The sequence below is a fragment of the Luteibacter jiangsuensis genome (genome assembly GCF_011742555.1).
Taxonomy (GTDB): domain Bacteria; phylum Pseudomonadota; class Gammaproteobacteria; order Xanthomonadales; family Rhodanobacteraceae; genus Luteibacter; species Luteibacter jiangsuensis.
On sequence record NZ_JAAQQR010000001.1, the window covers coordinates 629099 to 740253 of the forward strand.

Consider the following 111155-nt stretch of genomic DNA (forward strand, 5'->3'; position numbering starts at 1 on the left):
GGAGTCGCTATCGAACACACGCGCACTGTTCTATCAGGAAGAAGCACTCGCCGACCTGTGGGCACCGCTGAAGCGGGCACCCGACACGCTGCTGCCGCGCCTGGCATCCGTGCCGGGTGTGCAGGCTGCCGAAACACGGTTGCTTGCCAACGCCACATTGAACGTGGCGGGATTCGAGGAACCGGCGCGCGGCGACATCGTTTCGCTCCCCCTGGACGGGGGCCAACCGTTGCTCAATCGCGTGCATCTCGTGAGCGGGCGCCTTCCCGATCCTGATGCGGACGCAGAGATCTTGCTGGGCGAGGCCTTCGCCCAGGCCCACCGCTTGCAGCTTGGCGACAGCCTGCGGCTGATCCTTCAAGGGCACGCCACGACGATGCGCATCGTCGGCATCGGAACGTCGCCCGAATACGTGTACCAGAGCCCGCCGGGGGCCGCATTTCCCGACTTCCAGCGCTTCGCCGTGTTGTGGATGAACCGACATGCGATGGAGAAGGCGCTGGATATGGATGGTGCGTTCAACAATGTGGTGTTCCGTCTCCGCACGGGAGCCATCGCCGAGGCCGTGGCTTCGGAGGTCGACGGGCTGCTGGCGCGTTACGGTGGCGTGGGCGCCTACGGCCGGCACGAGCAAACGTCAGCCCGTTACCTGGAAGAAGAATTGCGCCAGCTGCGCACCATGGCCACGCTGTTCCCTGTCATCTTCCTCGGAGTAGCTGCCTTTCTCGTCCACGTGGTGCTGATGCGACTGCTGAGCACGCAGCGCGAACAGGTCGGCGTGCTGAAGGCCTTTGGTTACGGCAACCGGACCCTGGCCGTTCATTACCTGGGCATCGCAACCTGGATCGCCGCCGGCGGAGCGTTACTCGGCATCGCGCTGGGAACCGCCCTGGGAAGCTGGCTGGCCCATGTCTACCAGGGGATCTATCGCTTTCCGTTCCTCACCTATCGGCTCAGCCTGGGCGCGACGGCACTCGGACTGGCGGTGAGTTTCGCCGCCGCGTGCGGTGGCGCGCTCCTGGCACTGCGTGCCGCTGCCGCGCTGCCGCCAGCCGAGGCCATGCGAGCCGCGGCCCCTTCCCGCTTCGGCGCAACGATACTGGAGCGACTGGGATTCCAGCGGTGGTTGTCGCCCTCTGCCCGCATCGCCATTCGCGACCTGGAGCGCCGGCCCGGCAGGGCATCGATCACCCTCGCTGGCCTGGCCATGGCGTGTGCCGTGATGACGGTCGGCCGCTTCCAGGGCGATGCCATCGATCGCATGGTGAACGTGCAGCTCAGCATCGCGCAGACACACGATATCGAAGTGAACTTCGTGGATCTTGCCCCGCGTGGCGCCGTGTTCGAGCTCGCCGCACTGCCCGGCGTACGGGAAGCCGAACCGGTGCGTTCGGCGCCGGTGCGCCTGGTTCATGGGCTGCGTTCGTATCGCACGACCCTGGAAGGCCTGCCACCGAATGCACGACTGAGGCGCCCCGTGGACGCGAAGCTCCGGCGTGTGGAACCCCAGAGCAACGATCTGCTACTGACCGACTACCTCGGAACGATGCTGGACCTGAAAGCCGGAGACCTTCTGGACATCCAGGCGCTGGACGGTCACAGGCACCGGCGGGAAATGCGGGTGTCCGGTTTCGTGCACGAGTACATCGGCGCACGTGGCTACATGGACCTGGACTCCCTCAACCGGCAGCTGGGGGATGGCGATGTGATTTCCGGAGTACTTCTGGGCGTGGCACCGGGCGCCGAGCCGGATGTCTACCTCCGGCTGAGCCGCCGCCCCCGCGTGATGGGAATCGCTTCGCGCCTGGCATCCGTGCGCAGCTTTTACGCCACCATGGGCGAAAGCATGCTGATCTTCTCGCTCGTCGCTGCGCTTCTCGGCGCGGTCATCAACTTTGGCGTCGTCTACAACGCCGCACGCATCAGCCTGTCCGAGCGAGGGCGCGAACTGGCCAGCCTGCGCGTTCTCGGCATGACCCGCGCGGAGGTCGGCGGCTTGCTGCTCGGCCAGCTCGGATTGCTGGTGTTCCTGTCACTGCCCTGCGGCCTGGTGGCCGGCTGGGCGCTCTGCTGGCTGATGGCTCGCGGATTCCAGTCGGAACTGTTCCGCGTGCCGGCGGTGCTTTCCACGGCAACCTACGCGTTCGCCGCGATCACCGTGCTGGCCGCCAGCGGGTTGTCGGCTCTGCTGGTGTACCGGCGCATCAGCCGCCTGGACCTTGTCGCCGTGCTCAAGACGCGGGAGTGATTCCGGATACCGTCATGACCATTCGCCGCCGCATTGCCATTCTGATTGCCGCCGGGGTCGTCGTCGCCGGCGCGTGGTGGGCCCTACGGCCCACGCCCCGCCCGGTGGATGTGGTGCGCGTCACCCGCGGACCGCTGCTGCAGCAGTTCGAAGAAGAAGGCCGGACCGAGCTCGCGCATCGATGGGCCGTGTCCTCGCCCATCGCCGGCACCCTTCGCCGCATCGATCTCCTGCAGGGCGACCCGGTGAAGGAAGGCCAATCAATCGCGCAGATCGAGCCGCTGCGTGCCCAACTGCTCGACCCCGCCAACCGCGCGCGCCTGCTCGCGGAAGAACGAGCCGCGCAGGCAGCCATGCGGGCTGCCCGGCAACGCCAGGCCGCCGCGCAGGTGGACGCCGATCTCGCATCGAAAGACGTGCAACGCATGCGAAAGCTCGGCAATGCGGGCGTCGTGAGCGTCGCCGCTCTGGACGAGGCCGAAGGGCGAGTGCTCCGTGCAAGGGCGTCGGCCTCCGCGGCCGAAGCCGATTACAACGCAGCGGACGCTCAGCGGGCCGCCCTGGCAGCGCTCCTGCAAGGACAAGGCGCTTCCGGCGGCCCCTTGGTGACACTCGTCTCACCCATCGACGGCGTCGTTCTCCATCGCTACCTCCAGAGCGCCACGCCGGTCCAGCCAGGCCAGACGCTGATAGAGGTCGGTAACCTCAAGGAACTCCAGGTGATGGCGCAAGTGCTCTCCCAGCAGGCCGCCCTGCTGCGGCCGGGAACGCCCGCGCAGGTATTGCGCTGGGGTGGCGACATGCCACTGCCTGCGCGCGTGGCCAGGATCGAACCCGGCGGTTACACAAAGATCTCGGCGCTCGGTGTGGAGGAGCAACGCACGCAGGTCTGGCTCGACATCATGGCGCCACGCGAACGCTGGTCGCAGCTTGGCGATGGTTATCGCGTCGAAGTCGCATTCGACGTGGCGCGCAAGGAAAACGTACTGAAAGTCGAGGCAAATGCCTTGTTTCTCGATGGAGCGGATTGGGCAGCCTATCGGCTCGACGGGAACCGGCTTCGCCGGGTGCACGTCCAGACCGGCATGCGTGGCGGCGTCGAGGTCGAGGTGGCGAAGGGCCTTGCGGAAGGCGACCGCGTCGCGGCATTTCCCGACGATCGCATGGACGACGGCATGCGCGTCGAGGCTCTGGAGCGAAGCGCTTCAGCGGCGAAATAGGGGTGGCGCCCGGAGGCTGAACGGCCTGCCGTTTTTGCGGTGCAGCGTGACAGCCGACGGAACACCGACTTAACTTGCGCCTGGGGATTTAGATCGATCCAAGTTAAGGACGGGCAAGACGGCCGCAAGGGGACCGTCGGCGACCTCCCAAACCTGGATCGCAAGTCGGGGAGCCAGCGCATGAAACCTGAAACGACCTGCGTTTTTTCAACGACCGGCACGCCTGCCGCCGTACTGCATTCCCTGAGTTGAAGCTTCCTCGCCAATGAGCCGGGGGGCTTGCTGGCGGCCAGATTTTGGATCGATCCAAGGTGTAGGAGGGCGCGTGCAGTCATAGATCGCACATCTGCAGCAGTGAACGGGGGAGTACCGCGCCACCTTATTCAAGGGCGCGCATCACTGAGGGAAACACAACAATGTCTTATTTGCCGCATATGCTCACGCGCAAACCGCTTTACGCCGCCATCGCCACCGCCACCCTGTCGCTCGCCGGCTTCGCGATCGTTCCCGCGACGGCCTTCGCGCAGGACGCTGCGCCTGCCGCCGCCTCGACGGCAGCGACACCCGCAACCACACAGACGGACAAGGACCGGCAGGCTGCCGACAAAGAACAGCAGGCCGCAGACAAGGATAGGCAGGGTAACGCCGCCAAGAGCGCCACCAAGCTGGACACCGTCGTCGTCACCAGTTATCGCCAGTCGATCGACCAGAACGTGCTCGACAAGCGCGACGCCAATTCCATCGTGGAAGTGATCAACGCGCAGAACATCGCGCAGTTCCCCGCCAAGAACATCGCCGACGCGCTGGCGCACGTTCCGGGCGTGGTCATCAGCCGCGAATCGGGCGAAGGCAAGACCGTCAGCATCCGCGGCCTCGCGCCGGAGCTGACCTATACGCAGTTGAACGGCAACTACGTCGCCTCGGCCGATACCTCGGCGGGCCTGACGCGCTCGTTCAACTACACGCTGTTCCCGGCCAACATGTTCGCCGACATCAAGCTCTACAAGAGCCTTGAAGCGCGCCTCGACGAAGGCGGCATCGGCGGCAACGTGGACCTGCGCACCCGTCGTCCGCTCGAAATGGACGCGAACGAGGGTTTCGTGACCGGCACCGCCGCGGGTTCGGATACCAGCGCCAAGACGGAGCCGCAGGGCGCTGCGCTGTGGTCCTGGAAGAACAAGGACGAGACGTTCGGCGTGCTCGTTGCCGGTGCCTACCAGAAGCGCCAGGCAAGGACGTATTCGGCGGACGCCTCGAGCTGGCACTGGTGGTCGGACAACTGTACCGACCATGACACCTGCACGCAGCCGCCCGTCGACGTCCATGGCAACCCGTATGGCTCGGCCGTGAACAACAACATCGACCTCTGGGGCAACGGTGTCGTCGACCAGGCCGGCAACGTTTCCAACGGCTTCTGGATGCCGCAGCAGTTCTCCACCAGCCGCAACGACCTGACGCTGAAGACCAAGGGCGCCCAGGCCACGATGCAGTTCAAGCCCAGCGACCACTTCCTGCTGACGGGTAACTACTTCCGCTTCGAGCGCCAGCAGACCCAGATCACGAACACGCTGGAAATCCCCGAGTGGGGCCTGCCGAACAACAGCAACTACGCCGATCAGAACGGCCGCCTGCTCGCCCCGAACGGCCTGACCTTCGACAAGTCCGGCACCATCGTCACCGGTGCGAACTACGTGCTGCCGCCGGCCGGCGTCGGCTGTAATTCCACCGTGAACCCGGTCACCGGCGCGACCCGCCAGGCCGTGGACGTGTGCAACACGGAAATTCCGTGGCTCAACGGCAACTACTCGGTCGAGAAGGCCACGTCGCAAACCATCAACCTCGAAGGCGAGTGGGACAACGGCGGCAACCTCAGCGGCTCGTTCAACGTCGGCCGCACGTGGGCGAAGGGTGGTCCGTCGATCGAACTGGGCATGGCCGCCAAGCCACGCAACTTCGTGAACGGCCAGTGGGTGAACGGCAGCACCGGCGCGGCGTGGAACCTGAGCGGCAAGCCCGGGATCACCGCCGACCAGTCCGTACTGCAGAACATGCTCGCCGGCGCCGGTCAGGTCGACCTGGGCTCGACGGGCTCCAACATGGTGAACACCCGTAACTCGCAGAACTTCGCGCAGACGGACTTCACCTGGGCGTTCGATTCCTCGTGGCTGCAGTCGCTGCAGTTCGGTGCGAAGTACAGCGACGCCAACGCGGAGCAGCAGAGCAACGAGGTGCGCTGGTACTGCAAGGGCACCACGCTGCAGTTCCAGACCTGCGATCCAAACGCGGGCCAGCTGCCTGCCGGCTTCCTGCTGCCGGATTACCTCGAAGGCGTGAACCATGCCTACGGCGACAGCATCTTCCCGGCGATCAACTTCCCGGCCTACTACAACCACCTGAACGACACCTACGACCGCACGATCTACAACAAGCCGCAGAACAAGTCGTCGATCGGCGAGAAGGTCGCTGCCGCCTATGTCCAGGCGAACTTCGACACGGGCACCGTGCGCGGCAACGTCGGCGTGCGCTTCGTCACCACGAAGCAGGACCTCACCGTCGCCAACCAGGTCACCACAAACAACGCGGTGTACTACCACGACGCGGGCGGCAACATCCTGATCTGCCCGGCCTCGGGCATCAACGCCGGCGGTGGCCCATGCGCTCCGGGTGACTTCCAGTACCTGCCGCGCGAAGTGTCGGTCATCGAGAACTTCAACAACTCGACGACGAACAAGCGCTACAACAAGTTCCTGCCCAGCTTCAACGTGGCGTGGACGATCGCGGACGACTTCGTCCTCCGTGCCGCAGGCTCGCAGGCGATGGCCCGTGCCAACTACACGGACCTCGCGCAGTTGGGTCAGCTCACGAACAACACGCAGGAGTATTACAACGACCGCAAGCAGTTCGGCGCTCCCCTGCCGGGCTGGTACGGTTCCGGTGCCAACGCCGACCTGAAGCCGTTCACGGCCACGCAGTTCGACCTCGCCGGCGAGTGGTACTACGCAACGCACGGCGTCGTCGGCATCGACTTCTTCCAGAAGAAGGTGAAGAACTTCGTCGTTCCCGTCACCGTCAACAACATCGACGTGAACGTGGGCGGTACGCAGACGAACTTCCGTCAGTACAGCACGAATGCGAACGGCCGTTCCGGTACCTCGAAGGGTATCGAAATCTACGCACAGCACACCTGGGATTCGGGCTTCGGCTACATCGCCAACTACACGCTCAACCACACCAACGAAACCGCCGTGTCCCTGGGCGACACCCAGGTGGGCAAGGCGGAGTTGATCGGCAGCGCGAAGTACGCGGCGAACGTGTCGCTGTTCTATGAAAAGAACGGCCTGCTGCTGCGTGCCAGCGACAACTGGACCGGCCGCACGATGCAGGGGCTGGCCGCCGGCCTGCCGATCTACGCGCAGCCGTACCACCAGATCGATCTGAACGGCGACTACGAGTTCAACAAGCACTTCATGGTCACCGCCTCGATCATCAACTTCAACAAGGCAAGGCCGCACACCTATCTGGGTGGCGACACGCGGTCGCGCCTGGTGCAGCTGATGTATCCGGGCCGCCAGTACTACCTCGGCGTGACCTACAAGTTCGGTGGTGAAAGCGACAGGTAAAAAAATCGGCGGGGCCGGGCAGATCGCCCGGCCCCGTCTTCTTTCCAGGCGAAGGAAACCCACATGACCATTTCCCCGGCACGCCGTCCCCATCGTGCCCTGGCCGCCGCGTTGTCGATGCTCATCGTCACTTCCGCGACGACCGTGCTGGCCAAGGACAACAAGCCCGCCTCCCCGACCGCGCCGGTCGACCTGGCCAATCCACTGGTGGGCACCGCGTCGCTCGACAACCAGGCGCTGCTCGGCAACGCGCCGCCACCCGGCGAACCTACCTACACCGGCATGACCACGCCCGGCGCCAGCCTTCCGCAAAGCGCGACCGAAGCGGCGCCGGTCAACATCAATGCCGACCTCGGTTTCGCTACCGGCGTGCCCGTGGCTTACGACTACCGGCGTCCCGTGATGTTCGGCTTCACCGGCGGCGGCTCGACCTACGGTGCGCGCGGCGCGCCGATGGTCATGCCCGTGGTGGGCGACTGGACCGTCCCCCCCGACTACGCCACCGCCTATTACGACAAGGCGACCGAGAAAGCCTCACCCGGCTACTACGCCGTCGATCTGGCGACCTTCCGCACAAAGGTGGAGCTGACGGCGACGCAGTGGACCAGCCTCATGCGCTTCACCTTCCCCGAAAGCCATCGCTCGAACGTGGTCGTGAACCTGCGCCGGGATGGGGGCGATGTGGAGGTGGTGGACGACCATACCGTTCGTGGCGTCGCCACGGCCGGCCGCAGGGACAGGGACGCCGACGGCCCCTACTTCATCGCCGAATTCTCGCGCCCGTTCGCCAGCTTCGGCACGTTCCACTCGGAAGTGACCAACAAGGGCGAGGGTCTCGGCCGAGAGGACGTGCAGGCAGGTCGCCGGAAGGTTTCCGGCGACTATGCCGGCGCCTACCTCACGTTCGACACCAAGGCAGGCGACCAGGTCGTGGTTCGCATCGCCCACGGCCACAGTGCCGAGGAAGCCGGGCAGCGGCTTCGCGCGCAGGACAGCGACACGGACTTCGACCGTGTGCATGCGAAGGCACGCGCCCGCTGGGCGCAGTTATTCGATCGTGTGCAAGTCACCGGCGGCACGGCGAAGCAGCGCACCCTGTTCTACTCCACGCTCTACCACTCCTTCGCCAGCCCGCGCATGATCGCCCGCAAGGGCGAGCACTACACCGACGCCGAAGGCAACGACCGGGTGGCCGACTACGACCACTACGGACCGGTGCCCTTCTGGGACACGGGCCGCAACCAGATCGTTCTGCTGATGCTGCTCGAACCGAACGTGGTGCAGGACATCATGCGTTCCGAGTTCGACAGGGCGCGCGAGCGCGGATACATGAACACGTCGTTCCACGGCGACCATGCCGTGTTCCTTTACGACGGCGCGTGGCAGCGCGGCATCGATTTCGACTACGCCGCCGTGTACGAGTACCTGCGCAAGAACGCCACCGACCCGAAGGGGCCGCGCGGCTACCTCGCCGAGTACATGAAGCAGGGATGGATTTCCGACATCGTTCCGCCCGGCAATCCCAGCCCGCCTTACGCGGGTGGCAAGGCCGGCGTGGCCACCACACTGGAATACGCCTGGGACGATTACGCCCTGGCCGATGTGGCGCGGCGCCTCGGCAAGAACGACGATGCCGAGATGTTCACGCAGCGGGCGTCGAACTACCGCAACCTGTTCGATCCTTCGGTCGGATTCTTCCGCGGCCGCACCGAGGACGGAAAATGGATCTCGCCCTTCGACCCGGGCGAACCGTATTACAACTTCATGATGAAGGAAGCATCGGGCTGGTCCACATTGTGGCTGGTTCCGCATGACGTGCAGGGCCTGATGAACCTGCTCGGCGGGCGGGATGCCTTCAACAGGAAGCTCGATACGTTCTTCTCCACGCCGTATACCGCCAAAGGCATCTGCCGCGACTGCACCGGCCTGATCGGGCAATACGTGCAAGGCAACCAGCCGGACCAGCAGGCCGCCTACCTTTATGCGTGGAGCGGCCAGCCCTGGAAGACGCAGGCCCTGACGCGCCGCATCCTCGACGAACTCTACGGCAGCGACGCCACCGGCTACGGTTTCCCCGGCATGGACGACCAGGGCTCGACGTCCTCCTGGTATGTGCTGAGTGCGATGGGCTTCTACCCTGTCGATCCGTCCACGCCCGACTACATCATCGGCAGTCCGATCTTCGACCGGGTGCGCCTGAGCATGGGGAACGGAAAGACCTTCGAGATCGTCGCCCGCAACAACTCGGCAAAGAACAAGTACATCCAGTCGGCCACGCTTAATGGCAAGGCGTGGACGAAGCCGTGGTTCAGCCACGCCGACATAGCCAACGGCGCCACGCTGGTGCTCACGATGGGACCCGAGCCGAACAAGGCCTGGGGTGCCGACCCGCACGACGCACCGCGTTCCATGTCCGCGGCACAGCGATAACACGAGAAAGGGAAGAACGGATGACGAATCGAACGAAAGCCATGAAACTCGGCGCCTGCATCGGCCTCCTGCTGGCGAGCGGCATGGCGACGGCGCAGGCCAAGGAAGACACCGGCGTCTGGAACGGCATGAAGGCGCCCCTGACGACGCCGTGGACGAGCAAGGTCTCGCCGGGCAACGCACTGCCCGAGTATCCCCGGCCGCAACTCGCGCGCCCCTCCCTGGAGCATCCTCGCTGGATGAACCTCAACGGCCTCTGGGAGTTCGCAGCCACCGACGGGCGCACGGAGCCGTCCTTCGGTCATCCGTTGAAGGACAAGGTGCTGGTGCCCTACCCCATCGAGTCGGTGCTGTCGGGCATCCAGAAACATGCCGACTTCATGGTCTACCGCAGGACGGTGGACATCCCCTCGGACTTCACCGCGCACGGCCAGCACGTGATGCTGAACTTCGGAGCCGTGGCCCAGGAAGCCACCGTCTACGTGAACGGCAAGCAGGTGGCGAGGCACACGGACGGGTACACCTCGTTCGCGGCCGACATCACCGCGGCGCTCAAGCCGAAAGGCCCGCAGGAAATCGTCGTCGCCGTGCACGCGCCCGTCGACGGTGCCAACGTCATGGTCGGCAAGCAGCGGTTGAAACCGGAAGGCATCTTCTACACCGCGGCTTCGGGCATCTGGCAATCGGTGTGGCTCGAGCCGGTGGCCGCCACCAGCCTGGCACAGCTGGATTTCACCGCCACGCCGAGCCTGGACGCGTTCACCGTCACGGCGAAGACGCAGGGCGACGCCAACGACGCCACGCTGCGCGTGACGGCCTATGCCGACGGCAAGGCGGTCGGCGAAGCGAGCGGCCCTGCCGGCAAGCCGATGCGTCTTGCCATCGCCCAGCCCCGGCTCTGGAGCCCGACGGACCCGTTCCTCTACACGTTCAAGGCCACCCTGGAGAAAGGCGGACAGCGCGACGAAGTCACCAGCTATGCCGGCATGCGTACCGTCGCCCTCGCCAATGTGGGCGGCGTCAACCGCATCGTGCTGAACGGCAAGCCGACCTTCCTGCTGGCCACGCTGGACCAGGGCTACTGGCCCGACGGCCTGCACACGGCACCGACCGACGAGGCGCTCAAGTTCGACATCCAGAAAACGAAGGACTTCGGCTTCAACACCATCCGCAAGCACATCAAGGTGGAACCGGCGCGCTGGTACTACTGGGCCGATCGCCTGGGCCTGATGGTGTGGCAGGACATGCCCGCGCTGCCCAACGGCCGCAACGACAAGCTCAGCGACGCGGACAAGGCGCGCTTCCGCACGGACGTCTCGGCCATCGTCGAGCAGCTCAAGGGCGAGACCTCGATCATCGGCTGGATTCCCTTCAACGAAGGCTGGGGACAGTGGAGCATTCCTGCCGCGGCGGAACTGGCGAAGCAGATCAAGCAGCTCGATCCGTCCCGCCTCGTCAACGCGCGCAGCGGACTCAACTGCTGCGACACCAAGGGCGACCCGCATGCCGGCGACGTGTACGACGTGCACGATTACCAGGGCCCGGGGCTGCCCTCGCCCGACGCCACGCGCGCGTCGATGGACGGCGAACACGGCGGGCTGACGCTGAATGTGCCCGGCCACGTGTGGCCGAATTCGGCGATCAATCCCTACGGTGCCGTGAAGGACGCGACCGCCCTCACCGACGGCTACGTGGCCAATACGGCGGTGCTGCGTGACAAGGGACCGGCGAAGGGCATGTCGGGGGCCGTCTACACCCAGATCACCGACGTCGAAGGCGAACACAACGGCCTGTACACCTACGATCGCAAGGTCGAGAAGATGGACGAAGCCAAGGTGCGGGCCATCAATGAGGCGACGATTCGCGCCTTCGAAGCTCGCTGAGCCCGTCTACCGATTCGTCGCCTTCGACGACGCGATTCCGGCCCATGTGCTTGGCCTTGTAGAGCGCCGCGTCCGCCGCGCGGCGCAGGCGTTGCAGGTCATGGCCCATGGTGTCGGTGCAGGCCACCCCGATGCTGACGGACAGCGGCACCACCACGCCGTCCGTCACCAGCGGGGACGACGCCAGCGCCACGCGTATGCGCTCGGCCACCACCCGGGCCTGCAATCTCGGCGTGTCCATCAGCAGGATGCCGAACTCCTCGCCGCCGAGACGGCCCAGGAGGTCGCCGTCGCGCAGTTCGCCCTTGATGATCGCCACGGCGTGTTTCAGCACGGCATCGCCGACGGCGTGTCCGTGTGCGTCGTTCACCTGCTTGAAGTGATCGAGGTCGAGGAACACGAGGCAACCGTCGCCGAGCCGCCGTTCCAGAACGCGCAGCAGGCGCTCGGCTTCGCTCATGAAATGCTGGTGGTGGAAGATCCCGGTGAGGCCGTCGCACGACGACAGCCATTTGAAGCGAAGCTGCGAGCGCTTGATCCGTACCATCCAGAACACGATGGACAGGAGCAGGAGCGCCATCACCACCATGTAGAGCCGGCTCGTTTCCACCGCCTTTGCGTCCAGCGCCTTCTGCAACCGCAGGATGCGGTTCTCCTTGCTCAGCCCTTCCGTCTCCAGCTTCTCCGCGCGGAAATGCTGTCGCGCGGCTTCGTAGGCCGCGTTCCGCACGTTGGCATCGCGCAGGTAGCCCTGGTCCTGGACGACGTAGCGCTCGTAGTAGTCCAGCGCGCTGGCGTAGTTCCCCTCGTTCTTCTCGATGGTGTAGAGGATGCGGTAGGCGAAGCGCAGCGCCTCGTTGACATCGCCCGGATGGCCGAGGGCCACCGTTTCGAGGGCGGCCTTGCGCGCCTCGTCCATTCGGCCGAGCTGCTCGTAGATCTGCGCGCGCTGGCTGGCCAGGCTGATGATGTGCGGAAAATACTTGCTCGCCTGGATGACGGGAGCGATGCGCTGCACGCTGGCCAGCGCTTCGTCCAGTCGCCCCTCGTCGAACAGACGGTCCACGAGGATCAGAGAGGCGGTATTGGCGAAGATGGGCTGACCGGCCGCCTTGCAGGTGTCGATGGTGCCGAGCAGCTCAGGGCTGCGGGCGGTCAGCACCCTTGCGCCTTCGAGTGCCGTCACTTTCTGCACCATGGCCTGGCAGGTCGACTGCCCCGGCGGCGTGGCCTTCAGCATCATGTCCGCGTATTGCAGGCCCTGATCGGGCTGCCCCGCGAATGTCAGCATCTGTGCCAGATTCGCGAGGAGCACGAAGCGGGCCTCGGGATCGGCGACCGACGGCAAGGTATCGGCCGCGCGCGTGGCCATGGCGTACGCTTCCGCATACTTGCCCTGCTCGCTCAGGTTGTTCATCAGCATGGCGATGGCACGCGTGCCGATGGGATCGTCGTCGGCACGGGCCATCACCCGTCGCAGGCCCGCCTCCGCATCGGGATAACGGCCTTCGTAATTCGCTTCCCAGGCGTCCAGGAACTGCAGGTAGCGTTTTTCGTTTGCATTGAGGTCGGCCACGTCCCGGTGGAGGTCCGCGAGCAGGGTCAGGAACCGTGGGTGATCCTTCGTACGCAGCGCGTCGACGCGTGCCACCCGCCCGGGAGTGGCAACCTCCGTCGCGGCATGGACGCAGCCCAGCTGCGCCCCCAGGGCGAGCCCCATCCATAGAAGGAAGGAGCGCGCTTGCGGGAAGGAACCGACCGGCACGATACCCGACCGTCAGGCCGCCGACGAATCGTCTGCGTCGTCGTCGTGGCGCTCGTTTGGTTGCTCGTCGCCGTTGTCGCCATCATCGCCCGGCTCGTCGGGATCCACTTCCTCGTGGCCGCCGGTCTGGCTCTGATGTTCGACATGCATGTGCTTGAGACCCAGCTCCGCGGTGAGCACGGTGCTGTCGCCGTGCGCCGCCATGTCCAGGAGCCCGGGCGAGGCGCCGTCCGCCTCCAGTGCACGGGCCAGTTCCTCGGGCGAGGCGCGGCGCAGACTCGCATCGCGTCCAATGGCTTCCAGCAGTTCAACGGTATCGCGCATGATCTTTCCCCTGTGCTTGTAAAAGCACGGCAGGTCGAACTGGCGACCCGCCGCGCGGTTTCCGGTTTCACGCCGCGACGGCAGGCTCCGCGCCCGTGCCGTACACCGCGTCCAGTGCGTCGAGACGAGCGCGCATCGCGACATTCGGCTTGAGCGCGTGTGCGGGCGGGAGCACCAGCGTCTCCTGCCCGGTGAACTCCGCTGCGGCAAATTCGCGCAACGGCATGCGCTGAATGTGCGGACCTTCGATCGGCAACGTCGGCGCGCGGTACACGATGACCTCGTGGTCGGCGGGATAGTCGGCGCACAAGCGCTCGACCAGCAGTTCGCGATAGGCGTCGGGGGTGCGGAACCGCCCGAGCGAACGGTCGCCCACGACACCGAGTTGCCAAAGGATCACGTGCCCGGTGGTGTCGAGCGTGCGTTCGAAGAAAAGCAGCTGGCTGGCTTCCAGATGCTGGCACCCGATGCGTCCCGGGTCGATGCCGAGGTCGGCGTAGAGGCAGTCCTCGGCGGACACGCCCGGCTCCATGTACGCCGGATAGCCTTCGGCGCGCGCGAGTTCGATGACCTTGTGCGGCGACCAGGCGAAAATGCCCGGGTGCCCGTAGAACACCGCGCATACCCGACGTCCCGCGCGCACTTCGGCAATCATCAACTCGACCCATTCGCGATAGGTCTTCATGCGCGACTTGCCCGGACGGTAATACGGCTGGAGGCTGCGGACATCGGGATGAAGGCGCCGCAGCCACAGTTCCACCACGTAATCCGAAAGCGCAGCGAACACGACGTCGGCCGTTTCGATGCAGTTGCGCGCCAGCGGCGTGAGATGGGAGCCGAGAGTGATGCCCATGCCCACGCAGGTGATGCTGCCGGAACGGGTTTCGGACGAACTCGGAGCGGATGCGTTCATAGGCGATGACAGGCTCGGATGATGACAAGCCCGGTCTCGCATGAAGCCAAGATGGATGGAACCCGGGCACCCCTGCCCATAATGTGACACAACTCACATACGCTGACAGCGGGTCCCGTGTCGATCGACGTTCACGCTCCTGTTTGCCCCGTGCCGGCTCAGGCCGGCAGGCGCTTTGCGTAGTCCGCCTTGAGCGCCAGCCAGGCATCCCAGAACGGTGCCGGTTCCGTGCCTCGCATGCGGGCCGACAGCACATCCAGGTGAGCATGCCACCCGGCGCTCACGTTGAGGCGCGTGGAGGGATCGAGAATGCGGCTGTGCGTGAGCGTGAGGATCACATCCGCGCCCCTGGTTTCGAGCTCGAAGGTGACCCCGCCGGTGCTACCCCATTCAAATGCGAGCTTCCGCGGCGGATCGCACTCCGTGACGCGGCTCTGCATGCGGTGTTCCTCGCCGAAGCCCTCCGGCTTGTGACCCGGCGGATCGGTCAGTTCGTCGTTGCGCCAGCAAAACTCGAACGGGGTGCCCGCCTTCATCTCCATCTCGCCCGAGGCGAGCCATTGCCGGCGCAGGTCGCTCTCGGTGAGGTAGGCCCACACGCGCTCGATGGGCCCCGGAAGCACGCGCTGGATCCTCAGTGTGGTCTGTTCGACGAGCGTGCCGTAGGTGTCCGGACCGATGGCTGCGTTCATGGCTTGTCTCCTTTGGAGGGGGTGGAGGCGCTCGCATCGGCGTCGCGAAGGAGCCGGTCGAGCATCGAGAGACGGTCGGTCCAGAAGCGCTCGTAGAACGCCAGCCATTCCTGCACGCCCGCCAGCGGAGCCGGCTCCAGGCGGCACAGGTGCACCCGTCCGCGGACCTCGCGGCGGATCAGGCCGGCGTTCTCGAGCACCTTGATGTGCTTGGACGCCGCGGCGAGGGACATCGCGAAGGGTTCGGCCAGTTGGCCCACGCTGCGCTCGCCGCCGGCGAGTTCACGAAGCATGCGGCGGCGCGTGCGGTCGCCGAGGGCGTGGAAGACCGGGTCCAGGTGCGGGGCATCTAATTCAACCATATGGTTGAATATACGCCGCACCGAAAAATAGTCAACCTATTGGTTGAGCTTTTTTCCTCGACGTGAGGTCAGGCCCGATAGTAGTCGCGGTACCAGCGCACGAAACGCCCCACGCCCTCTTCCACCGACACCTGCGGCACGTACCCGACCGCGCGACGAAGCTCGCTCACGTCCGCTTCGGTGTCCGGCACATCGCCCGCTTGCAGCGGCAGCATGTCCAGGATCGCCTCGCGTCCCAGGGATCGCTCGAGACAGCGTATGTAATCGAGCAGTTCCACCGGGTGCTCGTTGCCGATGTTGTACAGGCGGAACGGCGCCACGCCGCTCAAGGCCGGGTCGGGTTCCATGCCGTTCCAGGCGGGATCCGCGGTGGGTGGACGGTCGAGGCAACGGATCACGCCCTCGACGATGTCGTCGACGTAGGTGAAGCTGCGCCGGTGCCTGCCGTGGTTGAAAACCTTCAGCGGCTCGCCCGCGAGGATGGCCCGGGTAAAGAGGAACAAGGCCATGTCCGGCCGACCCCATGGACCGTACACCGTGAAAAAGCGCAAGCCCGTGCTGGGAATGCCGTAGAGGTGCGCGTAGCTGTGCGCCATCTGCTCGTTCGCCTTTTTCGTCGCGGCGTAGAGTGTCAGCGGGTGTTCGGCGGAGGCATGTTCCGAGAACGGCATCGCGCGATTCGCGCCATAGACCGAACTGGTGGAGGCGAACACGAGGTGCTCGACAGCGTGTGCGCGGCAGCCTTCGAGCACATGCAGGAACCCCGTGACGTTGCTGGACACGTACACGTGCGGGTTTTCCGCCGCGTAGCGGACGCCGGCCTGCGCCGCCAGATGTACCACCCGGAGAGGCCGATGCTGCCCGAACACTGTCGCGATGGCGTCGCGGTCGGCGAGGTCGGCATGCACGTGGGTGTAGCGTGGATCGTGCCTGAAGCGGTCGAGCCGGGCCTGTTTGAGCCCCACGTCGTAGTAGTCGTTGAGGTTGTCGATACCGACCACCTCGTCGCCGCGATCCAGGAGCCGCATCGCCACGTGCGAGCCGATGAAGCCCGCCGTGCCCGTCACCAGTACCTTCATGAGCGCACCTTCAGAGCCGGCCGTCCACCGCGTCGCGCGGCAGCACGTATTTCACATCGTAGACCACGGCGTCCGGCTTGCCGAACGCGCGGATGCCGGCAGCGCCGAGCTCGTGGAACTGCCTGTGCGCCACGGCGATGACGATGGCGTCGTACTCGCCGGTCCCCGGCGCGGCGACGGTGCGCAAACCGTAAACCTGTTCGGCTTCGGCGGCGTCGACCCAGGGGTCGTACACGTCGATCGTGGCGTTGTAGGTTTTCAGCGAAGCGATGATGTCGACGACACGCGTGTTGCGCAGGTCGGGGCAGTTTTCCTTGAAGGCGAGACCGAGCACGAGCACTCGCGCGCCGACCGGATTCAGGCCCTTGCACACCATGAGCCGGATCAGCTCGCCGGCGATGTACGGCCCCATGTGGTCGTTGGTGCGTCGCCCGGCCAGGATCACGTCGGGATGGTGGCCGACTTCCTGCGCCTTGTGCGTCAGGTAGTAGGGATCGACGCCGATGCAATGGCCGCCGACGAGGCCCGGCCGGAAGGGAAGGAAGTTCCACTTCGTACCGGCGGCCTCGAGCACTTCCAGCGTGTCGATGCCGAGCTTGTTGAAGAGGATGGCGAGGTCGTTCACCAGGGCGATGTTGAGGTCGCGCTGCGTGTTCTCGATGACCTTGGCCGCCTCCGCCACCTTGATGCCGCTGGCCTTGTACGTGCCCGCGGCAATGATGCTGCCGTACAGCGCATCGACGAAGTCGGCGGTTTCGGGACTGGAGCCGGAGGTGACCTTGCGGATGCTGGTGACCCGATGCTGCTTGTCGCCGGGGTTGATGCGCTCGGGGCTGTATCCCACGAAGAAGTCGCGATTGAAGATCAGGCCCGAGGTGCGTTCGAGGATCGGCACGCAGACTTCCTCGGTGCAGCCGGGATACACGGTGGATTCGTAGACCACGACGTCGCCCGGTTCGAGCACCTTGCCAAGCGATTCGCTTGCCCGCGTCAGCGGCGCGAGATCGGGACGCTTCGCGCTGTCGATGGGCGTGGGCACCGTCACGATGAAGACGTTGCAGGAGCGAAGGTCGTCGATACGGTCGGTGTACGTCAGCGCGCCGGCCTCCGCGAGCGATGCCGCGTCCACTTCCAGCGTGCGGTCGTTACCGGCGCGAAGTTCGCCGATGCGCGAGGCATCGATGTCGAAACCGACAGTGGGATACCGCTTGCCGAATTCGACCGCCAGGGGAAGCCCCACGTAGCCGAGCCCGACGATGCCGATCCTTACCTTGTCCAGCTGCTGCATCGGGCTTCCATCGAGGATGTGTGGAACCAACGGGCAAGCCTAGCGGATCGCCCGCGCCGGGCGCCAGAGGCCGGACTCAGCCCGCGAACGCGCGCTCGCGCATCCACTTGGTGAGGATCCATTTCTCCCCGGACAGCACGGGCGCGCCGCCGTGCAGCGACAGCGGGTCGAGCGACCCGTCGGCGGTCGTGTATTCGAAATACAGCGCCTGCCCCCGGCGCGGCACGTAGCTGAAGTCGATGCGGGGGAAAATCGTTTCGCCGCCGGCTTCCACGTCGTCCAGATACATGATGAGGGTGGACACCCGTTGCCCGCCGTTGCGCAGGTGCGGTTCGCTGCCTGGATCGTCGGGCGGGAAATAGTCGAAATGCGGCACGTACTGGGCACCGACGCCGTAGCGCATCGCCTGCAGGCCTTCGCCGTGCTCCGTATCCATGCCCATGAGGGCGGCGGCGCGGGCGTCGATGCGTGCGATGAGTTCGGTTTCGCCCCTGCCGAAGTTCGCGCCTTCGCTGGTGCGGATGTCCTGCACCACACCGACGCCGGTACCCGGATTCACCACCTGCGAGCGCTCGAGCCGGGTGCGCGCGAGTTCGCGCAGCATGGTGCATTCGTTCGCATCGAGCACGCCGTCCAGCACGGCGATGGTGGGGCGCGACACCCGCACCAGCACGCGCACCTCGCGGTCGCCGGCGTTCAACGTATGGCCTTCGGCAAGACGGCTCCGGAATGCCGCCGCCGTATCGGCGGGCGGCGAGGCGGCGGGCGGACGCGGGCCGAACAGCGCATCGGCGATGGCGTCGCGGGCGGCGCGTTCGTCGAAGCGGTTTTCCTTCATCGTGGCCAGCAGATCCGCGGGCGGGTGTCCGGCCGCGAGCGCCTCGCCGATCCAGCGGTGCCAGTCGGGGGTGACCTTCGTATGCAGTCGAGTATCCATCGCCGCTCATCCTAAGCCACGCCACGGGGCACGGGTACCCTGTGCTTCGTCAGGCGCCGTGAACCGAGGGAAGCGACAGCCAGGCGAGTTTTTTCGACCTCGGCAGGCGCTTCACCTCGCACTCCGCCTTCGAGGCCGCAGAACGGTCTGGGAACACACGCGAGCCGAGCAGGCGAACCGGCGGGTTGGCGCGGGTATAACGGGCGCCCTTCCCCGCCACATGCGCCGCATAGCGGGCATCGAGGTCGTTCGTAATGCCCGCGTACCACGCACCGTTCCGGCATTCGATGAGATATACACACCACATGGCGCGAAGCCTAACCGATGATGTGCCCATGGATATGACCTACAACCTCGCCGTGAACCTGCCGCCGCGGCAAGCCACCGCGGCGCTGCTCGGTGAAACGCTGGCCGCCGGCACGGTGACTGCCGACGACCTCGCCTATCCGGACCCGGCGGGCGCGCCGCGGGTGAGGCTGGCGATCGCCGGCTGGTTGCAACGCACCGCTGGGCATGGGCCCGTGGATCCTGCGCTGCTCACGCTCACCAACGGTGCACGCCACGCGCTCGCGCTGGCCCTGCGGCCCCTCGCCCGCACACCCGGAGCCGCCTTGCTCGTCGAGGCGCATACCTACCAGGGCATGCGAGCGCTGGCCCGCGCCATGGATATCCGCTGCATCGACGTGGCGACGGACGAACATGGCATGCGCCCGGACGCGCTCCTGGAGGCATCGCACGGCAGTCAGGCCCGGACGGTCTATGTGCAGCCGACCCTGCACAATCCCACCACGGCCACGATGCCGCTCTCTCGACGCATGGAGATCGCCATGGTGGCGGAGCAGGCCGGACTCACCCTGGTCGAAGGCGATGTGTATTCGCCCCTCGCCTGGTACGGGCGGGACGCCTTGCCACCTTTCACTGTCATCGCACCGGGCCGCACCGTGCACGCGGGCGGCATCGGAAAGATTCTCGGGCCGGGGCTCAGGATGGGATGGCTGCTCCATCCCGACGCCACGATGCAGGCGGACTCGGTGGCGGCGATCGAGCGCGAACTGGACGGCTTGCCGGCGTGGTGGCCGGCCATGGTGGCGCGGTGGATGGAAGACGGCACGGCGGAGGCCTGCCTGCGCGGCGTCACGGAAACCATGACAAGGCGCGCCGACATGGCCCGGCGCGTGCTCGGCAGCGCCGTCGTTACCGCCGGTGCGAGCCTGCACGCCTGGGTGCCGCATCGCGACGCCGACGGCCTCGAAAAACGCCTGCTTGGCCGGGGCGTCCGCGTTGCCGCGGGCTCGGGTTTCGTCGCGGCGGCGTCATCCGCGCGGGGTGTGCGCCTTGCCCTGGGCGCGGAGGAATCGACCGAGCGGCTGGAAGCCGCGCTGCAGATCGTGGCGCGGGAGCTGGAAGCCTAGAAGGCCTTCAGGAACGCTTCGCCGCGGTCAGCTTCTCCAGTGCCTTGCCCACGGCGGCGAACGCGAACGCACCGGTGACGTGTGTGGCGGCACCGAGCCCGCCGCCGCAGTCGAGCTTCAGCGCGTCGGAGCCCGGCGGCCGCACGCCGCACACGCTGCCGTCCGCCTGCGGGTATTGCACGTTCTGTAGCGAGTACACGGCCGAGACACCGAAGAAGCGGTCGGGGTTGCGCGGAAAGCCGTGCTCCTGCCGGAGCTTCTTGCGGATCAGGCTGAGCATGGCGTCGTGCTCCGTACGCGAGAGGTCGCGCACGCGGATCTGCGTTGGATCGGTGCGCCCGCCCGCCGCGCCCACGGTCACGAGCGGCAGCTTGCGGCGCCGGCACCAGACGATCGTTTCGAGCTTCACCTTCAAGGCGTCGCACGCGTCGATCACCACGTCGTAGTTGCGGTCCAGCAGTTCGTCCAGGGTGGACGGCGTGAGGAAACGCTCCACCGCTTCGAGGCGGATCGTGGGGCTGATGGCATGCATGCGCTCGGCCACCACGCCCACCTTGGGCTTGCCGTACTGGCCGTCGAGCGCGTGCAGCTGCCTGTTCGTGTTCGACAGGCAGACATCGTCGCCGTCGATGAGCGTGAGGCGGCCGATACCGCTGCGGGCCAGGGCCTCGGCGGCCCAGGAACCCACGCCGCCCACGCCGATGACGCAGACATGTGCCTGGGACAGTCGGTCGAGGCTGCCGCGGCCATAGAGGCGCTCGATGCCTGCGAAACGTTCGGCCTGGGCCGTGCTCACGGATGACTCGCTGGAAAGAAGTGCGTTCATTGTCTCATATCGAAAAATCGCGGACCCGCTGATCCCTGGGCTATGCTGGCGCCCTCGTGTTGCGATGGATTCCCGATGCGCCCGCTGCTGCTCGTCCTTCTCGGCCTCGTCGTGGGCGCGATGGGGGCCACCTTCGCCCTGTCTGCCCTGCGCCAGGGCACGCCGTTCCATAGCGGCGTCATGGCCGTGATGCAGTACCACCTGGGCGCGCTCCGCGCCAACGTGCGGGCGAAGCAGTGCGATGCCAAGGGCTCCGCCGGGCGCCTGTCCCGGATGGAGGCGATGGCCGGCGACATCCGCGAGGCCTTCCCGGGCATGGACACCCCGTTCTACGAAGCCGCCGAGCGGCTTCGGGGCATACTGGACGGCGCAGCGAAGGCGCCACCCGCCACTTGCGAGGCCCTCACCCGCACGCTTGCCACGGTCGGCGAGGCCTGCCAGTCCTGTCACCGGCAATACCGGTAGCGAGCCGCCCGTGTCGTCCGACCCACTGACCGGGACACCGCCCTCCATGTCCACGCCAGCGGACAAACCGGATCGCCCCCGGCGCTTCTTCCGGATGCGGCTGTGGCTGTTGCTGCGCGCCCTGGAACGCTTCGAAACCACCATGTTCCTGCGTACCCGGTATTCGCAGCCGAAGATGGTGGCCATCGGCGTGGTGGGCAGTTTCTGCCTCGCCGTGTATTACCCGGTCTGGGCGTACCTGTTCCCACAGCCCTACGAAAACCTTCCCATGCGGCTGGTGTGCAGCGCCACGTTCATTCCGCTCGCCCTGCTGCCCTGGTGGCCGCGCCGGCTCCGCACACACCTGCCCACGTACTGGTATTTCGCCATGACCGTGGCGATGCCCTTCTTCGTGGGCTACATGACCCTGCGCAACGCGACGCCTCCATGGCTCATGACGCACCTGGCGTGCGTGATGCTGCTCATGATGCTGTTCGACATCGCCAGCTTCCTCGTGGTCTTCAGCATCGGCAGCCTGCTCGCCGCGCTCGTATTCGTGTTGTCGCCGGAGGCGCACCTGCAGACGCAGACGATGCTGGAATACGTTCCGCTGCTGCTCTTCGGCATGGTGGGCGGGGCCACCTGCACCGTTTCCTCCAATATGGCCGAGCAGTCGCGCATCGATGCCCTCACGGCCGCGTCGAACAACATCGCACACGAGCTGCGCACGCCGCTGGGTTCGCTGCGCATCGCCGCGCGCGCCGTCGCCCGCTTCATGCCGGACCTCATCCGCAGCCACCGTCTGGCCGAGCGCGAGGGACTGCCGGTGCCGGAAGTACGCGCCCAGAGCCTGCACGCCCTGGAACGGAGCATCGGGGTCATGGAGCGGGAAGTGACCTATGCCAACACCATCATCGACATGCTGCTCCTCTCGGCCCGACCCATCGGCGAGGTGCCCCTGTCGCCGCTGATGGCGCGGGAGTGCGTGGAGCAGGCCCTGCGCCGGTTTCCCTACGGTTCACGTGCCGAGCGCGAACGCATCACCTTGTCGCCCGTGGGCGACTTCCCGCTCCTGGGGGAAGAGGCCCTGGTGGTGCACATCCTGTTCAACCTCCTGCGCAACGCGCTTTTCCATACCGATCGGGCCGGAAAGGGCGAAATCCAGGTGTTCATCGAGCCAGGGGAAACGACCAACCGTATCCGCGTCTACGACACAGGCCCCGGCATCCCCCCGGACGTGGTGCCTCGCATCTTCAACCGGTTCTACTCCTACGCCAGCGACAGCGAGGGCACCGGCACCGTGACCGGGCTGGGAATAGGGCTCGCTTTTTGCCGCGCGGCGATGGAGCATATGGGCGGTGGCATCGCATGCCGTACAAACCTGGGCGAATTCACCGAGTTCACCCTAACCTTCCCGCATCCGGAGCCCGGGGACCGGCAGTGATGACGTTGAACTCGCAGGGCGACATCCAGCCCTTCCATTTTCCGACCACGACGGTGCTGGTCGACGACCACGAGGAATACCTCGAGGTCGTGCCGTTGCTGCTCGATCCGATGATGCGGGTGCGGACCTTCAGTTCGCCGCGCAGCGCCCTGGCCACGCTCGGCAACAACGGCAGCCGTCCCGTGCCGGGCGGCGGCTGGCTTTACCGGTGGAAGGACCGTCCGTCGGAGACCCAGGAACTGGTGGCGCTGGACATCGATTCCATCCATCGCGTGGTCTACGACCCGGAGCGCTTCGCCGAGATCTCGGTAGTGGTCGTCGATCAGGCCATGCCCGAGATGGACGGCATCACTTTCTGTAAGCGCTTACCGAATCCGCACATCGGCAAGATACTCCTCACCGGCCGGGCCGACGACGCCACGGCCATCGACGCCTTCAACTCCGGGGTCATCGACCGCTTCATCCGCAAGAACGATCCCGCGGCCATCGAAAAGCTGCAGACCGCCATCACCGAATTGCAGCACCGCTATTTCGAGCGGGCCAGCGCCTTCGTGGCGGAAACGCTTGCCCTGGGCAACTTCCGCTTCCTGCGCGACCCCGCATTCCGCGAAGTGCTGCAGTCGGTGACCGCCACCTTCCAGCCCGTGGAGTGCTACGTGCACTGCAATCCCACCGGATTGCTGCTGGTGGACGCCTGGGGCATCGGGCGTTTCCTCCTCGTGCAGACCGACGAAGATCTCCGCACCCACTATGAAATTGCGGCAGATCTCGGCGCGCCGCAGGCCGTGCTGGAGGCCCTCCGGCGCGGCACCGCCCTGCCCTGGTTCAATTCGCGCGACGGTTTCTACCACAAGGGCGTGGTGAATCCGGAATCCCAGCTCCACATCGCCACGGCAGTGTCGGGCGAACAGTGGTATTACTACGCGCTCATCGACGATGTGCAGCGATTCCGCCTGCAGCACGTGAAGTCGTACCGTGCCTGGCTGCGCGAGCAAGACCTCAGCCTCGCCGCCGACAGCAGGTCGCGGTTCATCTAGAGCCCTCTCAAACCGTCCTGTTCTTCAAGCCGGTCAGGCGCTTCGCTCCGGGATCAACGGGGTGGAGCGGCGTTGTCGCGCGCGTTCATCTCGCGCGTACGACCCTGGCCGCACAAAGTCTCTCCAGTTAACGGCCCGAGGGGCCGGCCCCCACGGGGATCCGGATCGCCCTCCCGATCACAACGCGCCTTTCCGGGCGAGGCGCGCGCGTGCGTCGTCGCAACGGCGCCGCGGATATCCGCCTGGCCCTTAACCAGAGAGAGAGAAGATTCATGGAAAACGTTTCCATCCTGCACCCGATCATCAAGGCGCCGGTACTTCCCGACTTCGTTGCGCGTAGGGTCGACCGATTTCACAACGAACGGGTAGCCATCGATTGGGGTGGGCGTCACATTTTGAGGGGGCGGCAGCCCGGCGCCGGCGACCTCATGCTCCAGAGCAACGACTACCTCGCCATCGCGGGACACCCCGCCATTGTCGAGGCACAGCGCGAGGCACTCGCGACGGGTGGCCTCGGCATGATGATGTCGGCGCTTTTCCAGCAGGACCAAAGCCAGCCACTGCACCGCGTGGAAGCCGAACTGGCCCGTGCGGTGGGCAGCGAGGACGGGATCCTGGCGCAATCCGGATTCGCCGCCAATGTCGGACTCATCCAGTCCATCGCGGGCGAACGCGTGCCGGTGTACATCGACATGCTCGCCCATGCCTCGCTGTGGGAAGGCATACGCAGCGCCGGAGCGAAAGCCGTGCCGACCTTGCACAACGACGTGGCACATCTCGAACGCCAGGTGCTTCGGCACGGCCCCGGCGTGATCGTCGTGGACGCCGTTTACAGTACCAACGGCAGCCTCGCGCCACTCCAGGACATTGCCGACATCGCGCACGCGCACGGGTGCGTGCTGGTGGTGGACGAATCGCACTCGCTGGGCACGCACGGCCAGCGTGGCGAGGGGCTCGTCGCCAGCCTCGGCCTCAACGACCGGGTGCACTTCGTCACCGCCAGCCTCGCCAAGGCCTATTGCTCGCGCGCCGGCTTCATCGCCTGCACCCGCCGCTTCAAGGATTACTTCGGTTGCGAAGCGCTGCCCGCGATCTTCAGTTCGTCATTGTTGCCGCACGAACTGGCCGGGATTTCGGCCTCGCATCGCGTCATTCAGAGCGAAGGATGGCGGCGCCGGCGCCTGCGCGAGATCACGCGGCGCGTGCGCGGCGAACTTGCCGCCCTCGGGTATCCGATCGGCGACGGCACGGAACAGATTGTGGCGTTCGAGGCCGGGCAGGAAATCCTCACGGGACGGGTGCGCGACACCATGGAACGCCATGGCGTGTTCGGCTCGGTGTTCAGCGCACCGGCGACCACCGTCAACCGGTCGCTCCTGCGCCTCACCCTCAACGCGGGCATGAGCGACGGAGACGTCGAACGCCTGCTCGATGTATGCCGCCGCGCAAGGGACGAGATGGACCTTCCCGAGTGGAGCGCGTCGCGACGGGCACAAAGGGAGACGGCACGTTCGGCTTTGCCGGCCGAGGTCGCCTGACGTTCGGCGCGGGCGTGCTTACCTCAGGGAAACGCGCCCGCGCAGGATGTCCCAGAACATCGCCCAATCGCCCATCAGGCTGTAGAAGGGATGGCGAAACGTGGCCGGCCGGTTCTTCTCGAACACGAAGTGGCCTACCCAGGCGAAACCGTAGCCACCGGCAAGGGCAAGCAACAGCCACCACCCTTGCCCGGTGAAAAGGAGCATCGCCAGGGCGAAGAGCACCACCCAGCTGCCGGCAAAATGCAGCCGGCGGCAACGGACGTCGGCGTGTTCGCCGAGGTAGTACGGATAGAAGTCGCGAAAACTGTCGAAGCCAGCCATGCGCCCTCCGTCAGTAGTTGGGCAGAGGAATCCGCTCGTATTCGTCGCCGGGCACCAGCGGGAATCTTCCGGCCGCCCAATCCGCCTTGGCCTTCTCGATCAGGTCCGGCGAACTGGCGACGAAATTCCACCAGAGGTGCCGCTCGCCGTCGAGCGGCGCACCGCCGAAGAGCATCACGAGGGACGGTTCCGTCGCCTCGAGCACGGTGGGCGGCCCGTCGTGGGCCACCGCCATGTCCTGCTTGGCCATGGCGAGGTCGCCGAACCGGACGGCACCCTCGACCACGTAGGCGCCCCACTCCGCGTGCTCTTCCGGCATCGCGAGGCGCGCACCCGCCTCGAGGCGGGCTTGCACGAAGAACATGGGGGCGAAGACACGCACGGGCGACATGGCGCCGAATGCCTGACCGGCGATTACCACCATGCGCGCTCCGTCGCGCTCGACCTTGGGCAGTTCGGACGCGGGATGGTGATGGAACTCCGGGTCGATCTTTTCGTGCGACTTCGGCAAGGCCACCCACACCTGGATACCGTGGAGGCTTGCGTGGTCGTGGCGGACTTCCGGCGGCGTGCGTTCCGAGTGCGCGATGCCGCGACCCGCGGTCATCCAGTTCACGTCGCCCGGATGGATGTCGACATGGCTGCCAAGGCTGTCGCGATGGCGGATCACGCCATCGAAGAGCCAGGTGACGGTGGCGAGGCCGATGTGCGGATGGGGGCGCACGTCCAGTCCGGTGTCATCGCCAAAGGCGACGGGGCCCATCTCGTCGAAGAACACGAAGGGACCGACGTGACGGGCCTTCAGATGCGGCAACATGCGCCGGACGACGAAACCGCCGCCGAGGTCGCGTTCCTTGCCGTCTATGGGAATGGTGGTCATGGTTCGAAGTATCCGGACGCGCAAAAACTCCTCCGGCACAGGGACCGGAGGAGTGGAAGCTTGCTCGCAAGGCCGTATCGCTACGGCCGCACGATCAGATCGCTTTGACGTTCTCCGCCTGCGGACCCTTCTGCCCCTGGGTCACTTCGTATTCCACCTTCTGACCTTCCTGCAGCGACTTGAAGCCGTTGCCCTGGATCGAGCGGAAATGCACGAACACGTCCGCGCCGCCGCCGTCCTGAGTAATGAAGCCAAAGCCCTTGGCGTCGTTGAACCACTTCACGGTACCTGTTGCCATCACACACACCTCTATCCAACACACGAAAACCCGGCTCGCGAGCCGGCGACTTACTGGGCATGCAGGACCGGGTGAGGCGATGGAGCGTCTAACTGCTCGCTAACATCGGGTCACTCTCGTGACCGCGCAGACACAGTACGTCCGATCATAACCACATTTCCCTAAACATCTGTAGGGGAATTCCTACAGAAGACGAATTTTTGACGCTGATCACGACGAAAATCGTGAAGACGGGGAGAAGTTGGCCGAATATGCGTGATGGGATCGCGGATCGCGCTTGAACCGGATGCCGAACAAAATGGGTCTTCGCGCATTTCCGGGGAGTCGTGGCGTGCGGCGTTCGCTTCGTAGGGTGGGCTCGCCTGTTCGGCCTCGCGCTCGGCGCTCGTACGTGGTCCGGAGGCCGGCAGCCGTCGCCCTCGCCGCGAAGGCTTACGTCGTTCCTTGCGAAAGGAGGAGCCGCTGCGCGGCTCGGTGTCTGATGGCTGGCGCCGCGGCGGACCCGGCCGTCCGGGCGGGGGTTTCCGACTCGGCATCCTGCCTCGGCGGAAACGGCGGGCCGTCCTGGCCCGCCCCCTGACGGGCCTTTTCCGCCCGCACGCCCTCGACTCCAGACATCGCGGCGAGGGGAACGGGTACCGGCCACCGACGGTGCGGGTTATTGGCGGAAGAGCGAAGCGCGCGTTGGGATAGCGAAGCACGAGCCGATGGTCTGCTTTCGCCTATTGCCGACCGGGGCGCTGGGTGCCTGCTTTCGCAGGCACGACGGTTGGTGGGGACGCTGTGATGCCGTTGCATCGCGCTCTTGTGGGCCCCGCTTCGCCTTGTGTGGGAGCCGCTTCAGCGGCGATGGGTGCTCGCGGCAAGCGGGCCCGCTGCCGCGGGATCGCCGGCGTAGCCGGCTCCCACAGAAAACATCGCGAATCGTCTTTGGTGCGGATGGGGGAATTGTAGGAGCGCGCCTTGCGCGTTTATGCCCGTGTCGGGTACGACATGCTTTGAGGCCGAACCTGGGAGCTGGCGCGCGAGCGTATGGACTGGTGCGAAAACCTGTCGCGCGCAGGGCGCGCTCCTACACACACCACGCGCGGGAGACCCCAACTACCGTCGTGCCTGCGAAGGCAGGCACCCAGCGACTCAAGCGCGAACGGTCGCCACAGACGGACAAAACGACGCCACGCCACGCACTACGCGCAGCACACCGCCGCACCGTCCGATGCCGGCAGCCGTCGCCCTCGCCGCGATGTCTGGAGTCGAGGGCGTGCGGGTGGAAAAGGCCCGTCAGGGGGCGGGCCAGGAGGGCCCGCCGTCTTCGCCGAGGCAGGAGGCCGAGTCGAAGACCCCCGCCCGGACGCCCGGGTCCGCCGCGGCGAAGCCATAGAACATTGAGCCGCGAAGCGGCTCTCCTTGCGCAAGGAACGACGTAAGCCTTCGGGCGAGGGAAACGGGTACTGGCTCCCAGACCACGGCACAGGCGCCGATGCGAGGCCGAACAGGCGAGCCCACCCTACGAAGCGAACACCGCACGCCACGGACCCCGGAAATAACGAAGAACCAAAAAAAAGCCGGGCGTCGCCGCCCGGCTTCTTTACAAGCTGGTCAAGTCGGCCGATCAGGCCTTGTTGACTTCCTCAGCCTGCAGACCCTTCTGGCCGTTCACGACCTTGAAGGAGACCTTCTCGCCTTCGGCGAGGGACTTGAAGCCGTTGCCCTGGATGGCGCGGAAGTGCACGAACACGTCCGGGCCGTTCTCACGGGAAATGAAGCCGAAGCCCTTGGCGTCGTTGAACCACTTAACGGTGCCGATCTCACGATCCGACATAGAAACACTCCAATACGATTTACGAATGAAACCAGCGACTTGGAATAAGTCGCTGCATTACTGGTGTGCAAGGAAACGCGAGGAGCGAAGCGATGTGGCGGATCCGTGATCAGCGGCATCGGGTCAACGTAACTCTATGACCCCGGCAAACACAGTGCGGCGACTATACCTGTACCCGCGCGAAATAGCGATGGGGGATGAGATTGAGGGTCACGGCTTGCGCTGACATCGATTTCACTCCTTCGAGGTACATGCTTGCGCGGCGTCGCATCGCTGTTGCGACTTTGGCTACCATCCGTCCACGTTCGCCAAGGGGACCGCTGACCATGAACCGTTCCATGACCCGACTCATTCCGCTCCTTGCCGGCGCGCTCGCGCTGGCTGCCTGCTCGGACCACACGACCCGGCCCGCGACGAACACCGAGCATACCGCCGCACCTTCCACCACCACGACGGGCGGCACACCGGCGAAGCGGTCGACCGGCACCGCGACAGGCGCCCCGAAGGCCGGCAGCAAGAAGGAGGCGCCGCTGCCCGACAACACCGGCATCGCCGCATGCGACGAATACCTGGCCAGCTACAAGAGCTGCCATCTGGCCGCCGGCATCTACGCTCGCGACCAGATCGAGAGCCGCTACGACATGATGCGTACGAGCCTGCTGCGCCAGTCGCAGGACCCGGACATGCGCGGCCAGCTCGGCGCACGCTGCACCTCGCTGGCCACCCAGCTGAAGGAAGCACTGCACGGCAAGTCCTGCGCGGACGTTCCGGCCCCCGCCTCCACCCGCTGATCAGTCTTCGAGGGCCTTGGCGAGCCGGCCGGCCAGATCGCGCGGCTGGCTGCGGTCGATAACGATGCGCGGCGTGCCATGCCACGTCGCGCATTCGCGGATCGCACTTGCCACGCCTTCGACCAGCGCGGGCGTGGCGGCCTCGCCAGGCTCCAGCCAGATGCCGAGCACCTGGAACAGGCCTGCCTGGCGGTGCGCCTTGGCGTCCAGCCGCCCGACGAGGCGGCCGCGATGCAGGATCGGAAGCACGTAATACCCGTATTTGCGCTTCGCCGCCGGCGTGTAGCACTCGATGGTGTATTCGAAGCCGAACAGGTCCTGCGCCCTCGCCCGGTCCCACACCACCGGGTCGAATGGCGAAAGCAGCGTCGTGCGCGACGCACGCAGCGCGTTCCTGGCAGCCTCGCGCAGCAATGCCTCGTGGTCCCGGTGCGCATAGGCGGATTCGTCCCACCCGTCGACGGCTATGCGCACCAGCAGGCCCTGATCCACGAGCGGCGCCAGTTCGTCGTCGGTCACGCGTGGCCGAAGCCGGAAGTAGTCGGCGATCCAACGCGCCTTCGCCACACCGAGCGCGCGGACGCTTTCGAGGACGAAGTGGCGACGCGCCTCGCCTTCGTCCATGGCAGCCGCCGGTGGCGGAGCGGGCCAGCGCGCGGTGACCCGTTCCGCCAGGTCGTACACGCGCTGGAAGCGTTCGCGCCTCGCGACCATCAGCCGGCCGAGCGCGAACCACGCCTCCAGCCAGCGCTTTTCGGGTTTCCATCCCCACCAGCCTTTCGTTCCCAGCGTGTCGCGCTCGAAATCCGCCGCTCGCAGCGGACCCTCGCGGCGAATGCGCTCCAGCAGCGCGTCCATGTCGACGCGTGCCTCCTCGTGTGTGCGTTCCGCCATGCGGTGGGCCCAGTGGCCGGCGCGGCCGGAGCGGTAATCGCGGTGGTAGCGGTACTCTGCCGCGGGCACGAAGCAGGCTTCGTGCGCCCAGCACTCCGCGAGCACGCCCTCGGCCAGCGATTCGTCGAGCCATTCGTTGCGGAACGCGCCCAGTCGCGAGAAAAGCGTCATATACGGACTGCGCGCGACGACGTTGATGGTGTCGATCTGCAGCAGGCCCATGCGCTCGATCGCGGCGGCGACGTCCGCCTTGCGCGCCTTGCGCGTGGAGCGCTTCAGCAGGCCCTGCGCGCCGAGATGCAGGAGTTGTGCGGAGCGTTGCGAGAGGCGGATCACGCTGTTCGTCGAGACGGCGTCGGTGGCGCGTGACGGCACGGTAGAGGCCTTTCCGCAGTTGGGCCGCCATTAAATCGCTCCTTGCTAGCGTCGGCAACGATGCCACGACGCGCGGCGTCGTAAGCACTCCAACCCCACTCGAAAGGAGGCCTTTCCATGAAGAAGCAAGTTCGCGCCGCGACCCTCGGCGTATCGCTGCTGCTGGCAGGCGCGGCATTCGCCCAAGTGCCGCCGCCCCCCAACCAGGTCCCGCCTCCGCCGCCTGGCGAAGCCACGCCTCCCCCGCCTCCGCCGCCGGGCGATGTGCCACCGCCGCCGGGACAGCCGGGCCAGGCGGGTAATCCGATACCGCCGACGACCCAGGCCCCGGACCCGAACATGCCGCCGCCGGCCAACCAGGCACCGCCGCCGCCCCCCGGCGCCCCGGCAGCGCCGATGCCGCCCCCGCCCCCGCCGGCAGGAGCCGAAGCCGGCTCCAGCGGCGCGACGATGCAGACCCCGCAGGGCCAGGTCACCGTGAACAGCGCTCCGGCACCCGCGAAGCCGGCGGGTCCCGCGCCCGATTTCGCGACGCTCTCGGGCGGCAAGGGTTCCATTACGCCGGAACAGGCTTCGGCCTATCCGTTGCTCGCCAACGACTTCCAGTACGCCGACAGCAACCGTGACGGCCGGATTTCGAAGGCGGAATACGCCAAGTGGGTAGCGCACTCGGGCGCCAGCGGCCAATAACGAGACGCCGGAACCATCCGGCCTGCACCGTGGGAAGCCCTTCGCCGGGCTTCCCACTTTTTTTGTTCCGTTCGCAAAGCCGTCACGGCACGTTCTTCACAAACCTTGCCGCTACACTCCGTTGCCCACCGGAACGTGTCCGGACAGCACGGAGTCCCCCATGAAGTCATTCCGCGCCGCCTCCGGCGCCTTGTGCGCCTACGCGTGCCTCCATGCGAGCCTGGCGCTCGCGCAGAACCCCAGTCCGATGGACATCCGCGCGTGCTCGGCGATCGAGACCGACTCGCAGCGCCTGCTGTGCTACGACAAGGCGGTGGGCCGCGATCGCCTGCCGCAGGCAGCGAAAAAGGAAGATGCCAAGGCGAATTCGGTCAGCGTCGACCTCGCCACGCGCGAATCGCAAGACGTGGCCCGGCCGCTCTCGCTACTGGACAGCCGCTGGGAACTCTCGCCAGAATCGAAACTCGGCACGTTCAATCTCCGCGGCTACAAGCCGACGTATGCCCTGCCCTTCTTCGGTACGTCGAAGCAGAACACCCGGCCGCACAGCCCGGCACCGGACCATACGGTGGCCACGCCGCAACAGCTCGACGACGTGGAAGCGAAATTCCAGATCAGCCTGAAGACGAAGGTGGGCGAGAATCTCTTCGGCGACAATGGCGATCTGTGGGTCGGCTATACCCAATCCTCGCGCTGGCAGGTCTACAACACGGACAACTCGCGCCCGTTCCGCGAAACCAATTACGAGCCCGAGGCGATTCTCGCCTTCAACACGCACTACGAGGTGTTCGGCTGGACGGGCCGGCTCGCCGGCATCGGCATCAACCACCAGTCGAACGGCCGCGCCGATCCGCTGTCGCGCAGCTGGAATCGCGTGATCGCCGACATCGGGCTGGAACGCGAAGGCTGGACCATCATGCTGCGCCCGTGGTGGCGCATCCCGGAAGATCGCAAGGACGACGACAACCCGGACATCCAGGACTACATGGGCCGGGGCGAGATCCAGATCGTGCACGAGGTGGGGCGCCAGGAATTCGGCCTCACCGCGCGTCATTCGTTCCGGGGTGGCGACCGTTCGCACGGTTCGCTACGCGGCACGTGGAGCTTTCCGGTCGTCGGCAACCTGCGCGGCTATATGGAAATCTTCAACGGTTACGGGGAGAGCCTGATCGACTACAACCACCGGGCGACCTACCTCGGGTTGGGTGTGTCGTTGCTGGATTGGTATTGACGAGCGATTCGGCCTTGCAGGCTTTGTGTGGGAGCCGCTTCAGCGGCGATGGGTTCTTGCGGCAAGGTTGTCCGATACCGCGGGAATCGCCGGCAAAGCCGGCTCCCACATGGGTCCGCCACCTTAATGGTGGTGACCACCCTCACCGTGCACGTGACCATGCGAAAGTTCTTCGTCGGTCGCTTCGCGCACGTTGGTGATCTCGACGGCGAAGTGCAGCGTCTGGCCGGCGAGCGGATGGTTGCCGTCGACGGTGACGTTGTCACCCTCGATCTTGCTGACGGTGACGTTGATGCTGCCCTGGTCGTTACGGCCCTGGAACTGCATGCCGGGCTGGAGGTCTTCGACGCCCTGGAACGCGGCGCGCGGCACCACCTGGATCAGTTCCTGGTGGCGCGGGCCATAGCCTTCTTCCGGAGCGACGTCGACCTTGAACTGGTCGCCAGCCGAGCGGCCTTCCAGCGCCTTCTCCAGGCCCGGGACGATATGGCCTTCGCCATGGATGTAGGCCAGCGGCTCGCGGCCTTCCGAGCTGTCGATGACGTTGCCCTGGTCGTCGGTCAGCGTGTAATGGAAGGAAACGGCGTGGCGATTGGCGATCTGCATGGAATTCTCGCTATGGAGGGGGGACAGGGATGGGACAAAGCGCCTTCCCGGGTCCCCAAGGCTAGGCGACCCGCTCCCTGACTGCAAATCACGAAACATTGGCGATGCTGCGGCGCAACCCGCCGGGAAGCCGCAATCTGCTAGTTTTCCCGCTTTTCCCCCACCCTCCGACCCGTGCCGGGAGCCGCATGTTCGACTGCATTCTGATCGCCAACCGTGGCGAAATCGCCTGCCGCGTGATCCGGACCTGCCGACGCCTCGGCATCCGCACCGTCGCGGTGTATTCCGCCGCAGACGCGGACGCGCAGCACGTGCGGCTGGCGGATGAGGCCTGGCCCATCGGCGGCCCACGGCCCGCGGAGTCCTACCTGCGCGGCGACGCCATCATCGAGGTGGCGAAACGGAGCGGTGCGCAGGCGATCCACCCCGGCTACGGCTTCCTCTCCGAGAACACCGGCTTCGCTAGGGCCTGCGCGGAAGCAGGCATCGCATTCATCGGCCCGCGCCCCGAGAGCATCGACGCCATGGGTTCCAAGGCGGCCGCGAAAGCGCTCATGGAGCGCCACGCCGTACCGCTGGTTCCGGGTTACCACGGGGAGAACCAGGACCCCGCGCACCTCGCGGCGGAGGCACGGCGCACCGGCTTCCCGCTGATGATCAAGGCGGCCGCCGGCGGTGGCGGCAAGGGCATGCGCATCGTGCGCGACGCCGCCGGGTTCGACGAGGCCCTTGCCTCAGCACAGCGCGAGGCCGCAGGGGCGTTCGGCGATACGCGCGTCATCCTGGAACGTTACGTCGAGCATCCCCGCCACATCGAATTCCAGGTGTTCGGCGACAACCACGGCAACATCGTCCACCTCAACGAGCGCGAGTGCTCCGCGCAGCGGCGTTACCAGAAGGTGCTGGAGGAAACGCCCTCGCCCTTCCTCGACGAAGCGAGGCGCGCCCGCATGGGGGCCGCCGCCGTCGCCGCCGCGCGCGCGGTGGACTACGTGGGCGCCGGCACGGTCGAGTTCATCGTGGGCCAGGACGGCGAGTTCTTCTTCATGGAGATGAACACCCGCCTCCAGGTCGAGCATCCGGTCACCGAGGAAACCCTCGGCCTCGATCTCGTGGAGTGGCAGTTGCGGGTGGCGGCGGGCGAAGCGCTGCCGCTGACGCAGGATGCGATCCGTGCGCAAGGCCATGCGATCGAGGTGCGCCTCTATGCAGAGGACCCGGAAGCGAACTTCCTGCCGGGTTCCGGCCGGCTCGTGGCACTGACCCTGCCGCCGACCTCCGCCCATGTCCGTCTCGACGGCGGCGTGGTCGCCGGCGATACGGTGACGATCTTCTACGATCCCATGATCGCGAAGCTCATCGTGCACGACCGCGACCGCACGCAGGCGCTCGAGCGTCTGCGCGGGGCCCTGGCGCAAACGGAGATCGTGGGACCGAAGTCCAATGTCGCCTTCCTTGAACGCCTGGCCCGCCACCCCGTCGTGGTCGAAGGACGCATCGACACGGGCTACCTCGACCGTCACCTCGACGAGTTTCTTGCAGGGTCTTCCGAGCCCGGCGACCTCGAGTGCTTCGCGGCGGCCACCGCCCTGCTGCTCGCCGACGAGAACGCGGCGAGGAACGCGCCGGGCGATCCGCATTCGCCCTGGGGCGCCGCCGATGCATGGCGCCTCGGGCATCCCGGGAAGCGCGTGGTGGCACTGGTGGAAGGCGGGCGTCGGCATGAGGTCGATGCACACGGGCACGCGGGCGACTACGTGCTCCACATGGGTGATCGCTCGTGCACCGTCGCCGGCGCGCGCGTCGACGGCGACACCCTCTCCGCCCGCTTCGACGATCGCGCGCGACGCGTGCCCGTTTCGCTGTCCGGCGGCCGCGTGCGCGTGCACGACGACCACGGCCGGCGCTGGAGCTTCGAACGCGCGCCCGCCTTCGCCTGGCAGGGAGAGGAAGCCGCCGGGGCGCGGCAACTGGTGGCGCCCATGCCGGGGCGGATTGTCCTGGTTCGCGCAGCCGTCGGCGACGCCGTGGAGGAAGGTCAGGAACTGCTGGTGATGGAAGCGATGAAGATGGAACTGGCCTTGAAGGCGCCGCGCGCCGGCAGCATTGAATCCATCTCGGTGGCGCAAGGCGATTTCGTGGATGCGGACACCGTCCTCGTTCGTTTCGTCGAAACGGCCTGACAGGAACCCTCATGAATTCGTCGAACCACGTCCGCATCGTCGAAGTCGGTCCCCGCGACGGACTGCAGAACGAGAAAGCCATGCTGCCGGCGGCGATCAAGATCGAATTGATCGACCGCCTGTCCGACACGGGCCTGACCACCATCGAAGCCACCAGCTTCGTCAGCCCCAAGTGGGTGCCGCAGCTGGCCGACGCCGCCGAAGTGTTCCGTGGCATCCGCAAGGCGCCCGGTGTTGTGTACCCGGTACTGGTGCCGAACCTGCAAGGTTACGAGCGTGCCCGCGAGGTCGGGGCCGGCGAAGTCGCCGTCTTCACGGCAGCGTCCGAGGCGTTCAACCGCAAGAACGTCAACGCGTCGATCGACGAGTCCATCGACCGGTTCGTGCCCGTGCTCGAACGGGCACGCGCCGACGGCGTGGCGGTGCGTGGCTATGTGTCCACGGTGCTCGGCTGTCCGTACCAGGGCGAGGTGCCGGTCGCGGACGTGGTGCGCGTGGCGCGCCGCCTGCACGAGTTGGGCTGCCACGAAGTCTCCCTGGGCGACACGATCGGGGTCGGCACGCCCGCGAAAGCCCGCGCCATGTTGCGCGCGGTGGCGGCGGAAGTACCGATGGCGGCGCTTGCCGTCCATTTCCACGACACCTACGGCCAGGCGCTCGCCAACATCCTCGCCTGTCTCGAGGAAGGCGTGCGCGTGGTGGACAGCGCGGTGTCCGGCACGGGCGGCTGCCCTTATGCAAAGGGTGCCACGGGCAACGTGGCCAGCGAGGACGTCGTATACATGCTGCACGGCATGGGCATGACCACCGGCGTCGACCTCGACCGCCTGGTGGAAACGGGCGCATGGCTAGCCGGCCAGTTGGGCAAGGCCACCGCCAGCCGCGTGACCCGGGCGCGCACCGCCGCCTGACGGTGGGCGATGGGGCTCCCTCCATCGCCGCTATCCATGGCAGCATGGGTTCCATGCCTGCCGACTTCCTCATCCGCCCCATCGAACCGCGCGACGATGCCGACATCGCCGCCGTCATACGCACGGTCATGCCCGAATTCGGTGCCGACGGCCCCGGCTTCGCCATCCACGACACGGAGGTCGATGCCATGTCGTCCGCCTACTCGCGACCGCGCACGGCCTATTTCGTCGTGGAGATGAACGGCCGCGCCGTCGGTGGCGGAGGCATGGCCCCGCTGGAAGGCGGCGACGAGGAAACCTGCGAACTGCGCAAGATGTATTTCCTTCCCGAAGCACGCGGCACGGGCGCCGCATCGCAGCTCCTGCGCCGCTGCCTCGACGCCGCGCGGCGTGCGGGCTTCTCGCGCTGCTACCTCGAAACGCTGACGGGCATGGACGCGGCGCAGGCCCTTTACCTCCGCCACGGATTCACCCGTATCGACGCCCCCATGGGCGGCACGGGGCACTTCGCCTGCGATCGCTTTTTCCTGCGCAGCCTCAACGACGGGGATCTCACCGTCCCGCCGCCACCGCCGTCGCTGGTCTTCGCCGTCGACGACCCCGGCCGGCCGGACGTACTCCCGCTGATCGAACAACTGCACGGTTACCTTTCCGACCTCGACCGCCACCTGCCGCCGCCTTCCGTGGGAGTCGAGAGCCTTCGTCAGCCGCACACCACCTTCATGACCGCCCGTGTCGACGGTCTCCCCCTGGCCTGCGGGGCCGCCGTGGATCATGGCGAGTACGTGGAACTCAAGTACATGTACGTCCTGCCCGCCTGCCGTGGCATGGGCCTGGGCAAGCAGATGCTCGAAGCGCTGGAACAGCAGGTGCGCTCGGCCGGCGGCAAGACGGTGAAACTGGAAACGGGCACGGCGCAAACCGAGTCCATCGAACTGTACGAGCGCGCGGGCTATCGCCGCTGCCGCCCGTTCGGCGACCATCGTGCCATCGCGTCGAGCATCTTCATGGAAAAAAGCCTGTGATCCGCGTCGCTGTCGAAGCCGATGCCGGCGCCTGCCACGCGATCTACGCGCCTATCGTCGAATCGAGCGCGATCACGTTCGAAACATCGCTCCCCGGCGAAGAGGCCATGGCTGGCCGTATCCGCGCCCGGCTAGCCAACCATCCCTGGCTGGTATGGGGAGAAGGCGGCGAGGTGCTGGCCTATGCCTACGCGGGCCGCTTCCGCGAACGCGCGGCGTATGACTGGGTCGCCGAAACCTCCATCTACGTGCACGAGAAGGCACGTCGGCGCGGTATCGCCCGCCGCCTCTACGGCGCGCTGCTCGAGACGATGCGGCTGCAAGGCATCAACCAGGCAGTCGGGGTCATCACGCTGCCGGGCGATACGAGCGTGGCGATGCACGAAGCCATGGGCTTCACGCCGGCGGGCGTCTGGCCGAAGGCGGGTTACAAGCTCGATCGCTGGTGGGACGTCGGCGTATGGAGCCTGTTCCTTTCCGAACCGGCCAATCCGCCGTCGCCGGTGGTTCCGTTCGCCGAACTTGCGGCAGACACGCGGCTCGCGGGCGTCTTCGCCGCGCAGGGGTAGGAGCGCGCAAGGCGCGCCCCTACCCGCTAACATGTGTTTCTTTGCCAGTCGCACAGCGGAGTTTCCATGCAGCTAGAACAGGTCAGGGCCGTCATCACCGGCGGCGCATCCGGGCTGGGTCACGCCGTGGCCCAGCGCCTCGTCGCCGCGGGTGCCAAGGTGGCGCTCTTTGACGTGAACGAGGAAAAAGGCCAGGCCGCCGCCGCGGCGCTGGGTGCCAATGCCTCGTTCCACCGCACCGATGTCACCTCCGAGGAAGGCGTCGCCGCGAACGTCGCCGCGGCGAGCGAAGCGATGGGCGGCCTGAACGCGGTGATCAACTGCGCGGGCATCCTGGGCGCCGGCCGCGTGCTCGGCAAGGAAGGCGCCATGCCCCTGGCCAATTTCTCCACCACCGTCATGGTGAACCTCGTCGGCAGCTTCAACGTGGCCAAGGCCGCGGCCCAGCTGATGCAGACAAACCCGGCTGGAGACGACGGCGAGCGCGGCGTGATCGTGAATACCGCCTCCGTCGCCGCGTACGAAGGGCAGATCGGCCAGGCCGCCTATTCCGCTTCCAAGGGCGGTGTGGTCGGCATGACCCTGCCGATGGCCCGCGAACTCGCCCGCTTCGGCATCCGCGTGAACACCATCGCGCCGGGTATCTTCTGGACCCCGATGGTCGACGGCATGCCGCCGCAGGTGCAGGAGTCGCTGTCCGCCTCCATCCCCTTCCCGTCGCGCCTGGGCAAGCCGGAGGAATTCGCCGACACCGTGGCCTTCATCCTCGCCAGCCGTTACCTCAACGGCGAAACGATCCGTCTCGACGGCGCCGTGCGCCTCGCGCCGAAGTAATCACCCCTCAAACCAGACGACACGAAGTCGAACAGCCATGAAAGCATCCGAAGTCAAGAAAGGTAACGTGGTCGAAAACGACGGCACGGTGTACCAGGTGCGCGACATCGAACGCAGCGCCCCCACCGCGCGCGGCGGCAACGTCACGTTCCGCTTCACGCTCTACTCCATCCCGGGCAATCGCAAGTTCGACCTGAGCCTGCGTGCCGACGACGAACTGAAGGAAGTCGAACTCACCCGCCGCCAGGCGAAGTTTTCCTATATGGACGGCGACAACTTCGTCTTCATGGACGACGAGGATTACACGCAGTACATCCTCGGCCCCGAGGTGATCGGCGACAACGCCGGCTATATCGTGGAAGACATGGAGGGCTACTACGTGCAGGTGATCGACGATGCACCGGTCGGCCTACAGGTGCCCACCTCGGTCGTGCTCACGGTCGCCGACACGGCACCGGAGCTGAAGGGCGCCAGCGCCACCAAGCGCACGAAGCCCGCCAAGCTCAGCACCGGCATCGAAGTGCAGGTGCCGGAATACATCACCACCGGGGAAAAGGTCACGGTGAACACCCTCACCGGCGAATTCGCCGGCCGAGCGTGAGGTGCGTGAAGAGTGAACCGTGAACAGTGAACAGTGAACCGAAGGTGCGGCTGCCTTGCTCACGGTTCACGCTTTACTGTTTACAGTTCACGGTTCACTGTTCACGCTTTACGCCCCACGGTTTACTCTGACCCCATGAGCTATTCGTTCCGCGCCAGCGTCATCGGTACGTTGATCCGGACGAAGCGACCCGACGTCCCCTTGAGGGTGGCGCTGCGAAACACGGCGGCAGTGGTCCTGCCGCTCGCGCTCGGCCTGATGTGGGGCTACCCGCAGGTGGGCATCGGCATCGCCGCCGGTGCGCTGGACACGATGTTCTCGGACCAGCCGGGGCCCTACCAGCAGCGGCTCAGCCGCCTGTTCCTCGCGGCCCTCGCCGCGGGTGCGGCGTCCCTGGTGGGCTTTTCGATCGGCAACCTCGTCCTGCCGATGTCGGTGGCCTGCGCCATCTGCGGTTTCTTCGGCGGCTTGCTGGTGGTGTTCGGCCCCGATATCGCCCGCGTGGGCATGACGAGCATGCTTCTGCTCGTGATCACCGCCGCCACGCCCACCAGTCTCGCCGGTGCGTTCGCCGGTGGTGGGCTGATCTTCGCCGGCGGCATGTTGCTGGCCGCGTTCTCCGTCGCGGAATGGCCGCTGCAACGCTACCGGCCGGAGCGCATGGCGCTTGCCACCGTTTATCGCGGGCTGGCCGCCCTGGCGCGCAAGCAACACCACGATGCGGAGGCCCCAGCGCTCACCGACGCCATGGACGCGCTGCAGAGCACCCTGCTCGGGCGCCACCATGCCCGGGGGCGCGCCATGGAGGCGTTTCGCGTGCTGCTGGAGCTGGCGGAGCGCATCCGTTTGGAGCTCATCGCCATGGAGGTGCTGGAAACGGCCCGCGACGGCATGGGCGAAATGTTCCGCAACGACGCCGCCCGTGTGCTGGCCGCCACGGCCGATGCGCTGGATGCGGCCGAACCACCGCAGCGCGCCGAGCGTGCGCTTGCCACCTTGCAGGCCAGCGAGCGCGCGTTGCGTGCCGGCGGCAGCCCCACCGAGCTGGGCGCACACATCCATGCCCTTTCGGGCCAGCTCGCCGCCGCGGTACGCAACACGAACTGGGCCGGCTCGCGCGGCGAACTGCGCGCGCAGCGTGCCGAAACCGCCCTGCCGGAAACGCTGCGCAGCGCCTCCGCCCTGTCCACGCTGCGCGCGAACCTCACGCCGCACTCGGTGGCGTTCCGGCACGCGGTGCGCTGCGCGGTGGTGCTCACCCTCGCGTTCGCCGTGTCCCGTTATTTTTCGTTGCCGCACGGCTACTGGCTGCCGATGACGGCCGCGATCGTCCTGCGCCCCGATTTCGCCGCCACCTTCAATTTCGGCCTCCTTCGCGTGGTGGGCACGGTGCTCGGCCTCATGCTCACCACCCTCGTGCTCCGACTCACCCCGGATGTGGTCTGGGCACACGTGGCGGTGATGGGCGTGCTCTGCCTCGGTTTCCGCTACCTGGCCGGCGCGCACTACGGCATCGCCGTGGCGGCGCTGACCGGCACGGTGGTGGTGCTCCTCTCGTTCGAGGGCGTCGATCCGTTCTCCGCGATGTCCGACCGCGTGCTCAACACGGCGCTCGGCAGCGGCCTGGCCCTGCTCGCCTACGTGCTCTGGCCGACCTGGGAACGGCACCGGGCCCGCAGTGCGCTGTCGGACATGCTCCGCGCCTATGCGGACTACCTGGAAGCCCTGGTGGCTCCGGCCGACAGCCGCAGGCGCCATGAGGTGCGGGCAGCCACGCGCACCGCGCGTACGAACGCGCAGGCGTCGATCGACCGCATGCTGGCCGAACCGGGCACGCCCGCCGTGCTGGCGGAACTGGCCGAAACCCTCTACGCGAACGGCAACCGACTCGCACGAACGGCCATGGCGCTGGAATCCCTCATCGACGTCGGCGACGTGCCCGAGGCATGGCCCCCGGTGGGCGCCTTCATCCACGAGGCGGCAGCGGCGCTGCGTGCCCAGGCCGAGGCATTGACCCGTGCCGAGGCCATCGCCATGCCACCCGCCCTGCGCGATCACCAGCGCGCGCTGGTGGAAACGCTGGCGCGTGAGAAAGATCGCGGCTTCGCCGAAGCGGTGGCGCGTCTCACCGACCGCCTGACCGACAACGTGGACACCATCGCCCACGTGGTGAACCGGCGCTCCAGCGCGCCGGCGTAAGGCTCGCGCCGGGCCGCTTGCTGCACCGCGAGAGGCCTCCGCGCGCGCCCGGCGGTACACTCGGCGACATGCTCAAGATCGACACCCACGCGCACATTCTGCCCCGCGACTGGCCCGATCTCGCCGCCCGCTACGGTGACGAGCGCTTCCCCGTGATGACCCATTCCAGCGGCCACCACCGCATCTACAAGGACGGGAAGTTTTTCCGGGAGGTATGGGAATCCGCATTCGATGCGGAGCATCGCATCGCCGACTACGCGCGCTTTGGCGTGGGCGTGCAGGTGGTCTCGACCGTTCCCGTGATGTTCTCGTACTGGGCCAAGGGCCATCAGGCGCTGGAACTGCACACGCACCTCAACGACGCCATGGCCGAGGTCTGCGAGGCCCACCCCCGCCACTACGCGGGCATCGGCACCGTGCCGCTGCAATCGCCCTCGCTCGCGATCCGCGAAATGGAACGCTGCATCGGCGAACTGGGTCTGCAAGGCGTGCAGATCGGATCGCATTGCAATGCGTGGAACCTCGACGCACCCGAGCTGTTCCCGTTTTTCGAGGCGGCCGCCGACCTCGGCGCGGCGATCCTCGTGCACCCGTGGGACATGATGGGCGCCGATTCGATGCCCAAGTACTGGCTGCCGTGGCTGGTGGGCATGCCCGCCGAACAATCGCGAGCGGCCTGCGCGCTGATCTTCGGCGGCGTCCTGGAACGCCTGCCCTCGCTGAGGGTCATGCTCGCTCATGGCGGCGGCAGTTTTCCGTATTCCATCGGCCGCATCGAACACGGTTTCCGCATGCGCCCCGACCTCGTCGCTACCGACAACGCGCGCAATCCCCGCGAGTACCTGTCGCGCCTCTACTTCGACTCCTGCGTGCACGACGATGCAGCGCTGCGCTATCTGCTCGCCACCGCGGGCAGCGACCGGGTGATGCTCGGCACCGACTATCCGTTCCCGTTGGGCGAACAGGAACCCGGCAGCGGTATCGAGGCCCTTGGCCTGGACGAGACGGAACGCGCGCGCCTCTTCCATGGCACCGCGCTGGAGTGGCTCGGCGTGCCGATGTCGAAGTTCCAGCCCGTCGCCGCCGTGGCGTGAACTGGCGCACATCCGGGCCCGTCATCCGGGAGCGCCCGCTGTGCCAGAATGCCGCCGTTATGCGGCGTCGCCGCGTCCCCAGGGGATCTGCACTCGTGATTCGTCTTTCGCGCCTCATCCTGCCCGCCCTGCTCCTCGCAAGCCCCACCCTCGGCGCCACCGACGTCTCCATGATGGGCGGCGCCATCCGCTTTCCGGTGCCGGACGCATGGGTGCCCATCATGCAGTCGGAGGGCGAAAAGGAAACGCAGGTGTTCCAGGTGCCCGGCGCGAGTGCCGCGGACGCCACCCTGGCACGGGTTTCCATCACCGCGCAGAAGGTGCCCAATCTCAACGGTTTCCAGCAGTTCGCCGGCAACCTGCGCAGCCACGCCACCGCCTTGACCGATTACGCGCCGGGCAAGGCCAATTCGCCGACCGAGAATGTGTACACGGCGAAGGAAGGCGCAGTGAAGCTGGATTATTTCGAACGCTATTTCTACAGCGACGGTTACGCGATCCAGCTCCGTTGCATTCGTCCTGCGGGTGGCGATGCCGCCTTCCGCGCCGCATTCGACAAGGGCTGCGCCGAAGTGGCCGCCCACATGCCCTCGTGATCCACGGGTTCTGCCAATGACCGCTTTCGAAGCGACGCGCACCTGGGCCGAGGCCCAGGACGCCGCCGATCCGCTCCGCGCCTTCCGCGACGAGTTCCACATTCCCCGGCACGAAGGCCACGACACCCTCTACTTCTGCGGGAACTCCCTGGGCCTGCAACCCAAGGGCGTGCGTGCCGCGATCCAAGCCGAGCTGGACGATTGGTCCGAACTCGCCGTGGAAGCGCATTTTCGCGGCCGCTCGCCGTGGATGCATTATCACGAGTACGTGCGCGACGCGATGGCGGAAGTGGTGGGCGCGCTGCCGCATGAAGTGGTCGCGATGAATTCGCTCGGTGCGAACCTGCACCTCATGATGGTCAGCTTCTATCGGCCGACCGCGGAACGACCGGCGATACTCATGGAGGCCGGGGCGTTCCCGACCGACCGCTATGCGCTGGAATCGCAGGTGCGCTTCCACGGCTTTGACCCGTCGCGCGACCTCATCGAAGTGGAACCCGACGGCCCCGGCGGCACGCTCTCCATGGCAGCGATCGAGCATGCCATCGCTGAACATGGGCATCGCGTTGCGCTGATCCTGCTGCCGGGCGTGCAATACCGCACGGGCCAGGTGTTCGACCTGCAGACCATCGTGCGCCTGGGCCATGCGAAGGGTTGCACCGTGGGCTTCGACCTCGCCCATGCCGTCGGCAACCTGCCGCTCGCGTTGCACGAAAGCGGCGCGGACTTCGCGGTGTGGTGCACCTACAAATATCTCAATGCAGGTCCAGGCGCCGTGGCCGGCGCCTTCGTGCACGACCGTCACGCGCACGCCGACCTGCCGCGCTTCGCCGGCTGGTGGGGCCACGACAAAGATACGCGCTTCCAGATGGGGCCGCACTTCGTCCCGACACCCGGCGCCGACGGCTGGCAGCTTTCCAATCCGCCCATCCTCGCGCTCGCACCGTTGCGTGCGTCGCTCGACGTGTTCGCGCGGGCCGGCATGCCGCAACTGGTGGAAAAGAGCCGCCGCCTCACCGCCTACCTGGACTGGCTGATCCGCACGCGCCTCGACGCCGTGCTCGACATCGTGACGCCGAACGATCCGGCACAGCGCGGCGCGCAGTTGTCGATTCGCGTGCGCGCGGGACGTGAGGCGGGGCGCGCGTTGTTCGAACACCTGGAACAGCGCGGCGTGATCGGCGACTGGCGCGAGCCGGATGTCATCCGCCTGTCGCCGACGCCGCTGTACAACCGTTATGCGGATTGCCTTGGTGCGGTCGAAGCCATCGAATCCTGGACAGGGTAACCAAACATTGTGGGAGCCGCTTCAGCGGCGATGGGAGCTTGTAGCAAGCCTGCCCGCTGCCGCGGGATCGCCGGCGTAGCCGGCTCCCACACAAAGCAGCCCCCACAGGTCATCGTTGCATCGCGCTCAAGCGGGCGCGCAGGGTGTCGAGCATCAGATCGTTGCCCGCACCCGGCGAGGTGCGTGCCGCGAGGCTGGCTTCCGGCGTGCGGCCTTCGCCGGCCGACGCCGCCGCTTCGGCCGCGGCGCGGTAGGCGTCGCGGAACGGAACGCCGGCGGCGGCCTGCTCGATCGCCACGTCCGTCGCGTACATCGCAGGCTCGATGGCCGCGCGCATGTTGCCCGCCTTCCACTCGAGACGGGCCAGCATGTCGGGCAGCAGTTCGAGCGCGCCGAGCCCCATGGAAAATCCGTGGAAGAGCGAGCCCTTGGAGAACTGCAGGTCGCGCTGGTAACCGGAAGGAAGCGAGAGCAGCTGTTCGATCTCGGTGCGTGCGGCCGCCACGCTCGCATAGCTCGCGCGCAGGAGTTCCACCACGTCGGGATTGCGCTTGTTCGGCATGATCGACGAGCCGGTGGTGTATTCCGCCGGCAGCTTCACGAAATCGAACTCGGCCGTGGTGAACAGCGACAGGTCCCATGCCAGACGGCGGGTGTCGAGCAGCGCGGTGCCTACGGCATCCAGCGCGGCCATCTCGAACTTGCCACGCGACAGCTGCGCGTAGATGGGCGACACCTGCATGCGGCCGAAGCCGAGTGCCGCCGTCGTATGTGCGCGGTCGAGGGGAACGTTCACGCCGTAACCGGCCGCGGTGCCGAGCGGGTTCGCGTCCACGAGTTCCAGTGCCTGGCGCGCGCGCAGCGTGTTGTCGATGAATGCCTCGGCGAATGCCGCGAACCACATGCCCGTGGAGGAGACCACGGCGCGCTGGATGTGTGTATAGCCCGGCATCGGCAGCGCGTGGCCGGCGGCACGCTCCAGGCACACTTCCGCCACACGGCGACAAAGGCCTTCCAGCGCGACCAGCTTTTCCTTCAGCCAAAGGCGCGTCGCCACAAGGATCTGGTCGTTGCGGCTGCGCCCCGTGTGCACGCGGCGGCCGGCGTCGCCGAGCCGTTCCGTGAGTCGGGCCTCGATGGCGGAATGGCCGTCCTCGTAACGCTCGTCCAGTACGAACGCGCCCTCGGCGAAATCCGCCGCCAGCGCGTCGAGTTCGCGCAGCAGCGCGTCGCGCTCCTCCTGCGAAACGATGCCGATGTTGGCCAGGCCTTCGACATGCGCCTTGCTCGCCGCGATGTCGTGCAGGAAGAACTCGCGATCGAGAATCACGTCGTTGCCCGCGAGGAAACGCATGATGCGTGCGTCGACCTGGGTGTCGGATTTCTGCCAGAGCGGCTGGGTCATGTGGAGTTCCTTACCGTTCAAAGCGGAATGGCGGTGAGTTCGGCGAAGCCGAGCGCACGATTGACGTTCTGCATGGCTTGCGTGGCCGCACCTTTCAGCAGGTTGTCCAGCGTGGCGACCACGACGACGCGGCGGCCGTCGGTCGACATGGCGAAGCCGCCCACGTCGAGATGGTGCCGGTTGGCGATCTGGCTCACCCATGGCGCCTCGTCCACCACGTGGATCAGGGGCTCCTTCTCGTAACGCGCCTCGAAGCGGCGCACGATGTCCTCGCGCTTCGCCTGCTTCGCGAGATAGAGATTGGTGGTGACGGTGAGACCGCGGAAATGCGGCGCCACGTGCGGCATGAATTCGACCGGCAGGCCGAGATGCCGGCTGGCTTCCTTCTCGTGCATGTGGCCGGTGAGCGAATACGGCATGAGGTTGTCGCGCAGCTTTTCGGGGTCGTTGCGGTCGGACGGCGTGGTGCCCGCGCCCGAATAGCCCGACACGCCGAACGACACCGGCGGCGCGGCGAGGAGGTCTTTGATCGGTGCGATGGAGACCTGCACGGCCGTGGCGTAGCAGCCCGGATTGCTTATCCGCTTTTCGCCACGCCAGCGGTCGCGATACAGCTCCGGCAAACCGTAGTACCAGCGCTCGTCGAAGCGATAGTCGGCAGAGAGATCCACGATCACCGTCGGGGCTCCCGCCTTGTCGATCGCTTCCACATAGGGAGCGGCCTTGCCATTGGGGAGCGCCAGCACAACCGCGTCCACGCCCGTGGCAGCCACGGCGGCGGGATCGAGGTTTCCGAAGGCGAGTTCGCCGCGATAGGCGTCGTTGTGATCGGCCAACCGCTGTCCCGCCAGTTCCCGCGAGGACACGAAGGCGAGTTCCAGATCGGGATGACCGGCGATGAGCCGGATGAGTTCGGCGCCCGTGTGACCGCGCGCGCCGACGATGCCGATGGTCTTCTTGGCCATGAAAGGGTCAGTCCTGCAAGGTGGGGACGCGCGTACGGCTGTGGGCCACGCAGCGTTCGATGTCGGCGAAGTTGTCCAGGCCATACCAGAACACCGTCCAGCGGCCCTGCTTGAGGCAGCCGTCGGCCTCGCCGTAGTAGAACGAGTTGATCGGGTTGTCGTGGCGCGAACGCCAGAACAGCTTCGGATTCTCGTCCCGCATCACCTGCCACACTGCCCGCCCCAGGCCCTCGCCCTGGGCGTCGTCGAGCACGGCGAACTTGTCGAGGTACGCGAAGCCTTCTTCCTGCGTGAGCACCATCGCCGCACGATAGTTTTCGGACACGTACAGGCGATATAGCTTGGTGCGCTCGAAATAGCCATCCACGAGGGTGCGCCCGAAGCTCGATTCGATGAGCTGGCGCATGCGCAGGAGATCGACGTCGTCCCACGAATCGAACCGCAGCACGCGTTCGCCACGGCGCACGAGCGTGCCGGAGCCCTTGTGCGTGAACAGCTCCTTCGCCAGCTCGGCCGGGCGGGTGATCGACACGGACGACGTGAGCGGCAGGTCGTCCAGGAGATCCTTGATCTGCTCGATCTTCAGGCGCATGCCCGAATGCAGCCACGGCTGCTCGAGGAGCTGCTCGTATTCCGTCGACAGGTTGATCGAGTCGATCACCCTGCCCTCGCCGTCGAGCAGGCCGCCCGTGCCGGTGAGGAACACGATCTTGTACGGCTGCAGCACGCGCACGAGCTCGTTGGCCGCGAAGTCAGCGTTGATGTTGAGGATCTGGCCCGCATCGGTTTCGCCCAGGCTCGCGATCACCGGGATGGAGCCGGCACGCAGGCTCGCCTCGATCGGCGCCAGGTTGATGTCGCGCACACGGCCCACGAGGCCGAACGTGTCCTGGTCGAGGAAATCGGCGGCGAACACGCCCGACGGCACCGACGTGGCCCGCGTGTCAGCTTCCTGAAGGGCTTCCACCAGGCGCAGGTTCTGCGCCTGGAATACGCGGCGCACGATGGCCAGCGCCTCGGGAGACGTGACACGAAGACCGTTGACGGTCTTCTTCTCGATCCCGGCCGCCGCCAGTTCCTCGTCCAGCTGCGGGCCCGCGCCGTGCAGCACGATCGGGGTGAGACCCACCTGCTGCAGGAACGACAGCGACGACGTGAGGTCCGGCAGTTCGTCGCGCAGCACCGCGCCTCCCACCTTCACCACCGCGAAGCGTGCGGCGTCCAGTTGGGAGAAGCGCTTCAGGTATTGCTGGATCTCGCGCGCGCTGCCCATCGAGGACAGCAGGCGGACGATGGTCTTGCGGGTATGTTTGTCAGAGTGCACGGTCGACGATCCGATGGATGGTCTGGGCGTAATGCGCCAGTTGATCGAGGGCGACCCATTCGTCGGCGCTGTGCGCCTGCGCGATGTCGCCGGGTCCATAAACGAAGGACGTGTAACCGGCCTTGGAGAACAGCGCGGCCTCGGTCCAGAAATCGACGGCGTTGCCCACCGGGATGCCGAGTTCGTCGGCGAGGTCGCGGGCGGCGAGGCGCCGCGCTTCCGCGGTAGCCGTGTCGCCGGCCGGCAGGGAGTCGCCGCGGAAGGTCTCGCCATACTCCACCGGGTGCGGTTCCACGAGGGTGCGGAACGTCTCGAGGAGGCCATCCGCGTCCATCGACGGAAGCGGCCGGAACCCGAAGCGCACATCGGCCGTCGGGGCGATCACGTTCGCCTTGATGCCGCCCTCCACCTTGCCGATGTTGAAGCGGAGGCCGGTCAGGCCGCCGAAGCGCTCGTGCGACTGGGCCTGCACATGGTCGAGCGCGGCAGCCCCCCAACGAATGGCCTGGTGCAGGGCGCTGTCCGACGGCTTCTGCTCGCCCGACGCGTGGCCCGCCCGGCCCTGGAAGCGCATCTGCACCGAATGGATGCCTCGATGCGCGAGCACGGCTTCGCCGCGCGTCGGCTCGGCGACGATGATCGCCTCGTAATCGCGCGGCACCTTCAGGAACCCGTCGATGCAGCGCGCGTCGTTGGCTTCCTCGTCGGTGGACAGCAGCAGGGCCATGTCGCCCTGCGTGGCGTTCGCCACGGCCACGAGCGCGGCCGCGGCGCCCTTGATGTCGCACGAGCCGAGGCCGATGGCACGGTCTTCCGTAAGGCGCAGCTCGAACGGGCTGGCCGTCCAGTGCGGCGAATCCGGCACGGTGTCCAGATGCACGTTGAACAGGTACTTAGGCTTGCCGCGCACGGCGTACAGGTTGACGGCACCGGCGCCGAAATCGGTCACCTGCACGTCGAAACCGGGCAGGTTCGCGCGCAGGTAGTCGAAGATGCCACCGGTACCGATGGTTCGTGGCGGATTGCGCGTGTCGAAACCGACCAGCGCCTGCAAGTGGGTGAGCGTGTCCTTCAGCAAGGCATCCATGGGCTGTCTTATTTCCCGTTGGCTCGATCGACTTCGGCCCAGAGCGTGGAGCTCATGCCGTAGAGCTTGATGAAACCTTCCGCCTCGGCGACGCCCCAGTCGGCCGCCTGGGCGTAGGTGGCCTTGGACGACTGGAGGATGTGCTTCGACTCGACCTTCACCGCATACACGGTGCCGCCGCGCGTCTCGACGATGACCTTGCCGTCCACCTTGCGCTGCGTGGAGACGAGGAAGGCTTCCAGGTCGGCCTTGATCGGATCGTTGAAGAAGCCCTCGTAGGCCACCTCGGTCCACTTGCGGCCGATCTCCGGCTTGAAGCGGTTCTGCTGCTTCGACAGCACGGTTTCTTCCAGCGCACGGTGCGCCGTGAGGAGCGCGGTGAGCGCGGGTGCCTCGAACACGATGCGGCCCTTCAGGCCGATGTTCGTGTCGCCGGTGTACATGCTACGGCCGACGCCGTACTTCGCCAGTTCGCGATTGAGGTACGCGAGAATCTCGGGGCCCGACGCCGCCTTGCCGTTGAGCGACACCGCGGTGCCCTTCTCGAAGCCCAGCTCGATGCGCAACGGCTCGGACGGCCATTCGGCGCGCGGCGCGCACCAGGCGACCGCGCCCTCGCCCGGGATCTCCCAGGCGTCGATCTCGCCGCCGGAAATCGTGACGCCGAGGACGTTCTCGTTGATGGTGTAGTGCTTGGTCTTGGCGCGAACCTCGAAGCCCTTGTCCTCGAGATACTTCTGCTCGTACGCGCGCACCTGCGTGTGCTCGCGCTGGATCTCGCGGATCGGCGCCACGATGGTGTAGTCGCCCAGGGCCTTCACCGTCAGGTCGAAGCGCACCTGGTCGTTACCCATGCCCGTGCAGCCGTGCGCGAAGAACTTCGTGCCGAGTTCGTCGCAACGTTCCAGCGACGCCTTGACGATGAGGTAGCGATCCGACACCAGCAGCGGATACTGGCCCTGGTAGAACTCGCCTGCCCAGATCAGCGGCGTGACGAAGCTGTCCCAGATGGCCTGCGCGGCGTCCACCGTGCGATGCGAAGCGGCACCGAGTTCGGTCGCGCGCTGCTCGATGTATTCGCGTTCCTCGGCGGAGACGCCACCGGTGTCGACGAACACGGTATGCACGGCGTAGCCGCGCTCGATCAGATAGGGGACGCAGAAGCTGGTGTCGAGGCCACCGGAAAAGGCGAGGACGATATCTTTGCTGGACATGCGGGCTCCGAAGAAGGCGTGGACCGAAGGAAGAGACGAATCAGGAGTGCGAAACGAGCGAGGCCATGACCGCCTTCTGCACGTGCAGGCGGTTTTCGGCTTCGTCGATGGCGATGCAGGCGGGCGAGTCCATCACGGCATCGGTGGCCTTGATGTTCCGGCGAAGCGGCAGGCAATGGCTGAAGAGCCCGTTGTTGGTGAGTGCCATCTTGGCCTCGTCGACGATGAAGTGCCGGTTCGCGTCGCGAATCGCCTTCTCTTCGTCCCAGCGGCCGAAATACGGGATGGCGCCCCAGCTCTTGGCGTACACGACGTCCGCGCCGCGATAGGCCGATTCGATGTCGTGCGACACCTGGAGCGAACCGCCGTTCTCGCGCGCATTGGCGCGGGCGAACTCCATGTAGCGCTCGTCGAGCACGTATTCGGGTGTCGGACACAGCAGGGTCACGTCCATGCCCATCTTCGTGGCGATCAGCAGCGCCGAATTGGCGACGGCCGTGTTCAACGGTTTCGGGTGGTAGGTCCAGGTGAGGACGTACTTGCGGTTCTGCAGATCGCCCAGGTGTTCCTTGAGGGCCAGTGCATGGGCCAGTTCCTGGCAGGGGTGAGTGATGGTCTCCAGGTTGATCACCGGCACGGTGGCGTATTGGGCGAAGGCGGCAAGCACCTTGTCCTGGCGGTCCACCGACCAGTCCACGAACTTGGGGAAGGCTCGCACGCCGATCAGGTCCACGTAGCGCGACAGCACGCGTGCCACTTCGGCGATGTGCTCCTCGGTCTCGCCGTCCATCACCGCCCCGACCTCGAACTCGATCGGCCACGCGTCCTTGCCGGGAGAGAGGACCACGGCGTGGCCACCCAGCTGGAAGGCGCCCAGTTCGAAGCTGGTGCGCGTGCGCATGGACGAATTGAAGAACAGCAGCGCGATGGATTTGCCCGCCAGTTGACGGCCCTGCGGCGACCGCTTGAACTCGGCGGCCTGCTCGAGCAGGGCGTCGAGTTCGGCGCGGCTGTAATCCTGGGTGGAGAGGAAATGGCGAAGGGTCATGGCGATCCGGATCGGCAGGTGGCCCGGGGGCCGTGGAAAGGGGTGGGCGGAAACGAAAAAACCCGGCACATGGCCGGGTTTTTAGTCGATACGAATGAAACGCGCGCGACAGCCTACCCGGCAATGGGTCCGATGTACGGTCGACGAGCACGCGACGTCATCCCGGCGGCCATGCGGGCGCTGGTCAGGATGATGGCGGTGTAGACGGCGTGGGACACGGATGAGCCTGGGTAGGTGGAACGGCGATCATGCCGTGGATTGCTGCGGCGCGCAACAGGGGGCAAGGCGGCCGGCTGTGTGTGGGAGCCGCTTTAGCGGCGATGGGTGCTCGCTGCAAGATTGCCCGCTTCCGCGGGATCGCCGCTTAAGCGGCTCCCACACAAAGCTCGCATTCCTGTGGGAAACCTCTGTGCTTGGGAGGGCTTCCGAAAAAGACAGTTGCTCCCACAGGCTGCCTCCCTGCCTCCCCCCGCTCAATCGGCGGGGGAGACGCTCACGCGGACGCGCAGGCGTTCGCCCGGGTCGTAGTTGAGGCGGGACACGTAGACCTCGCCGCGGTAGCGGTATTCCACGTCGTAGCCGGCGATGCGGCGCTGTTCGGAGACCGTGCTGACGTCGCGGCAGCGGGTTTCGGTGCCTTCGTAGGTCCGGTCGCCACGGTGGGAAATGCTGTTGCCCACGGCACCGCCGGCGACCGCGCCGGCCACGGTGGCGGCCTTGCGGCCGTCGCCCTTGCCAACGGTGTTGCCCAGCACGCCACCGACGACGGCGCCGAGGATGGTGCCCGCCGTGCTGTTGCCGCTGGACTCCTGGCGAACCACCGGCTGGTCGTAGCATTCCTGACGCGGGGTTTCGACGCGGGCGACGCCGTAGACGGGATCCACGCGGAGCACGTCGGCCCACCCGTAATGGGTGTTGTCGTCGGGGCCCGGACCCGGAGGACCATATCGACCGTCCTGGGCTTGGGCACCGGTAGCGAAGACCGCGAGAACGAGCGCGGGGATAAGCAGGCGAGACATGTAGGAGAACCTCCAGCCAGGCGCAAGAGCGCGCCTACTGGCATGCATTTCAGCAAGTTCACGCTGAATCCACGCTTAGAAAGCCCGGGCGTATGATGTGTGATCTTGTCAACCAAATCCGCGCCCGCGCGTGGGCCGTTTCCCCGGCCTCCCTTGGTACTATCCCGGGCTGGACACTTGCACCCCCGCAGCACTCACGGACTGCCGATGCCGATCTCGCTTTACAACACCTTGTCGCGCCGCACGGAGGCGTTCGTTCCGCTCGATCCCGAGCGGGTGACGATGTACCTCTGCGGGCCCACGGTCTACAACTACATCCATATCGGCAATGCCCGCCCGGCCGTCGTTTTCGATGTGCTCGCCCGCCTCATCCGCCGGCATTACCCGAAGCTCGTCTTCGCCCGCAACATCACCGACGTGGACGACAAGATCAATGCGGCCGCGGCCGAGGCCGGGGTGCCCATCGCCCAGATCACCGAACGCTACGCCCAGGCGTACCGCGAGGACATCGCGCGTCTCGGTGTCGCCCCCCCGGACGTGGAGCCGCACGCCACGGCGCACATTCCGCAGATCGTGGCCATGATCGAGCGGCTCATCGCCGGCGGCCATGCCTACGAGGCACAGGGGCACGTGCTGTTCCACGTCGAGTCTTTCCCGGCCTACGGCGCCCTCTCGGGTCGCGATCCCGACGAACTGCTGGCCGGTGCCCGTGTGGAAGTGGCGCCCTACAAGAAAAGCCCGGGGGATTTCGTCCTCTGGAAACCTTCGGACGCCACGCAGCCTGGCTGGGACAGCCCCTGGGGCCGCGGCCGGCCGGGCTGGCACATCGAGTGCTCGGCCATGAGCGAAGCCCATCTGGGCGACACCATCGACATCCATGCCGGCGGCGTGGACCTCACTTTCCCGCACCACGAGAACGAGATCGCCCAGAGCGTCTGTGCCCACGGCGGGCGTCCGTTCGCCCGGTACTGGCTGCACAACGGCATGCTGACCTTCGACGGGCGGAAGATGTCGAAGTCGCTGGGCAACGTGCTTCAGCTGCACGAGCTGCTCCGGAAGCATCCGGGCGAAGCATTGCGCCTGATGTTGCTGCGCGGCCATTACCGGCAGCCGCTGGACTGGTCCGATGCCGCCATGACGCAGGCCGTGCGCACGCTGGACGGCTGGTACGGCGCGCTGCGCGACATGGCCCATGTGGAGGCGAGCGAGCCGACCGTGCCGGCGGCGGTGGAAGCGGCGCTGTGCGACGACCTCAATACCCCGCAGGCCCTGGCCGAACTGTCGCACCTGGCAGACGCCGCCCGTCGCGCCACGGGCGATGAGCGCCCCGCCGCGAAGGCCGCCCTCCTCGGCGGTGGCGCTCTCCTGGGCCTGCTCCAGCAAGATCCCGAAGTCTGGTTCCGCCAGGGCAACACCGGCGAAGCGATCGACGCCGATGCCATCGAAGCGCTTCTGGAGGAGCGCAAGGCAGCTCGGGCGGCGAAGGACTTCGCGCGCTCCGACGCCATTCGCGACCAGCTCAAGGAACTGGGTATCGCCATCGAAGACAGCGCCCAGGGCACGCGCTGGAGCGTGGTGAAGGCATGAACGCACCGGTGGAAACGAGCGCAGCGGAGGCCCAGGCGGCGATCGCCGAGGAATTCGCGTTCTTCGGCGACTGGACCGAGCGTTACCAGTACCTCATCGACCTGGGGCGCCAGTTGCCCCCCTTCCCGGACGAGCGCAAGACGGAAGAGAACCGTGTGCACGGCTGCCAGTCCATGGTGTGGCTGATCCCCTCCGGCGACGCCTCGCGGATGCATTTCGACGCAGCGAGCGATTCCGCGATCGTGTCGGGATTGATCGCGCTGGTGCTGCGCGTGTATTCGGATCGCTCCGCGCGGGAGATCGTGGAAACGGAGCCCGCCTTCATCCAGGAGATCGGCCTGGCGAAGCACCTCTCCCCCACCCGCTCGAACGGCCTGGCGGCGATGCTGGCGAAGTTGAAGGCATACGCCGCGGCGGCGTTGGTCGCGAAATAGCCCGACCGCCCTGTGTGGGAGCCGCTTCAGCGGCGATGGATGCTTGCGGCAAGTGTGCCCGCTGCCGCGGGATCGCCGCTGAAGCGGCTCCCACAGTCACCAGGGACATCACGAACAAAAAAGCCCCGCATCGCGGGGCTTTTCGGTTCCGGGTGCCGGGAACGGCGGGTTCAGTCGCCCATCTGCTTCTGCAGGTGCTCGCGGCGCTCCTGGGCATCCAGGGACAACGTGGCGATGGGGCGGGCATCGAGACGATCGACGCCGATTTCTTCGTCGGTTTCCTCGCAGTAGCCGTACCGGCCTTCCTCGATGCGGCGCAGGGCCTTGTCGATCTTGGAAATGAGCTTGCGGTAGCGGTCGCGGGTGCGCAGTTCGAGCGAGTTTTCGGTCTCGCGCGTGGCGCGCTCGGCTTCGTCGCCCACGTCGCGGACTTCTTCGCGGAGGTTGTCCATGGTCTGGCGGGATTCTTCCACCAGTTGCTCGCGCCATTCCTTGAGCTTGTTGCGGAAATAGGCGAGGTGGCGAGGATTCATGTACTCCTCGTCGTCGCTCGGCCGGTAACCCTTGGGCAGGTCGATGATGGTGGAAGCGGGCAGCGCATAGCGGCCGTCTTCGCGCGTGATGCCGTTGTCGGCGGTATGGGAGGCAGTACTGTTCATGCTGGCTTGCGCGGACTTCTCGTTTCTGGATGGGGTGGCGCCGCCCACCGCGGACGCTGTCCGTGGTGGCGCGGTGGCGACGGCCGATGCCGTGCGGCCCGTGGGGGACGCGGCGACGGGGGTGGCCGTTGCGGTTTTCTTCGCTGCCGGCGCCGGCGCCGGAGCAGCTGTCTTTACCGGGGCTGCGGGGGCCTTCTTCGCGGCGGCGGGCGCCGCCTTCCTGGCCACGGCCGGTGCTGCTTTGCCCGCTGCCTTCGCGATGGGTTTCGCGGCGGGCTTCGGCGCGGCAGCCTTTACCGGAGCCTTTGCAGGCGCTTTCTTGGCAGGAGCCGCCTTCGCGGGCGTCTTCGCTGCCGATTTGGCCACGGCCTTCTTCGCCGGCGCAGGGGCCGCCTTCTTCGGAGCGGCCTTGGAAGCCGCCTTCGTCGGCGACTTCGCCGGTGCCTTGGTCGTCTTCGTGACCGCTACCGTCTTGGCTTTCTTCACGTCGCCGGCTCCGCCCTTCTTGGCGGCTCCCTTGGCGGTTGCGGAACTACGAGCGTTTTTCGCCATTTCCTTCACCTCGGTGGCCGTGGCGGCGGGGTGTTATAGCCCAGATGCGTTACCCCAGCAACCTATCTTCTGGGATACTGTCTGCTGGCCTGCACCGGTCGATACCGGACACATAGTGACCCGCCTCCTCCTATTCCTGCTGTCCCTCTACAAGCGGTGGCTGAGCCCGATGCTCGGGGCGCGCTGCCGCTTCCATCCATCCTGTTCCGATTATGCACGGGTTGCCATAGCGCGCTTCGGGCCCGCGCGCGGCGGCATCCTCGCTGCGTGGCGCATCCTGCGCTGCCAGCCGCTGTGCGAGGGCGGTCTCGATCCCGTGCCGGAACACTTCGTACTGCGCCGCTGCGGCGCCCAAGGAGTACATACCCATGACTGACGCCTGGCTCATCCAGAACGCGGAACTGATCAACGAAGGCCGACGCTTCATCGCGGACGTCCGCGTGCGCGACGGAAAAATCGAAACGATCTCGCAGGGGCTGGAAAGAAACCGTGACGAACAGGTTATCGATGCCACGGGTCTCTGGCTGATGCCCGGCATGATCGACGACCAGGTGCACTTCCGCGAACCCGGCCTCACCCAGAAAGCCGACATCGCGCACGAATCGCGCGCCTGTGCCGCCGGCGGCATCACCAGCTTCATGGAAATGCCGAACACGAAGCCGCCCGCGCTCGACCGCGAATCGCTGGAAGCGAAGTACACCCGGGCAGCGGAAACCTCGGTGGTGAACTACGCCTTCTACCTCGGTGCCAGCAACGACAACCTCGAGGCCATCCGTGCGCTCGACCCGAAGAGCGCGCCCGGCATCAAGGTGTTCATGGGTGCATCCACGGGCAACATGCTGGTGGACAATCCGGAAACGCTCGACCACATCTTCCGCGACGCGCCCACGCCCATCATCACGCACTGCGAAGACACGCCGATGATCGACGCCAACCTCGCCAAGGCGCACGAGAAGTACGGCGAGGACATTCCCGCCTGGGAACATCCGCACATCCGGTCGCGCGAAGCCTGCATCAAGTCGACGCGTCTCGCGATATCTCTGGCGAAGAAACACAACACCCGGCTCCACGTCCTGCACATCTCCACCGCCGACGAACTGGCCCTGTTCGAGCCGGGCCCGATCGAAGGCAAGCGGATCACGGCCGAAACCTGCGTGCACTTCCTGCATTTCGGCGGCAAGGCCGATTACGACGAGAAGGGTTTTCTCATCAAGTGCAACCCGGCAATCAAGGACGAAGCCGACCGGGAGGCGATCACGAAGGCGTTGGCCGAAGGCCGTCTCGACGTGCTCGCCACCGATCATGCGCCGCACCTGCTCGAAGAAAAGGAGCAGAAGTACGACAAGGCACCCTCCGGCCTTCCCCTCGTGCAGTTCGCCCTGCAGGCGGCGCTCGAGCGGGTGTTCGAAGGCAAGCTCACGCTCGAACGCGTGGTCGAAACCGTATGCCACGCGCCGGCGAAGCTGTTCGACGTGGCGAACCGTGGCTTCCTCCGCGAAGGCTATGCCGCCGACCTCGTCCTGGTGGACCCGAAGCGCAAGCACACCGTCACTCGCGACGAGGTGCTGTCCAAATGTGGGTGGTCGCCGTTCGAAGGCACCACGTTCAGCAGCAGCATTGCATCGACCTTCGTCAACGGACGCCGCGTGTTCGACGGCACGACGGTGGACGACACGGTTCGCGGCCAGCGGTTGGCCTTCGATCGATGAGGACATTCTCAAGCGCGCTCGCCGCGCTCCTGTTGTCCGCTTCCGCCCTCGCCAGCACCGCCCCGCTGCCTGAAAGCGTCTCCCAGGGCGCGCTGGTGGTCGGGCACGCCACGCCCGGCCAACATGTGACCGTGGCAGGCAAACCGGTGCGCGTGGGCTCCGACGGCGTGTTCGTCTTCGGCGTCGGAAGGGACGAGCAAGGCCCCGTCGACGTCGCCATCGGCAGCGATCGTCGGCGTCTGGTCGTCACCCCGCGCGACTGGCCGGTGGAGCGGGTGAACGGCGTACCGCCGAAAACCGTGAACCCGCCGCCGGCCATCGCCGCCCGCATCGCGCGCGAGCAGGCCGAAGTCGTCGCCGCGCGCGGTCGGGACGACGCACGGGAAGATTTCGCGAAAGGGTTCATCTGGCCGGTGACAGGCCGCATCAGCGGCCGCTTCGGCAACCAGCGCATCTACAACGGCGATCCCAAGGCACCGCATTCGGGCATGGACATCGCCGTGCCCGAGGGCACACCGGTGAAGGCGCCGGCGGCCGGCGTGGTCACCTTCGCCAAACCCGACCTCTACCTCACCGGCGGCACGCTGCTGCTCGACCACGGATTCGGCCTGTCGTCGAACTTCCTGCACCTCTCGCGGATCGACGTGAAGGTGGGCCAGCGCGTTCGTCAGGGCCAGGTAATCGGAGCGGCGGGCATGACCGGGCGGGCCACGGGGCCCCACGTGCACTGGGGGTTCAACTGGTTCGACGTGCGGCTCGACCCGCTGCTGCTGCCGGGAATTCGATAGAACACCTTATGTGAGTGCTCGCGGCAAGACTGCCCGCTGCCGCGGGATCGCCGGCGAAGCCGGCTCCCACAGAAGGCCCTCATCAACAGAAAGCCTCGCTCACAAGGCCTCGTCGCGTGGGGCAAGCGAGCTCTGTGTGGGAGCCGCTTCAGCGGCGATGGGTGCTCGCGACGACCTAGCCCGCTGCCGCGGGATCGCCGGCATAGCCGGCTCCCACAGTGGCCTTTCAGCGGACCTTGGATGCGAAGGCCACCGCGTCGTGCGGATGCAGGCTTTCGTGGTGCGCCACCCGCAGGTGGAAGTCGGCGATGTTCGGATCGCTCGACAACGCTTTCTGGATACGCCGGGCCGCGTCTTCGCAGAACATGAGGTTCTGTCCGTTGGCGAGGGCGAATGCCTGCTCGTCGGCGCGCTTCACGGCCGTCTGCACGGGCGTGCCGAGGGCCGCTTCCACGTTGTCGATCATGCCGATCAGCGGAAAGACCCCGTCGCCCGCCGGCCGCACGCGAATGGTGGCCGTGCTGCGCTGGGCATGCGGCGTGGCCACGATGCCCTGCTCCGTGCCCAGCCAGGCCAGGATCGTCTCGCGATCCAGCGGCTGGTCGGCAGCGAATGTTTTCGCGAAATTGTCCTGGATCAGCTGACGGGACAGCGCAGCCGAGGCGGGACAGGTGGACGAATACACCACGTCGGTGGTGATCTCGATGCGGAACTGGCTGCCGGTGAGCGTGGCGTCGATCGTGATCGGATAGGCGCGCCAGCCGCTGTTGTCGCTGCGCAGCGAGCGGCGCCGCACCAGGTGTTCGAAACCGACGGTGAGGCGCGCGTGGTCCGACAGGCCGTCGTGCGACGCGAGGAACGATTCGAGCAGTGCCCTGATGCCTGCCGAGGTCAGCGGGCCCGACGACAGCGCTTCGGACACCAGCAGGTAGAGCCGCGACATGTGGATGCCGCGCGCCTCTGGCTTCGTCAGGTTCACGAAGGCGCCCACGCGGGCGCCGGTGGAGCGCACGTCGCCGTCGCCGGCGTCGAACGCCACGGGCATTTCCATGCCATCCATGCCCACCCAGTCGAGGGTGCCGATGGCCAGGGCGTGCTCCTGCGAGGCGACATCGGGCAGCAGGCGGGTGGGAGAGTCGTGGATGTACATCGGGGAAAGGATCCTTAGGGACGTGCCATTGACCGGCTTACCGTGACCGACATGGGGTATCGGTGGAACGGGCTCAATGCTTAGTGCCGGGAAACGGTGCGTTCAGCCAAATCGACCTGCATGCCGGGCCGAAAGCCAGGCGCGGATCGCCGTCATGGGCCCGGAGCGGGACTGCCGGCGATGCAACTCCGTGAAAGGTTCCCCCGCCCTGGCGGCCGCGGCGGCCGTGGCCAGCGCCGTGCGCCCCTCCAGGCCGCGGAAGGTGCTCAGGGGCTCGCCGAGCGCCAGCGCGCCCCGCAGACCGCCCGCCAGCTCCCCCAGCTGTTCGCGCAGGGCCTCGCGACGGGCCGGAGAATCCTCCTTCAGCTGCCCGCGCGCCAGGGCATGGCGGGCCAGCCGGGCCATCGGCAGCGGCAGGCGCTCGCGCTCCGCATCGAGTTCCAGGCGCGACAGCGCGAAGACGAGGTGCGAGAGCGTGGCGATGCGTGCGGCGGATTCCGTCGGCGCGGACTCGCCGAACCACCACGCGTTCTCCAGTTCGGCCATGGCACCGTGCAGGCCCCTGGAAGCGGCGACCTGGGACGCGAAGTCGGACGCGGTGCCCTCCTCCAGCTGAGCCATGGCCGCGAGCACCGGGGCGAGCCACAGGGCACCCGGAAGTGCGCGTGCCCTTTCGCCGGCGAACAGCACCTTCGTGAGCGGGTGCCTGCCGCCGCTCGCCGGGGCTCCGGCGAGTTCCTCCGCCCACCATTGCAGCTTGGCCGCGGCGACCTGTGGCTCGCGAATGCCGTAAGCCGACGCCACGATCTCCTGTTCCAGCGCGGCCAACGCGACGCGCTGGTCGCGCACGCTTTCGTCGACGAAGCCAAGCGCGACCCGCTGCTGCGGCTGTACCGCCAGCCATTTGTCCACGAAACCCTGGGTGGCACCGTCGGTCACGCCGGAACCTCGCCCACGCCCAGCAGGGCGGCCAGTTCGTCGGCCGTGTCGAGAACCGCATCGGCGCCCCAGCTGTCGGGATCGCCGCCATCCAGGTAACCCCAGCGAACCGCCACGGTGAACATGCCCGCCGCATTGCCGGCGAGGATGTCGCGGCGGTCGTCGCCCACGAAAACCGAGCGCGACGGATCGCACCCCGCCAGCGCGCAAGCGTGCAGTACGGGCGCCGGGTCCGGCTTCTTCACCGGCAGCGTATCGCCGGAGACCACCGCGGCGGGCTTCCAGTGCGGCATCGCCTGCGGCAGCAAGGCGTCGGTGAGAAATCCCGGTTTGTTGGTGACGATGCCCCAGCGGATGCCTGCGGCCTCGAGCCCGGCCAGCATCGCCTCGACGCCTTCGAAGGGCACGGTTCCCTCGGCCATGGCTGCCTCGTAGATGGCGAGGTAGCGCGGCACCAGCTTCAGGATGTCGTCGGCGTTCGCTCCCGGAAAACCGCTGCCGATGATGGCCCGCGATCCACGCGAGACCACGGGGCGCACGCGCTCGTATGCCGGAGGCTCGACGCCCTGCTCTGCGCACAGTACGCGCAGCGCCGCATAGAGGTCCTGCGCGCTGTCCAGAAGCGTGCCGTCGAGATCGAAGAACGCGCCTTCCGGCTTGAACGGCAGACCGCTCATGCCGCCTTCCTCGCCGAGAGCACGTAGTTCACCGAGGTGTTCGGCGACAGCGACGCGTTGCGCGTGAGCGGATTGTAAGCCAGGCCTTGCAGATCTTCGAGTTCCAGCCCGAAACGACGCAGCATCGCCGCCACCTCGGAAGGCTTCAGGAACTGCGCGTAATGGTGCGTGCCGCGCGGCAGCAGGCGCATGAGGTATTCCGCGCCCACGATGGCGGCACCGAATGCGGCGGGCGTGCGGTTCAGCGTGGAAAGGAACAGCTGCCCGCCCGGCTTGAGCATGGCCGAGAGGTCGCGTACGAGGGCCAGCGGATCGGGCACATGCTCGATCATCTCCATGCAGCAGACGACGTCGAAGGAGCCGGCCTCGGCTTCCGCGAGTTCCGTCGACGACTGCACGCGGTAATCCACCTGCAGGTTCGATTCGAAGAGGTGCAGCTTCGCGATCTGGATCAGCTTCTCGCCGAGGTCGATCGCCGTGACGTTCGCTCCCGCGCGCGCCAGCGCTTCGCTGAGCAGGCCGCCGCCGCAGCCCACGTCCACCACCTTCCTGCCACGCAGTTCGGCGTGGCCGGCAATGTACGCGGCGCGTACCGGGTTCAGGTCGTGCAGCGGACGCGATTCGCCGTCCGGATCCCACCAGCGTGCGGCGAGCTTCTCGAAGCGGGCGATTTCCTCCGCGCTGACATTCGACTGGTTCTGCATGATGGTCAGTCCTTTCTGCCTGGACGGCGCACGCGCCACTCGTGCACCGTGAGGGTGGACGAGCCGGTGATATGCAGCGGGTCGCTGTGCGCAAGCTGCGTGGCGGTGGCGAGATCCGTGGCGCGCAGGATGTAGGCACCACCGGTGCCGTCCGTGAACGGCCCCGTGAGTTCGAGCAGATCCTGTTCGATCAGGTCTTCCAGGAAGGCCTTGTGGCTCTCGCCGGCCTCCGGCTGGAAGTCGGGCGTGCGCATGGCAAGCACGAGGTAGAGATGCAAGGGTTCGTTCATGCTGCGTCCTCCGCGGCGATGCGTTCCCGCCATGCGCGCGCCTTGGCGCGGATGGCGGCGGTATCGATGTCGACGAGTTCGCCGGAGGCGAGCTTGCGCCGCCCGTCGATCCAGACGTCGCTGACCTGGTGCCGGCCCGTGGCGTACACGAGCTGCGACGCCACATGGTAGAGCGGCTGCGTTTCCAGCGCGTCGAGACGCACGGCGGTGAGGTCGGCCCGCTTGCCGGGCTCGATCGACCCGACCCGCTCGCCAAGACCGATCGCCATGGCGCCGTTGAGGGTGGCGGCGCGCAAGGCATACGCCGCATCGAACGCCGCCGCGTCGCCCGCCACGGCCTTGGCCAGCAGGGCCGCCGTGCGCATCTCGCCGAACATGTCGAGGTCGTTGTTCGAGGCGCAGCCGTCGGTGCCGATGCACACGTTCACACCGGCCGCGCGCAGTTTCTCGGCCGGGCAGAAACCGGACGCGAGCTTGAGATTGGACTCAGGGCAATGCACCACCGACACCCCGGCTTTCGCGCAGGCCGCGATTTCCGCGTCGGTGAGCTGGGTCATGTGCACGGCCACGAGCCGGTCGTTCACGAGCCCGAGCTTCTGCAGGCGCTGGAACGGCCGGATGCCGTCCTTCGCCACGGCCTCTTCCACTTCGTGCGCGGTTTCGTGCGTGTGCAGGTGCACGGGAATATCGAGCTGGTCGGCCAGCATGCGAATGCGTTCGAAGTTCTCGTCGGACACCGTGTACGGCGCGTGCGGCACGAAGGCCGTGGTGAGCAGCGGCTCGCCGCGCAGGCTGTCGTGCACTTCGAGCGCGCGGCTGAAGTACTCGTCGGATGTCTTGGCCCAGGCCGTGGGGAAGTCGATCACCGGCAGGCCGATCACCGCGCGGAAGCCCATGGCCCGGTAGGTGGCCGCGATCACGTCGGGGAAGAAGTAGTTTTCGTTGGCGCACGTGGTGCCGCCGCGGATCATTTCCGCCACGGCCAGTTCCACGCCGTCGCGAATGAAGTCAGGCCCCATCACACGGCCTTCGGCCGGCCAGATGTGCTCCTGCAGCCAGGTCATCAGCGGCATGTCGTCGGCGAGGCCGCGCAGCAGGGTCATGGGATTGTGCGTGTGCGCGTTGATCAGTCCCGGGATGAGCGCGTGTTCGTCGAGGACGACGCGCTCTCGCGGCGCATAGGCGGCGCGGGCGTCGGCGATCGGCAGGACGGCGACGATCTCGCCTCCCTGCACGGCGACGGCATGATCGTCGAGGACCACGGCGTGCGGCTCGACGGGGACGACCCAACGGGCTTCCACGAGGAGATCGATGTCGATGGGGCTGGCACTCATCCGGGGCCTCTCGGTGGGGAATTCGGGAGCCTCAATGCGAAAGCGGCACGGCTCCCAAGGGGCGCCGTGCCGCAAGCGAGGAGCTAACTGCAGGCCTTACTTGACGCGGCTGTCGTACTCGCCGGTGCGGGTATCGACCTTGATCACTTCGTCCTGGTTGACGAAGAGCGGCACGCGGACCACGGCACCCGTTTCCAGCGTGGCCGGCTTGCCACCGCCGCCCGAGGTGTCACCGCGGACGCCGGGGTCGGTCTCGACGATCTTCAGCTCGACGAACTTCGGCGCCTGCACCGCGATGATGTTGCCGTTGAAGAGGGTGATGACGCATTCCTCGTCGCCCTTCAGCCACTTCCAGGCATCGCCCATGGCCGCCAGGTTGGCGCGGTACTGCTCGAAGGTTTCGGAGTGCATGAACACCCACTCGCGGTCGTTGCCGGTGCCTTCCACGTAGGAGAAGCTGGCATCGGTGTCGACGGCATCGGCTTCCTCGAAGGAGTCGCTGGACTTCAGCGTCTGCTCGGTGGTGCGGCCGTCCTTGAGGTTGCGGATGCGGATGCGGGTGAACGCCTGGCCCTTGCCCGGCTTGATGAAGTCCGCCTCGGTGATGACCCACGGATCGCCGTTGTGAAGGATCTTCTTGCCCGTTTTGACGTCATTGAGGCCAAGGGTCGCCATGCGAATCTGCTCCAGAGCTAAAATAGGGGTTGTCACGGGCCTCCGGGCCCGATCCAAGGTCCATAATGATAACCGCAAGCCCCTCCTCCCGCCTATCGCCGCCCTCCCGGGACTGGCGCGAGCTCTGGCGGGAATCGATTACCGACGCCCGTGAACTCCTGGCCGCTGTCGGCCTGACCCACCGCGCCGACCTTCTCCCGGCCGATGACGCGGGCTTCCCGCTGCGGGTCCCCCGCGGTTTCGTGGCGCGCATGCGCCAGGGCGATCCCACCGACCCGTTGCTGCTGCAGGTCCTCCCCCGCGCCGCGGAACACGAGACCCGCCCGGGCTACACCGTGGACGCGGTGGGCGACATGGCCTCCCGTACCGGGCACGGCGTGCTGCACAAGTACGACGGCCGCGCCTTGCTGATCGCCAGCGGCAGCTGTGCCGTGAACTGCCGCTACTGCTTCCGCCGTCACTTCCCGTACGCGGAGGAAATCGCCGCGGCCGCGCAGTGGCGCGAGGCCCTGGCCCACGTGCGGGCCGACACCTCGATCCGCGAGATCATCCTCTCGGGCGGCGACCCTCTCTCTCTGGCCACGCACAAGCTCGAGGAACTGACCCGGGGGCTGGCCGAGCTGCCCCATGTGGTCCGGCTGCGCATCCACACCCGCCTGCCGGTGGTGCTGCCCGAGCGCATCGACGAAGCCTTCACGGCGTGGCTTGCCGCCCTGCCCTTGCAGAAGGTGGTGGTCCTGCACGCCAACCACGCGAACGAGTTCGACGAGGGCGTGGACGCCGCCTGCGCACGCCTGCGGGCTGCGGGCGCCAGCCTGCTCAACCAGGCCGTGCTCCTTCGGGGCGTGAACGACGACGTGAATACCCAGACGGCGCTGGCGGAACGAGCGTTCGCGGCGGGGGTGCTTCCCTATTACCTGCACCAGCTGGACAAAGTGCAGGGCGCGGCGCATTACGAGGTCGACGACGACCGGGCCCTGTGGCTGATGGAAGCCCTGCGCGCCCGCCTGCCCGGCTACCTGGTGCCCAGGCTGGTACGTGAGCTCCAGGGCCATCCCGCCAAGCGACCTATCACCGATTTTGCGCGTTAGTCGCGTTAGTATGGACGTCATCCGGTCGGGCCGCCCCGTCCGGACCGCGCTATGGGGGAACGGACCGGCCAGCCGGTTCGCGGGATAGACGAGCGGTACTTCGGAACGGCATGAAACACGACAACGTCATCAGGATCCTCTTCATCGAGAGCTCGGTGGAAGACGCCGAGCTCTTGATCAACGTCTTGCGCAACGGCGGCATCGCGGTGCGCCCCGCGCGGGCCACCAACCCGGACGAGATCAAGGCCTGCCTCGACGAGAGCGTGCCTGACCTCGTGCTGATGAATCCGACCGTTCCCGGCATCGACACGGCGGCGGTGATGCGCCAACTCGACGCCAGCGGCCGCGACCTCGCCCTCATCGCCGTGGTGGATGGCCTGGCGGACGACGAGGCGGTCGCCGACCTCATGGTGCGAGGCTCGCGCGGCGTGGCGCTGCGCAAGCGGCCCGACCAGCTGCTGGCCGTGGTCCAGCGCGAATTCGAGGCGCTTTCCACCCGGCGGCAGGTACGTCGCCTGGAAACCTCGCTGCGCGAGACGGAGCGCCGCTGCGACGCCCTGCTCGACTCCTCCCGTGACGCCATCGCCTACGTGCACGAAGGCATGCACGTGCGCGTCAATCAGGCATACCTCGAAGCATTCGGCTTCGCCGAATTCGACGACATCATCGGCCTGCCCATCCTCGACCTCATCGCCGGCACCCACGCCGACGAGTTCAAGAACACCCTGCGCGCGCTGTCGAAAGGCGAGAAAGTCCCGCAGGCCATGGAACTGCTGGCCCGCCGCGACGACGGCGGCACGTTCAAGGCGATGGTCGACTTCGCGCAGGCCACCTTCGAAGGCGAGTCCTGCCTGCAGATCGTGTTCCGCCAGCAGACCGTCGACGCCGCGCTGGTGGCCCAGCTGCAGCGCGATCCGGTCACCGGCCTGTTCAATCGTGCGCGCACGCTCGAATCCATCGACCAGGCGGTGGCCGCGGCGGCGGCCGGCCGCGCGGGCCAGGCGGTGATCCTGCTCGAACCGGACAACTGGAAGGACATCGTCGCGAACGCCGGCATCGGCAATGCCGACCATCTGCTCGCGGCGCTTGCCGCGAAAGTGGGCGAATCCATCGACGAAGACGACATCGCCGGCGTCGTCGGCGACCACACGCTCGGCCTGATCCTGTCGCCCCGCGGCGACCTGGAACACGCCGCCCTCACCGAGCGGCTTCGCACGACGATCGCGGAGACCATTTTCGACGCGGGTTCGCGCTCGCTCACGGTCACCGTCACCATCGGCGGCACGCTGCTCGCCGAAAAGAACGCCAACACCGAAACGGTGCTGGAGCAGGCCAGCGCTGCCCTGCGGGCCGCGCAGAACCAGGGCGGCAACCGCGTGGAACTGCACGACCCGAGCGCCCGCGAGAAGGCGGACGCCGAACGCGAGCAATACTGGCTGGATCTCGTTCGCGAGGCACTGGCGCAGGACGGCCTGCGGCTTTACCACCAGCAGATCATCAGCCTGCAGGACGCAGCCGGCGAGCACTACGAGATCCTCGTGCGCATGCGCGGCCCCAAGGGCGACGTGCTGCCGTCGTACTTTTTCCCCGTCGCCGAGCGCAACGGCCTGCTGCCCGCCATCGACCGCTGGGTGCTGGGACACGCCATCGATGCACTCGTGCACCGCGAGAACGACGGGCTGACCACCACCTATTTCGTGAAGATGACCCTGCAGTCGCTCGAGGATCCGGATCTGCTGCCCTGGCTCGTGCGTCGCCTGCAGGGCGCCAATCTCCGCCGCAGCAAGCTCGTCATCGAGATGCCGGAATCGAAGGTGCTCACCAGCCTGCGCCCCACGCAGGAATTCGTGGCAGGCTGGCGCCAGGCCGGTGGCGGCTTCGCCATCGAGCAATTCGGCTCCGGCCTCAATTCGTTCCAGTTGCTGAACCACGTCGAGGTCGACTTCCTGAAGATCGACCGCAGCTTCATGACCGACCTTCCGCAGCACCCGGAAAACCAGAAGAAGATCGCCGAGATCTGCAAGGAAGGCCACGCCTCCGGCAAGCAGACGGTGGCCGAGTGGGTCGAGGACGCCGTCAGCACGTCGCTGCTGTTCGCCTGCGGCGTGGACTTCATCCAGGGCAACTTCCTCCAGGAACCCGCCAAGGTGCTGGCTGAGGAATACATGCCGGTCTGACCACCGGCCCTTGCGAGGGCATGTGGGAGCCGGCTATTGCCGGGCATGTGGGAGCCGGCTATTGCCGGCGATCCCGCGGCAGCGGGCAAGCTTGCCGCAAGCACCCATCGCCGCTGAAGCGGCTCCCACACAAAGCAAGCTCCCGCAGAATGCAATCTCCCGCAGAAAGCAAAAAGCCCGCGATCGCTCGCGGGCTTTTTGTTTGCCGTGCGGCAGCCGATTACTCGGCGGCGGCGGCAGCCTTCTTCGCGGCCTTGGCGGCAGCGGCGGCGGCCACGTCTTCCTTGATGCGGGCGGCCTTGCCTTCCAGACCACGCAGGTAGTACAGCTTCGCGCCGCGGACCTTGCCCTTGCGCTTCACTTCCACCGAGTCGATGGCGCGGCTGTGCGACTGGAACACGCGCTCCACGCCGGTGCCGTGCGAGATCTTGCGCACGGTGAAGGCGGAATGCAGGCCGCGGCTGCGCTTGGCGATGACGATGCCTTCGAACGCCTGAACGCGCTCGCGGTTACCTTCCTTCACCTTCACATTGACGACGACGGTATCGCCAGGACCGAAATCCGGCAGCTGGCGGGCGATCTGCTCGGCTTCGAACTGTTGGAGGAGTTTGTTCATGGCGCACCTGTCAAATTTGTAGCGTTTAGCCGTTCGTAATCACGGCGGAATTCGTCCAGCAATGCCCTCGACTCGTCGTCGAGCACACGCTGCGTTAGCAGATCCGGCCGGCGCAGCCAGGTACGACCCAGCGACTGCTTCCGACGCCAGCGGCGAATGGCCGCGTGATCGCCGGAAAGCAGCACCTCCGGCACGCCGCCCCACGCATCGTGATGCACGGGACGGGTGTAGTGCGGGCAATCCAGAAGGCCATCCGAGAAGGAGTCCTGCTGGGCGGACTGCGCGTCGTTCAACGCGCCTTCCTGTAGACGACCCACCGCATCGATAACCACCGCTGCGCCGAGTTCCCCGCCAGACAGCACATAATCGCCGATTGAGAGCTCTTCGTCGACCTCGTGCTCGAGCAGGCGCTCGTCCACACCCTCGTAACGTCCGCAAATGAGGGCGATTCGCGGCATCTTGGCCAGCGCTTCCACCCGCTTCTGCGTCAGCCGCGCACCTTGCGGGCTGAGGTAAATCACATGCACCGGCTCCGGTGCGGCCTCACGGATCGCCGCCAGGGCGGCCCGCAGGGGTTCGATCAGCATCACCATGCCCGGTCCGCCGCCGAAGGGACGGCCGTCCACGGTACGGTAATTGTCGGTGGCGAAGTCGCGAGGGTTCCAGGTTTCCACCTGCAACAGTTCGCGCTGCTGCGCCCTTCCGACCACCCCGATTGCGGCCGACTGGCGGACGAAATCGGGAAACAGCGAAACCACGTCGATGCGCATGATCTTCAGGCTTCGCGTTTCAGAACTCGGGGTCCCAGTCCACCACGATGCGCCCGGCGTCGACATCGACGGAGTGCACGTAGGGGCCCTGGACGAACGGAATCAACCGCTCCCTGTCGCCTTCCTTCACCACCATGACGTCGTTGGCGCCCGTGGCGAAAAGATGGCTCACCCTTCCCAGGCTGGCGTTTTCCGTGGTGACGACCTCGAGACCTTCGAGGTCGGTCCAGTAGAACTCGCCCTCTGCGGGCGGCGGCAGCGTGTCGCGCGAAACCGTGATTTCGCACCCGACCAGCGCGGCCGCCTGGTCGCGATCCTCGATGCCCGGCAGGGTGGCAACGATGCCCTTGCCCTGCGCGCGCCCTCGGATTCCGTTCATCTCCCGCTCCACGCCCGGCGCCGTGAGCAGCCATGGCTGGTAGCGGAACATCTGGATGCGGGGTTCGGTCCAGCTTTCGAGCTTGACCTGTCCCTGCACGCCGTGGAGCCCGACAATGCGCCCTACGCGGACGCGCTTCCCGGACTCCGTCGACATCAAGCAGCCAGCTTGCCGGCTTCCTTCACGAGGGCACGGACCTTGTCGGTCAGCTGCGCACCCTTGGCCACCCAGGCCTGGACCTTGGCGACGTCGAGCTCGAGGCGCTTGTCGGCGCCCGAAGCGACCGGGTTGTAGTAGCCCACACGCTCGATGTTGCGGCCATCGCGCGGTGCGCGCTGGTCGGTCACGACGACGTGATAAAACGGACGGCCCTTGGCGCCACCGCGCGAAAGACGAATCTTAACCATAAGTTACGAGCTCCAGAATGCCGCAGTCCGGCAAGGCGCGCGCGAGAAGCGGGCGCGGTAAAGCCGAACATTGTAGTGAAAATTTCGATTGTGTAAAGAGTTAACCGTGAACAGTGAGCTGCCGCCGCCGGCCGGGAGCGCACCGCTCCAACTTACTGTTCACTGTTCACGCTTCACTCCGGGCCGCTTCAGCGGCCCGGCGGCATCATGCCGCCCATCCCGCCCATGCCCTTCATGGCGCCGCGCATCTGGCGCAGGAGCCCCTTGCTGCCGCCCTTGGACAGCTTGGACATCATCTTTTCCATCTGCATGTACTGCTTCAGCAGGCGGTTCACGTCGGCCGGCTGCGTGCCGGAACCCCGCGCCACGCGGGCCTTGCGCGAGCCGTTCAGGAGGTCCGGATGGCGGCGCTCCTTCTTCGTCATGGAGCCGATGATGGCCACCATGCGCTTCAGCTCGTTGTCGTTGACCTTGGACTTGACGCTGTCGGGAATGCTGGACATGCCCGGAAGCTTGTCCATGAGGCCCGCCAGGCCACCCATGTTGCTCATCTGCTCGAGCTGGTCGCGCATGTCGTTGAGATCGAAGCGCTTGCCCTTGATGACCTTCTCGGCCAGCTTCTGGGCTTTTTCCTGGTCGACCTTGCGCTCGACTTCCTCGACCAGCGACAGGACGTCGCCCATGCCGAGAATGCGCTGGGCCACGCGGTCGGGGTGGAACGGTTCCAGGGCGTCGGTCTTCTCGCCGGCGCCGAGGAACTTGATGGGGCGGCCGGTGACGTAGCGCACCGACAACGCCGCACCGCCGCGGGCATCGCCGTCGGTCTTGGTCAGGACCACGCCGGTAAGCGGCAGCGCGTCGGCGAAGGCCTTGGCGACGTTCGCGGCGTCCTGGCCCGTCATGGAGTCGACCACGAACAGGGTTTCGATAGGATCGAGGGCGCCGTGGAGGGCCTTGATCTCGGCCATCATGGCCTCGTCGACGTGCAGGCGGCCGGCGGTGTCCACCAGCAGCACGTCGATGACCTCGCGCCGGGCCGCCGCCACGGCGGCCCTCGCGATGTCGACCGGATTCTGCCCGGCCTCGGAGGGGAAGAAGGACACCTCGACCTGGCTGGCCAGGGTGCGCAACTGCTCGATCGCCGCCGGACGATAGACGTCGCAGCTGACCACCATCACGCGCTTCTTCTTGCGCTCCTTGAGGAAGCGGGCCAGCTTGCCGACCGTGGTGGTCTTGCCCGCGCCCTGCAGGCCCGCCATGAGCACGACGGCCGGCGGCTGCGCGGCCAGGTTCAGTTCGCTGTTGGCGGCGCCCATCACGGCCGTGAGTTCGTCGCTGACGACCTTGACCAGCGCCTGGCCCGGAGAAAGGCTCTTCAGCACTTCCTGGCCCACGGCGCGCACCTTCACGCGCTCCACCAGCGCCTTCACCACCGGCAGGGCCACGTCGGCCTCGAGCAGGGCGATGCGCACTTCGCGCAAGGTTTCGCGAATGTTTTCCTCCGTGAGCCGGCCGCGGCCACGCAGACGGTTGACGGTGTCGGACAGGCGCTGGCTGAGGGATTCGAACATGGGATTCCGGCACGATGCGGTAAACAGCAGATTATAGCGGAACCTTCGATCCGCCACTTTGTGGGAGCCGCCAGCCACCGCTCTATGCCACACTGCGCCCCCATGATCGTCACTGCCCTTTCCCTGGTCGCCGTCGTCCTCTATCTGTCCGCCGCCGGCGTTCTCGCCCGGCCGCTGGCGACGGGTGGGCAGCCGCTCGCGCGCTGGGGCATGACGCTCGCCACCTTCGCGGCGCTGGCGCACGGCGCACTCCTTCTCACGGCCCATCGCGGCACGCTCGACCTGCACTTCTTCGCCGCCCTCTCTCTGGTGGCGTGGATCGCCTCGACGCTCACGCTGGTGGTGAACCTGTCCCGCCCCGTCGCCGGCCTGGGTATCCTGATCTTCCCGTTGTCGGCCGTGCTTCTCGCCATCGACACATGGCTCGCGCCCATCACCACACCGCAATCGATGACATGGCAGATCGAACTGCACGTGACCATTGCGGTGTTCGCCTTCGGCATCCTCTCGATCGCGGCCGCGCTGGCGGTGCTGCTCGCCATCCAGGAACGCGCGCTACGCCGCAGCCGTTTCGGCCATTGGTTGCGTGCCCTGCCCCCGCTCACGCTGACGGAGGTACTGCTGTTTCGCCTCATTGCCGTCGGTTTCGTACTGCTGACCCTCACGCTGGTCACCGGTGCGCTGTTCGTGGGCGATCTGTTCGGACAGCACCTCGTACACAAGACGGTGCTGTCGATCATCGCGTGGGTCGTCTTCGGCGTGCTGCTGTGGGGCCGCTGGCAATACGGCTGGCGCGGCATTCGTGCGGTTTACCTCACGCTGATCGGCATGGGCATCCTGCTGCTGGCGTTCTTCGGCACGAAGGCCGTCCTCGAGTTGATCTTGCACAGAACGCCGTAGCGCGGGCAGGCGCGACAACGTGTGCGTCGTCGGCTACAAGGCGACGAGCCCGTCGATGAAGGCACTCACCCGAGCCGTGTAATCCGAGGGCTGGCCCAACGTGCGGTTGATCTCGGCGTGCGACAGGTCTTGCGGCAACACGTCGACCCGCGTGCCAAGTGTTGCGGCCTTCTGGGCAAAACGTCGCGCCTGCGGGCAGGCGTCGAAACGCCGGCTGGAACACACGGCCAGCATGGGCAACGCACCGGACCGGAGCCGGTGGTAGGGCGATGCGGCCGCCCAGTCGCGCGGGTTCTCGCCAAAGGCGCGATCGTAAAGCCTGGGATGGCGCGGAAACTCCATGATCTGCACGACGTCCATCGCGGCGCTGTCCAGGGAAACCACGCCCCGCGGGCGGGCGGCGCCGGCGGCGGACAGCAACGCCGGATCGGCTCCCAACAAGGCGACCAGGTGCGCACCGGCCGAGTGCCCCATCAATACGAAGCGGTGGGGATCCGCTCCCCACGACGCCGCCAGCCGTTGCGCGGCGGCCAGCGCCCGGGCCACGTCGTTGGCTTGCTCCAACGGCCCGGCTTCGGGCACCATCCGATAGTTCACCGATATCAGCATGTATCCCTTGGGCAGCCAGTAGGCGGCTTTGTCTTCGACGACGCCTGGATTGGTCTTGTCGCCGATCGTCCAGGCGCCCCCGTGCACCATGAAAATCACCGGCGCGTCATGGGGCGACGGCGGCAGATACACGTCGAAACGCTGCCCAGGGTCGCTGCCATAGGCAACGTCGTGCACCACCCGTGTCTCAGGCCGCCGCGCTTCACCGCTTGCAGCATGTGCGATACCGGCCAGACCCAATGCGATCCACGCCGCGCCTGCCATCAGGAACGCCCGTCTCTTGCCCATAACGTCCGCCTCGTCGATGAAACGATCAACTTCCACGCAATACGAGCGTCGCCACCAGACCATGAGGCCGTAGCGGCAACAGTCGCAGCTCACCGTCATGCTGGCGCGCGACGCGCTCGACGATCGCCAGCCCCAGGCCCGTACCGCCTCCCTCGCCATGCACGAACGGCTGGCGCGCACGCTCGGCTGCCTGCGCGGACAGGCCGGGGCCATGGTCGGCGACCTCGATCCGCCAGGCATCGCCCTGCCGCGAAAGCCGCAGCGAATAGGGAGGCGCCCCGTGCCGTTGCGCATTCGCGAGCAAGTTCCCCACCGCGCGCTGCAACGCCATCGGCTTGCCGGTCATGGGTGCATAGGGAGGCATTTCCACCTCCCACTCGCGCTCGCAGGCGCTGATCGCATGGCGACACAGCACGGCCAGGTCGAGAGGTTCGCTGGCTTCGTCGCGGCCGTCGCGCGCATAGGCGATGAACTGCGACAGGATGGCGTCGACGTCGGCGATATCGCGATGCATGCCGGCGCGCAGTTCCGTATCGACGCCGGGCACAAGCTCCACCGCATACTGCAGTCGCGTCAGCGGCGTGCGCAGGTCGTGCGAGATGCCGGCAAGCATCAGCGCCCGTTCCTCGGCGGCCTCGCGTATGTCCCTGCTCGAATCGGCCAGGGCACGCGCCAGTTCCTGCACTTCCCGCGGCCCCGCCAGTGCGCCCGCAGGTGGCGATTCGCCACGCACGATAGCCGGCGCGGATTGCGCGAGACGCCGCAGGGGCACCACCAGGCGGCGCGCGTAATAGGCCGCCGCCAGCCAGACCAGCGCCGCGCCCACGAAAAGCATCAGCACCGAAAAGCGCAGTACGCGACTGCCGCGCTGATCGAAAGCGAACGAAACCCACAGCGCCGGCTGCGTATTCAGCTTCAGCCACACCACGTTGGCCATGCCGACACGCCCCAGGCGCACCTCGCGACCGGGCGCGAGCTGTTGCGGCGCCTGTTCGAGCAACTCACGCATGAACGGCACGGCACGCAGATCGCGCGCCGGCGGCGGCAGCTCACTCACAGCCAGTCCTGCATCACGCAAGTGGGCCACCACGCGTTCGTGGGGCTGGGTGCGCGCCAGTTCCTCGGCGACATCGGCAAAGCCGTCCATGGCTTTCAGCAATTGCCCGGCGGCTGGGCGGGTGGTCATCTGCCGGCCCATCGCCACGGCCAGCACCGCCGAACCGAGCAGCACCAGCCCGATCACGAGCACTAGCTGTCCGAACACACTGCGCGGTAGCGGAAGTCGGCTCATGCGCTTTCGTCCGGCGGCACATAGACGTAACCCACGCCCCATACGGTTTGCAGGATGCGAGGGTTGCGCACGTCGTCTTCCAGCAGCCGGCGCAGGCGGGCAATGGTGACATCCATGCTCCGCTCGAAGGCCTCGTGCTCGCGGCCACGCGCCAGGCTCATCAGTCGGTCGCGGCTGAGCGGTTGCCGCGGGTGGCGCAGCAGCACCGTCAGCACCGCGAATTCGCCCGAGGTCAGACGCAGCAGTGCGCCGTTCCGGCTCAACTCGCGGCGTCCCAGATCCAGTCGGAACGGACCGAAGCGAATCTCGCCACCGTCCGGCTCCGGCGCCCCGGGTGCCGGGCGGGCGCGTCGCAGCACCGACTTGATCCGCGCCAGCAATTCGCGTGGATTGACCGGTTTGGGCAGGTAGTCGTCGGCACCGATCTCCAGGCCCACGATGCGGTCGATCTCGTCGCCCTTGGCGGTGAGCATCACGATCGGGGTGTCGTCGCCCTGGCCACGAAGGCGGCGGCAGATATCGAGACCGTCTTCTCCAGGCAGCATCAGGTCCAGCACGATGAGGTCGTAATGGCCTCGATCCAATGCCTGACGCATCTGCGCGCCGTCGCCCACGCCCTTTACCTCGAAGCCCTGCGATTGCAGGTAGCGCAGCAATAGGTCGCGCAGGCGTGCGTCGTCGTCGACCAGGAGGATGCGAGCCAGGGTTTCGTCCATGGCGACACTATCGCGGCTAGCCGCGAGGCCGCGCAACGCCCTTCCCGGGTCGTTTGTAAGCGAATGTTTCCAGGGCGCGCTGCCGAAACATGCGGTAGCTATCGCGACACACCTTCGCCGGCGGCGGGCACTAGTTTGGCCCTACCGCGAGATCGCCTCGCGCCGACCCGAAGGAGAACTCCCGTGAACAGAACGACCCTGCTACTGGCGGCGTTGGTGCTGACCGGCACATCGGCCGCCACGATTCCCGATGCCTCGGCGCAAGGCCGAATCCGCGGCCATGCCGTGGCCCACACCGGCGACGGAGGCCGCACCGCCGTCACCGGGGCGGCGGCCCGTGGCGAGCGTGGTGCATACACGCGTGGCCGCCGCGTGACCAGCGACGGCCAGGGCAATGTCAATGGCCGAAGCGGAGCCTATGCCGCGGGTGCCAACGGCGGCACCGCGCAGCGCCAGGGCAGCTTCTACCGCAACGCCGACGGAAGCGCCGGCCGACAGGGCAGCGCCGCAATCAATGGCCCCAATGGCGGCTCCGCGACCACCAGCGGAAGCATTGCCCGCGATGCCGAGGGCAACGTCAACGGCAGCCGCAGCACCAGCGCCACCGGCAAGAACGGAAACAGCTACAGCGGCTCGACCAGCGTCCAGAACGGCGTGGTGACCCACACCGGCACCTGCACCAACGCCGCGGGCGAGACGATCGCCTGCCGCGGCAACTGATCCCCGACCCTCCCCCAGGCCATGGATGGCCACCCTTTCAACCCATGAGGTATCCCATGCCGAAACTCCCCTATGTACTCGCCGCGACCCTGCTCGTCGCATCCACTTCATCTTTCGCGCAGAGCGACCGCGCGGCCCAGGCCAGGCAGGACATGCAGGCACGCCTCAAGGCCGCCGACGCCAACGGCGACGGCTTTATCGATCGCAAGGAAGCCGAAGCCGGCCTGCCGCGTATCGCGAAGAACTTCGACAAGATCGATACCGATCAGGATGGAAAGCTGTCTGCCGACGAACTCAAGCAGGCCGCCGCCACCGCGCGCCAGCGCTTGGGTCGCTGAACCACGACGGCGATCATCATGAATACGTCGTCGCTCGGCTTGCTGGTGCTACCGCTGCCGTTGTTCGTGCTGATCGCCGCCGCCGAAGGATGGCTGCGGCAACGCCGAGGCCTCGGTCACGACTGGAGAGCGTATTGGGCATCGTTCGGCGATGCGCTGGGCCGCGTGCTGGTCAATGGACTGTTGAAGGCCGGTATCACCGGAGCTTTGCTTTATGCGGTATGGCAATGGCGCATCGCCACTATCGCCATGGACCGCTGGTGGCATTGTGCCCTGCTCTTCGTGGGCCAGGAGTTCTGCTACTACTGGATGCATCGCGCCGACCACCGCATCCACTGGTTCTGGTTGAACCACTCGGTTCACCACTCGTCCAACCAGTACACACTGTCGTCCGCGTATCGCCTTGGCTGGACCGGGAAGATCACCGGCGCAACGGTGTTCTTCGCGCCGCTGGTATGGGTCGGATTCCCTGTTCCGGTGGTGCTCGCCGCGCTGGCGGTGAACCTGCTGTATCAGTTCTGGTTGCATACGGAGCTGATCGGACGACTGCCGCGGCCGGTCGAGTTCGTATTCAACACGCCCTCGCATCACCGGGTGCACCACGCCAGCAACCCCGATTACATCGACTGCAACTACGGCGGCGTGCTGATCGTGTTCGACAGGCTGTTCGGTTCGTTCCGCAGGGAACGCGAGAACGAACCGCCACGGTACGGCCTGGTGAAGCCCATACACAGCCACAACCCCGTCCGCATCGCCTTCCATGCCTGGATACAGATGTTTCGCACCCTGAAATCCGCGCGGAACTGGAAGGAACGCGCGCTGGTGTTGTTCGGGCCACCGAAATAGCGGGCGCTCGCGGGATCACTCGCGACTGGCGTCGATCGCCTGGGACAGCCGTTCGACGCCGATCACTTCCATCTCACCCACGCGGCCGCGCTTCGGTGCGTTCGCCGCCGGAACCACCGCGCGGCGGAAACCGTGTGTGGCGGCTTCTTTCAGGCGTTCCTCGCCGTTGGGCACCGGCCGGATCTCCCCCGACAGACCGACCTCGCCGAAGGCGATGGTCTTCTCCGGGAGCGGACGGTCGCGCAGGCTCGACAGCACGGCCATGAGCACGGGCACGTCCGACGCGGTTTCCTGCACGCGGATGCCGCCGACGACGTTCACGAATACGTCCTGGTCGTAGGCGGCCACGCCGCCGTGGCGATGGAGCACGGCGAGGAGCATCGCGAGGCGGTTCTGTTCGAGCCCGAGCACCACACGGCGTGGATTGCCCAGCGACGATTGATCGACCAGTGCCTGCACTTCCACGAGCAGCGGCCGGGTACCTTCGCGGGTGACCATCACCGCGCTTCCCGGCGTGGGGCCGGTGTGCGCGGAAAGGAAGATCGCCGACGGGTTGGGTACCTCGCGCAGGCCCTTCTCGGACATGGCGAAGACACCCAGTTCGTTCACCGCCCCGAAGCGGTTCTTGAAAGCGCGCAGGACACGGAAGCGGCTGCCGGATTCGCCTTCGAAGTACAGCACCGCGTCCACCATGTGTTCGAGCACGCGGGGCCCGGCGATACCGCCCTCCTTCGTCACATGGCCCACCAGGAATACGGACGTACCCGTTTCCTTGGCGAACCGGGTGAGCTTCGCCGCCGACTCGCGCACCTGGCTCACCGAGCCCGGAGCAGCGGTGAGCAGCTCGGTCCAGATGGTCTGGATCGAGTCGATGACCAGCACGCGCGGGCGCGCAGCCGCGGCCTGTTCGAGGATGCGTTCGATGCAGGTTTCCGCCAGTGCGTGGAGCGGGCCCAGCGGAAGATCCAGGCGCTGCGCCCGGCCTGCCACCTGGCCGAGGGATTCCTCGCCGGTGACGTAGAGGCTCGGCAGGCTGGTGCCGAGCGTGCCGAGCATCTGCAACAGGAGCGTGGACTTGCCGATGCCGGGATCGCCGCCGATGAGCACGACCGATCCGTCGACCAGGCCGCCACCGAGCACGCGGTCGAGTTCGCCGATACCCGTGTTCGTGCGCGCCTCGGCAGTCAGCAGCACCTCCGTGAGCGGCGTGATGCGCGGCGCACCCGCGGCCTCCCCGGCATAGCCCCCGCGTCGCGTGCCCGTGGACACGGCGTTCGGCTTCGCCGGCTGCACCACGAATTCGGAAAGCACGTTCCACTCGCCGCATTCGGCGCACTGGCCCTGCCACTTGCTGTGTTCGGCGCCGCACTGGGTGCAGACGTATGCGGTCTTGGCCTTGGCCATCGTTGCGGGAATTCCTCAGGCGAAGCGCCATGTATAGCGCGGATGCGTCGCACAGGGCGATACGCGGCGGCAGGTCTCGCGTCAGGCCTCGTCCTCGACGAACAGCACGCGCCGGGTCATGCCGCAGGTGAGGTCGTAGGAGATCGTGCCGGCGGAAGCGGCCACGGTTTCCACCGGAAGGCCTTCGCCCCAGAGCGTGACCTTGTCGCCTACCCGCGCATCGGGCACGCCACGCAGGTCGAGCGTGATGAGATCCATGGACACGCGGCCGACCAATGGCGCGAGGCGGCCGTTCACGAGCACCGGCGTGCCGGCAGCCGCGCTGCGCGGATACCCGTCGCCGTAACCGATGGCGGCGACGCCGACGGCCATGTCCTCGGGGCACACGTACGTGCCGTTGTAGCCGACACGTTCGCCCCTGGCGAGGCGGTTGATCGCCACGAGGCGCGTGGCGAGCGACATGGCAGGGCGGAAGCCGAAGTCCGAACCGGACCGCCCTTCCACGACCGAAAGCCCATACAACAGGCCACCGGTGCGCACCCAGTCGCCGCGGGCATCGGGCCAGCCCAGCAAGGCGGCGGAATTGGACAGCGCACGCGGGCCCTGGAGCCCCTGGGTGGCATCGCGGAACCGGGCGATCTGCAACGCCGTGTCGCGACCCTCGAATTCCTCTGAGGACGCAAAGTGGGTCATCAACCCGATTTCGTCGTCGATGGCCGGCATCGCGCGCAGGCTGGCGTGAACTTCCCGCACGCGCTCCGGCGCGAAACCGAGGCGATGCATGCCCGTGTCCACCTTGATCCACACCCGCAACGGCCCGCGAGCGGGATCGGCGCGCGCCAGCCAGGGCAGCTGCGCATCGTGGTGGATCAGGGCGTCCAGGCCCAGGCGCTGCATCTCCACGAGATCGGAAGGCGTGTCCGGACCGGACAGCACGACGATCCGTTGCCGATGGCCCGCGGCACGGAGCCGCAAGCCATCGGCAATGGCGGCCACCGCGAACGCCTCGGCATCGCCGTTCAGAGCCCGCGCCACGCGTTCCAGCCCGTGGCCGTAGGCATCGGCTTTGACCACAGCCATCACCTTCGCCGGTCCCGCCATGGCGCGCACACGGGACAGATTGTGGCGCAGGGCGCCGAGGTGGATGGTGGCGACGGTGGTGCGGCTCATGGTGTGTGGGGGGCGACGTGGCAGCGAGAGACCGCCCAGTGTAGCCGCACCCGGCTGGCGCCCGTCGGGCACCGATGTGGCGGCGGGAGGACTCTCCCGCCGCCGACGGCCTCACTTTGCCAGATCGAAATTGACGGACGACACCCACCCCCGGTTGCCGTGTTCGTCTTCCACCTGCCAGATCAGCCCCGCTTTCTCGCCAGTGGGATACACCGTCATCCCGACGTCGAGGAGCCGCACCACCTTGCCCTTCATGGTCGAGTTCTCGAACATGCGTGTGGCGACGCGTATCGTGCCCGACTGGCGCACGTTCGCTGCCGAGGCGTTGTCAGGCATGCCGCCCATCTCGCCCACGAGCCTGGTATACGCGTCGAGGTAGGCCATGGTGATGACCTGACCGATGGTCGTGTTCGAGTAGCCGCCGACACCTGCGCCGAGGCCGCCCTGCGTGCCGTTGAACACCCCCTTGGCGCCGAGGCCGATGTCGTTCTTCTCGCCGTGTCCCTCCGCGAGCGCCACCTGCTCGGACGAACGGACGTCGGTGACGGTGAGCGTGACGTCGGCCGTCTTGGACTGGATGTTGATGGCGCTGACCAACTGGCCGGCACCGCCACCGATGAGACCGCCGGCAATGGCGCTCAACGCGCCGCCGCCGGCGTCGCTGTTGCGGGAGACGAGGTCGGGCACGAGCACGTAATCCGCGGCCTTGATCTGCCCCTTCCCCACGTTTGCGCCGCCACGCAGTTGCCCGCCCGTTGCCAGCTCGCGCTCGCGCATGGCCGCGTCCATGCCCATACCGCGGTCGAGCAGCGTGAAGCAGCCCGACTTGCTGACGAAGACCTTGATGAGCTTGGTGGGCGACGGGAGCTGCTGCTGAGTCCACCAATGCACGCCGCCCTCCGGCTCGATGACGGAGATGCTGCCGAGCTTCCGCGCACATTTCGGTATGGCGGCGACTTTCGCCTCGTGCGCCTTCTGTGAACGGGTGACGAGCGGATTGCCGGCGGTGCAGCCTGATATGGCTATGACGCAGGCAAGCGCGAGCGACACCGTGGCGGCGCGCTTCTGGATGGTTTCCATGATCGATACGGTCCTTGATGCGCCCGGTGGTCCGCCTTGCACGCGGTCGGGCGCACCCACGCGAAGGCATCACGGGGGCGGGATGCTAGATCTTGTCAACCGATTCGTCTTTAGGATGTCGTCCTAAAATTGACCTCCTGGAAACCGCGTCGTGCTGTCAGTGTTCCCCGCGCAGCGCCTCCGCGATGGCTTTCTCCGCCAGCGGCGCCATCACGTCATAGCCCGCGGCATTGGGATGCAGGCCGTCGTAGCTGAGCTCCTTCTTCAACTGTCCGCGCGCGTCCACCATTGCCGTGTAGTAGTCGAGGTAGACGAGGTGCTCGCGCGCGGCGTATGCCTTGATCCACGCATTGAGCGCGAGAATCTTCTGCGGCGGCCGCTGTTTCGTCTGCCCGTTCCCGACGTAGTCGCTCACAGGCATGACGGAGGCGAGGACGACGCGTATGCCGTTCGCTTTCGCCAGTTCGGCCATGGATGCAAGGTTGCCCTCGATCGTTTCCAGCGTCTCCGGCCCCGTGTTTCCTGCGATGTCGTTCGTGCCGGCCAGGATGACGACGGCGGCCGGCTTGAGCGCCACGACGTCGGGACGGAAGCGCAGCAACATCTGCGGCGTGGTCTGCCCGCTGATGCCGCGGTTGACGTAATCGTGCCCCGGGAAGAAGCTGCCGATCTCGCGACCCCAGGCATCCGTGATCGAATCGCCCATGAAGACGACGCGCGGCTGTCCGGACTTCGGAGTGCCGAGCGCGGCATTGTCCTTGGCGTAGCGAGCCAGGTCGGGCCAGTCGTTCAGGCGGCGCTCGATGTCCGCGCGCTGTTCCGCCGTGGGACGCTCGGGCACCACGACCTTCGGGGCTGCCGTGGCTGCGGTTGCCGCGAGAAGGCCCGCGGCCAGGAAAACGTGGGAACGGAACATCGGCACTCTCCATCCGGGACGTGCCGCCGAGCATAGCAAGCGCACCCCGCTACCGGCTCCTACCGGTCGATCAGTCGAAGCTGCCCACGTACGAATCGGGTGCCCAGTTCTCGAACTTCGTGTAGTGGCCGAGGAAGGCCAGCTTCACTGTGTCGGTGGGACCGTTACGCTGCTTGCCGATGATGATTTCGGCCAGGCCCTTGTCCGCCGATTCCTTGTTGTAGTACTCGTCGCGGTAGATGAACATGATGACGTCGGCGTCCTGCTCGATAGCGCCGGATTCGCGCAAGTCGGACATCATGGGCCGCTTGTCGGCGCGCTGTTCCAGCGAGCGGTTCAACTGCGACAGCGCGATGACCGGCACATTGAGTTCCTTCGCCAGGGCCTTCAGGCCGCGCGAAATCTCCGAGATTTCCGTGGCGCGGTTCTCGGAGTTGCCCGGCACCTGCATGAGCTGCAGGTAGTCGATCACGATGAGCCCGAGACCGTGCTCGCGCTGGAGGCGGCGCGCGCGCGAACGCATTTCCACGGGCGACATCGCCGGCGTGTCGTCGATGAAGATCTTCGCGTCGGAAAGCATGGTGATGGCCGAGGTGACGCGCGGCCAGTCCTCTTCCGCCAGGTCGCCATTGCGCAAGTGCTGCGCGTGCACGCGGCCGAGGGAGGAAATGAGACGGAACGCCAGCTGCGACGCCGACATTTCCATGGAGAACACCGCCACGGCCTTCTTGCCGCGCATGGCGGCCGCTTCCGCGAGGTTGAGGGCGAATGCCGTCTTGCCCATGGAGGGACGTGCCGCGACGATGATCAGGTCGGACGGCTGCAGGCCGGAGGTGAGTTCGTCCAGATCGGTGAAGCCGGTGGACAGGCCCGTGAGCTGGCCCCGCTTCTCATAGCGCTCGGTCAGCATGCGGAACGCTTCGGCCGTCGCCTCGCGCACCGACACGATGTCCTTCTTGCCGCGCGCGCCGGATTCCGCGATGCGGAACACACGCTGCTCGGCAAGCTCCATGACCTCCTGCACGCTCTTGCCTTCCGGGCGAAAGCCGTCCTCGGTGATCAGCGTGCCGGCGTCGATCAGCTGCCGGAGCACCGACTTCTCGCGAACGATGTCGCCGTACGCGGCGATGTTGGCGGCGCTGGGCGTGGAGTTCGCCAGCTCCATGAGATACGTGGCGCCGCCGACCATCTCGGCCATGTCGTTGGCGATGAACCAGTCGCCGAGCGTGATGGCGTCGCAAGGCATGCCCTTGTTCGCCAGCTCGTTGATGGCGCGCCAGATGAGGCGGTGGTCGCGACGGTAGAAGTCGTCGTCGGTGAGCTTGTCGGCCACCTTGTCCAGCGAATCCGGCGAAAGCATGAGGCCGCCCAGCACCGCCTGCTCGGCCTCGATGGAATGCGGCGGCACGCGCAATGCGTCGATGGCGGAAGGCTCGCGACGGCGCTTGCGATCGCCGCGCTCACTTCGCTCCGGATTGAAGGACATGGACTACCTCGTGTTGCGGACGGCGCCAGCCGGTGCGGCAGGCCGTGGGGACGATCATACGCGGAGCAGTCTCACACGTTGAGAGGATAACTCTGTGGATAACCTGGGGATGAAACGAAAACGGGCGCCTTGCGGCGCCCGTCGGGTATCGCGGATGGTGCGGAGCTTACGCGCCGACCACCTTGACCTTGACCGTCTGCTGCACGTCGGCGTGGAGGACGATGACGACCTCGTAATCGCCGGTGTTGCGGAACGGGCCTTCGGCCTGGATCACTTCGCTCTTGTCGACTTCCAGACCCTTGGCGGTCAGGGCTTCGGCAACGTCGCGCGGGGTGACCGAACCGAACAGCTTGCCTTCCGGCGAAGCGTTCACTTCGATCGTGACCTCGGCGCCTTCGAGCTTGGCCGCACGGCCTTCGGCACCGGAGAGCTGCTCCTTGGCCTTGGCTTCGTATTCGGCGCGGCGCGCTTCGAACGCGGCGATGTTGTCGGCGGTGGCACGAGCGGCCTTGCCGGTCGGGAGGAGGAAGTTACGGCCGTAACCCGGCTTGACGTTGACCTTGTCGCCGAGGTTGCCGAGGTTCTTCACCTTCTCGAGGAGGATGAGTTCCATGGGATGTTCCTTTCGTTAGCACGGGATGGGCCCCGCGCAGCCAAAACTGGTTGTCCGAGTGTCGTTCACCGGGCGCCCCTCCCATGCATGGGAAGGGCGCGCGGACGATCAGACGTCGTGGTTGTCGGTGTACGGCAGCAGCGAGAGGAAGCGAGCGCGCTTGATCGCGGTCGCCAGCTGGCGCTGGTAGCGGGCCTTCGTGCCGGTGATGCGGCTCGGGACGATCTTGCCGTTCTCCGTGATGTACTGACGGAGGGTGTTGAGATCCTTGTAATCGATCTCCTTCACGCCCTCGGCGGTGAAGCGGCAGAACTTGCGGCGGCGGAAAAACTTGGACATGGCTGTGATCCCCGATTAGTCGTCGCTGTCGCGATCGTTGTCGTTGTCGCGACCGCCACGGCGGTCGTCGCCGTCGCTGTCGTCGTCACGGCGACGCGAACCCTTCTGCTCGTCCTTTTCCTTGCTCTTCAGGATGAAGGACTGCTCGGTGTCGGCTTCGTCGCGACGGATCACGAGGTGGCGCAGGACGGCGTCGTTGAAACGGAAACCCGTCTCGAGCTCGTTCAGGGCGTTCTGCGAAACCTCGATGTTCAGCATCACGTAGTGAGCCTTGGCGAGGTTCTCGATCGGGTAGGCCAGCTGGCGGCGGCCCCAGTCTTCGAGGCGGTGGATCTTGCCGTTGTCGCCTTCGATCAGCGTCTTGTAACGCTCGATCATGGCGGGCACCTGTTCGCTCTGGTCCGGATGGACCAGGAACACGACTTCATAATGACGCATGGTGGCTCCTTGTGGATGCACCCCTTGACGGGGATGGCAGCCTCCCGCGCAGGGCGGTGAGGCAAGAAGACCCTCCTTGGAGAGGGCCAGCCGCGCATTGTAAGGAGAAACCGGGGGTTAGGGCAAGGGGATGGCTATTGTGGGAGCCGGCTATGCCGGCGATCCCGCGGCAGCGGGCACGCTTGCCCCAGCACCCCATCGCCGCTGAAGCGGCTCCCACACAAAGCTGGTCCCGCACGCCTGCTACGAAACGGTGAACGACTCCCCGCACCCGCATTCGCCCGTGGCATTGGGGTTATGGAACACGAACGACGCGTTCAGCCCCTGGCGCTGGAAGTCGATGAGGGTGCCGTCCACCAGGGGGAGGCTCTTGGGGTCGACCACCACGCGGATGCCGTCGATGTCGAGCACCCGGTCGTCCTCGGCGATGTCGGCGGCCAGGTCCACCACGTAGCCGAAGCCCGAGCAGCCCATGCGCTTCACGGCGAAACGAACGCCCGCGGCCTCGGGGGAACGGGCCAGGAAGGCGCGCATGCGGTCGGATGCTGCGGGAGTAATCTGTATCATGAAAACGTTTTCTGGCCGTGGTATATCGATTGAAGCGGTGCCGTTCACGTGGACCTTACATTATCATATAGGGTCGTGCTTCTTACGCGCTGAACATGCGGCGCCTTTTCCGGAGTTTCAATCGATGACGGTGGTAAGCGTCAAGCAGGCTCTCGCCGGCGGCACGGCCGCAGGCGAACACGAGGTCACGGTTCGCGGCTGGGTGCGCACCCTGCGCGAGTCCAAGGGCGGGCTCTCGTTCGTGAACGTGAGCGACGGCTCCTGCTTCGCCCCCATCCAGGTGGTGGCCACCTCCGATCTCCCCAATTATGAGACGGACGTGAAGCGCCTCTCCGCCGGCGCCGGCGTCATCGCCACCGGCAAGCTCGTGCCTTCGCAGGGCAAGGGCCAGGCCTTCGAGATCCAGGCCACCCGGATCGAGGTCACCGGCTTCGTCGACAACCCGCTTACCTACCCCATCCAGCCGAAGCAGCATTCGATGGAGTTCCTGCGCGAGGTCGCCCACCTGCGCCCGCGCACCAACCTGTTCGGCGCCGTGACGCGCGTTCGCCACACGATGATGACGGCGATCCACCGGATCCTGACCGAACAGGGCTTCTTCTGGATCAACACGCCGATCATCACCACCTCCGACGCGGAAGGTGCGGGCGACATGTTCCGGTTGTCCACGCTCGACCTGGCCAACCTGCCCCGCGACGAGAAGGGCGGCATCGATTTCCGCAAGGACTTTTTCGGCCGCGAGGCCTTCCTCACCGTGTCCGGCCAGCTCAATGTCGAGGGCTACGCCCTGGCCATGAGCAAGGTGTACACGTTCGGGCCCACCTTCCGCGCCGAAAATTCCAACACCACCCGGCACCTCGCCGAATTCTGGATGGTGGAGCCGGAGGTGGCCTTCGCCGACCTCAACGACAACGCCGACCTGGCCGAGCTGTTCCTGAAGGGCATCTTCAAGGCCGTGCTGGAAGAACGCCCCGACGACATGGCGTTCTTCGCCGAGCGCGTGCAGCCGGATGCCATCTCGCGCCTGGAAGCCTTCATCGCCAAACCGTTCGAGCGCATCGACTACACGGAAGCCGTGTCGATCCTGCAGAAGTCGGGCAAGAAGTTCGAGCACCCGGTGGCCTGGGGTGTCGACCTGCAGACGGAGCACGAGCGCTACCTCGCCGAGGAACATATCGGCCGTCCGGTGGTCGTCATGAACTACCCCGAACAGATCAAGGCGTTCTACATGCGCCTCAACGACGACGGAAAGACGGTCGCCGCGATGGACGTGCTCGCGCCCGGCATCGGCGAAATCATCGGCGGTGCGCAGCGCGAAGAGCGCCTGGACTACCTCGACCGCCGCATGGACCAGTTCCATCTCGACAAGGCCACCTACGACTGGTATCGCGACCTGCGCCGCTACGGCACGGTGCCCCATGCCGGCTTTGGCCTGGGCTTCGAGCGCCTCCTGGTGTACGTGTGCGGCCTGTCGAACATCCGCGACGCCATCCCCTACCCCCGTGCGGCAGGGAGTGCCGAGTTCTAGCCAGCGAAAAGATCATGATGCCCCCTTCCCTGCTCCGTCCGCTGCTCCTCGCCTTCGCCATCGTGGCGCTGGGCGCTTGCCGCTCGATCGTGCCACCGAACCTCCGCCCGCCGGAGAATCCGACGAACACGATCGATATCGCGCGAAAGGCGCTGGACGAGGCGAACCCCTGCTGCGGCAGCTTCGCGGACCTGTCCTACCAGGACATGTTGCCCTGGCAGCCGCAGCGGTTCGAACTGAACAAGGACAGCCCGGTCGCCAGCCTCAACGGCGACCGCAGCTACTTCCTCGCATTCCGGCTGCCGCAGGGGGCGCAGCTGCCGTACACCATCGCGATGAAGTCGGAGCTCAACGGGCGCTGGCTGAGTTCCAGCTACCTGTTCGCGCCCACCGTGGTACTGCTCGACGACGCCTTCCAGCCGCTGCACTCCGAAGACATCCAGCTGTGCGAATACATCGGCTGGACGAGCGAGACCACCGGTGCTTTCGGCAAGTTCAAGGTGACGGACGACAAGGCCCGCTATCTCGTGGTGTATTCGTCCGCGCAGCAGCAGAAGAGCCAGACTTACTGGGAGCAGTCGCCCACCACCTTCTCGGCCGAGGCGCCGGTGAAGATGAACCCCGCGGGCAGCTTCAAGATCGCCCACGGGCCGGACGGCGTGCTGTTCGTCGGCATGCAGAACAGCACGTACAAGAAGGCCATCAACAACGCGGTCTGCTCCAAGGCCCAGCAGGGTGACGGCGTCATCTCCACCCTTCGCAGCGTGGTCACCACCGACATCCTCGGCGAGGATCCGGAGAAGCGCAGCAAGGACAAGGAAAAGGGCAGCTGATCCTCATGCAGACCGCTGTCTACCTCTATCTCCTGCTCCTGCTCGGCGCGGTCGCTTTCTTTCTCCTGCACTTCGTGGCCCAGTGGCGTTTCACCGCGTTGCTCAGGAAACGCTACCCCGACCAGTGGAAAACCATCGTCGAGGCCGACACCGGCCGGCCGAACGGCATGGCGAACTGGCTGCGGATGCGCCGGGTGCTGCGCTCGGATGCGCCGGCGCTGTTCGACGACGACGACCTGAACCGCTGGCAGCGCGTGTGGCGCCTGGCGCCGTGGTTCGCATGGCCGTGCTGGTTTGCCGCAATGGCGATACAGTGGTGGGCGATGAAACAGGGCTGAGCCCGTCCACCCCTTGAAGGGAGCGCCGCATGGATCTTCGTCTCACCGGTCGCCACGCTCTGGTCTGCGGCGCCTCGCAAGGACTGGGCCGCGCCACGGCCTTCGAACTGGCCGAGCTCGGCGCCAGCCTCACGCTGCTCTCCCGCTCCGCCGACGCGCTCGCCGCGCTCGCCGCCGAACTTCCGGCCAACCATGCCGGGCAGAAACACCGGCACGTGGCCGTGGACATGCTCGATACCGAAGCCCTTGCCGCCACCGTTGCCGATATCGTCGGCGACCGCGCCGTGCACGTGCTGGTGAACAACAGCGGCGGTCCGCCGCCCGGTCCGGTATGGAGCGCAGAGCCCGAGGCTTTCCTCACCGCGTACCGCCAGCACGTCATCGCCGCCCAGGTACTGGCCCAGGCCTGCCTGCCGGGGATGCGCGAAGCGCGCTACGGACGCATCGTGAACATCGTCTCCACGTCGGTAAAGGAGCCGATCCCCAACCTCGGCGTGTCCAACACCACGCGAGCCGCCATCGCGGGATGGGCCAAGACGCTCGCCAGCGAGGTCGCGGCCGATGGCATCACCGTGAACAACGTCCTGCCCGGTTACACGCGCACGCCCCGCCTCGAAGCCCTGGTCGAATCCAGCGTCAAGGCGGGGCGCACCCGGGAGGAAGTGGAAAAGGGGTTACTCGCGAGCGTGCCCGCGGCCCGCTTCGCCGAACCCGCCGAGGTGGCCGCCATGGTGGCCTTCCTCGCGAGCCCCGCGGCCGGCTACGTCAATGGCACCAGCATCGCCGTCGATGGCGGCCGCACGCGCGCGCTGAACTGAGGCGGCCATGCTCGTCCTTGCCAACCTGATCGACGGACGGCCGTGCGCGCCGCTGAGCGGCAACTACCTCGATGTCGTCGACCCGGCGACGGGCCAGGCGTTCGCGCGCTGCCCCGATTCCGGGCCGGACGATGTGGCCGCTGCCGTCGCGGCCGCGAGCCGCGCCGCTCCGGCGTGGTCGCGCCTTTCCGCCGAAGCGCGCGCCCGGTGCTTGCAGCGGTTGGCTGACGCCATCGAGGCCCGCCTGGAACCTTTCGCCGACGCGGAATCGCAGGACAGCGGCAAGCCGCTGGCCCTGGCCCGCTCGCTCGACATCCCGCGTGCCATCGCCAACCTGCGTTTCTTCGCCGCCGCCGCAAGCCAATGGAGCAGCGAATCGCACGCGATGGAACACGGCGCCATCAACTACACACTGCGCCTTCCACTCGGTGTAGTGGGCTGCATCAGTCCCTGGAACCTGCCGCTCTACCTTTTCACCTGGAAGATCGCGCCGGCGCTCGCTGCCGGCAACACCGTCGTCGCCAAGCCCTCCGAGGTCACGCCCTACACCGCCTGGCTACTGGGCACGCTGGTCGAGGACGCCGGCTTCCCGCCCGGCGTGCTCAACATCGTGCACGGCACGGGTCCCGCCGTCGGCGAGGCGATCGTCACGCACGAGGCGGTCAAGGCCATCTCGTTCACCGGCAGCACGCGCACGGGGGTGGCCATCGCGTCCGCCGCGGCGCCGCGCCTCAAGAAGGTGTCCCTGGAACTCGGCGGCAAGAACCCCGCGATCGTCTTCGACGATTTCGATTTCGCCGAGTCCTCCATGGCGACCATCGTACGCTCGGGTTTCGCCAACCAGGGCGAGATCTGCCTTTGCGGCTCACGCCTGCTCGTACAACGGTCAATCTACGAGCGCTTTCGCGACGACTACCTCCGGCGTGTGCGCGCCCTGCGCGTGGGCGACCCGCGCGAGGACGGCAACCAGCTCGGCGCGCTCGTCTCGAAGGCGCACTTCGAAAAGGTGACCGGCTGCATCGAACGGGCTCGCGCCGAAGGGGGCACGGTGCTCACCGGCGGCGGCCGGGTCGATGTCGGCGGGCGGTGCACCGGGGGATGGTTCATCGAGCCCACCGTCATCGAGGGCCTGGCGCCCGACACCGCCACGAACCAGGAAGAGATCTTCGGGCCCGTCGTCACCCTCATCCCCTTCGACAGCGAAGAAGACGCCCTCGAGATCGCCAACGGCACGCCATATGGTCTGGCGGCTTCCGTCTGGACGCGCGACGTCTCCCGCGCGCATCGTTTCGCCGCCAGGCTCGACTTCGGCATCGTCTGGGTGAACTGCTGGATGCTGCGCGACCTGCGCACGCCGTTCGGCGGCAGTAAGCAATCCGGCGTCGGCCGCGAAGGCGGTTTCGAAGCCATGCGTTTCTTCACCGAAGCCAGGAACATCTGCATCGACCATGGCCAATGACATCATCCGCGCCAAGGGCGCGCCTGCCCCGGTGGGGGCCTACCCCCATGCGCGACGCGTGGGCCCGTTGCTGTTCCTCTCCGGCATCGGTCCCCGCGAGCCGGCCACCAATGCCATACCCGGCAACGTCATGGATGCGGAAGGCAACCTGCTTTCGTACGACATCGAGGCGCAGTGCCGTCAGGTGTTCGCCAACGTGCGAACGGTGCTCGAAGCCAGCGGTGCGCGCTTCGAGGATCTGGTGGACGTCACCGTCTACCTCACCGATATCGCCCACGATTTCGCCGCGTACAACCGCCTGTATGCGGAAGCGTTCGCCGGCGTCGATGCGTGCCGCACCACGGTCGAGGTGAACGCCCTCCCGACGCCGATCGCCATCGAGCTGAAGTGCGTGGCGGCGTTGGATTGACGGACCGACGTTGTGGGAGCCGCTTCAGCGGCGATCCCGCGGCAGCGGGCAAGTCTGTCGCGAGCACCCATCACCGCTGAAGCAGCTCCCACACAAGGCCCGCGGCTTACCTCGCCAGCGAGTCACGACGTGCGCGCATGCTCCAGACACGCCTTCAGCATGTCGCCGATGAGAAGCTGCACGTTGGCCGCCTTCGCGGGCAGGTACTCGAACGAATCCTCGTCCATGTAGTTGAGCTGGGAGAGTTCGAGTTGCACGGCGTCGACGCCCTGCCCCGGCTGGCCGTAATGGCGCGTGATGTAACCACCCTTGAAGCGGCCGTTCACGGCATGCGTGTAGTCCGTCTGGCCCTCCAGCAGGGCGGCGAGCTTCGCCTGCAACGCCGGCGAGCAGCTTGCCCCGTCGGCGGTACCGATGTTGAAGTCCGGCAGCCGGCCGTCGAAGAGCATGGGAACGTGGCTGCGGATGGAATGGCCTTCCCACAGCACCACGCGCCCGAAAGCCTTGCGCAGCCGGTTGAGCTCGTCGGCAAGGGCACGGTGGTAGGGCTTCCACCATCGTTTCACCCGCTCGGCGATCTCGTCGGCATCGGGCTCGGCACCTGGCCGGTAGATCGGGTCGCCGCTGAAGAGGATGGTCGGCACCAGGCCGGTTTCGCTCCTGCCGGGGTACAGCGCGTGCCCATCGGCCGGGCGGTTCAGGTCCACCACGTAACGCGAGGCAAAGGGCTTGATGACGCTGGCGCCCATGTCGCGGGCGAAATCGTAAAGCTCGGCCACGTGCCAGTCGGTATCGGGCGACCGGCGCGCCGGCCGCTTCATGCGGGCGGCCAGTTCGTCGGGAATGGCGCTGCCGTTATGCGGAAGGCTGATCAGTAGCGGCGCCGTGCCGCGATGCAGGGTATACGGGCTCATGCCGGCAGTGTACCGCTCAACCGGGCACCCGATCTCCCATCAGCACCATCTCTTCCGACACCGTGGGATGGATGGCCAGCGTGGCGTCCAGGTCGGCCTTGGTCGCGCCCATCTTGATCGCCACGGCAAAGCCCTGGAGGATCTCGTCCACGCCGGGCCCCAGCATCTGCATGCCCACGATGCGGGAGTCGTCGCCCACGCAGATCAGCTTGAACAGCGTGGTCATCGGCCGGTGGGCGAGTGCGAGCTGCATGGGAGTGAACGACTGCTTGTACAGGTGCACCGCGGCGCCATAGCGCTCCCGCGCCTGTTGCTCCGACATGCCGACGGTGCCCAGCGGCGGGTGCGAGAACACCACGCTGGGAATGTTCTCGTAGTCGAGCCTGGCATCCGGCTTGCCGCCGAACAACCGGTCGGCCAGCTTCCGCCCCGCCGCCACCGCCACGGGAGTGAGCTGCATGCGCGGCGTCACGTCGCCCACGGCATACACCCCCGGCACGTTGGTGTTCTGGTAGTCGTCGATCTCCACGTGGCCATGCTCGCCGGTGCGCAGCCCGATGCGCTCGGCATCCAGCGAGGCGGTATTCGAATCGCGGCCCACCGCGAAAATGAGGACGTCGTAGGGTCCCGGCCGTGAGCCGCTGTCGCAGTCGAGCAGAAGCACGCCGTCCTTCTCGTGCGCGGCTTCGATCTGGCAGCCGTAATGGATGTCGATGCCGTGTTTCTGCATCTCCTCACCAAGGACGAAGGCCATCTCTTCGTCGAACCCGCCCATCAGGCGGCCACGTACGTACATGTCCACGTCGCATCCGAGCGCACGCAGCACGCCGGCCAGTTCGACGGCGATGTAACCGCCGCCGACGATCGCCGCGCGGCGTGGGCAGGCGCGCAGGTCGAAGAATTCGTCCGAGGTGATGCCGAGTTCGAACCCCGGCTTGTCGAGCCGGCGCGGCGACGAACCGGTGGCGATGACGATGTGCGGCGCGGTCAGTACTCGCGGGCCCGCCTGGATGCGATCCGGCGCGAGGAAACGGCCGACTTCCCGAACGAGGGTGATGTGCCCCGTATCGAGCGTTTGCGCATATTTTCCGCGGATGCGCTGGATGTATTCGTCGCGGCGTTCGATGAACCGCGGCCAGTCGAGGCTGCCCGGTTTGTCATGGAAGCCGTAGTCGACCGCGATGTACTGCGCTTCGGCCATCTGCGCCGCGTACCACATCGCCTTCTTCGGCACGCAGCCCACGTTCACGCAGGTGCCACCGAGCTCGTTCGGCTCCAGCAACGCCACCTTGGCACCATGTTTCGACGCCCGGATCGCCGCGGCCAGGCCGCCGGATCCGCCGCCGATAACGATGAGGTCGAAGGTTTCCGCGGTCATGCGTGGGTTCCTTGGCGTGGGAACCGCCACCGTAGCAGAACGTCCCGGTGTCGCGCCCGCGCGATACCTTCGGGAAAATTGACCACGCGCAAGAGCTGGCTGGGAATTCCGCGCTACGTTGGCCGCTTTCGGCGACGGGACCCACCATGTCCACCGGCTACAACGATCTGCATACGAGCTACGGCCGCTGCCTGCGCTCGCGCGGTTTCATCGAGCGCGTCTACGAAATCCTCCTCGCCCGCGATCCGCGCATCCCGCCGCTCTTCGAGAAAACCGACTTCCAGAAACAGCACATGGCCCTCCGTCGCGGCATCAGCCTGGCGATTTCATGGGCCGCGGGAGACGGCATGGCGCAGCGCCCTGTCGAAGAAATGATTCGCGTCCACGCACGCATGGGCCGGGCGCCGGTATTGCCCGTGCTGCACGATCACTGGCTGGAGAGCCTCTTGCAGGCCGTGCGTGAGCGCGACGATCAGCTCACGCCCGAGTTGGAGGCGCGCTGGCGCGAAGCCATGAGCAAGGTCACGCACGCGTTTGCCATCGCCTTCTGACGATCGCCGTCTGATGCGTCACAGGGCGAAACGGCCGGGTGCGAAGGGCGCGGGATCGATGGCGGGCGTGGCGCCGGTCAGCAGGTCGGCCAGCAGTTCGCCCGTGGCCGCCGACATGCTGATGCCGAGCATGCCGTGTGCCGTGGCATAGGCAAGGTTCGACCAGCGCGTACTTGTTCCGATGATCGGCACTTCGTCCACGCTCATCGGCCGCCAGCCCCACCACGGCACGACCTCCCCCTGGCCCTCCGGTTCGTGCAGGTACGCCGCGGCACCGCGGCGCAAAGCGTCGATGCGCACGTCGTTGAGCCCGGGCTCGAAGCCCGAGAACTCCATCGTGCTGCCGAGCCGATAACCAGACCGCCATGGCGTGACGCACACCGCCGCCTCGCGCAACACCAGCGAATGGTGGGGCGCACGCGACGGTGGCCGCTCCCATGTGAGCGAATAACCCTTGCCCGGCTGCATCGGCAAGCGGATGTCGAGCAGGCGGCCCACCAACGGCGACCACGCACCGAGCGCCATCACCACACGCTCCCCGCCGAAGACGCCGCCGGTGGTGCGCACATGGGAAATCCGGGTGCCGTCGAACACGAACTCGTCCACGCGCGCACCGGTTTCAATCGCACCACCCTGTTCCCGCACGCGCCGCGCCAACTCGGCCACGTACTGGTCGGGCCGCAAGCGCGCGTCGCCCGGGTGCAACAACGCGCCGGCCACGCCTTCGCGCAGGGCTGGTTCAAGCGCCAGCGCCGCATCGCCGTCGAGCTCGCTCACTTCCATACCGAGCCGCCGCAGCAGATCGACGTGGGGGCGATCCGCGAGCAGCGTCCTGGCATCGCGATAGACGTAGAGCTCGCCCGTCGATTCGAATTCGCAGTCCAGCCCCTCATTCGCGACGAGGTCGTCGAGCAAGGCACGCGACCGCGAGAGGATCGCCCCGCGCGCCTCGCCGGCGCGTTCGAAGTCGCGCCAGTTGCATCGCCGGGCGAAGCCCAGCAACCAGCGCGCCCTCGCCGCGTCGGGCCGGGGGTTCACGTAGAGCGGTGCGTCCCGCCGCAGCAGCGAGCGCAAGGCCACGCCCACCATGCCCGGCATGGTCAGCGGCGCGGCGTGACTCGGCGTCACGGTGCCGCAATTGCCATGCGAACTCCCGCTGCCCGGAAGTCCTTGTTCCAGCACGCGAACGCTGGCGCCTCTCTTCAGCAGATAGAGCGCGCAGGCAAGCCCTATCACGCCCCCGCCGAGGATCAGCACGTCACTTTGGGATCGGTCCATTCCCCATTCTAGCGCCCCATACGGCAGATGAATTCGCGCGCTTTGGCAGGTATTCCGTGCAACTTATTGATTTGATACTCTCGTTCCCGCCTGAGATGGACAGGACCGCGCCATGATTCCAGCCCCTTACCGCCCCAGCTTCCGAAGCCTCGCCGGCGTCGCGACCGTGACGGCGCTGGCCATGTTCCTTGCCGCCTGCGGCAGTGCGCCCCACAAGCCGTCGTCGTCGCAGCGCCGCAATCCGGCCTCGGCGGTGCCTATCGCGAAGAACCTGAACTGGTCCATGGCCCCCGCCGCCGCACCGCCGGCGGACGCGGCCAACGACGTGCTGTTCCGCGCCATCGGCCTGGTCGGCACCCCTTACCGCTGGGGTGGCAACACGCCGCAGGGCGGCTTCGACTGCAGCGGCCTCATCAACTACATCTACATGACCTCCACCGGCCTGCGCCTGCCGCGCACGTCCGCCGAGATGGCGGCCCTCGACAAGCCCAAGGTTCGCGAGAGCGAACTTGCCAGTGGCGACCTTGTGTTCTTCGGACGCGGCCATATCACCCACGTAGGCGTTTACGTCGGTAAGGGTCGTTTCGTGCATGCGCCCAACTCGGGCGGCACGGTACGCTTGGACGACCTCGAAGGTGCCTACTGGAAAGAGAACTTCGCCTATGGCCGGCGGGTTCTCAACTGATCCCCCCCCTGATTCAAGGACATCCGAAATGAGCAACATCTCGAAGCTGCAGAAGGTCCTCTACACCGCGCATGCCAAGGTCGCGGGCGGGCGCGAAGGTCACGGCGAGACCGATGACGGCCAGGTCAAGGTCGACCTTCGCCTGCCGAAGGAAATGGGTGGTAACGGCGGCGGCACGAACCCCGAGCAGCTCTTCGCCATCGGCTACGCCGCCTGTTTCGAAGGCGCGGTGCGTTTCGTGGCCGGCCAGGAAAAGGTCAAGGTCGACGGCGCGTCGGTCGCCAGCAGCGTGAGCATCGGCCCCCGCGAGGATTCCGGCTTCGGCATCCGCGCGAAGCTGGAAGTGTCGCTCCCGGGTGTGGACGCCGAAAAGGCCAAGCACATCGTCCAGACCGCGCACGAGAAAGTCTGCCCCTACTCGCACGCCACCCGCGGCAATATCGACCTCGAAATCACGGTGAACGGCGAATCGGTCGTCTGATTCGACCGGCTTCCGCGAAACATGGAACGGCGCCTTCGGGCGCCGTTCTTTTTCCGTCCCGACAAGACTTCCGGCAGGGGCAGCCGATCGCAATAAAGCGCATGGTGCGGCCAATGCGCCTGGACACGGATCTCATCGTGCTGCAGCAGGGCGAGGTCGCCTTCATGCTGTGGATGCTGCTCTTCGGCGCCCGACGCCATTTGTTCCACAAGGAGATCCCTGCATGACGATGCTCGAAGACGCGAAGGTACCGCTCCGCATAAAGCTGGCGGGATTATGGACGTCGCTGATGTTCTGTTACGTCTACGGCGACTTCTTCGGACTCTTCGCGCCGGGCCGCCTGCAGGACATGATGGCAGGCAACTTCGGTCCGCTGGGACCCACGACACCGGGCATCCTGGTCGGCGTGAGCGTGATGCTCGCCGTTCCCGCCCTGATGATCGCCGCTTCACTGATCCTGCCCGCGGCCGCTTGCCGTTGGGCGAACATCCTCGCAGGCGCGGTGTACACGATCATCATGTTGCTGACGATGCAGGGCGCGCTTCCGTTCTATGTAACGCTTGGCGTCATCGAGGTCCTGCTGACCGCTGCCGTCGTGGTCTATGCATGGCGATGGCCGCGGGCGAGAAGCCTATAGGCATGTAACCAAGAAGAGGACTCCACGCGTGCTCGCCGCCATGGCGGCTCCTACAGAAGAGCGCCTGACTCCAAGCTGCCTCAACACCACCCACCGTCGTGCCGGCGCACGCCGGCACCCAGCGCCCCGGTCAGCAACGATGCGAGGGCCCATCATCGGCTCTGCCTCTCACATCAACCCACCGCACCGTCCGATGCCGGCAGCCGTCGCCCTCGCCGCGATGTCTGGAGTCGAGGGTGGCCGGGTGGAAAAGGCCCGAAGGGGGCCGGCCTGGACGGCCGGCCGTTTTCGCCGAGGCAGGGATGCCGAGTCGAAAACCCCCGCCCGGACGCCCGGGTCCGCCGCGGCGAAGCCATAAGACACTAGCCGCGAAGCGGCTCTCCTTTCGCAAGGAACGACGTAAGTCTTCGCGGCGAGGGCGACGGCTGCCGGCTTCCAGCCACGCCACAGGCGCCGAACGCGAGGCCGACAGCCGAGCCGCCCCCCCTGCGAAGGGAACCCACAAGCGCCAAGCCACGAAGCAACAGTCTTCCAAATATGCGGGGAACAAAAAAGGCGCCCGGAGGCGCCTTTTTTCGATCCGCAACAAACGGCGCTCAGTGCGCGCCGTCGCCGTTCGGGTGGGCGTGGCCGTGGGCGATCTCTTCTTCCGAGGCGTCGCGCACGGCCTGCACGTCGATGTGGAAGTTCAGGGTCTTGCCGGCCATCGGGTGATTGAGGTCGATGTCGACCACACTGGAACCCACCTTCTGCACCACGACGACGCGGCTGCCGCCTTCCTTCAGGGAGAGGACGGTGGTGTCGCCGGCCTTCAGGCCCTTGCCCTGCTGCGGGAAGTACTTCTTCGGCACGCGCTGGGTCATGCCTTCCTGGCGCTCGCCGTAGCCCTGTTCCGGGGCGATCTCGACGTCGAAGACGTCACCGACCGACTTGCCCTCGAGACCGGCTTCCAGGCCGGGAATCAGCTGGCCGTGGCCGAGCAGGATCCACAACGGCTCGCCGCCGTCCATCGAGCTTTCGACCTTCTCGCCGTCCACGGTGAGCGAGTAATGGAACGAGACGACCTTGCCCTTGCCAGCCTGCATGTTGGTTTCTACCCAAGGAAAACGAGGGATTTTAGCCGCGGCCGGCCCCGCCGTCACCCGGCGGCCGTTCGCGACCGAAGCCGACGCCGCGGGCTTCAGGCCCGAGCCAGGTCAGCAGGGCCAGCAGCAGCGCCACAGCGGCGATCCAGGTGGACATGGCGAAGGCGAAATCGCCGCCCCGCCGTTCGGCCAGCCAGGTCTGCGCGGTAGCGGTGATGGCCGCCAGGAGGTTGCCCATCTGGTAGGCGAAACCCGGCAGCGTGCCGCGCACGGCATCGGGCGCCAGTTCGTTGAGATGGGTGGGCACAACGCCCCAGGCGCCCTGCACCATCACTTGGATGAAGAACGCTCCGAGGCCCAGCAACAGCAGCGAGCCGCCGTAGGTCCATAGCGGGATCACGGGAATGGCCAGAAGCGCCGCGATGATGATGGCCTTCCGCCGGCCGATCCTCTCCGACAGCGACCCGAAGGCCAGGCCGCCGGCCAGCGCGCCGAGGTTGAGCAGCGCCGTGAGCATGAACGCGGTAGCGGAACCCGCGGGAATCTTCAGCTGGGTCTGGATGAAGGTCGGATACATGTCCTGCGAGCCGTGGCTGAACATGTTGAACGCGGCCATCAGCAGCATGAGGTACACGAACAGCTTCCAATAACCGCGCATGGAAACGAACACGCTCTCGCGCACGTGCTGGCGGCGGCCTTCCCACACGGGCGATTCGGGCACCTTGCGCCGGATGTACAGCACCAGCAACGCCGGCAGCGCGCCGACCACGAACAGGCCGCGCCATCCGATCGCATCCACCAGCAACCAGTTGACCAGCGCGGCGAGGAAGAACCCGCAGGGATAACCGCTCTGCAACAGGCCCGAGACGAAGCCGCGCGATTTCGCGGGGATCGATTCCATCGCCAGTGACGCGCCGATGCCCCATTCGCCGCCCATGGCGATGCCGAACAGGAAACGCAGGCCGAGCAGCACGCCCAGACTCGGCGCAAAGGCGCATGCGAGTTCCAGCACGGAAAACAGAACGATGTCGACCATGAGCACGGGCCGGCGACCGTAACGGTCGGCCAGGCGTCCGAAGACCAGCGCACCGATCGGGCGGGCCGCCAGCGTCAGGAACAGGCCGTAGGTAACGTCCTGCTTGGGCACGCCGAACTCATGCGCCACGGCGAGGATCACGAAGGTGAGGAGGAAATAATCGAAGGCGTCGAGCGTCCAGCCCAGGAAACTGGCCAGGACCGTATGCCGCTGCGTGTGATCCAGTTCGCGCAGCGCGGCGGGAAGCGGCATGAGAATTTCCTCATCAATCGGGCGGCGCCGAGGCTAGCACAGCGCTACTATCGGACGTGCGCCTCACGGCGCCACGACAAGGCCTCGTTACACTGGCCATCTCACGACAGACGGAGGACTCGATGACGTACTCGCGCTCGATCGTTTCACTCGCACTCGTAGCCTGCCTTTCCGCCGGTGTCGCTTTCGCACAGGAAAGCGCGCCGCAGGCGCAATCCGGCGACAGCGGCGCGCCCGATTTCTCCAGCCTCAACGACGGCAAGCCGATACGTCGCGGCGACGTGCCCAAGGACGTGGAAGCGCTGAAGGAACTGCGCGCGCACTTCAACGAAGCGGACAGGGACCACAACGGACAAGTGGACAAGGCCGAATACGACGCCTATATCAACAAGGCCAACACCAAGCAGCCGCAGCGATAAGTCTCCGGGGCCGGGGCGTGCGTCCGTGCCCCGGCCCTCCCGACGGACGGAGATCCGCATGATTCCCGACAGCCGCACCCGGCGACGTATCGCCGCCCGGTTTCGCCGTCCCGGCGATCGGATCTACATCCACGGCAAGCTGGCCACCGATCCCGTCTACGCCGCGACCGCGCGAGCCATCAAGGGGCGGCGCCTGCCCCTGCTCGACATCGGTTGCGGGCTGGGTCTGCTCGGCCATTACCTGCATGCGTGCCATGCCCTCGACGGTTACCTCGGCCTCGATCACGACGGCCGGAAGATCGCAATGGGCCGCGATGCGGCGGAGCGTGCCGGCCTCGGCGAGGAGATCGCCCTGCACGAGGCAGATGCGGCCACCCCGCAGCCCCTTCGTGGACACGTCGCGATGCTCGACGTGCTGCATTACCTCCCGCGCGAACGCCAGTCGGAACTGCTGTCCTTTGCCGTGGATCATCTCGCCGACGACGGCGTGCTGATCCTGCGCAACGTGATCCGCGACGGCTCGTGGCGCTACCGGGCCACGGTCTGGGAAGAGAAGTTCATCAAGGCGGTGGGCTGGATCCCGGGCGGCGCGCAGTATTTCCCGACCGAGGAGGACATCCGCGAGGTGCTGGAGTCCCGGGGCATCCGTGTCGCTTTCAAGCCGCTGTTCGGGCGCACGCCGTACAACAGCTGGCTGATGACGGCCTCGCGAGACGCCTGAACCGAATCGTCGGTGGCGCGGTCCTGTGGGAGCCGGCTCTGCCGGCGATCCCGCGGCAGCGGGCCCGTTCGCGGCGAGCACCCATCGCCGCTGAAGCGGCTCCCACACAAAGCCCGACATTGTGCGCCGCAATAAGGTATACTCGACGGGTCGTGCCTGCGCTCCGACTCCCTTGCGGACCCTCGGCGTGGAGATTTTCCCGCCCGTTCCCCCACCCCCGGAAGCGCGCGCGACACCGGCCAGCCTGCTGTCTTCGTCATGGCTCGCGGCCGCCGAATCCATAACTCGCAGCGCGGTTCCAGGGAACGCTCGAGTCACGCAGGAGTGTTTCCATGTCTTTCGATTCGCTGGGCCTTGCGCCCGCGTTGCTGCGCGCGCTGTCCGAGGCCGGCTATGAAAAGCCCACGCCCATCCAGGCAGCCGCCATCCCCGAGGTGCTGGCCGGTCACGACCTGATGGCTGCCGCGCAGACGGGCACCGGCAAGACCGCCGCTTTCTCGCTGCCGCTGCTCCATCGCCTTGCCGGCGAGGTACGCGGCGAAGGCCGCCGTCCGATCCGGGCCCTCATTCTCACCCCCACCCGCGAACTCGCCGCCCAGGTGCAGGACAACCTGCGCGATTACGGCAAGTACGTGCGCCTGTCCAGCACCGTGATCTTCGGCGGCGTGGGCATGGGTAACCAGCTGCAGGCGCTGCGTCGCGGCGTCGACATCGTGGTGGCCACGCCGGGCCGTCTGATCGACCACATGCAGCAGCGCTCGGTCGACCTGTCCAAGGTGGACGTGCTCGTGCTCGACGAAGCCGACCGCATGCTCGACATGGGCTTCCTGCCGGCACTCAAGCGCATCCTCGCTGCGGTGCCGCGCCAGCGCCAGACGCTGCTGTTCTCGGCTACGTTCGCGCCGGAGATCAAGGCGCTTGCCCAGCAGTTCATGCGCGAGCCGCGCGAGGTCTCCACCACGCCGGCCAACACCGTCGCCAACACGGTCACCCACGTGGTGCATCCGGTCGACGCGGCGAACAAGCGCGAGCTGCTGCTGCACATCCTCGCCCAGGACAGCCGTCGCCAGACGCTCGTCTTCAGCCGCACCAAGCATGGCGCCGACAAGCTCGTGCGCCATCTGGAACAGGCCGGCATCCGTGCCGCCGCCATCCACGGCAACAAGAGCCAGAACGCCCGCACGCGGGCGCTGTCCGACTTCAAGACGGGCCGCATCACCGTGCTGGTTGCCACCGACATCGCTGCACGCGGTATCGATATCGACCAGCTCCCGGTCGTCATCAACTTCGACCTGCCCATGGTCGCGGAAGACTACGTGCACCGCATCGGCCGCACCGGCCGCGCGGGCGCCGAAGGCCAGGCCATCTCGCTGGTGAGCCACGACGAGTCGGGCCTGCTGCGCGACATCGGCCGCCTGCTGAAGACCGACCTCTCGATCCGCAACGTGGAAGGCTACGAGCCCAGCACGCCGCTTCGCCTCGACGCTGGCGCGCCGCGCCCGAAGCAGCAGCAGCGCCAGCCGCGTTCGCAGCAGGGCGGTGGCCAGGGCCGTCCCGGTGCCGGCGGCTCACGCCAGGGCGGCAACGGCGGCGGACGCCCGCCGTCGCATCGTCCGCACGGGCACTCCCCCGCGGGCACCGGCGAGAACACCGGTAGCCACAAGCGTCGCCGCCAGCGCCGCGGCCCGGCCACGAACAAGGCCTGAGGCCCGATGGCCTAGCCGCATGGGCAATGGTCCGCCCATGCGGCAATCCGGATCATGCGGGTTGGCAGGCCACCAACCCAGGTAACACCCGCATGTCCCGACTCCACCGCTACAGCGTCGCCGTGCTGCGCACCGTGTTCGGCGCGTTCTTCGCCTTCTCCGGCCTCAACCACATCTTCGCCTTCTGGCAGCCGCCTGCGCCGCACACGGCCGCCGGCCGAGCCTTTATGGCAGGACTCGAAGCCAGCGGCTTCGTCGAGCCCCTGGTGGGCGTGCTCTTCGTCTATGCCGGCGTGGCGTTGATGGCGGCACGGCTCGTGCCGCTCGCACTGCTCCTGCTGGCGGCCCCCATCGTCGTCATCTTCGGCTACCACTTCGTCACCGAAGGGCGGACGCTCGGACCGCACCTGCCACTGCTGGCGATCTACCTGATCCTTGCATGGGAAGAACGCGGAGCATGGCACGCCATGTTCGCCGCTCGCGGCAAGGCTGCCGGCACCGAGCCCGCGCCGCTCAGCCCTGCGTTCTGATCTTCGCGGTAAGGACGTGGTCCTCCCACAGGCCGTCGATCTTCAGATAGCGCTTCGCATAGCCTTCCTTCTCGAACCCCAGGTGCTCGAGAAGCCTTCCGCTGCGTTCGTTACGCGGCATGTAGTTGGCCATCACCCGGTGGAAATCCAGCGGGCCGAACGCATAGCGCACGGCTGCCTCGAGGGCCTCGAACATGAGGCCCTTGCCTTCATGCGACGCGCCGATGCCATAGCCGAGATGGCACGCCTGGAAAACGCCGCGCACCACGTTGGCGAAGGTGAAGGTGCCGATCATCTCCGTGGCGTCGGGCGTCAATATCGCGAACGGATAGCCGCGATCGCCCCGCGCGGCTTCCAGCCCTGCCTCGATCGCCTGCCGGCAGCCTTCCAGCGAGTAATGCGATTCGCTGCGCAGCGGCTCCCACGGCGCCAGGTGTTCGCGATTATCGGTGCGATACCGGCGAAGCAGCTCCGCTTCGTCCACGTCGAGCAGGCGGATCACCGTGCGCGCGGTGCGCATGCGGATCGGTTCGCTCATGCAGCGAGCGCTTTCGCGTGGTGGCGGAGGTGGTCTTCCACGAACGTCTGGATGAAGTAGTAGCTGTGGTCGTAGCCGGGGCGCATGCGCAGGTCGAGCGGCTGGCCCGCGTCTTCGCATGCCGCCTCGAAGCGCTGCGGTTGCAGCTGGCTCACGAGGAAACCATCGGCCTCGCCCTGGTCGATGAGGATAGTGCCTTCGAAGCCGGCTCCCGCGCGAACGAGCGCCGTGGCGTCGTGGCGTTCCCACGCCTTGCGGTCGTCGCCGAGATAGCGCGAGAAGGCCTTCTCGCCCCACGGCACGCGAGTCGGCGCGACGATCGGCGCGAACGCCGACACCGAGCGGAAGCGACCCGGATTGCGCAGGGCGATCGTGAGCGCGCCGTGTCCACCCATGGAATGGCCGGTGATGCCTTGCCGCCCCATGTCGAGCGGGAAGCGTCCCGCGAGCAGGCGCGGCAGTTCGTCCACCACGTAGCTGTACATGCGGAATCGCGCATTCCACGGTGCCTCGGTGGCATCCAGGTAGAACCCCGCGCCTTCGCCGAACTCCCAGTCGCCGGTGGCACCGGGAAACCCGGTGTCGCGCGGGCTGGTGTCCGGCATCGCGAGGGCCAGCCCGAGTTCGGCCGCGAGCCGCTGTGCGCCGGCCTTGATGGTGAAGGTTTCCGCCGTGCAGGTGAGCCCGGCGAGGTACCAGAGCACCGGTACCGGGCCCTGCTCGGCTGCCGGCGGCAGGTACAGCGCGAAGCGCATGGGGCCGCCGCACGCTTCCGAGTCATGCGAATAAAATCCCTGCACGCCGCCGAAGCAGCGCTGTTCCGATACCGTCTCGATGGCTGACATGGCACTCTTCCTTACGCGAAGCTGACCGGGGAGTGTAGCGCCGACGCGGCAGACGGCCACGACCCACGGCGGAGCGCACCTATCGCTGCTACAATAGGCGTACTGCCCGGCGCCGATCGTGCCGCCGCGCCCCTCCCTGAGGTCGCCATGTCATCCCCCGATATCGATAACGCTCCGGCCCTGCCCGGTTTCAGCGCGCTTGCCCTCGACGCCAACGTCGTGCGCGCGCTGACCGAGGTGGGCTATGAGACCCCCTCCCCCATCCAGGCCGCCACCATTCCGGCCCTGCTCGAAGGCCGCGACGTCATCGGCCAGGCGCAGACCGGCACCGGCAAGACCGCGGCGTTCGCGCTGCCGGTGCTCTCGCGCATCGATCTGAAGCCCGGCAAGCCGCAGGCGCTGGTGCTCGCCCCCACGCGCGAGTTGGCCATCCAGGTGGCCGAGGCGTTCCAGAAGTACGCCACCTACCTGCCCGGCTTCCAGGTACTGCCCATCTACGGCGGCCAGAGCTACGGCCCGCAGTTGCAGGGCCTGAAGCGTGGTGCGCAGGTCATCGTCGGCACGCCCGGCCGCGTCATCGACCACCTCGACAAAGGCACGCTGGATCTCTCCGGCCTGCGCTTCGTGGTGCTCGACGAAGCCGACGAGATGCTGCGCATGGGCTTCATCGACGACGTGGAGAAATTGCTCCAGGCCACGCCGGAGGGCCGCCAGGTGGCGCTCTTCTCCGCCACCATGCCGGCACCGATCCGCCGCATCGCGCAGACGTACCTGAAGGACCCGGCCGAGGTCACGATCAAGAACAAGACCACCACCGCGGCGAACATCCGCCAGCGTTACTGGTGGGTGAGCGGCGTGCACAAGCTCGACGCCCTCACGCGCATCCTCGAGGCCGAGAGCTTCGACGCGATGATCGTCTTCGCGCGTACCAAGCAGGCCACCGAAGAACTCGCCAGCAAGCTGCAGGCGCGCGGTTTCGCGGCCGCCGCCATCAATGGCGACATCGCCCAGGCCCAGCGCGAACGCGTGATCGACCAGCTCAAGACCGGCAAGCTCGACATCCTGATCGCTACCGACGTGGCCGCGCGCGGCCTCGACGTGGAGCGCATCAGCCATGTGCTCAATTACGACATTCCGCACGACACCGAGTCGTACGTGCACCGCATCGGCCGCACGGGCCGCGCCGGCCGCAGCGGCGAGGCGATCCTCTTCGTCACGCCGCGCGAGCGCAACCTGCTCCGCCAGATCGAACGCGCCACGCGCCAGCCGATCGAACAGATGCAGCTGCCCACCATCGAGGCGGTGAACGACACGCGCGTCAACAAGTTCAACCAGCGCATCACCGACACGCTCGCCACCGGCGACCTCGGCATGTTCCAGCAGCTGGTGGAAAAGTACGAGCAGGAACACAACGTGCCGGCGATCGAGATCGCCGCCGCGCTGGCGCGCATCGCCCAGGGCGACCAGCCGCTGCTGCTGGAGCCGCCGGCCAAGCGCGAATACACCGAGCGCCCGCCGCGCGAATACGACCGCGAGCGTCCGCCGCGCGACGGCGGCGACTTCGGCGACCGTCGTCCGGTGCGCGAAGGCATGCGCCAGCCGCGTCCGCACGTCACCGAGAACGGCAAGCGCACCTACCGCATCGAGGTCGGCCACGAGCACGGCGTGAAGCCGGGCAACATCGTGGGCGCCATCGCGAACGAAGGCGGTGTCGAGGCCAAGTTCATCGGCCGCGTGAGCATTCGCGACGACTACAGCCTGATCGACCTGCCGGAAGGCATGCCGGCCGAGACCTTCAACCACCTGAAGAAGGTGTGGGTCGCGCAGCAGCAGCTGAAGATCAGCGAATGGGACGGCACGGAACAACCGCAGAGCGGCGCCCCGCCGCGCCCGCGCGGCAACTTCCGTCCTTCCGGCGCCCGCCCGGGCGGCGGCAAGCCGCCGCGGAAGAAGCGGGATTTCTAGCCTCTAGGAATACCGGGTTTGCCGGCGTGTGAGAGCCGGATTTGCCGGCGATCCCGCGGCAGCGGGCAACCGTGCCGCAAGCACCCATCGCCGCTGAAGCGGCTCCCACAGAAAGCCAGGCCGCTCTGTGTGGGAGCCAGCTTTGCCGGCGATCCCGCGGCAGCGGACAACCGTGCCGCAAGCACCCATCGCCGCTGAAGCGGCTCCCACAGAAAGCCAGGCCGCTCTGTGTGGGAGCCGGATTTGCCGGCGATTCCGCAGCAGCCGACAACCGTGCCGCAAGCAACCATCGCCGCTGAAGCGGCTCCCACAGAAAGCCAGGCCGCTCTGTGTGGGAGCCGGATTTGCCGGCGATTCCGCAGCAGCGGACAACCGTGCCGCAAGCACCCATCGCCGCTGAAGCGGCTCCCACAGAAAGCCAGGCCGCTCTGTGTGGGAGCCGGCTTTGCCGGCGATTCCGCAGCAGCGGGCAACCGTGCCGCAAGCACCCATCGCCGCTGAAGCGGCTCCCACAGAAAGCCAGGCCGCTCTGTGTGGGAGCCGGCTTTGCCGGCGATTCCGCAGCAGCGGACAACCGTGCTGCAAGCACCCATCGCCGCTGAAGCGGCTCCCACACAGGGCGCCGGAGTTTACGGAAAGTCCGCCGGCGTGAGCGGCGGCATGCCGTGCCGCAGGCGCGCCTTGTCGCACTGCGGGCTCGGCGTGCCGTCTTCCCACGCCGGCTTCAGGTCATGGCACGGCGACGGCCGCACCGCATAGATGCCGCAATGCGCGGCCACGCCTACCTCCCCCACGAGCGACTTGCAGCGCGGTTCGTATGCGTTCGTGCCGTGCATCGCCACGCGATGCGAATCGAGATGCTCGGTGAGCGCGGCCGGCGTGATACCGCCGGCCGCGTCCGTTTCCAGCCAATGGAAGGCGACGCGATAGGTCGCGCAGCATGCGCCGCAGCGCAGGCAAGGGTGACTCATGGCGTGCGTTCCAATGGATCGGCAAGTTATGCCACCCAGTTACCTGAACCAAACCCTCGCGTGGCGTTATCAATAGCCCGGTTGATGGCGCGACCGTCAGGCATCATCTCCAGGACATTGATCGACGGCCGTCCATACCACCATCGAATACCACCCGAAACCATATTGGTCTCAGCTTCTGTCAGATCCCTAAGAGTGCTTACTTCTTTCATTTTCAAACTCCTTATTCTTATAAGTTACTCGAACATCAACGAGTGGCTGCGGACCCGTCCACAGCTCGTTCAGCATACGAATCGCAGCACTAGCCCTGCATCATTGCCGACCCTTGCTAATGGAGCAGAGGTTCCACTTGCTTTGTAAGTAACCTGCTCTGAAATGCTTACCGTTGCCAGGGTGGAAGGTCAGATTGAACCGGAGAATGTGTCGCATTGACCGACGTCGCCGGTGTCCAGGCCTCTGCGGAACCAACTCACTCGTTGAGCGGAAGATCCATGCGTAAAGGAGTCCGGCACCACACTGCCTCGTGTCTGTCGCTGTAAGGCATCGTCACCGATGGCAGTAGCCGCATTAATGGCCGACTCGATATCGCCGGACTGCAACCATTGCTTACGTTCTTGCGACTGATTCGCCCAGACCCCGGCGAAGCAGTCCGCTTGGAGCTCCTGGCGGACCGAAAGTCCCGATGCTCCTTGAAGCGATGCGCCGCGCCTCCGCTCTTCATCTACCTTGCGGAACACACCTATCAGGTTCTGTACGTGGTGACCCACCTCGTGCGCTATGACATATGCACGAGCGAAGTCTCCTGACTCATGAAAGCGAGTTTGCATCTCCTGGAAAAAATCGAGGTCCAGGTAAATCTTGTGGTCGCCAGGGCAATAGAATGGCCCCACCGCCGAAGAAGCAGATCCGCAGGCGGTATTGACACCACGGCGGAATAACCTCAGCACAGGCTCTTCGTATTGCTGACCGCTTGCGGCAAAAATCTCGCGCCAGGTCACTTCCGTCTCCCCCAGGATGGCGCGCACGAAATCCACCTGCGGATCGTTCGATGCGGCCTGGTGCGGTGCCTGCTGCGTCTGCGGCGCCTGGGCCGTGCCCGGGTCGCCCTGGCCCAGGAGGGCCGTAGGGTCCTTGAAGAACACCAGACCAAGAATGGCCAGGATGATGATGCCGCCGAGCCCCAGGCCCCGGCCACCGAACGACGGGCCGCCACCGCCACTTTCGCCGGCGTCCTGCACGTTGTCGCTTCTACGGCCTTTTTGCCAAAGCATGGGGTGTCCTCCGATCGTGAGCGCCCCAGACGAGACGCGGTAGGCATGATCGCACGGGCGGTTGCCGGTAGACTGCGCGCTCGATATCGCTCCGCGGACATCCAATGACCAGCCAGCTACCCGCCGTCGTCACCCTGCTCACCCTGCTCCTGATGTTCGCCACCGTGTGGATGGTAGGCAGGGCGCGTGAACGCTACGGCATCAAGGCGCCTTCCATCTCCGGCGATCCCGCCTTCGAACGGGCCTGGCGGGTACAGATGAACACGCTCGAGAACGCCGTGATGTTCATCCCGGCGCTCTGGCTGGCCGCGCAGTACGTGGACCCGCTGTGGGCCGGCATCGCCGGCTTGGTCTGGCTTGCCGGACGGGTGTGGTATGCCGTGGCCTACCTGCGCGACGCCAGCCGCCGTGGGCCCGGCTACATCGTTTCCATGCTCGCATGGCTGGTGCTGATGCTGATGGCCGCCGGCGGTATCGGCATGGCGATCATGGAAAACAACGCCACGCCTGCGGAAGACGCCACGGGCGCGTAGGAGCGCGCCCTGCGCGCGACATGTTTTGGGGCTGTGCCCCGGAGCTGGCGCGCCAGATTGCGGACAGGAGCGAAAACATGTCGCGCGCAAGGCGCGCTCCTACAGAGTGGGCGGTCACACCGCGACGGCGGTTACAGCGAGTCGTCGGCAACCCGGCTCATCACACGCACGCGCTGAATGCGGGCACCGTCCATCGCGGTGACCTCAAACTCCAGGCCGTCGGTTTCGAAACGATCGCCGGGAGCCGGCAGACGGCCCAGCTGCTGCAGGACGAAACCCGCCAGCGTGGAGAAACTGCCTTCCGCCGCGCCCGGCAGCCGGTGCCCCAGCAAGTGCTCCACGCGGCGTGCGTCGAGGCTGGCGTCGAGCAGCCAGGCACCGTCCGGCTCGCTGACCGCCGAGGGATCGCCCTCGCCGGTCTCGCTGGGGAACTCGCCCGCGATCGTTTCCAGCACGTCGGCCGGCGTGACGAGGCCGAGGATGCTGCCGTACTCGTCCACCACGAGCGCCACCTGCAGCGGCGCGCGACGGAACTCGTCGATCAGCCGGAGCACGCTCAGCGATTCCAGCACCGTGATCGGCTTGCGCACGAAGGTATCGGTGTCCAGCCGGCCGTGTTCGCTCACGCTGGCCAGCAGGTCGCGGGACGAGACCACGCCCACGAGTTCGTCGAGATCGCCCCGCGCCACGAGCATCCAGTGGTGCGGCGATTCGCGCGCTTCGCCCAGCAGCACCGAGGATTCCTCGTCGGGATCTACCCAGACGATTTCAGTACGCGGCGTCATGATCGAGCGAACCGGCCGCTGCGAGAGATCGAGCACCCCCTGCACCATTTCCAGTTCGTCCTTGCCGAACACCGAGGTCTCGGCAACCTCCGGCACAGGCTCGCCCTTTCCGCCGTCGCCGGCGTCGTCGGGGGCACCGCCGAGCAAGCGCAGCACCGCGCGCGCCGTGCGGTCGCGCATCACCCGGCCGCCCACCAGCAGCGAGCGGCGCCGATTCCGCCGCATCGTCTGGTTGAACACCTCGATCATGATCGAGAAGCCGATCGCGGCGTACAGGTAACCCTTCGGAATATGGAAACCGAAGCCTTCGGCGATGAGGCTGAAGCCGATCATCAGCAGGAACGAAAGGCAAAGGATGATGACCGTGGGGCGCGCATTGACGAACACGGTGAGCGGCTTGCTCGCCGTGATCATGATCGCCATGGCCACCACCACGCCGATCATCATGATGGAAAGGTGATCGACCATGCCGACGGCGGTGATGACGGAATCGAGCGAGAACACCGCGTCGAGGATCACGATCTGGGCCACCACCAGCCAGAAGCTGGCGCGGCGCCGGGCGCCGCCTTCGTCGTGTTCGGATGCTTCCAGCCGCTCGTGCAGTTCGAGCGTGGCCTTGAAGAGGAGGAAAGCGCCACCGACGATGAGGATGATGTCCCGCCAGGCCAGGCTGAACCCGCGCCACTCGAACAGCGGCTGGGTGAGCGTCACCAGCCACGACATGGCAGCTAGCAGGCACAGGCGCATGACCAATGCGAGGCCGAGGCCCATGAGCCGCGCGTGGTCGCGCTGGCGGGCGTGGAGCTTGTCGGCGAGGATCGCGACGAAGACGAGGTTGTCGATGCCGAGCACGATCTCCAGCACGATCAACGTGAGGAGTCCCGCCCAGGCCGAAGGGTCGGCTAGCCAGTCGAATGCGAACATGATCAGGCGCGTCGGGGCGCCACGCTTCCTCCTTTAGGGACGGACAACTATACAGGGCCCGGATGACCGCCTGTGCCGTAAGCGTCGTTGCGGCGCCCGACCTCCGTCGGCTAGGGTGCCGCATGGCCCACGATTACCTTCCCGAATCCCCCTCGTCCACCTTCCGGGCACCCGCGCCCCCTCCGGGAATCGTCGAAACCGTGCTCTGCATCGTGGCCTATTTCGCCATGCAGTTCGTGTTCGGCGCGTTGTTCGGCGGCGCTTCCATGCAGATCGCCCGCCATTTCCCGGACCAGGTGCCCGCCGCGCCCGATCGGCTCATCGTCGTGGTGATCCTCACCGTGCTCTGCGCCGCCGCCCTTGCCTCCTGGCTCGTCGTGCGGCGCTGGGGTCCGGAACACGCCAGGGACCCGGGCCCGGGCGGGCTGGGTTTCACCGAACCGGCCGGCCGTTTCATCGTGATGGGAACCATCCTGGGTCTGGCCGCGCCCATGATCGGGGGCCTCCTTACGCAACTGCTCGCCGGCGAGCACACCGTCAGCCAGGCCGTGAGCGATATCGCCGACAAGGCACACATCGGCATGCGGGTGGCGCTCCTGCCCGTGGTGGTGCTGGCGGGCCCCGCGGTCGAGGAGCTGCTGTTCCGGGGCGCCCTGCTCTCGGTGCTGCGCACGCGGCTCGGCGACGGCTGGGCCATCGCGCTGTCCGCGCTCGTCTTCGGCACGGTGCACCTGCCCGACCTGGCGTGGCTCTGGTACGCGGTGCCGAACCTGGTGCTCGTGGGCCTCTTCTGCGCCTGGCTGCGCGTGCGCAGCGGTTCCCTCTGGCCGTCCTTCGTCGCCCATGCCGCCAACAACGCCCTGGCGACGATTGCGTGGTTCACCGCCTCGGCGGGGGCGGGCTCCTGACGGCCCTTTAAAGGCGCTCCAGCGCTGCCACGTGGCGTGCGAGGCGGGGGCTGGCGTAGCACTGGGAGCCGACGGGAATCAGGCCTTCCCGCGCGAAGGCCTCGCGGTACCAGCGCGCCGGCCTGCCGAAGAACCCTTCGCGGTCGCCGCCCGGATCGTCCTCGCGCGTGTACACCTCGAGGAAAGCCAGGCCTTCGGCCATCTCGCCGATGCCGATAAGGCCGGCGCGGATCTCGGCAGGCTTCAGGTAATGCAACACGTCGGTGCAGACGATCAGATCGAAGCGCGTGTCGAAGCGCAGTTCGGCCAGCTGGCCGAAGCGTGCATAGCCGATATTGCGCGACCGGCCGTAACGCGCCACGGCATATTCGCTGGCCTCCAGCCCCCGGTAT

At 66.7% G+C, this 111155-nt stretch carries 111 protein-coding genes and 1 pseudogene (2 of these 112 running past the window's edge); 52 read left to right on the forward strand and 60 right to left on the reverse strand.

Annotation, left to right across the window (positions count from 1 at the left end):
• From HBF26_RS02635 to HBF26_RS02655, 5 genes are all read left to right on the forward strand, one after another.
• On the forward strand, positions 1-2248 hold the 3' portion of the coding sequence (locus HBF26_RS02635; RefSeq protein WP_193569730.1) for an ABC transporter permease. 113 nt of this gene lie to the left of the window's left edge; the window shows 2248 of its 2361 coding nt (coding positions 114-2361); its start codon lies beyond the left edge, outside the window; its stop codon occupies positions 2246-2248.
• Between the two features lie 14 nt (positions 2249-2262).
• On the forward strand, positions 2263-3468 hold the full coding sequence (locus HBF26_RS02640) for an efflux RND transporter periplasmic adaptor subunit (RefSeq protein WP_167122771.1): 1206 nt from the start codon (positions 2263-2265) through the stop codon (positions 3466-3468).
• A gap of 416 nt (positions 3469-3884) precedes the next feature.
• On the forward strand, positions 3885-7088 hold the full coding sequence (locus HBF26_RS02645) for a TonB-dependent receptor (RefSeq protein WP_167122773.1): 3204 nt from the start codon (positions 3885-3887) through the stop codon (positions 7086-7088).
• Positions 7089-7151: 63 nt separating this feature from the next.
• Entirely contained in the window at positions 7152-9518 is a 2367-nt protein-coding gene (locus HBF26_RS02650) for a GH92 family glycosyl hydrolase (RefSeq protein ID WP_167122775.1), read from the forward strand.
• Positions 9519-9538: 20 nt separating this feature from the next.
• Entirely contained in the window at positions 9539-11401 is a 1863-nt protein-coding gene (locus HBF26_RS02655; protein WP_167122777.1) for a glycoside hydrolase family 2 protein, read from the forward strand.
• Here HBF26_RS02655 and HBF26_RS19845 read toward each other — a convergent pair.
• The 9 genes from HBF26_RS19845 to HBF26_RS02700 all read right to left on the reverse strand — a co-directional run bounded on the left by HBF26_RS19845 (position 11364) and on the right by HBF26_RS02700 (position 19068).
• Positions 11364-13166: a diguanylate cyclase gene (locus HBF26_RS19845; RefSeq protein ID WP_167122779.1), complete on the reverse strand. Its 1803-nt coding sequence runs from the start codon at positions 13164-13166 to the stop codon at positions 11364-11366. The two genes, HBF26_RS02655 and HBF26_RS19845, sit on opposite strands and share 38 nt — an antisense overlap.
• A 12-nt stretch (positions 13167-13178) precedes the next feature.
• Complete coding sequence (locus HBF26_RS02665; protein ID WP_167122781.1) at positions 13179-13490, reverse strand: hypothetical protein; 312 nt, start codon at positions 13488-13490, stop codon at positions 13179-13181.
• 67 nt (positions 13491-13557) lie between these two features.
• The gene (locus HBF26_RS02670) at positions 13558-14403 is read right to left on the reverse strand and encodes an SAM-dependent methyltransferase (RefSeq protein ID WP_193569731.1); all 846 of its coding nucleotides are present in this window, start codon (positions 14401-14403) and stop codon (positions 13558-13560) included.
• Positions 14404-14561: 158 nt separating this feature from the next.
• Positions 14562-15095: an SRPBCC family protein gene (locus tag HBF26_RS02675; RefSeq protein WP_167122783.1), complete on the reverse strand. Its 534-nt coding sequence runs from the start codon at positions 15093-15095 to the stop codon at positions 14562-14564.
• Complete coding sequence (locus tag HBF26_RS02680; protein WP_167122785.1) at positions 15092-15457, reverse strand: ArsR/SmtB family transcription factor; 366 nt, start codon at positions 15455-15457, stop codon at positions 15092-15094. The genes HBF26_RS02675 and HBF26_RS02680 overlap by 4 nt, the downstream gene beginning before the upstream one ends.
• 68 nt (positions 15458-15525) lie before the next feature.
• The gene (locus HBF26_RS02685) at positions 15526-16536 is read right to left on the reverse strand and encodes an NAD-dependent epimerase (RefSeq protein ID WP_167122787.1); all 1011 of its coding nucleotides are present in this window, start codon (positions 16534-16536) and stop codon (positions 15526-15528) included.
• Positions 16537-16546: 10 nt separating this feature from the next.
• A complete protein-coding gene (gene tviB / locus HBF26_RS02690) occupies positions 16547-17824 on the reverse strand; it encodes a Vi polysaccharide biosynthesis UDP-N-acetylglucosamine C-6 dehydrogenase TviB (RefSeq protein ID WP_167122789.1) in 1278 nt (425 codons plus the stop codon).
• A gap of 76 nt (positions 17825-17900) precedes the next feature.
• On the reverse strand, positions 17901-18761 hold the full coding sequence (locus HBF26_RS02695; protein WP_167122791.1) for a 2OG-Fe(II) oxygenase: 861 nt from the start codon (positions 18759-18761) through the stop codon (positions 17901-17903).
• A 49-nt stretch (positions 18762-18810) separates the two neighbouring features.
• A complete protein-coding gene (locus HBF26_RS02700) occupies positions 18811-19068 on the reverse strand; it encodes a GIY-YIG nuclease family protein (RefSeq protein ID WP_240151163.1) in 258 nt (85 codons plus the stop codon).
• A gap of 28 nt (positions 19069-19096) precedes the next feature.
• Here HBF26_RS02700 and HBF26_RS02705 point away from each other — a divergent pair, with 28 nt between their 5' ends.
• A complete protein-coding gene (locus HBF26_RS02705) occupies positions 19097-20173 on the forward strand; it encodes an aminotransferase-like domain-containing protein (protein WP_167122795.1) in 1077 nt (358 codons plus the stop codon).
• A 7-nt stretch (positions 20174-20180) separates the two neighbouring features.
• On the opposite strand, the gene HBF26_RS02710 is transcribed toward HBF26_RS02705, so the two are convergent.
• A complete protein-coding gene (locus HBF26_RS02710; protein ID WP_167026195.1) occupies positions 20181-20999 on the reverse strand; it encodes a tRNA threonylcarbamoyladenosine dehydratase in 819 nt (272 codons plus the stop codon).
• A 75-nt stretch (positions 21000-21074) separates the two neighbouring features.
• Between HBF26_RS02710 and HBF26_RS02715 the strand changes: the two genes are divergently transcribed.
• The 4 genes from HBF26_RS02715 to cqsA all read left to right on the forward strand — a co-directional run bounded on the left by HBF26_RS02715 (position 21075) and on the right by cqsA (position 25462).
• On the forward strand, positions 21075-21464 hold the full coding sequence (locus tag HBF26_RS02715; protein WP_167122797.1) for a cytochrome c: 390 nt from the start codon (positions 21075-21077) through the stop codon (positions 21462-21464).
• A gap of 46 nt (positions 21465-21510) precedes the next feature.
• A complete protein-coding gene (locus tag HBF26_RS02720; RefSeq protein ID WP_167122799.1) occupies positions 21511-22887 on the forward strand; it encodes a sensor histidine kinase in 1377 nt (458 codons plus the stop codon).
• On the forward strand, positions 22887-23924 hold the full coding sequence (locus tag HBF26_RS02725) for a response regulator (RefSeq protein ID WP_167122801.1): 1038 nt from the start codon (positions 22887-22889) through the stop codon (positions 23922-23924). Before HBF26_RS02720 ends, HBF26_RS02725 begins: the two co-directional genes overlap by 1 nt.
• 272 nt (positions 23925-24196) lie before the next feature.
• A complete protein-coding gene (cqsA, locus tag HBF26_RS02730; protein ID WP_167122803.1) occupies positions 24197-25462 on the forward strand; it encodes an alpha-hydroxyketone-type quorum-sensing autoinducer synthase in 1266 nt (421 codons plus the stop codon).
• A gap of 18 nt (positions 25463-25480) precedes the next feature.
• On the opposite strand, the gene HBF26_RS02735 is transcribed toward cqsA, so the two are convergent.
• The 4 genes from HBF26_RS02735 to HBF26_RS02750 form a co-directional block, all read right to left on the reverse strand.
• Positions 25481-25786: an Mpo1-like protein gene (locus tag HBF26_RS02735; RefSeq protein WP_167122805.1), complete on the reverse strand. Its 306-nt coding sequence runs from the start codon at positions 25784-25786 to the stop codon at positions 25481-25483.
• A 10-nt stretch (positions 25787-25796) separates the two neighbouring features.
• A complete protein-coding gene (locus HBF26_RS02740) occupies positions 25797-26666 on the reverse strand; it encodes a pirin family protein (RefSeq protein WP_167122807.1) in 870 nt (289 codons plus the stop codon).
• A 94-nt stretch (positions 26667-26760) separates the two neighbouring features.
• Complete coding sequence (gene cspE, locus HBF26_RS02745; protein ID WP_167122809.1) at positions 26761-26964, reverse strand: transcription antiterminator/RNA stability regulator CspE; 204 nt, start codon at positions 26962-26964, stop codon at positions 26761-26763.
• Between the two features lie 1612 nt (positions 26965-28576).
• A complete protein-coding gene (locus HBF26_RS02750; protein WP_046967385.1) occupies positions 28577-28786 on the reverse strand; it encodes a cold-shock protein in 210 nt (69 codons plus the stop codon).
• Between the two features lie 326 nt (positions 28787-29112).
• Here HBF26_RS02750 and HBF26_RS02755 point away from each other — a divergent pair, with 326 nt between their 5' ends.
• Positions 29113-29577, forward strand: a complete 465-nt coding sequence (locus HBF26_RS02755) for a hypothetical protein (RefSeq protein ID WP_167122811.1) — start codon at positions 29113-29115, stop codon at positions 29575-29577.
• On the opposite strand, the gene HBF26_RS02760 is transcribed toward HBF26_RS02755, so the two are convergent.
• Entirely contained in the window at positions 29578-30846 is a 1269-nt protein-coding gene (locus HBF26_RS02760; RefSeq protein ID WP_338039617.1) for a winged helix-turn-helix domain-containing protein, read from the reverse strand.
• Positions 30847-30963: 117 nt separating this feature from the next.
• On the opposite strand from HBF26_RS02760, the gene HBF26_RS02765 reads away from it, so the two are divergent.
• Both HBF26_RS02765 and HBF26_RS02770 read left to right on the forward strand, forming a co-directional pair.
• The gene (locus tag HBF26_RS02765; protein ID WP_167122813.1) at positions 30964-31536 is read left to right on the forward strand and encodes an EF-hand domain-containing protein; all 573 of its coding nucleotides are present in this window, start codon (positions 30964-30966) and stop codon (positions 31534-31536) included.
• A 160-nt stretch (positions 31537-31696) separates the two neighbouring features.
• Positions 31697-32767: a phospholipase A gene (locus HBF26_RS02770; RefSeq protein WP_167122815.1), complete on the forward strand. Its 1071-nt coding sequence runs from the start codon at positions 31697-31699 to the stop codon at positions 32765-32767.
• A gap of 123 nt (positions 32768-32890) precedes the next feature.
• Here the strand turns inward: HBF26_RS02770 and HBF26_RS02775 are convergent, their stop codons facing one another.
• Entirely contained in the window at positions 32891-33373 is a 483-nt protein-coding gene (locus tag HBF26_RS02775; protein WP_166699013.1) for an FKBP-type peptidyl-prolyl cis-trans isomerase, read from the reverse strand.
• A 188-nt stretch (positions 33374-33561) separates the two neighbouring features.
• On the opposite strand from HBF26_RS02775, the gene HBF26_RS02780 reads away from it, so the two are divergent.
• The 11 genes and pseudogenes from HBF26_RS02780 to kynU all read left to right on the forward strand — a co-directional run bounded on the left by HBF26_RS02780 (position 33562) and on the right by kynU (position 44673).
• Positions 33562-35556: an acetyl/propionyl/methylcrotonyl-CoA carboxylase subunit alpha gene (locus HBF26_RS02780; protein WP_167122817.1), complete on the forward strand. Its 1995-nt coding sequence runs from the start codon at positions 33562-33564 to the stop codon at positions 35554-35556.
• A gap of 11 nt (positions 35557-35567) precedes the next feature.
• Positions 35568-36467 carry a hydroxymethylglutaryl-CoA lyase gene (locus HBF26_RS02785; protein ID WP_167122819.1) on the forward strand — a complete coding sequence of 300 codons (900 nt, stop codon included), beginning with the start codon at positions 35568-35570 and terminating at the stop codon, positions 36465-36467.
• Between the two features lie 53 nt (positions 36468-36520).
• Positions 36521-37006: pseudogene (locus HBF26_RS19475) on the forward strand (GNAT family N-acetyltransferase); the annotation flags it as partial.
• Positions 37007-37150: 144 nt separating this feature from the next.
• Positions 37151-37492, forward strand: a complete 342-nt coding sequence (locus HBF26_RS19480) for a GNAT family N-acetyltransferase (protein ID WP_338039624.1) — start codon at positions 37151-37153, stop codon at positions 37490-37492.
• Positions 37489-38061, forward strand: a complete 573-nt coding sequence (locus tag HBF26_RS02795) for a GNAT family N-acetyltransferase (protein ID WP_167122821.1) — start codon at positions 37489-37491, stop codon at positions 38059-38061. The genes HBF26_RS19480 and HBF26_RS02795 overlap by 4 nt, the downstream gene beginning before the upstream one ends.
• Before the next feature lie 66 nt (positions 38062-38127).
• On the forward strand, positions 38128-38895 hold the full coding sequence (locus HBF26_RS02800) for an SDR family oxidoreductase (protein ID WP_167122823.1): 768 nt from the start codon (positions 38128-38130) through the stop codon (positions 38893-38895).
• Positions 38896-38932: 37 nt separating this feature from the next.
• Complete coding sequence (efpL, locus tag HBF26_RS02805) at positions 38933-39496, forward strand: elongation factor P-like protein EfpL (RefSeq protein ID WP_167026154.1); 564 nt, start codon at positions 38933-38935, stop codon at positions 39494-39496.
• A gap of 135 nt (positions 39497-39631) precedes the next feature.
• Entirely contained in the window at positions 39632-41695 is a 2064-nt protein-coding gene (locus tag HBF26_RS02810; RefSeq protein ID WP_167122825.1) for an FUSC family protein, read from the forward strand.
• A 68-nt stretch (positions 41696-41763) separates the two neighbouring features.
• Positions 41764-42789: an amidohydrolase family protein gene (locus tag HBF26_RS02815; RefSeq protein WP_167122827.1), complete on the forward strand. Its 1026-nt coding sequence runs from the start codon at positions 41764-41766 to the stop codon at positions 42787-42789.
• Between the two features lie 95 nt (positions 42790-42884).
• Complete coding sequence (locus HBF26_RS02820; RefSeq protein ID WP_167122829.1) at positions 42885-43385, forward strand: hypothetical protein; 501 nt, start codon at positions 42885-42887, stop codon at positions 43383-43385.
• Between the two features lie 16 nt (positions 43386-43401).
• A complete protein-coding gene (gene kynU, locus HBF26_RS02825) occupies positions 43402-44673 on the forward strand; it encodes a kynureninase (RefSeq protein ID WP_193569732.1) in 1272 nt (423 codons plus the stop codon).
• Positions 44674-44782: 109 nt separating this feature from the next.
• Here kynU and HBF26_RS02830 read toward each other — a convergent pair whose 3' ends face one another.
• From HBF26_RS02830 to HBF26_RS02860, 7 genes are all read right to left on the reverse strand, one after another.
• Entirely contained in the window at positions 44783-46078 is a 1296-nt protein-coding gene (locus tag HBF26_RS02830; protein ID WP_167122831.1) for an argininosuccinate lyase, read from the reverse strand.
• A 17-nt stretch (positions 46079-46095) separates the two neighbouring features.
• Entirely contained in the window at positions 46096-47043 is a 948-nt protein-coding gene (gene argC, locus HBF26_RS02835) for an N-acetyl-gamma-glutamyl-phosphate reductase (protein ID WP_167122833.1), read from the reverse strand.
• A 7-nt stretch (positions 47044-47050) separates the two neighbouring features.
• The gene (locus HBF26_RS02840) at positions 47051-48367 is read right to left on the reverse strand and encodes an acetylglutamate kinase (protein ID WP_167122835.1); all 1317 of its coding nucleotides are present in this window, start codon (positions 48365-48367) and stop codon (positions 47051-47053) included.
• On the reverse strand, positions 48357-49454 hold the full coding sequence (locus HBF26_RS02845) for an acetylornithine deacetylase (protein WP_167122837.1): 1098 nt from the start codon (positions 49452-49454) through the stop codon (positions 48357-48359). The genes HBF26_RS02840 and HBF26_RS02845 overlap by 11 nt, the downstream gene beginning before the upstream one ends.
• An 8-nt stretch (positions 49455-49462) precedes the next feature.
• Positions 49463-50668: an argininosuccinate synthase gene (locus HBF26_RS02850; protein WP_167122839.1), complete on the reverse strand. Its 1206-nt coding sequence runs from the start codon at positions 50666-50668 to the stop codon at positions 49463-49465.
• A 40-nt stretch (positions 50669-50708) separates the two neighbouring features.
• On the reverse strand, positions 50709-51716 hold the full coding sequence (locus HBF26_RS02855) for an N-acetylornithine carbamoyltransferase (RefSeq protein WP_167026127.1): 1008 nt from the start codon (positions 51714-51716) through the stop codon (positions 50709-50711).
• A gap of 473 nt (positions 51717-52189) precedes the next feature.
• The gene (locus tag HBF26_RS02860) at positions 52190-52735 is read right to left on the reverse strand and encodes a glycine zipper 2TM domain-containing protein (RefSeq protein WP_167026125.1); all 546 of its coding nucleotides are present in this window, start codon (positions 52733-52735) and stop codon (positions 52190-52192) included.
• A 207-nt stretch (positions 52736-52942) separates the two neighbouring features.
• On the opposite strand from HBF26_RS02860, the gene cysS reads away from it, so the two are divergent.
• Positions 52943-54322, forward strand: a complete 1380-nt coding sequence (cysS, locus tag HBF26_RS02865; RefSeq protein WP_167122841.1) for a cysteine--tRNA ligase — start codon at positions 52943-52945, stop codon at positions 54320-54322.
• Positions 54319-54756 (forward strand): SufE family protein, encoded by a 438-nt coding sequence (locus tag HBF26_RS02870; protein ID WP_167122843.1) that lies wholly within the window; start codon positions 54319-54321, stop codon positions 54754-54756. Before cysS ends, HBF26_RS02870 begins: the two co-directional genes overlap by 4 nt.
• A 170-nt stretch (positions 54757-54926) precedes the next feature.
• Here HBF26_RS02870 and dksA read toward each other — a convergent pair whose 3' ends face one another.
• Complete coding sequence (dksA, locus tag HBF26_RS19930; protein ID WP_167122845.1) at positions 54927-55967, reverse strand: RNA polymerase-binding protein DksA; 1041 nt, start codon at positions 55965-55967, stop codon at positions 54927-54929.
• Positions 55968-56136: 169 nt separating this feature from the next.
• Between dksA and yidD the strand changes: the two genes are divergently transcribed.
• From yidD to HBF26_RS02890, 3 genes are read left to right on the forward strand one after another with little or no spacing between them, the layout of a single operon-like run.
• The gene (gene yidD / locus HBF26_RS19485) at positions 56137-56343 is read left to right on the forward strand and encodes a membrane protein insertion efficiency factor YidD (RefSeq protein ID WP_240151199.1); all 207 of its coding nucleotides are present in this window, start codon (positions 56137-56139) and stop codon (positions 56341-56343) included.
• Positions 56336-57676: a dihydroorotase gene (locus HBF26_RS02885; RefSeq protein WP_167122847.1), complete on the forward strand. Its 1341-nt coding sequence runs from the start codon at positions 56336-56338 to the stop codon at positions 57674-57676. Before yidD ends, HBF26_RS02885 begins: the two co-directional genes overlap by 8 nt.
• Complete coding sequence (locus tag HBF26_RS02890; protein ID WP_167122849.1) at positions 57673-58464, forward strand: M23 family metallopeptidase; 792 nt, start codon at positions 57673-57675, stop codon at positions 58462-58464. The genes HBF26_RS02885 and HBF26_RS02890 overlap by 4 nt, the downstream gene beginning before the upstream one ends.
• A gap of 226 nt (positions 58465-58690) precedes the next feature.
• Here the strand turns inward: HBF26_RS02890 and folE2 are convergent, their stop codons facing one another.
• The 7 genes from folE2 to efp form a co-directional block, all read right to left on the reverse strand.
• The gene (gene folE2 / locus HBF26_RS02895) at positions 58691-59614 is read right to left on the reverse strand and encodes a GTP cyclohydrolase FolE2 (protein WP_167122850.1); all 924 of its coding nucleotides are present in this window, start codon (positions 59612-59614) and stop codon (positions 58691-58693) included.
• 102 nt (positions 59615-59716) lie between these two features.
• Positions 59717-60553 carry a squalene/phytoene synthase family protein gene (locus HBF26_RS02900; RefSeq protein ID WP_167122852.1) on the reverse strand — a complete coding sequence of 279 codons (837 nt, stop codon included), beginning with the start codon at positions 60551-60553 and terminating at the stop codon, positions 59717-59719.
• Positions 60550-61230, reverse strand: a complete 681-nt coding sequence (locus HBF26_RS02905; protein ID WP_167122854.1) for an HAD family hydrolase — start codon at positions 61228-61230, stop codon at positions 60550-60552. Before HBF26_RS02905 ends, HBF26_RS02900 begins: the two co-directional genes overlap by 4 nt.
• The gene (ubiG, locus tag HBF26_RS02910; protein ID WP_167122857.1) at positions 61227-61934 is read right to left on the reverse strand and encodes a bifunctional 2-polyprenyl-6-hydroxyphenol methylase/3-demethylubiquinol 3-O-methyltransferase UbiG; all 708 of its coding nucleotides are present in this window, start codon (positions 61932-61934) and stop codon (positions 61227-61229) included. Before ubiG ends, HBF26_RS02905 begins: the two co-directional genes overlap by 4 nt.
• Before the next feature lie 5 nt (positions 61935-61939).
• On the reverse strand, positions 61940-62224 hold the full coding sequence (locus HBF26_RS02915) for a YciI family protein (RefSeq protein WP_167122859.1): 285 nt from the start codon (positions 62222-62224) through the stop codon (positions 61940-61942).
• Positions 62221-63558 carry a TRZ/ATZ family hydrolase gene (locus HBF26_RS02920; RefSeq protein ID WP_167122861.1) on the reverse strand — a complete coding sequence of 446 codons (1338 nt, stop codon included), beginning with the start codon at positions 63556-63558 and terminating at the stop codon, positions 62221-62223. The genes HBF26_RS02915 and HBF26_RS02920 overlap by 4 nt, the downstream gene beginning before the upstream one ends.
• A 96-nt stretch (positions 63559-63654) precedes the next feature.
• The gene (gene efp / locus HBF26_RS02925) at positions 63655-64233 is read right to left on the reverse strand and encodes an elongation factor P (RefSeq protein ID WP_167122863.1); all 579 of its coding nucleotides are present in this window, start codon (positions 64231-64233) and stop codon (positions 63655-63657) included.
• Positions 64234-64298: 65 nt separating this feature from the next.
• On the opposite strand from efp, the gene epmB reads away from it, so the two are divergent.
• Positions 64299-65324, forward strand: a complete 1026-nt coding sequence (epmB, locus tag HBF26_RS02930; protein WP_167122865.1) for an EF-P beta-lysylation protein EpmB — start codon at positions 64299-64301, stop codon at positions 65322-65324.
• Positions 65325-65434: 110 nt separating this feature from the next.
• Positions 65435-67501, forward strand: a complete 2067-nt coding sequence (locus HBF26_RS02935) for an EAL domain-containing response regulator (RefSeq protein ID WP_167122867.1) — start codon at positions 65435-65437, stop codon at positions 67499-67501.
• A 220-nt stretch (positions 67502-67721) separates the two neighbouring features.
• Here the strand turns inward: HBF26_RS02935 and rplS are convergent, their stop codons facing one another.
• The 5 genes from rplS to ffh form a co-directional block, all read right to left on the reverse strand.
• Positions 67722-68117 (reverse strand): 50S ribosomal protein L19, encoded by a 396-nt coding sequence (rplS, locus tag HBF26_RS02940; protein WP_167026084.1) that lies wholly within the window; start codon positions 68115-68117, stop codon positions 67722-67724.
• Positions 68114-68887 carry a tRNA (guanosine(37)-N1)-methyltransferase TrmD gene (trmD, locus tag HBF26_RS02945; RefSeq protein ID WP_167026081.1) on the reverse strand — a complete coding sequence of 258 codons (774 nt, stop codon included), beginning with the start codon at positions 68885-68887 and terminating at the stop codon, positions 68114-68116. The genes rplS and trmD overlap by 4 nt, the downstream gene beginning before the upstream one ends.
• 19 nt (positions 68888-68906) lie before the next feature.
• Complete coding sequence (gene rimM, locus HBF26_RS02950; protein ID WP_167122869.1) at positions 68907-69422, reverse strand: ribosome maturation factor RimM; 516 nt, start codon at positions 69420-69422, stop codon at positions 68907-68909.
• Positions 69422-69673 carry a 30S ribosomal protein S16 gene (gene rpsP, locus HBF26_RS02955; RefSeq protein WP_166699047.1) on the reverse strand — a complete coding sequence of 84 codons (252 nt, stop codon included), beginning with the start codon at positions 69671-69673 and terminating at the stop codon, positions 69422-69424. Before rpsP ends, rimM begins: the two co-directional genes overlap by 1 nt.
• Positions 69674-69861: 188 nt before the next feature.
• Positions 69862-71244, reverse strand: a complete 1383-nt coding sequence (gene ffh, locus HBF26_RS02960; RefSeq protein WP_167122871.1) for a signal recognition particle protein — start codon at positions 71242-71244, stop codon at positions 69862-69864.
• A gap of 102 nt (positions 71245-71346) precedes the next feature.
• On the opposite strand from ffh, the gene HBF26_RS02965 reads away from it, so the two are divergent.
• Positions 71347-72144: a cytochrome C assembly family protein gene (locus HBF26_RS02965; protein ID WP_167122873.1), complete on the forward strand. Its 798-nt coding sequence runs from the start codon at positions 71347-71349 to the stop codon at positions 72142-72144.
• Between the two features lie 33 nt (positions 72145-72177).
• Here HBF26_RS02965 and HBF26_RS02970 read toward each other — a convergent pair whose 3' ends face one another.
• Genes HBF26_RS02970 through ompR form a run of 3 tightly spaced genes read right to left on the reverse strand, consistent with a single transcriptional unit; the run spans position 72178 to position 75048 of the window.
• The gene (locus HBF26_RS02970; protein ID WP_240151164.1) at positions 72178-73104 is read right to left on the reverse strand and encodes an alpha/beta hydrolase; all 927 of its coding nucleotides are present in this window, start codon (positions 73102-73104) and stop codon (positions 72178-72180) included.
• On the reverse strand, positions 73067-74332 hold the full coding sequence (locus HBF26_RS02975; RefSeq protein ID WP_167122875.1) for an ATP-binding protein: 1266 nt from the start codon (positions 74330-74332) through the stop codon (positions 73067-73069). Before HBF26_RS02975 ends, HBF26_RS02970 begins: the two co-directional genes overlap by 38 nt.
• Positions 74329-75048 (reverse strand): osmolarity response regulator transcription factor OmpR, encoded by a 720-nt coding sequence (gene ompR, locus HBF26_RS02980; RefSeq protein WP_167122877.1) that lies wholly within the window; start codon positions 75046-75048, stop codon positions 74329-74331. The genes HBF26_RS02975 and ompR overlap by 4 nt, the downstream gene beginning before the upstream one ends.
• A gap of 183 nt (positions 75049-75231) precedes the next feature.
• On the opposite strand from ompR, the gene HBF26_RS02985 reads away from it, so the two are divergent.
• From HBF26_RS02985 to HBF26_RS02995, 3 genes are read left to right on the forward strand one after another with little or no spacing between them, the layout of a single operon-like run.
• Positions 75232-75768, forward strand: a complete 537-nt coding sequence (locus HBF26_RS02985; protein WP_167122879.1) for a hypothetical protein — start codon at positions 75232-75234, stop codon at positions 75766-75768.
• Between the two features lie 56 nt (positions 75769-75824).
• A complete protein-coding gene (locus tag HBF26_RS02990) occupies positions 75825-76106 on the forward strand; it encodes an EF-hand domain-containing protein (protein ID WP_167122881.1) in 282 nt (93 codons plus the stop codon).
• An 18-nt stretch (positions 76107-76124) separates the two neighbouring features.
• Entirely contained in the window at positions 76125-76952 is an 828-nt protein-coding gene (locus HBF26_RS02995) for a sterol desaturase family protein (RefSeq protein WP_167122883.1), read from the forward strand.
• Between the two features lie 15 nt (positions 76953-76967).
• On the opposite strand, the gene radA is transcribed toward HBF26_RS02995, so the two are convergent.
• The 9 genes from radA to HBF26_RS03040 form a co-directional block, all read right to left on the reverse strand.
• On the reverse strand, positions 76968-78356 hold the full coding sequence (radA, locus tag HBF26_RS03000) for a DNA repair protein RadA (RefSeq protein ID WP_167122885.1): 1389 nt from the start codon (positions 78354-78356) through the stop codon (positions 76968-76970).
• An 81-nt stretch (positions 78357-78437) separates the two neighbouring features.
• Entirely contained in the window at positions 78438-79526 is a 1089-nt protein-coding gene (alr, locus tag HBF26_RS03005) for an alanine racemase (RefSeq protein ID WP_167122887.1), read from the reverse strand.
• A gap of 111 nt (positions 79527-79637) precedes the next feature.
• The gene (locus HBF26_RS03010) at positions 79638-80606 is read right to left on the reverse strand and encodes a CsgG/HfaB family protein (protein WP_167122889.1); all 969 of its coding nucleotides are present in this window, start codon (positions 80604-80606) and stop codon (positions 79638-79640) included.
• A gap of 157 nt (positions 80607-80763) precedes the next feature.
• Positions 80764-81522, reverse strand: a complete 759-nt coding sequence (locus HBF26_RS03015) for an SGNH/GDSL hydrolase family protein (protein WP_167122891.1) — start codon at positions 81520-81522, stop codon at positions 80764-80766.
• A gap of 70 nt (positions 81523-81592) precedes the next feature.
• Positions 81593-83008 carry a replicative DNA helicase gene (locus tag HBF26_RS03020; RefSeq protein ID WP_167122893.1) on the reverse strand — a complete coding sequence of 472 codons (1416 nt, stop codon included), beginning with the start codon at positions 83006-83008 and terminating at the stop codon, positions 81593-81595.
• 166 nt (positions 83009-83174) lie between these two features.
• Positions 83175-83621 (reverse strand): 50S ribosomal protein L9, encoded by a 447-nt coding sequence (rplI, locus tag HBF26_RS03025; protein WP_167122895.1) that lies wholly within the window; start codon positions 83619-83621, stop codon positions 83175-83177.
• Positions 83622-83729: 108 nt separating this feature from the next.
• On the reverse strand, positions 83730-83960 hold the full coding sequence (rpsR, locus tag HBF26_RS03030) for a 30S ribosomal protein S18 (RefSeq protein WP_045830959.1): 231 nt from the start codon (positions 83958-83960) through the stop codon (positions 83730-83732).
• 15 nt (positions 83961-83975) lie between these two features.
• Positions 83976-84398, reverse strand: a complete 423-nt coding sequence (gene rpsF, locus HBF26_RS03035) for a 30S ribosomal protein S6 (protein WP_166699056.1) — start codon at positions 84396-84398, stop codon at positions 83976-83978.
• 243 nt (positions 84399-84641) lie between these two features.
• Entirely contained in the window at positions 84642-84965 is a 324-nt protein-coding gene (locus HBF26_RS03040) for a HesB/IscA family protein (protein WP_167122897.1), read from the reverse strand.
• Between the two features lie 124 nt (positions 84966-85089).
• On the opposite strand from HBF26_RS03040, the gene asnS reads away from it, so the two are divergent.
• The 6 genes from asnS to HBF26_RS03070 are packed head-to-tail and all read left to right on the forward strand — an operon-like array spanning position 85090 to position 90350.
• The gene (asnS, locus tag HBF26_RS03045; RefSeq protein ID WP_167122899.1) at positions 85090-86493 is read left to right on the forward strand and encodes an asparagine--tRNA ligase; all 1404 of its coding nucleotides are present in this window, start codon (positions 85090-85092) and stop codon (positions 86491-86493) included.
• Positions 86494-86507: 14 nt separating this feature from the next.
• Positions 86508-87326 (forward strand): MalM family protein, encoded by an 819-nt coding sequence (locus tag HBF26_RS03050; RefSeq protein ID WP_167122901.1) that lies wholly within the window; start codon positions 86508-86510, stop codon positions 87324-87326.
• Positions 87327-87331: 5 nt separating this feature from the next.
• Positions 87332-87664: a hypothetical protein gene (locus HBF26_RS03055; protein ID WP_167122903.1), complete on the forward strand. Its 333-nt coding sequence runs from the start codon at positions 87332-87334 to the stop codon at positions 87662-87664.
• A 29-nt stretch (positions 87665-87693) separates the two neighbouring features.
• On the forward strand, positions 87694-88482 hold the full coding sequence (locus HBF26_RS03060) for an SDR family oxidoreductase (protein ID WP_167122905.1): 789 nt from the start codon (positions 87694-87696) through the stop codon (positions 88480-88482).
• A gap of 7 nt (positions 88483-88489) precedes the next feature.
• A complete protein-coding gene (locus HBF26_RS03065; RefSeq protein ID WP_167122907.1) occupies positions 88490-89941 on the forward strand; it encodes an aldehyde dehydrogenase in 1452 nt (483 codons plus the stop codon).
• The gene (locus HBF26_RS03070) at positions 89931-90350 is read left to right on the forward strand and encodes a RidA family protein (RefSeq protein WP_167122909.1); all 420 of its coding nucleotides are present in this window, start codon (positions 89931-89933) and stop codon (positions 90348-90350) included. The genes HBF26_RS03065 and HBF26_RS03070 overlap by 11 nt, the downstream gene beginning before the upstream one ends.
• A 122-nt stretch (positions 90351-90472) precedes the next feature.
• Here the strand turns inward: HBF26_RS03070 and hutG are convergent, their stop codons facing one another.
• Together hutG and gorA are read right to left on the reverse strand one after the other, a co-directional pair.
• Complete coding sequence (hutG, locus tag HBF26_RS03075) at positions 90473-91264, reverse strand: N-formylglutamate deformylase (protein WP_167122911.1); 792 nt, start codon at positions 91262-91264, stop codon at positions 90473-90475.
• 16 nt (positions 91265-91280) lie between these two features.
• Complete coding sequence (gorA, locus tag HBF26_RS03080) at positions 91281-92642, reverse strand: glutathione-disulfide reductase (protein ID WP_167122913.1); 1362 nt, start codon at positions 92640-92642, stop codon at positions 91281-91283.
• 146 nt (positions 92643-92788) lie between these two features.
• On the opposite strand from gorA, the gene HBF26_RS03085 reads away from it, so the two are divergent.
• Positions 92789-93193, forward strand: a complete 405-nt coding sequence (locus HBF26_RS03085) for a globin (protein WP_167122915.1) — start codon at positions 92789-92791, stop codon at positions 93191-93193.
• An 18-nt stretch (positions 93194-93211) separates the two neighbouring features.
• Here the strand turns inward: HBF26_RS03085 and HBF26_RS03090 are convergent, their stop codons facing one another.
• Positions 93212-94471 (reverse strand): NAD(P)/FAD-dependent oxidoreductase, encoded by a 1260-nt coding sequence (locus tag HBF26_RS03090; protein WP_167122917.1) that lies wholly within the window; start codon positions 94469-94471, stop codon positions 93212-93214.
• Between the two features lie 112 nt (positions 94472-94583).
• Between HBF26_RS03090 and HBF26_RS03095 the strand changes: the two genes are divergently transcribed.
• The 3 genes from HBF26_RS03095 to HBF26_RS03105 all read left to right on the forward strand — a co-directional run bounded on the left by HBF26_RS03095 (position 94584) and on the right by HBF26_RS03105 (position 96274).
• The gene (locus HBF26_RS03095) at positions 94584-95156 is read left to right on the forward strand and encodes a C40 family peptidase (RefSeq protein ID WP_167122919.1); all 573 of its coding nucleotides are present in this window, start codon (positions 94584-94586) and stop codon (positions 95154-95156) included.
• A gap of 28 nt (positions 95157-95184) precedes the next feature.
• Positions 95185-95637: an organic hydroperoxide resistance protein gene (locus tag HBF26_RS03100; protein ID WP_193569736.1), complete on the forward strand. Its 453-nt coding sequence runs from the start codon at positions 95185-95187 to the stop codon at positions 95635-95637.
• A 223-nt stretch (positions 95638-95860) separates the two neighbouring features.
• Positions 95861-96274: a DUF6326 family protein gene (locus HBF26_RS03105; RefSeq protein ID WP_167122921.1), complete on the forward strand. Its 414-nt coding sequence runs from the start codon at positions 95861-95863 to the stop codon at positions 96272-96274.
• Between the two features lie 596 nt (positions 96275-96870).
• Here HBF26_RS03105 and HBF26_RS03110 read toward each other — a convergent pair.
• Together HBF26_RS03110 and HBF26_RS03115 are read right to left on the reverse strand one after the other, a co-directional pair.
• Positions 96871-97359, reverse strand: a complete 489-nt coding sequence (locus tag HBF26_RS03110; protein ID WP_167122923.1) for an FKBP-type peptidyl-prolyl cis-trans isomerase — start codon at positions 97357-97359, stop codon at positions 96871-96873.
• Positions 97360-97390: 31 nt separating this feature from the next.
• On the reverse strand, positions 97391-98647 hold the full coding sequence (locus HBF26_RS03115) for an MFS transporter (RefSeq protein WP_167122925.1): 1257 nt from the start codon (positions 98645-98647) through the stop codon (positions 97391-97393).
• 122 nt (positions 98648-98769) lie between these two features.
• On the opposite strand from HBF26_RS03115, the gene HBF26_RS03120 reads away from it, so the two are divergent.
• The 4 genes from HBF26_RS03120 to HBF26_RS03135 all read left to right on the forward strand — a co-directional run bounded on the left by HBF26_RS03120 (position 98770) and on the right by HBF26_RS03135 (position 102023).
• Complete coding sequence (locus tag HBF26_RS03120) at positions 98770-99066, forward strand: EF-hand domain-containing protein (protein ID WP_167122927.1); 297 nt, start codon at positions 98770-98772, stop codon at positions 99064-99066.
• 58 nt (positions 99067-99124) lie between these two features.
• Positions 99125-99787, forward strand: coding sequence for a class I SAM-dependent methyltransferase (locus HBF26_RS03125; RefSeq protein ID WP_167122928.1), 663 nt, complete (start codon positions 99125-99127; stop codon positions 99785-99787).
• 332 nt (positions 99788-100119) lie between these two features.
• Positions 100120-101493, forward strand: a complete 1374-nt coding sequence (locus tag HBF26_RS03130) for a DEAD/DEAH box helicase (RefSeq protein WP_167122930.1) — start codon at positions 100120-100122, stop codon at positions 101491-101493.
• A 92-nt stretch (positions 101494-101585) separates the two neighbouring features.
• Positions 101586-102023, forward strand: coding sequence for a DoxX family protein (locus HBF26_RS03135; RefSeq protein ID WP_167122932.1), 438 nt, complete (start codon positions 101586-101588; stop codon positions 102021-102023).
• On the opposite strand, the gene rimJ is transcribed toward HBF26_RS03135, so the two are convergent.
• Together rimJ and fghA are read right to left on the reverse strand one after the other, a co-directional pair.
• Positions 102007-102561 carry a ribosomal protein S5-alanine N-acetyltransferase gene (gene rimJ, locus HBF26_RS03140; protein ID WP_167122934.1) on the reverse strand — a complete coding sequence of 185 codons (555 nt, stop codon included), beginning with the start codon at positions 102559-102561 and terminating at the stop codon, positions 102007-102009. The two genes, HBF26_RS03135 and rimJ, sit on opposite strands and share 17 nt — an antisense overlap.
• Positions 102558-103406, reverse strand: coding sequence for an S-formylglutathione hydrolase (gene fghA, locus HBF26_RS03145; protein ID WP_167122937.1), 849 nt, complete (start codon positions 103404-103406; stop codon positions 102558-102560). The genes rimJ and fghA overlap by 4 nt, the downstream gene beginning before the upstream one ends.
• Before the next feature lie 147 nt (positions 103407-103553).
• Between fghA and HBF26_RS03150 the strand changes: the two genes are divergently transcribed.
• Positions 103554-105371, forward strand: a complete 1818-nt coding sequence (locus HBF26_RS03150) for a DEAD/DEAH box helicase (RefSeq protein ID WP_167122939.1) — start codon at positions 103554-103556, stop codon at positions 105369-105371.
• A gap of 629 nt (positions 105372-106000) precedes the next feature.
• On the opposite strand, the gene HBF26_RS03155 is transcribed toward HBF26_RS03150, so the two are convergent.
• The 3 genes from HBF26_RS03155 to ypfJ all read right to left on the reverse strand — a co-directional run bounded on the left by HBF26_RS03155 (position 106001) and on the right by ypfJ (position 107613).
• Entirely contained in the window at positions 106001-106342 is a 342-nt protein-coding gene (locus tag HBF26_RS03155) for a YkgJ family cysteine cluster protein (protein WP_167122941.1), read from the reverse strand.
• A gap of 26 nt (positions 106343-106368) precedes the next feature.
• Complete coding sequence (locus HBF26_RS03160; RefSeq protein ID WP_167122943.1) at positions 106369-106554, reverse strand: hypothetical protein; 186 nt, start codon at positions 106552-106554, stop codon at positions 106369-106371.
• Positions 106555-106743: 189 nt separating this feature from the next.
• On the reverse strand, positions 106744-107613 hold the full coding sequence (gene ypfJ / locus HBF26_RS03165) for a KPN_02809 family neutral zinc metallopeptidase (protein ID WP_167122945.1): 870 nt from the start codon (positions 107611-107613) through the stop codon (positions 106744-106746).
• 104 nt (positions 107614-107717) lie between these two features.
• Between ypfJ and HBF26_RS03170 the strand changes: the two genes are divergently transcribed.
• Entirely contained in the window at positions 107718-108146 is a 429-nt protein-coding gene (locus HBF26_RS03170; RefSeq protein WP_167122947.1) for an MAPEG family protein, read from the forward strand.
• A 131-nt stretch (positions 108147-108277) separates the two neighbouring features.
• On the opposite strand, the gene HBF26_RS03175 is transcribed toward HBF26_RS03170, so the two are convergent.
• On the reverse strand, positions 108278-109855 hold the full coding sequence (locus tag HBF26_RS03175) for a TerC family protein (protein ID WP_167122949.1): 1578 nt from the start codon (positions 109853-109855) through the stop codon (positions 108278-108280).
• Positions 109856-109977: 122 nt separating this feature from the next.
• On the opposite strand from HBF26_RS03175, the gene HBF26_RS03180 reads away from it, so the two are divergent.
• Complete coding sequence (locus HBF26_RS03180) at positions 109978-110763, forward strand: CPBP family intramembrane glutamic endopeptidase (protein WP_167122951.1); 786 nt, start codon at positions 109978-109980, stop codon at positions 110761-110763.
• A gap of 7 nt (positions 110764-110770) precedes the next feature.
• On the opposite strand, the gene HBF26_RS03185 is transcribed toward HBF26_RS03180, so the two are convergent.
• Positions 110771-111155, reverse strand: the 3' portion of a protein-coding gene (locus tag HBF26_RS03185) for a class I SAM-dependent DNA methyltransferase (RefSeq protein ID WP_167122953.1). 212 nt of this gene lie beyond the right edge of the window; only the last 385 of its 597 coding nucleotides appear in the window; its start codon lies off the right edge, out of view; its stop codon occupies positions 110771-110773.

Bases quoted from the DNA above. Each gene is read 5' to 3' on its own strand.
- yidD (WP_240151199.1), top strand. From the start codon at position 56,137: ATGCTCGGGGCGCGCTGCCGCTTCCATCCATCCTGTTCCGATTATGCA.
- kynU (WP_193569732.1), top strand. From the start codon at position 43,402: ATGACCGCTTTCGAAGCGACGCGCACCTGGGCCGAGGCCCAGGACGCC.
- HBF26_RS02695 (WP_167122791.1), bottom strand. From the start codon at position 18,761: ATGGATACTCGACTGCATACGAAGGTCACCCCCGACTGGCACCGCTGG.
- argC (WP_167122833.1), bottom strand. From the start codon at position 47,043: ATGGCCAAGAAGACCATCGGCATCGTCGGCGCGCGCGGTCACACGGGC.
- rpsR (WP_045830959.1), bottom strand. From the start codon at position 83,960: ATGTCCAAGTTTTTCCGCCGCCGCAAGTTCTGCCGCTTCACCGCCGAG.
- HBF26_RS03100 (WP_193569736.1), top strand. From the start codon at position 95,185: ATGAGCAACATCTCGAAGCTGCAGAAGGTCCTCTACACCGCGCATGCC.
- HBF26_RS02665 (WP_167122781.1), bottom strand. From the start codon at position 13,490: ATGCGCGATACCGTTGAACTGCTGGAAGCCATTGGACGCGATGCGAGT.
- HBF26_RS03130 (WP_167122930.1), top strand. From the start codon at position 100,120: ATGTCTTTCGATTCGCTGGGCCTTGCGCCCGCGTTGCTGCGCGCGCTG.
- HBF26_RS03110 (WP_167122923.1), bottom strand. From the start codon at position 97,359: ATGCAGGCTGGCAAGGGCAAGGTCGTCTCGTTCCATTACTCGCTCACC.
- HBF26_RS02810 (WP_167122825.1), top strand. From the start codon at position 39,632: ATGAGCTATTCGTTCCGCGCCAGCGTCATCGGTACGTTGATCCGGACG.
- HBF26_RS02935 (WP_167122867.1), top strand. From the start codon at position 65,435: ATGAAACACGACAACGTCATCAGGATCCTCTTCATCGAGAGCTCGGTG.
- HBF26_RS03065 (WP_167122907.1), top strand. From the start codon at position 88,490: ATGCTCGTCCTTGCCAACCTGATCGACGGACGGCCGTGCGCGCCGCTG.
- HBF26_RS02800 (WP_167122823.1), top strand. From the start codon at position 38,128: ATGCAGCTAGAACAGGTCAGGGCCGTCATCACCGGCGGCGCATCCGGG.
- HBF26_RS02885 (WP_167122847.1), top strand. From the start codon at position 56,336: ATGACTGACGCCTGGCTCATCCAGAACGCGGAACTGATCAACGAAGGC.
- HBF26_RS03125 (WP_167122928.1), top strand. From the start codon at position 99,125: ATGATTCCCGACAGCCGCACCCGGCGACGTATCGCCGCCCGGTTTCGC.
- HBF26_RS02975 (WP_167122875.1), bottom strand. From the start codon at position 74,332: ATGAGCCGACTTCCGCTACCGCGCAGTGTGTTCGGACAGCTAGTGCTC.
- HBF26_RS02710 (WP_167026195.1), bottom strand. From the start codon at position 20,999: ATGAACGCACTTCTTTCCAGCGAGTCATCCGTGAGCACGGCCCAGGCC.
- HBF26_RS02970 (WP_240151164.1), bottom strand. From the start codon at position 73,104: ATGGTCTGGTGGCGACGCTCGTATTGCGTGGAAGTTGATCGTTTCATC.
- HBF26_RS02675 (WP_167122783.1), bottom strand. From the start codon at position 15,095: ATGAACGCAGCCATCGGTCCGGACACCTACGGCACGCTCGTCGAACAG.
- HBF26_RS02990 (WP_167122881.1), top strand. From the start codon at position 75,825: ATGCCGAAACTCCCCTATGTACTCGCCGCGACCCTGCTCGTCGCATCC.
- HBF26_RS02640 (WP_167122771.1), top strand. From the start codon at position 2,263: ATGACCATTCGCCGCCGCATTGCCATTCTGATTGCCGCCGGGGTCGTC.
- HBF26_RS03155 (WP_167122941.1), bottom strand. From the start codon at position 106,342: ATGAGTCACCCTTGCCTGCGCTGCGGCGCATGCTGCGCGACCTATCGC.
- rplI (WP_167122895.1), bottom strand. From the start codon at position 83,621: ATGGAACTCATCCTCCTCGAGAAGGTGAAGAACCTCGGCAACCTCGGC.
- HBF26_RS03175 (WP_167122949.1), bottom strand. From the start codon at position 109,855: ATGTTCGCATTCGACTGGCTAGCCGACCCTTCGGCCTGGGCGGGACTC.
- HBF26_RS03010 (WP_167122889.1), bottom strand. From the start codon at position 80,606: ATGGAAACCATCCAGAAGCGCGCCGCCACGGTGTCGCTCGCGCTTGCC.
- HBF26_RS02700 (WP_240151163.1), bottom strand. From the start codon at position 19,068: ATGTGGTGTGTATATCTCATCGAATGCCGGAACGGTGCGTGGTACGCG.
- HBF26_RS03150 (WP_167122939.1), top strand. From the start codon at position 103,554: ATGTCATCCCCCGATATCGATAACGCTCCGGCCCTGCCCGGTTTCAGC.
- HBF26_RS03180 (WP_167122951.1), top strand. From the start codon at position 109,978: ATGGCCCACGATTACCTTCCCGAATCCCCCTCGTCCACCTTCCGGGCA.
- trmD (WP_167026081.1), bottom strand. From the start codon at position 68,887: ATGCGCATCGACGTGGTTTCGCTGTTTCCCGATTTCGTCCGCCAGTCG.
- ffh (WP_167122871.1), bottom strand. From the start codon at position 71,244: ATGTTCGAATCCCTCAGCCAGCGCCTGTCCGACACCGTCAACCGTCTG.
- HBF26_RS03105 (WP_167122921.1), top strand. From the start codon at position 95,861: ATGACGATGCTCGAAGACGCGAAGGTACCGCTCCGCATAAAGCTGGCG.
- HBF26_RS02965 (WP_167122873.1), top strand. From the start codon at position 71,347: ATGATCGTCACTGCCCTTTCCCTGGTCGCCGTCGTCCTCTATCTGTCC.
- HBF26_RS02770 (WP_167122815.1), top strand. From the start codon at position 31,697: ATGAAGTCATTCCGCGCCGCCTCCGGCGCCTTGTGCGCCTACGCGTGC.
- fghA (WP_167122937.1), bottom strand. From the start codon at position 103,406: ATGTCAGCCATCGAGACGGTATCGGAACAGCGCTGCTTCGGCGGCGTG.
- rpsF (WP_166699056.1), bottom strand. From the start codon at position 84,398: ATGCGTCATTATGAAGTCGTGTTCCTGGTCCATCCGGACCAGAGCGAA.
- HBF26_RS02750 (WP_046967385.1), bottom strand. From the start codon at position 28,786: ATGTCGGATCGTGAGATCGGCACCGTTAAGTGGTTCAACGACGCCAAG.
- asnS (WP_167122899.1), top strand. From the start codon at position 85,090: ATGACGGTGGTAAGCGTCAAGCAGGCTCTCGCCGGCGGCACGGCCGCA.
- epmB (WP_167122865.1), top strand. From the start codon at position 64,299: ATGATAACCGCAAGCCCCTCCTCCCGCCTATCGCCGCCCTCCCGGGAC.
- HBF26_RS02785 (WP_167122819.1), top strand. From the start codon at position 35,568: ATGAATTCGTCGAACCACGTCCGCATCGTCGAAGTCGGTCCCCGCGAC.
- HBF26_RS02755 (WP_167122811.1), top strand. From the start codon at position 29,113: ATGAACCGTTCCATGACCCGACTCATTCCGCTCCTTGCCGGCGCGCTC.
- HBF26_RS03085 (WP_167122915.1), top strand. From the start codon at position 92,789: ATGTCCACCGGCTACAACGATCTGCATACGAGCTACGGCCGCTGCCTG.
- HBF26_RS02920 (WP_167122861.1), bottom strand. From the start codon at position 63,558: ATGAGTGCCAGCCCCATCGACATCGATCTCCTCGTGGAAGCCCGTTGG.
- dksA (WP_167122845.1), bottom strand. From the start codon at position 55,967: ATGGCGAAAAACGCTCGTAGTTCCGCAACCGCCAAGGGAGCCGCCAAG.
- radA (WP_167122885.1), bottom strand. From the start codon at position 78,356: ATGGCCAAGGCCAAGACCGCATACGTCTGCACCCAGTGCGGCGCCGAA.
- efpL (WP_167026154.1), top strand. From the start codon at position 38,933: ATGAAAGCATCCGAAGTCAAGAAAGGTAACGTGGTCGAAAACGACGGC.
- HBF26_RS02715 (WP_167122797.1), top strand. From the start codon at position 21,075: ATGCGCCCGCTGCTGCTCGTCCTTCTCGGCCTCGTCGTGGGCGCGATG.
- HBF26_RS02685 (WP_167122787.1), bottom strand. From the start codon at position 16,536: ATGAAGGTACTGGTGACGGGCACGGCGGGCTTCATCGGCTCGCACGTG.
- HBF26_RS02655 (WP_167122777.1), top strand. From the start codon at position 9,539: ATGACGAATCGAACGAAAGCCATGAAACTCGGCGCCTGCATCGGCCTC.
- HBF26_RS02890 (WP_167122849.1), top strand. From the start codon at position 57,673: ATGAGGACATTCTCAAGCGCGCTCGCCGCGCTCCTGTTGTCCGCTTCC.
- HBF26_RS02765 (WP_167122813.1), top strand. From the start codon at position 30,964: ATGAAGAAGCAAGTTCGCGCCGCGACCCTCGGCGTATCGCTGCTGCTG.
- HBF26_RS03090 (WP_167122917.1), bottom strand. From the start codon at position 94,471: ATGGACCGATCCCAAAGTGACGTGCTGATCCTCGGCGGGGGCGTGATA.
- rpsP (WP_166699047.1), bottom strand. From the start codon at position 69,673: ATGGTTAAGATTCGTCTTTCGCGCGGTGGCGCCAAGGGCCGTCCGTTT.
- HBF26_RS02845 (WP_167122837.1), bottom strand. From the start codon at position 49,454: ATGGATGCCTTGCTGAAGGACACGCTCACCCACTTGCAGGCGCTGGTC.
- HBF26_RS02855 (WP_167026127.1), bottom strand. From the start codon at position 51,716: ATGACCCTTCGCCATTTCCTCTCCACCCAGGATTACAGCCGCGCCGAA.
- folE2 (WP_167122850.1), bottom strand. From the start codon at position 59,614: ATGTACATCCACGACTCTCCCACCCGCCTGCTGCCCGATGTCGCCTCG.
- HBF26_RS02775 (WP_166699013.1), bottom strand. From the start codon at position 33,373: ATGCAGATCGCCAATCGCCACGCCGTTTCCTTCCATTACACGCTGACC.
- ubiG (WP_167122857.1), bottom strand. From the start codon at position 61,934: ATGCAGAACCAGTCGAATGTCAGCGCGGAGGAAATCGCCCGCTTCGAG.
- gorA (WP_167122913.1), bottom strand. From the start codon at position 92,642: ATGACCGCGGAAACCTTCGACCTCATCGTTATCGGCGGCGGATCCGGC.
- HBF26_RS03135 (WP_167122932.1), top strand. From the start codon at position 101,586: ATGTCCCGACTCCACCGCTACAGCGTCGCCGTGCTGCGCACCGTGTTC.
- alr (WP_167122887.1), bottom strand. From the start codon at position 79,526: ATGAGCCGCACCACCGTCGCCACCATCCACCTCGGCGCCCTGCGCCAC.
- rplS (WP_167026084.1), bottom strand. From the start codon at position 68,117: ATGAACAAACTCCTCCAACAGTTCGAAGCCGAGCAGATCGCCCGCCAG.
- HBF26_RS02780 (WP_167122817.1), top strand. From the start codon at position 33,562: ATGTTCGACTGCATTCTGATCGCCAACCGTGGCGAAATCGCCTGCCGC.
- HBF26_RS02905 (WP_167122854.1), bottom strand. From the start codon at position 61,230: ATGAGCGGTCTGCCGTTCAAGCCGGAAGGCGCGTTCTTCGATCTCGAC.
- HBF26_RS02720 (WP_167122799.1), top strand. From the start codon at position 21,511: ATGTCCACGCCAGCGGACAAACCGGATCGCCCCCGGCGCTTCTTCCGG.
- hutG (WP_167122911.1), bottom strand. From the start codon at position 91,264: ATGAGCCCGTATACCCTGCATCGCGGCACGGCGCCGCTACTGATCAGC.
- HBF26_RS03015 (WP_167122891.1), bottom strand. From the start codon at position 81,522: ATGTTCCGTTCCCACGTTTTCCTGGCCGCGGGCCTTCTCGCGGCAACC.
- HBF26_RS03060 (WP_167122905.1), top strand. From the start codon at position 87,694: ATGGATCTTCGTCTCACCGGTCGCCACGCTCTGGTCTGCGGCGCCTCG.
- tviB (WP_167122789.1), bottom strand. From the start codon at position 17,824: ATGCAGCAGCTGGACAAGGTAAGGATCGGCATCGTCGGGCTCGGCTAC.
- HBF26_RS03070 (WP_167122909.1), top strand. From the start codon at position 89,931: ATGGCCAATGACATCATCCGCGCCAAGGGCGCGCCTGCCCCGGTGGGG.
- HBF26_RS03020 (WP_167122893.1), bottom strand. From the start codon at position 83,008: ATGTCCTTCAATCCGGAGCGAAGTGAGCGCGGCGATCGCAAGCGCCGT.
- HBF26_RS02915 (WP_167122859.1), bottom strand. From the start codon at position 62,224: ATGAACGAACCCTTGCATCTCTACCTCGTGCTTGCCATGCGCACGCCC.
- HBF26_RS02995 (WP_167122883.1), top strand. From the start codon at position 76,125: ATGAATACGTCGTCGCTCGGCTTGCTGGTGCTACCGCTGCCGTTGTTC.
- HBF26_RS03120 (WP_167122927.1), top strand. From the start codon at position 98,770: ATGACGTACTCGCGCTCGATCGTTTCACTCGCACTCGTAGCCTGCCTT.
- HBF26_RS02645 (WP_167122773.1), top strand. From the start codon at position 3,885: ATGTCTTATTTGCCGCATATGCTCACGCGCAAACCGCTTTACGCCGCC.
- cysS (WP_167122841.1), top strand. From the start codon at position 52,943: ATGCCGATCTCGCTTTACAACACCTTGTCGCGCCGCACGGAGGCGTTC.
- cqsA (WP_167122803.1), top strand. From the start codon at position 24,197: ATGGAAAACGTTTCCATCCTGCACCCGATCATCAAGGCGCCGGTACTT.
- HBF26_RS03170 (WP_167122947.1), top strand. From the start codon at position 107,718: ATGACCAGCCAGCTACCCGCCGTCGTCACCCTGCTCACCCTGCTCCTG.
- efp (WP_167122863.1), bottom strand. From the start codon at position 64,233: ATGGCGACCCTTGGCCTCAATGACGTCAAAACGGGCAAGAAGATCCTT.
- HBF26_RS02650 (WP_167122775.1), top strand. From the start codon at position 7,152: ATGACCATTTCCCCGGCACGCCGTCCCCATCGTGCCCTGGCCGCCGCG.
- HBF26_RS02850 (WP_167122839.1), bottom strand. From the start codon at position 50,668: ATGTCCAGCAAAGATATCGTCCTCGCCTTTTCCGGTGGCCTCGACACC.
- HBF26_RS02740 (WP_167122807.1), bottom strand. From the start codon at position 26,666: ATGACCACCATTCCCATAGACGGCAAGGAACGCGACCTCGGCGGCGGT.
- rimM (WP_167122869.1), bottom strand. From the start codon at position 69,422: ATGTCGACGGAGTCCGGGAAGCGCGTCCGCGTAGGGCGCATTGTCGGG.
- HBF26_RS03095 (WP_167122919.1), top strand. From the start codon at position 94,584: ATGATTCCAGCCCCTTACCGCCCCAGCTTCCGAAGCCTCGCCGGCGTC.
- HBF26_RS02860 (WP_167026125.1), bottom strand. From the start codon at position 52,735: ATGTCTCGCCTGCTTATCCCCGCGCTCGTTCTCGCGGTCTTCGCTACC.
- rimJ (WP_167122934.1), bottom strand. From the start codon at position 102,561: ATGAGCGAACCGATCCGCATGCGCACCGCGCGCACGGTGATCCGCCTG.
- HBF26_RS03115 (WP_167122925.1), bottom strand. From the start codon at position 98,647: ATGCCGCTTCCCGCCGCGCTGCGCGAACTGGATCACACGCAGCGGCAT.
- HBF26_RS02830 (WP_167122831.1), bottom strand. From the start codon at position 46,078: ATGACCCAGCCGCTCTGGCAGAAATCCGACACCCAGGTCGACGCACGC.
- HBF26_RS02705 (WP_167122795.1), top strand. From the start codon at position 19,097: ATGGATATGACCTACAACCTCGCCGTGAACCTGCCGCCGCGGCAAGCC.
- HBF26_RS02815 (WP_167122827.1), top strand. From the start codon at position 41,764: ATGCTCAAGATCGACACCCACGCGCACATTCTGCCCCGCGACTGGCCC.
- cspE (WP_167122809.1), bottom strand. From the start codon at position 26,964: ATGGCAACAGGTACCGTGAAGTGGTTCAACGACGCCAAGGGCTTTGGC.
- ypfJ (WP_167122945.1), bottom strand. From the start codon at position 107,613: ATGCTTTGGCAAAAAGGCCGTAGAAGCGACAACGTGCAGGACGCCGGC.
- HBF26_RS03050 (WP_167122901.1), top strand. From the start codon at position 86,508: ATGATGCCCCCTTCCCTGCTCCGTCCGCTGCTCCTCGCCTTCGCCATC.
- HBF26_RS02680 (WP_167122785.1), bottom strand. From the start codon at position 15,457: ATGGTTGAATTAGATGCCCCGCACCTGGACCCGGTCTTCCACGCCCTC.
- HBF26_RS03055 (WP_167122903.1), top strand. From the start codon at position 87,332: ATGCAGACCGCTGTCTACCTCTATCTCCTGCTCCTGCTCGGCGCGGTC.
- HBF26_RS02870 (WP_167122843.1), top strand. From the start codon at position 54,319: ATGAACGCACCGGTGGAAACGAGCGCAGCGGAGGCCCAGGCGGCGATC.
- HBF26_RS02670 (WP_193569731.1), bottom strand. From the start codon at position 14,403: ATGAACGCATCCGCTCCGAGTTCGTCCGAAACCCGTTCCGGCAGCATC.
- HBF26_RS02725 (WP_167122801.1), top strand. From the start codon at position 22,887: ATGACGTTGAACTCGCAGGGCGACATCCAGCCCTTCCATTTTCCGACC.
- HBF26_RS03040 (WP_167122897.1), bottom strand. From the start codon at position 84,965: ATGATACAGATTACTCCCGCAGCATCCGACCGCATGCGCGCCTTCCTG.
- HBF26_RS02735 (WP_167122805.1), bottom strand. From the start codon at position 25,786: ATGGCTGGCTTCGACAGTTTTCGCGACTTCTATCCGTACTACCTCGGC.
- ompR (WP_167122877.1), bottom strand. From the start codon at position 75,048: ATGGACGAAACCCTGGCTCGCATCCTCCTGGTCGACGACGACGCACGC.
- HBF26_RS03160 (WP_167122943.1), bottom strand. From the start codon at position 106,554: ATGAAAGAAGTAAGCACTCTTAGGGATCTGACAGAAGCTGAGACCAAT.